This is a genomic window from Mycobacteroides abscessus ATCC 19977 (assembly GCF_000069185.1).
In the GTDB taxonomy this organism is placed as follows: domain Bacteria; phylum Actinomycetota; class Actinomycetes; order Mycobacteriales; family Mycobacteriaceae; genus Mycobacterium; species Mycobacterium abscessus.
In genome coordinates, this window is the sequence record NC_010397.1 from 2,967,809 (window position 1) to 3,083,151 (window position 115,343).

113 protein-coding genes, 4 tRNA genes and 2 pseudogenes (2 of these 119 running past the window's edge) are annotated in these 115,343 nt (G+C 64.3%); 57 read left to right on the forward strand and 62 right to left on the reverse strand.

The genetic code is table 11. The features are described 5' to 3' along the window. On the forward strand, positions 1-892 hold the 3' portion of the coding sequence (locus MAB_RS14790) for an alpha/beta fold hydrolase (RefSeq protein WP_005090104.1). 155 nt of this gene lie to the left of the window's left edge; 892 of the gene's 1,047 nt are visible here — the last part of the coding sequence; the start codon falls outside the window, past its left edge; the stop codon is at positions 890-892. Positions 893-1,493: 601 nt separating this feature from the next. Here the strand turns inward: MAB_RS14790 and MAB_RS14795 are convergent. The 4 genes and pseudogenes from MAB_RS14795 to MAB_RS25490 all read right to left on the reverse strand — a co-directional run. Beyond that, on the reverse strand, positions 1,494-2,381 hold the full coding sequence (locus MAB_RS14795) for a YwqG family protein (protein ID WP_005090106.1): 888 nt from the start codon (positions 2,379-2,381) through the stop codon (positions 1,494-1,496). Positions 2,382-2,633: 252 nt separating this feature from the next. After that, on the reverse strand, positions 2,634-4,862 hold the full coding sequence (locus tag MAB_RS14800; protein ID WP_005090108.1) for a S9 family peptidase: 2,229 nt from the start codon (positions 4,860-4,862) through the stop codon (positions 2,634-2,636). Positions 4,863-4,944: 82 nt separating this feature from the next. Beyond that, a complete protein-coding gene (locus MAB_RS14805) occupies positions 4,945-5,640 on the reverse strand; it encodes a CPBP family intramembrane glutamic endopeptidase (RefSeq protein WP_005090110.1) in 696 nt (231 codons plus the stop codon). 88 nt (positions 5,641-5,728) lie between these two features. After that, positions 5,729-5,946: pseudogene (locus MAB_RS25490) on the reverse strand (alpha/beta hydrolase family protein); the annotation flags it as partial. Positions 5,947-6,904: 958 nt separating this feature from the next. Between MAB_RS25490 and MAB_RS14810 the strand changes: the two are divergent. Further along, positions 6,905-7,210, forward strand: a complete 306-nt coding sequence (locus MAB_RS14810) for a hypothetical protein (protein WP_005090114.1) — start codon at positions 6,905-6,907, stop codon at positions 7,208-7,210. 208 nt (positions 7,211-7,418) lie between these two features. Here the strand turns inward: MAB_RS14810 and MAB_RS14815 are convergent. After that, positions 7,419-7,490 (reverse strand) — tRNA-Val (locus MAB_RS14815). 147 nt (positions 7,491-7,637) lie between these two features. Here MAB_RS14815 and MAB_RS14820 point away from each other — a divergent pair. From MAB_RS14820 to MAB_RS14830, 3 genes are all read left to right on the forward strand, one after another. After that, positions 7,638-7,710, forward strand: a tRNA-Gly gene (locus tag MAB_RS14820). A 25-nt stretch (positions 7,711-7,735) separates the two neighbouring features. After that, a tRNA-Cys gene (locus MAB_RS14825) sits at positions 7,736-7,809 on the forward strand. A 10-nt stretch (positions 7,810-7,819) separates the two neighbouring features. Next, positions 7,820-7,894, forward strand: a tRNA-Val gene (locus MAB_RS14830). A 13-nt stretch (positions 7,895-7,907) separates the two neighbouring features. Here MAB_RS14830 and MAB_RS14835 read toward each other — a convergent pair. From MAB_RS14835 to MAB_RS14860, 6 genes are read right to left on the reverse strand one after another with little or no spacing between them, the layout of a single operon-like run. After that, positions 7,908-8,738 (reverse strand): carbon-nitrogen hydrolase family protein, encoded by an 831-nt coding sequence (locus MAB_RS14835; protein ID WP_005090116.1) that lies wholly within the window; start codon positions 8,736-8,738, stop codon positions 7,908-7,910. Beyond that, positions 8,735-9,475, reverse strand: coding sequence for a 3-keto-5-aminohexanoate cleavage protein (locus MAB_RS14840; protein ID WP_005090118.1), 741 nt, complete (start codon positions 9,473-9,475; stop codon positions 8,735-8,737). Before MAB_RS14840 ends, MAB_RS14835 begins: the two co-directional genes overlap by 4 nt. An 8-nt stretch (positions 9,476-9,483) precedes the next feature. Next, positions 9,484-10,557 (reverse strand): XdhC family protein, encoded by a 1,074-nt coding sequence (locus MAB_RS14845; protein WP_005093625.1) that lies wholly within the window; start codon positions 10,555-10,557, stop codon positions 9,484-9,486. Further along, complete coding sequence (locus tag MAB_RS14850; RefSeq protein ID WP_005111431.1) at positions 10,554-13,262, reverse strand: molybdopterin-dependent oxidoreductase; 2,709 nt, start codon at positions 13,260-13,262, stop codon at positions 10,554-10,556. The genes MAB_RS14845 and MAB_RS14850 overlap by 4 nt, the downstream gene beginning before the upstream one ends. Continuing rightward, positions 13,259-14,071 (reverse strand): FAD binding domain-containing protein, encoded by an 813-nt coding sequence (locus MAB_RS14855; RefSeq protein ID WP_005076312.1) that lies wholly within the window; start codon positions 14,069-14,071, stop codon positions 13,259-13,261. Before MAB_RS14855 ends, MAB_RS14850 begins: the two co-directional genes overlap by 4 nt. Next, positions 14,071-15,426 (reverse strand): 8-oxoguanine deaminase, encoded by a 1,356-nt coding sequence (locus MAB_RS14860; protein WP_005111434.1) that lies wholly within the window; start codon positions 15,424-15,426, stop codon positions 14,071-14,073. Before MAB_RS14860 ends, MAB_RS14855 begins: the two co-directional genes overlap by 1 nt. Positions 15,427-15,524: 98 nt before the next feature. On the opposite strand from MAB_RS14860, the gene MAB_RS14865 reads away from it, so the two are divergent. Next, positions 15,525-16,910 carry an amidohydrolase family protein gene (locus MAB_RS14865; protein ID WP_005111436.1) on the forward strand — a complete coding sequence of 462 codons (1,386 nt, stop codon included), beginning with the start codon at positions 15,525-15,527 and terminating at the stop codon, positions 16,908-16,910. Here the strand turns inward: MAB_RS14865 and pucL are convergent. The 5 genes from pucL to MAB_RS14890 all read right to left on the reverse strand — a co-directional run bounded on the left by pucL (position 16,907) and on the right by MAB_RS14890 (position 21,508). Next, entirely contained in the window at positions 16,907-17,815 is a 909-nt protein-coding gene (gene pucL, locus MAB_RS14870) for a factor-independent urate hydroxylase (RefSeq protein WP_005057393.1), read from the reverse strand. The genes MAB_RS14865 and pucL overlap by 4 nt on opposite strands. A 14-nt stretch (positions 17,816-17,829) precedes the next feature. After that, complete coding sequence (gene uraH / locus MAB_RS14875; RefSeq protein WP_005057392.1) at positions 17,830-18,156, reverse strand: hydroxyisourate hydrolase; 327 nt, start codon at positions 18,154-18,156, stop codon at positions 17,830-17,832. Beyond that, a complete protein-coding gene (uraD, locus tag MAB_RS14880) occupies positions 18,153-18,695 on the reverse strand; it encodes a 2-oxo-4-hydroxy-4-carboxy-5-ureidoimidazoline decarboxylase (RefSeq protein WP_005076325.1) in 543 nt (180 codons plus the stop codon). Before uraD ends, uraH begins: the two co-directional genes overlap by 4 nt. Further along, positions 18,682-20,676, reverse strand: a complete 1,995-nt coding sequence (locus MAB_RS14885) for a solute carrier family 23 protein (RefSeq protein ID WP_005111438.1) — start codon at positions 20,674-20,676, stop codon at positions 18,682-18,684. Before MAB_RS14885 ends, uraD begins: the two co-directional genes overlap by 14 nt. Before the next feature lie 121 nt (positions 20,677-20,797). Next, positions 20,798-21,508 (reverse strand): GntR family transcriptional regulator, encoded by a 711-nt coding sequence (locus MAB_RS14890; RefSeq protein WP_005057387.1) that lies wholly within the window; start codon positions 21,506-21,508, stop codon positions 20,798-20,800. Between the two features lie 155 nt (positions 21,509-21,663). Between MAB_RS14890 and MAB_RS14895 the strand changes: the two genes are divergently transcribed. Next, complete coding sequence (locus MAB_RS14895) at positions 21,664-22,404, forward strand: aspartate/glutamate racemase family protein (protein WP_005057383.1); 741 nt, start codon at positions 21,664-21,666, stop codon at positions 22,402-22,404. Here the strand turns inward: MAB_RS14895 and puuE are convergent. Further along, entirely contained in the window at positions 22,359-23,336 is a 978-nt protein-coding gene (gene puuE, locus MAB_RS14900; RefSeq protein ID WP_012296613.1) for an allantoinase PuuE, read from the reverse strand. The two genes, MAB_RS14895 and puuE, sit on opposite strands and share 46 nt — an antisense overlap. A gap of 1 nt (position 23,337) precedes the next feature. Between puuE and MAB_RS14905 the strand changes: the two genes are divergently transcribed. Next, positions 23,338-25,020, forward strand: a complete 1,683-nt coding sequence (locus MAB_RS14905; protein ID WP_005057378.1) for an NCS1 family nucleobase:cation symporter-1 — start codon at positions 23,338-23,340, stop codon at positions 25,018-25,020. Here the strand turns inward: MAB_RS14905 and MAB_RS14910 are convergent. Continuing rightward, positions 25,008-25,574 carry a nucleotidyltransferase family protein gene (locus MAB_RS14910; protein ID WP_005093643.1) on the reverse strand — a complete coding sequence of 189 codons (567 nt, stop codon included), beginning with the start codon at positions 25,572-25,574 and terminating at the stop codon, positions 25,008-25,010. The two genes, MAB_RS14905 and MAB_RS14910, sit on opposite strands and share 13 nt — an antisense overlap. 92 nt (positions 25,575-25,666) lie before the next feature. Here MAB_RS14910 and dctA point away from each other — a divergent pair, with 92 nt between their 5' ends. The 5 genes from dctA (at position 25,667) to MAB_RS14935 (ending at position 31,515) form a co-directional block, all read left to right on the forward strand. Then, the gene (dctA, locus tag MAB_RS14915; RefSeq protein WP_005090140.1) at positions 25,667-27,028 is read left to right on the forward strand and encodes a C4-dicarboxylate transporter DctA; all 1,362 of its coding nucleotides are present in this window, start codon (positions 25,667-25,669) and stop codon (positions 27,026-27,028) included. Positions 27,029-27,053: 25 nt separating this feature from the next. Then, on the forward strand, positions 27,054-28,304 hold the full coding sequence (locus MAB_RS14920; protein WP_016893984.1) for a DUF6986 family protein: 1,251 nt from the start codon (positions 27,054-27,056) through the stop codon (positions 28,302-28,304). A 27-nt stretch (positions 28,305-28,331) separates the two neighbouring features. Beyond that, the gene (alc, locus tag MAB_RS14925) at positions 28,332-29,348 is read left to right on the forward strand and encodes an allantoicase (RefSeq protein WP_005111443.1); all 1,017 of its coding nucleotides are present in this window, start codon (positions 28,332-28,334) and stop codon (positions 29,346-29,348) included. 250 nt (positions 29,349-29,598) lie between these two features. Further along, positions 29,599-30,489 carry an aldo/keto reductase gene (locus MAB_RS14930; protein WP_005069105.1) on the forward strand — a complete coding sequence of 297 codons (891 nt, stop codon included), beginning with the start codon at positions 29,599-29,601 and terminating at the stop codon, positions 30,487-30,489. 33 nt (positions 30,490-30,522) lie between these two features. Beyond that, entirely contained in the window at positions 30,523-31,515 is a 993-nt protein-coding gene (locus tag MAB_RS14935; protein ID WP_005111446.1) for an alpha/beta fold hydrolase, read from the forward strand. Here the strand turns inward: MAB_RS14935 and MAB_RS14940 are convergent. The 10 genes from MAB_RS14940 to MAB_RS14985 form a co-directional block, all read right to left on the reverse strand. Then, entirely contained in the window at positions 31,512-32,411 is a 900-nt protein-coding gene (locus tag MAB_RS14940) for an SDR family NAD(P)-dependent oxidoreductase (protein WP_005111448.1), read from the reverse strand. The genes MAB_RS14935 and MAB_RS14940 overlap by 4 nt on opposite strands. Positions 32,412-32,693: 282 nt before the next feature. Next, positions 32,694-33,173 carry an anthrone oxygenase family protein gene (locus MAB_RS14945; protein WP_005115305.1) on the reverse strand — a complete coding sequence of 160 codons (480 nt, stop codon included), beginning with the start codon at positions 33,171-33,173 and terminating at the stop codon, positions 32,694-32,696. Between the two features lie 107 nt (positions 33,174-33,280). Further along, on the reverse strand, positions 33,281-34,375 hold the full coding sequence (locus MAB_RS14950; RefSeq protein WP_012296615.1) for an MCE family protein: 1,095 nt from the start codon (positions 34,373-34,375) through the stop codon (positions 33,281-33,283). A 242-nt stretch (positions 34,376-34,617) separates the two neighbouring features. Beyond that, positions 34,618-35,487 (reverse strand): alpha/beta fold hydrolase, encoded by an 870-nt coding sequence (locus MAB_RS14955; RefSeq protein ID WP_005111457.1) that lies wholly within the window; start codon positions 35,485-35,487, stop codon positions 34,618-34,620. Next, positions 35,484-36,752 carry an acyl-CoA dehydrogenase family protein gene (locus tag MAB_RS14960; RefSeq protein WP_005111459.1) on the reverse strand — a complete coding sequence of 423 codons (1,269 nt, stop codon included), beginning with the start codon at positions 36,750-36,752 and terminating at the stop codon, positions 35,484-35,486. The genes MAB_RS14955 and MAB_RS14960 overlap by 4 nt, the downstream gene beginning before the upstream one ends. After that, positions 36,749-37,615: an SDR family oxidoreductase gene (locus MAB_RS14965; protein WP_005111461.1), complete on the reverse strand. Its 867-nt coding sequence runs from the start codon at positions 37,613-37,615 to the stop codon at positions 36,749-36,751. The genes MAB_RS14960 and MAB_RS14965 overlap by 4 nt, the downstream gene beginning before the upstream one ends. A gap of 23 nt (positions 37,616-37,638) precedes the next feature. Further along, on the reverse strand, positions 37,639-38,514 hold the full coding sequence (locus MAB_RS14970) for a MaoC/PaaZ C-terminal domain-containing protein (protein WP_005111464.1): 876 nt from the start codon (positions 38,512-38,514) through the stop codon (positions 37,639-37,641). Between the two features lies 1 nt (position 38,515). Then, on the reverse strand, positions 38,516-38,956 hold the full coding sequence (locus MAB_RS14975; RefSeq protein ID WP_005111466.1) for a type II toxin-antitoxin system Rv0910 family toxin: 441 nt from the start codon (positions 38,954-38,956) through the stop codon (positions 38,516-38,518). Positions 38,957-39,003: 47 nt separating this feature from the next. Continuing rightward, positions 39,004-40,209, reverse strand: a complete 1,206-nt coding sequence (locus tag MAB_RS14980; protein ID WP_005111467.1) for a lipid-transfer protein — start codon at positions 40,207-40,209, stop codon at positions 39,004-39,006. A gap of 211 nt (positions 40,210-40,420) precedes the next feature. Then, a complete protein-coding gene (locus MAB_RS14985; RefSeq protein ID WP_005111470.1) occupies positions 40,421-41,083 on the reverse strand; it encodes a TetR/AcrR family transcriptional regulator in 663 nt (220 codons plus the stop codon). A gap of 342 nt (positions 41,084-41,425) precedes the next feature. Here MAB_RS14985 and MAB_RS14990 point away from each other — a divergent pair, with 342 nt between their 5' ends. The 3 genes and pseudogenes from MAB_RS14990 to MAB_RS15000 all read left to right on the forward strand — a co-directional run bounded on the left by MAB_RS14990 (position 41,426) and on the right by MAB_RS15000 (position 43,625). Beyond that, the gene (locus MAB_RS14990; protein WP_005111473.1) at positions 41,426-41,929 is read left to right on the forward strand and encodes an SMI1/KNR4 family protein; all 504 of its coding nucleotides are present in this window, start codon (positions 41,426-41,428) and stop codon (positions 41,927-41,929) included. A 169-nt stretch (positions 41,930-42,098) separates the two neighbouring features. Next, a pseudogene (locus tag MAB_RS14995) lies at positions 42,099-43,176 on the forward strand (M48 family metallopeptidase). A gap of 80 nt (positions 43,177-43,256) precedes the next feature. Then, on the forward strand, positions 43,257-43,625 hold the full coding sequence (locus MAB_RS15000) for a GatB/YqeY domain-containing protein (RefSeq protein ID WP_005111477.1): 369 nt from the start codon (positions 43,257-43,259) through the stop codon (positions 43,623-43,625). On the opposite strand, the gene MAB_RS15005 is transcribed toward MAB_RS15000, so the two are convergent. Next, positions 43,620-44,288, reverse strand: a complete 669-nt coding sequence (locus tag MAB_RS15005; RefSeq protein ID WP_005069122.1) for a TetR/AcrR family transcriptional regulator — start codon at positions 44,286-44,288, stop codon at positions 43,620-43,622. The two genes, MAB_RS15000 and MAB_RS15005, sit on opposite strands and share 6 nt — an antisense overlap. A gap of 107 nt (positions 44,289-44,395) precedes the next feature. On the opposite strand from MAB_RS15005, the gene MAB_RS15010 reads away from it, so the two are divergent. The 7 genes from MAB_RS15010 (at position 44,396) to MAB_RS15040 (ending at position 57,356) form a co-directional block, all read left to right on the forward strand. After that, positions 44,396-45,901, forward strand: a complete 1,506-nt coding sequence (locus tag MAB_RS15010) for an MFS transporter (RefSeq protein ID WP_005111479.1) — start codon at positions 44,396-44,398, stop codon at positions 45,899-45,901. A gap of 49 nt (positions 45,902-45,950) precedes the next feature. Then, entirely contained in the window at positions 45,951-46,520 is a 570-nt protein-coding gene (locus MAB_RS15015) for a GNAT family N-acetyltransferase (protein WP_005076362.1), read from the forward strand. A gap of 161 nt (positions 46,521-46,681) precedes the next feature. Continuing rightward, positions 46,682-48,730 carry a hypothetical protein gene (locus MAB_RS15020; RefSeq protein WP_005122793.1) on the forward strand — a complete coding sequence of 683 codons (2,049 nt, stop codon included), beginning with the start codon at positions 46,682-46,684 and terminating at the stop codon, positions 48,728-48,730. A 56-nt stretch (positions 48,731-48,786) separates the two neighbouring features. Further along, positions 48,787-49,368, forward strand: coding sequence for a class I SAM-dependent methyltransferase (locus MAB_RS15025; RefSeq protein ID WP_005111484.1), 582 nt, complete (start codon positions 48,787-48,789; stop codon positions 49,366-49,368). Between the two features lie 248 nt (positions 49,369-49,616). After that, complete coding sequence (gene car / locus MAB_RS15030; protein WP_005111486.1) at positions 49,617-53,171, forward strand: carboxylic acid reductase; 3,555 nt, start codon at positions 49,617-49,619, stop codon at positions 53,169-53,171. A 41-nt stretch (positions 53,172-53,212) separates the two neighbouring features. Then, positions 53,213-56,764: a carboxylic acid reductase gene (gene car, locus MAB_RS15035; protein WP_005111488.1), complete on the forward strand. Its 3,552-nt coding sequence runs from the start codon at positions 53,213-53,215 to the stop codon at positions 56,762-56,764. A gap of 91 nt (positions 56,765-56,855) precedes the next feature. Next, positions 56,856-57,356 carry a nuclear transport factor 2 family protein gene (locus MAB_RS15040; protein WP_005111489.1) on the forward strand — a complete coding sequence of 167 codons (501 nt, stop codon included), beginning with the start codon at positions 56,856-56,858 and terminating at the stop codon, positions 57,354-57,356. Here MAB_RS15040 and MAB_RS15045 read toward each other — a convergent pair. The 3 genes from MAB_RS15045 to MAB_RS15055 all read right to left on the reverse strand — a co-directional run bounded on the left by MAB_RS15045 (position 57,353) and on the right by MAB_RS15055 (position 60,621). After that, the gene (locus MAB_RS15045; protein ID WP_005081996.1) at positions 57,353-59,095 is read right to left on the reverse strand and encodes an N-acyl-D-amino-acid deacylase family protein; all 1,743 of its coding nucleotides are present in this window, start codon (positions 59,093-59,095) and stop codon (positions 57,353-57,355) included. The two genes, MAB_RS15040 and MAB_RS15045, sit on opposite strands and share 4 nt — an antisense overlap. A 300-nt stretch (positions 59,096-59,395) precedes the next feature. Then, on the reverse strand, positions 59,396-59,716 hold the full coding sequence (locus MAB_RS15050) for a 2Fe-2S iron-sulfur cluster-binding protein (RefSeq protein ID WP_005081994.1): 321 nt from the start codon (positions 59,714-59,716) through the stop codon (positions 59,396-59,398). Further along, positions 59,713-60,621: a metal-dependent hydrolase gene (locus tag MAB_RS15055; protein ID WP_005081992.1), complete on the reverse strand. Its 909-nt coding sequence runs from the start codon at positions 60,619-60,621 to the stop codon at positions 59,713-59,715. Before MAB_RS15055 ends, MAB_RS15050 begins: the two co-directional genes overlap by 4 nt. A 181-nt stretch (positions 60,622-60,802) precedes the next feature. Between MAB_RS15055 and MAB_RS15060 the strand changes: the two genes are divergently transcribed. After that, a complete protein-coding gene (locus MAB_RS15060; RefSeq protein ID WP_005069195.1) occupies positions 60,803-61,531 on the forward strand; it encodes a TetR/AcrR family transcriptional regulator in 729 nt (242 codons plus the stop codon). Next, positions 61,528-62,898 (forward strand): ABC1 kinase family protein, encoded by a 1,371-nt coding sequence (locus MAB_RS15065; protein ID WP_005081989.1) that lies wholly within the window; start codon positions 61,528-61,530, stop codon positions 62,896-62,898. The genes MAB_RS15060 and MAB_RS15065 overlap by 4 nt, the downstream gene beginning before the upstream one ends. Here the strand turns inward: MAB_RS15065 and MAB_RS15070 are convergent. Together MAB_RS15070 and MAB_RS15075 are read right to left on the reverse strand one after the other, a co-directional pair. After that, positions 62,895-63,326, reverse strand: a complete 432-nt coding sequence (locus MAB_RS15070) for an SRPBCC family protein (RefSeq protein ID WP_005081988.1) — start codon at positions 63,324-63,326, stop codon at positions 62,895-62,897. The two genes, MAB_RS15065 and MAB_RS15070, sit on opposite strands and share 4 nt — an antisense overlap. Then, a complete protein-coding gene (locus MAB_RS15075; protein ID WP_005111493.1) occupies positions 63,308-64,330 on the reverse strand; it encodes an SDR family NAD(P)-dependent oxidoreductase in 1,023 nt (340 codons plus the stop codon). The genes MAB_RS15070 and MAB_RS15075 overlap by 19 nt, the downstream gene beginning before the upstream one ends. 113 nt (positions 64,331-64,443) lie before the next feature. Here MAB_RS15075 and MAB_RS15080 point away from each other — a divergent pair, with 113 nt between their 5' ends. Beyond that, positions 64,444-64,956: a DUF1942 domain-containing protein gene (locus MAB_RS15080; RefSeq protein WP_005069205.1), complete on the forward strand. Its 513-nt coding sequence runs from the start codon at positions 64,444-64,446 to the stop codon at positions 64,954-64,956. A gap of 21 nt (positions 64,957-64,977) precedes the next feature. Here the strand turns inward: MAB_RS15080 and MAB_RS15085 are convergent, their stop codons facing one another. After that, entirely contained in the window at positions 64,978-65,733 is a 756-nt protein-coding gene (locus MAB_RS15085; protein WP_005081985.1) for an FkbM family methyltransferase, read from the reverse strand. 63 nt (positions 65,734-65,796) lie between these two features. On the opposite strand from MAB_RS15085, the gene MAB_RS15090 reads away from it, so the two are divergent. Beyond that, positions 65,797-66,336, forward strand: a complete 540-nt coding sequence (locus tag MAB_RS15090; RefSeq protein ID WP_005111496.1) for a GNAT family N-acetyltransferase — start codon at positions 65,797-65,799, stop codon at positions 66,334-66,336. Here MAB_RS15090 and zapE read toward each other — a convergent pair. Continuing rightward, entirely contained in the window at positions 66,305-67,351 is a 1,047-nt protein-coding gene (zapE, locus tag MAB_RS15095) for a cell division protein ZapE (RefSeq protein ID WP_005069211.1), read from the reverse strand. The genes MAB_RS15090 and zapE overlap by 32 nt on opposite strands. A gap of 33 nt (positions 67,352-67,384) precedes the next feature. Here zapE and MAB_RS15100 point away from each other — a divergent pair, with 33 nt between their 5' ends. From MAB_RS15100 to msrB, 4 genes are read left to right on the forward strand one after another with little or no spacing between them, the layout of a single operon-like run. Continuing rightward, positions 67,385-68,167 carry a pyrimidine reductase family protein gene (locus MAB_RS15100; RefSeq protein WP_005069213.1) on the forward strand — a complete coding sequence of 261 codons (783 nt, stop codon included), beginning with the start codon at positions 67,385-67,387 and terminating at the stop codon, positions 68,165-68,167. Between the two features lie 28 nt (positions 68,168-68,195). Beyond that, positions 68,196-69,749, forward strand: a complete 1,554-nt coding sequence (locus tag MAB_RS15105; protein ID WP_012296620.1) for an alpha/beta hydrolase — start codon at positions 68,196-68,198, stop codon at positions 69,747-69,749. A 45-nt stretch (positions 69,750-69,794) separates the two neighbouring features. Further along, positions 69,795-71,159, forward strand: a complete 1,365-nt coding sequence (locus MAB_RS15110) for a glycosyltransferase family 87 protein (protein ID WP_005090199.1) — start codon at positions 69,795-69,797, stop codon at positions 71,157-71,159. After that, positions 71,116-71,505, forward strand: a complete 390-nt coding sequence (gene msrB / locus MAB_RS15115; RefSeq protein WP_005081977.1) for a peptide-methionine (R)-S-oxide reductase MsrB — start codon at positions 71,116-71,118, stop codon at positions 71,503-71,505. The genes MAB_RS15110 and msrB overlap by 44 nt, the downstream gene beginning before the upstream one ends. A gap of 308 nt (positions 71,506-71,813) precedes the next feature. Here msrB and MAB_RS15120 read toward each other — a convergent pair whose 3' ends face one another. The 7 genes from MAB_RS15120 to hemE form a co-directional block, all read right to left on the reverse strand. Continuing rightward, positions 71,814-72,377: an LppU/SCO3897 family protein gene (locus tag MAB_RS15120; RefSeq protein WP_012296622.1), complete on the reverse strand. Its 564-nt coding sequence runs from the start codon at positions 72,375-72,377 to the stop codon at positions 71,814-71,816. A gap of 34 nt (positions 72,378-72,411) precedes the next feature. Further along, positions 72,412-72,651, reverse strand: a complete 240-nt coding sequence (locus MAB_RS25420; protein WP_005122916.1) for a hypothetical protein — start codon at positions 72,649-72,651, stop codon at positions 72,412-72,414. A 300-nt stretch (positions 72,652-72,951) separates the two neighbouring features. Beyond that, the gene (locus MAB_RS15130; protein ID WP_005090204.1) at positions 72,952-74,643 is read right to left on the reverse strand and encodes a hypothetical protein; all 1,692 of its coding nucleotides are present in this window, start codon (positions 74,641-74,643) and stop codon (positions 72,952-72,954) included. 509 nt (positions 74,644-75,152) lie between these two features. Further along, a complete protein-coding gene (locus tag MAB_RS15135; protein ID WP_005111509.1) occupies positions 75,153-76,331 on the reverse strand; it encodes a Cmx/CmrA family chloramphenicol efflux MFS transporter in 1,179 nt (392 codons plus the stop codon). A gap of 200 nt (positions 76,332-76,531) precedes the next feature. After that, positions 76,532-77,227 carry a hydrogen peroxide-dependent heme synthase gene (hemQ, locus tag MAB_RS15140; RefSeq protein ID WP_005057294.1) on the reverse strand — a complete coding sequence of 232 codons (696 nt, stop codon included), beginning with the start codon at positions 77,225-77,227 and terminating at the stop codon, positions 76,532-76,534. Beyond that, positions 77,220-78,596 carry a protoporphyrinogen oxidase gene (locus MAB_RS15145; RefSeq protein WP_005111510.1) on the reverse strand — a complete coding sequence of 459 codons (1,377 nt, stop codon included), beginning with the start codon at positions 78,594-78,596 and terminating at the stop codon, positions 77,220-77,222. Before MAB_RS15145 ends, hemQ begins: the two co-directional genes overlap by 8 nt. Positions 78,597-78,612: 16 nt before the next feature. Next, positions 78,613-79,707, reverse strand: coding sequence for a uroporphyrinogen decarboxylase (hemE, locus tag MAB_RS15150; RefSeq protein WP_050546855.1), 1,095 nt, complete (start codon positions 79,705-79,707; stop codon positions 78,613-78,615). Positions 79,708-79,786: 79 nt separating this feature from the next. Here hemE and MAB_RS15155 point away from each other — a divergent pair, with 79 nt between their 5' ends. Genes MAB_RS15155 through MAB_RS15165 form a run of 3 tightly spaced genes read left to right on the forward strand, consistent with a single transcriptional unit; the run spans position 79,787 to position 82,318 of the window. Then, positions 79,787-80,368 carry a DUF3000 domain-containing protein gene (locus MAB_RS15155; protein ID WP_005057284.1) on the forward strand — a complete coding sequence of 194 codons (582 nt, stop codon included), beginning with the start codon at positions 79,787-79,789 and terminating at the stop codon, positions 80,366-80,368. 22 nt (positions 80,369-80,390) lie between these two features. Then, positions 80,391-81,593: an HRDC domain-containing protein gene (locus tag MAB_RS15160; protein ID WP_005111512.1), complete on the forward strand. Its 1,203-nt coding sequence runs from the start codon at positions 80,391-80,393 to the stop codon at positions 81,591-81,593. Between the two features lie 35 nt (positions 81,594-81,628). Next, complete coding sequence (locus tag MAB_RS15165; RefSeq protein ID WP_005081958.1) at positions 81,629-82,318, forward strand: CatA-like O-acetyltransferase; 690 nt, start codon at positions 81,629-81,631, stop codon at positions 82,316-82,318. On the opposite strand, the gene dxs is transcribed toward MAB_RS15165, so the two are convergent. The 4 genes from dxs to MAB_RS15185 all read right to left on the reverse strand — a co-directional run bounded on the left by dxs (position 82,315) and on the right by MAB_RS15185 (position 88,848). Then, complete coding sequence (gene dxs / locus MAB_RS15170; RefSeq protein ID WP_005081956.1) at positions 82,315-84,240, reverse strand: 1-deoxy-D-xylulose-5-phosphate synthase; 1,926 nt, start codon at positions 84,238-84,240, stop codon at positions 82,315-82,317. The two genes, MAB_RS15165 and dxs, sit on opposite strands and share 4 nt — an antisense overlap. Positions 84,241-84,261: 21 nt before the next feature. Then, a complete protein-coding gene (gene nhaA, locus MAB_RS15175) occupies positions 84,262-85,587 on the reverse strand; it encodes a Na+/H+ antiporter NhaA (RefSeq protein WP_005081951.1) in 1,326 nt (441 codons plus the stop codon). A gap of 99 nt (positions 85,588-85,686) precedes the next feature. Beyond that, a complete protein-coding gene (locus MAB_RS15180) occupies positions 85,687-86,853 on the reverse strand; it encodes a class I SAM-dependent RNA methyltransferase (RefSeq protein WP_005111514.1) in 1,167 nt (388 codons plus the stop codon). Further along, positions 86,854-88,848, reverse strand: a complete 1,995-nt coding sequence (locus tag MAB_RS15185) for an APC family permease (protein WP_005093687.1) — start codon at positions 88,846-88,848, stop codon at positions 86,854-86,856. Positions 88,849-88,968: 120 nt separating this feature from the next. Here MAB_RS15185 and MAB_RS15190 point away from each other — a divergent pair, with 120 nt between their 5' ends. Continuing rightward, a complete protein-coding gene (locus tag MAB_RS15190; protein WP_005102352.1) occupies positions 88,969-89,658 on the forward strand; it encodes a potassium channel family protein in 690 nt (229 codons plus the stop codon). Next, positions 89,655-90,314 (forward strand): potassium channel family protein, encoded by a 660-nt coding sequence (locus MAB_RS15195; protein WP_005057268.1) that lies wholly within the window; start codon positions 89,655-89,657, stop codon positions 90,312-90,314. The genes MAB_RS15190 and MAB_RS15195 overlap by 4 nt, the downstream gene beginning before the upstream one ends. Positions 90,315-90,323: 9 nt before the next feature. Here the strand turns inward: MAB_RS15195 and MAB_RS15200 are convergent, their stop codons facing one another. Further along, the gene (locus tag MAB_RS15200; protein WP_005111515.1) at positions 90,324-91,067 is read right to left on the reverse strand and encodes a DUF3159 domain-containing protein; all 744 of its coding nucleotides are present in this window, start codon (positions 91,065-91,067) and stop codon (positions 90,324-90,326) included. Next, positions 91,068-91,439 carry an OB-fold nucleic acid binding domain-containing protein gene (locus MAB_RS15205; RefSeq protein ID WP_005057265.1) on the reverse strand — a complete coding sequence of 124 codons (372 nt, stop codon included), beginning with the start codon at positions 91,437-91,439 and terminating at the stop codon, positions 91,068-91,070. Positions 91,440-91,631: 192 nt separating this feature from the next. Between MAB_RS15205 and MAB_RS15210 the strand changes: the two genes are divergently transcribed. Beyond that, a complete protein-coding gene (locus MAB_RS15210; RefSeq protein WP_005090213.1) occupies positions 91,632-92,294 on the forward strand; it encodes an alpha/beta fold hydrolase in 663 nt (220 codons plus the stop codon). Position 92,295: 1 nt separating this feature from the next. On the opposite strand, the gene sigI is transcribed toward MAB_RS15210, so the two are convergent. After that, positions 92,296-93,174: an RNA polymerase sigma factor SigI gene (gene sigI / locus MAB_RS15215; protein WP_005081941.1), complete on the reverse strand. Its 879-nt coding sequence runs from the start codon at positions 93,172-93,174 to the stop codon at positions 92,296-92,298. Positions 93,175-93,310: 136 nt separating this feature from the next. On the opposite strand from sigI, the gene MAB_RS15220 reads away from it, so the two are divergent. Both MAB_RS15220 and MAB_RS15225 read left to right on the forward strand, forming a co-directional pair. Continuing rightward, a complete protein-coding gene (locus MAB_RS15220) occupies positions 93,311-94,171 on the forward strand; it encodes an NAD(P)H-binding protein (RefSeq protein WP_005111517.1) in 861 nt (286 codons plus the stop codon). Between the two features lie 41 nt (positions 94,172-94,212). Beyond that, the gene (locus MAB_RS15225) at positions 94,213-94,617 is read left to right on the forward strand and encodes a nitroreductase family deazaflavin-dependent oxidoreductase (protein ID WP_005111519.1); all 405 of its coding nucleotides are present in this window, start codon (positions 94,213-94,215) and stop codon (positions 94,615-94,617) included. A gap of 7 nt (positions 94,618-94,624) precedes the next feature. Here MAB_RS15225 and MAB_RS15230 read toward each other — a convergent pair whose 3' ends face one another. Further along, the gene (locus MAB_RS15230) at positions 94,625-95,362 is read right to left on the reverse strand and encodes a DUF3710 domain-containing protein (protein WP_005111521.1); all 738 of its coding nucleotides are present in this window, start codon (positions 95,360-95,362) and stop codon (positions 94,625-94,627) included. After that, on the reverse strand, positions 95,362-95,832 hold the full coding sequence (dut, locus tag MAB_RS15235) for a dUTP diphosphatase (RefSeq protein WP_005090230.1): 471 nt from the start codon (positions 95,830-95,832) through the stop codon (positions 95,362-95,364). Before dut ends, MAB_RS15230 begins: the two co-directional genes overlap by 1 nt. Here dut and MAB_RS15240 point away from each other — a divergent pair. Beyond that, the gene (locus tag MAB_RS15240; RefSeq protein ID WP_005057247.1) at positions 95,825-96,337 is read left to right on the forward strand and encodes a DUF3093 domain-containing protein; all 513 of its coding nucleotides are present in this window, start codon (positions 95,825-95,827) and stop codon (positions 96,335-96,337) included. The two genes, dut and MAB_RS15240, sit on opposite strands and share 8 nt — an antisense overlap. Before the next feature lie 42 nt (positions 96,338-96,379). Here the strand turns inward: MAB_RS15240 and MAB_RS15245 are convergent, their stop codons facing one another. Continuing rightward, on the reverse strand, positions 96,380-96,682 hold the full coding sequence (locus tag MAB_RS15245; RefSeq protein WP_005057245.1) for a DUF4193 domain-containing protein: 303 nt from the start codon (positions 96,680-96,682) through the stop codon (positions 96,380-96,382). 201 nt (positions 96,683-96,883) lie between these two features. Here MAB_RS15245 and cei point away from each other — a divergent pair, with 201 nt between their 5' ends. Next, positions 96,884-97,531 (forward strand): envelope integrity protein Cei, encoded by a 648-nt coding sequence (gene cei, locus MAB_RS15250; protein ID WP_005069257.1) that lies wholly within the window; start codon positions 96,884-96,886, stop codon positions 97,529-97,531. On the opposite strand, the gene MAB_RS15255 is transcribed toward cei, so the two are convergent. Continuing rightward, positions 97,528-98,367 carry an inositol monophosphatase family protein gene (locus tag MAB_RS15255; protein ID WP_005093703.1) on the reverse strand — a complete coding sequence of 280 codons (840 nt, stop codon included), beginning with the start codon at positions 98,365-98,367 and terminating at the stop codon, positions 97,528-97,530. The genes cei and MAB_RS15255 overlap by 4 nt on opposite strands. A 160-nt stretch (positions 98,368-98,527) precedes the next feature. On the opposite strand from MAB_RS15255, the gene ppgK reads away from it, so the two are divergent. From ppgK to MAB_RS15295, 8 genes are all read left to right on the forward strand, one after another. Next, positions 98,528-99,331 carry a polyphosphate--glucose phosphotransferase gene (gene ppgK, locus MAB_RS15260; protein ID WP_005081930.1) on the forward strand — a complete coding sequence of 268 codons (804 nt, stop codon included), beginning with the start codon at positions 98,528-98,530 and terminating at the stop codon, positions 99,329-99,331. 90 nt (positions 99,332-99,421) lie between these two features. Beyond that, on the forward strand, positions 99,422-100,897 hold the full coding sequence (locus MAB_RS15265) for an RNA polymerase sigma factor (protein WP_071997904.1): 1,476 nt from the start codon (positions 99,422-99,424) through the stop codon (positions 100,895-100,897). Positions 100,898-101,080: 183 nt separating this feature from the next. Next, on the forward strand, positions 101,081-102,022 hold the full coding sequence (locus MAB_RS15270; RefSeq protein WP_005057234.1) for a hypothetical protein: 942 nt from the start codon (positions 101,081-101,083) through the stop codon (positions 102,020-102,022). Positions 102,023-102,043: 21 nt separating this feature from the next. After that, a complete protein-coding gene (locus MAB_RS15275) occupies positions 102,044-102,253 on the forward strand; it encodes a hypothetical protein (RefSeq protein WP_005111525.1) in 210 nt (69 codons plus the stop codon). Positions 102,254-102,299: 46 nt separating this feature from the next. After that, positions 102,300-102,857, forward strand: coding sequence for a methylated-DNA--[protein]-cysteine S-methyltransferase (locus tag MAB_RS15280; RefSeq protein ID WP_005081924.1), 558 nt, complete (start codon positions 102,300-102,302; stop codon positions 102,855-102,857). Between the two features lie 75 nt (positions 102,858-102,932). Then, positions 102,933-103,415, forward strand: coding sequence for a membrane protein (locus MAB_RS15285; RefSeq protein ID WP_005111527.1), 483 nt, complete (start codon positions 102,933-102,935; stop codon positions 103,413-103,415). Then, positions 103,412-104,788: an FAD-containing oxidoreductase gene (locus MAB_RS15290; protein WP_005122918.1), complete on the forward strand. Its 1,377-nt coding sequence runs from the start codon at positions 103,412-103,414 to the stop codon at positions 104,786-104,788. Before MAB_RS15285 ends, MAB_RS15290 begins: the two co-directional genes overlap by 4 nt. 34 nt (positions 104,789-104,822) lie before the next feature. Continuing rightward, positions 104,823-105,500, forward strand: coding sequence for a VOC family protein (locus tag MAB_RS15295; protein WP_005130168.1), 678 nt, complete (start codon positions 104,823-104,825; stop codon positions 105,498-105,500). Here MAB_RS15295 and MAB_RS15300 read toward each other — a convergent pair. Next, entirely contained in the window at positions 105,489-106,319 is an 831-nt protein-coding gene (locus MAB_RS15300; protein WP_005081915.1) for an LLM class F420-dependent oxidoreductase, read from the reverse strand. The genes MAB_RS15295 and MAB_RS15300 overlap by 12 nt on opposite strands. A 57-nt stretch (positions 106,320-106,376) precedes the next feature. On the opposite strand from MAB_RS15300, the gene MAB_RS15305 reads away from it, so the two are divergent. From MAB_RS15305 to MAB_RS15315, 3 genes are read left to right on the forward strand one after another with little or no spacing between them, the layout of a single operon-like run. Beyond that, a complete protein-coding gene (locus MAB_RS15305) occupies positions 106,377-106,763 on the forward strand; it encodes a RidA family protein (protein WP_005090251.1) in 387 nt (128 codons plus the stop codon). Between the two features lie 49 nt (positions 106,764-106,812). Then, on the forward strand, positions 106,813-107,541 hold the full coding sequence (locus MAB_RS15310; protein WP_005081911.1) for a FadR/GntR family transcriptional regulator: 729 nt from the start codon (positions 106,813-106,815) through the stop codon (positions 107,539-107,541). Next, entirely contained in the window at positions 107,538-108,203 is a 666-nt protein-coding gene (locus MAB_RS15315; RefSeq protein ID WP_005090254.1) for a sterol desaturase family protein, read from the forward strand. The genes MAB_RS15310 and MAB_RS15315 overlap by 4 nt, the downstream gene beginning before the upstream one ends. Here MAB_RS15315 and MAB_RS15320 read toward each other — a convergent pair. The 4 genes from MAB_RS15320 to MAB_RS15335 all read right to left on the reverse strand — a co-directional run bounded on the left by MAB_RS15320 (position 108,200) and on the right by MAB_RS15335 (position 110,124). Next, positions 108,200-108,367 (reverse strand): hypothetical protein, encoded by a 168-nt coding sequence (locus tag MAB_RS15320; protein WP_005081906.1) that lies wholly within the window; start codon positions 108,365-108,367, stop codon positions 108,200-108,202. The genes MAB_RS15315 and MAB_RS15320 overlap by 4 nt on opposite strands. Further along, positions 108,367-108,795 (reverse strand): SCO6045 C-terminal-like domain-containing protein, encoded by a 429-nt coding sequence (locus tag MAB_RS15325; RefSeq protein ID WP_005090256.1) that lies wholly within the window; start codon positions 108,793-108,795, stop codon positions 108,367-108,369. The genes MAB_RS15320 and MAB_RS15325 overlap by 1 nt, the downstream gene beginning before the upstream one ends. Next, positions 108,788-109,684 (reverse strand): MbnB/TglH/ChrH family RiPP precursor modification enzyme, encoded by an 897-nt coding sequence (locus MAB_RS15330; RefSeq protein WP_005090258.1) that lies wholly within the window; start codon positions 109,682-109,684, stop codon positions 108,788-108,790. Before MAB_RS15330 ends, MAB_RS15325 begins: the two co-directional genes overlap by 8 nt. Before the next feature lie 62 nt (positions 109,685-109,746). Continuing rightward, positions 109,747-110,124, reverse strand: coding sequence for a DUF952 domain-containing protein (locus tag MAB_RS15335; protein WP_005090260.1), 378 nt, complete (start codon positions 110,122-110,124; stop codon positions 109,747-109,749). A 193-nt stretch (positions 110,125-110,317) separates the two neighbouring features. Here MAB_RS15335 and MAB_RS15340 point away from each other — a divergent pair, with 193 nt between their 5' ends. Together MAB_RS15340 and MAB_RS15345 are read left to right on the forward strand one after the other, a co-directional pair. Then, positions 110,318-110,512: a DUF7455 domain-containing protein gene (locus MAB_RS15340; RefSeq protein WP_005057215.1), complete on the forward strand. Its 195-nt coding sequence runs from the start codon at positions 110,318-110,320 to the stop codon at positions 110,510-110,512. Between the two features lie 62 nt (positions 110,513-110,574). Then, on the forward strand, positions 110,575-111,537 hold the full coding sequence (locus tag MAB_RS15345) for a YihY/virulence factor BrkB family protein (protein WP_005081895.1): 963 nt from the start codon (positions 110,575-110,577) through the stop codon (positions 111,535-111,537). On the opposite strand, the gene MAB_RS15350 is transcribed toward MAB_RS15345, so the two are convergent. Continuing rightward, positions 111,534-111,767, reverse strand: coding sequence for a DUF3039 domain-containing protein (locus MAB_RS15350; protein ID WP_005057213.1), 234 nt, complete (start codon positions 111,765-111,767; stop codon positions 111,534-111,536). The genes MAB_RS15345 and MAB_RS15350 overlap by 4 nt on opposite strands. 25 nt (positions 111,768-111,792) lie before the next feature. On the opposite strand from MAB_RS15350, the gene MAB_RS15355 reads away from it, so the two are divergent. The 3 genes from MAB_RS15355 (at position 111,793) to MAB_RS15365 (ending at position 114,092) form a co-directional block, all read left to right on the forward strand. Then, complete coding sequence (locus MAB_RS15355; protein ID WP_005081892.1) at positions 111,793-112,185, forward strand: DUF3099 domain-containing protein; 393 nt, start codon at positions 111,793-111,795, stop codon at positions 112,183-112,185. 147 nt (positions 112,186-112,332) lie between these two features. Beyond that, positions 112,333-113,304, forward strand: coding sequence for a sigma-70 family RNA polymerase sigma factor (locus MAB_RS15360; RefSeq protein ID WP_005057210.1), 972 nt, complete (start codon positions 112,333-112,335; stop codon positions 113,302-113,304). A gap of 101 nt (positions 113,305-113,405) precedes the next feature. Further along, positions 113,406-114,092, forward strand: coding sequence for an iron-dependent transcriptional repressor DtxR (locus tag MAB_RS15365; RefSeq protein ID WP_005081890.1), 687 nt, complete (start codon positions 113,406-113,408; stop codon positions 114,090-114,092). Here the strand turns inward: MAB_RS15365 and MAB_RS15370 are convergent. Continuing rightward, a complete protein-coding gene (locus MAB_RS15370) occupies positions 114,089-115,138 on the reverse strand; it encodes a DUF4192 domain-containing protein (protein WP_005111537.1) in 1,050 nt (349 codons plus the stop codon). The genes MAB_RS15365 and MAB_RS15370 overlap by 4 nt on opposite strands. Positions 115,139-115,259: 121 nt before the next feature. Next, on the reverse strand, positions 115,260-115,343 hold the final stretch of the coding sequence (locus MAB_RS15375) for a hypothetical protein (RefSeq protein ID WP_005090276.1). Its footprint extends 651 nt past the window's final position; 84 of the gene's 735 nt are visible here — the last part of the coding sequence; the start codon falls outside the window, past its right edge — the gene reads right to left on this strand; it ends in the stop codon at positions 115,260-115,262.

Here is a 115,343-nt window from a genome sequence, read left to right on the forward strand (position 1 = left end):
TGTCCCGGTCCTTTTGGTTCCGCCGCTGGCGGCGTCGGCGACATGCTATGACCTTGCACCGGGTCAGTCACTGGTGGCGCACCTGCTCGAGCAGGGCCGTACGCCCTATGTCGTCGACTACGGTGAGATCGGCTGGGCAGACCGGCATCTGGGTCTGGAAGCATTCTTCGCCGACATCATTCCGCAGGCCATCGAGCGGGTACTCATCGATTCGGGTAAAACACAGCTCGACCTGATTGGGTGGAGCCTGGGCGGCACCCTGAGCCTCTTGACCGCCGCGGCCGACCGCGGATTGCCGATCCGCTCGATCGTCGCTATCGGCACCCCATTGGACTACGGACAAATCCCCGGCTATCCCGAGGCACGCCGAATCACCAAACGCACCAACGGCTATGCCGTCACCACGGTGTTACGAGCACTCGGCGGCATTCCTGCACCGGTGGTACAGGCCGCCTACCGCGCCACGTCATGGGACCGAGAAATCAAGCGGCCCTGGTTTCTGCTGAACAATCTGGACAACACCGAAGCCTTGGCCAAGGCCGAAGTGATCGACCGGTTTCAGGATGCCTTCCCTGGTTATCCAGGACGGGCCGTCTCACAGATGTGGGGCCGCTTTATCTATCACGATGAGATCGCCGCTGGCGTGGTCAATGTGGCCGGTTACACCCTCGATCTGACGACTCTGACGTTGCCGATCCAGCTGTTCGGCAGCCACCGTGATGCCATCGCGCCGTGGCAGTGTGTGCATCACGGCGTGGCGATGCTCAAGTCTGCGGATGTTCGGTTCACCACGGTGGAGGCAAGCCATCTCGGACTGGTTGCGCTGTCGGCCGGTGTCAACGAGACCTGGCCGACCATCGATGACTTCTTGACCGAGTTGGACGGGGGCTAGTAAGTGGCTCCTACACGACTCTTCACCCGTGCAGGGCCAGGCGTCCACCCGCAGTAGTCAGCGCTCCGACCAAAAGCGACCGCCGCTTGGTCGACGGGCGGCGGCACTAGGCACGCCCAGTTCTCTTGCCTGTACTTCTTCGGTGGTCCCGGCTGGGTTCGAACCAGCGACCCCTCGCGTGTGAGGCGCCGCGCATATCGATTCTGTACACGGAAGTCCATCCGTCGGCATTCTCAGTACAGGGCAAGCACGTTCGTCCTGTCCGTTGTGGGCGGCTTCCCGGCTCGATCGGCCAGTTCGCACGGACTTCGGCGCGGCTGGTTCTATATCCGCGCCCGGTCACGTCTCCGACATGCACTTCAGTTGTCCACGGCAACGACACCTGCTCAGCGCGCTGAAATTGCGTGCCGTCGAAGTAGGCGATGTCAGCAACTGGAATTGTTTCGGAGACAACTTCATAGATGGCGGGGTCATCGGCAGGGTCGGCGGATGCCGGGGCAGCTGTCGGCATGGTCATTGTCAGCATGATGGCGACGGCCATGGTCTTTGCGGCGGCCTTTGAGGTCATCGCGCACCCTTCATTTCGGCGGGGGTGAGTGAGCTAGCGGTCGGTGTGATAGCGGATCGAGGTGAGGTCTGCGGCGGCTAGCGCGCGGGGGTCGCCGAAGAGGCTGGCTGTGCCGCCGGACCACCAGTCGCATAGGTCGCCGCCGCCGATGCTCAGTAGCACGCTCGAGGCTGGATCTTTAATGGCCGCATAGTTTCCCGTGCCGCGTACGTCTTCTTGGATGAATCTGGGGTGGCCGCCGATGTGGGGGTGGCGCCAGTGGGGGCTCGAGTCGTTGTGGTAGACGTGGTCCATCCACGCTATTGACAGGCCGTAGTACGGGTACGGTGCATCCAGTAGGTCTTCGCCCTCGGATAGTCCTGCGTTTTGGATTGCGGCCCAGAAGGTTTGGCGCTGGCGGTCAGTGAACCGGTTTGCATGGTCGGGCAGTGTCTTTACTCGTTCGAACACGATGCGATACGGCAGTGGATTGAGTTCCTGAAAGCTGTAGGGCGCGTCATATCCAGGGCAGCGGCCGACTACGCCGAAAAGCTCTTGGCCGCAGTCGCCGTATGGCCGTGTCGGGTAGGAGACGTAGCGCGTGGACGGGGCGCTCAGGTCGGTGATCCACCTGACTTCGAACCCTTGGGTGCCCTGGGTGTCATCGAACGTCATCCCTGCGACATCGTCGCTGCCGACGAACCACTGCAGCAACCCTTCTGTCGGGTAGCCCGGCAGAGGCGGGACCTCGGCGAAATTGATTTGGCACACGAACGACATCGGTTCGCCGCGGTAGTTGGGCCACTGACTGCCTTCTGGCCAGTATGGATGCCCACCCAAGTATGAGGACCTAATATCGGGGTCCCCTGGCTCAGGTTTCAGGCCGACAGCATCGGCGGACAGTTCGGCAAGCAACTCATCCAACCCCGCAAGAATCCCCATAACCATCAACTATAGCGAAGATCAGCAACCTACTGTGTCGATGCCGGCGAGATCGCCCGCCGCAATCTCGCCGAACGGTTGGTGTCCTACATTAAGTCGGGTCCGGAACACCCATCCCGACCTGACATCCTCGCGAGCCGACGCACCACGTGGAAAAGGTTCGCGGACAGTGTGGTCGAGCGGGCTATGGCCGATTTGCACGACCCGGAGCAGCTGGATGTGCTGAAGCGGGCCGGTGAGATCGTGTGCCGGTCAGCCGAGGGAGGGCAGCAGCAACGGCTGTAGTCGGTAACCGGGCGGCTCGGTGCCGTGTAGATGCCGCACAAAGTAGTCCCAGGTTCGGCGTAGTGAGTAGTGCAGCCAACCGTACAGCGAGTGCTCAGCGCCAGGGATCATGATCAGGTCGAAGTCTTTGTCCGCCTTGATGAGTGCGTCGGCCAGCCGCATCGTCATGTATGGGTGTGCGTTGTCGTCGAGTTCGCCGTGGATAAGCAGCAGCTTGCCTTTCAGGTTGGCAGCTAGCGTGGTGTTCGAGATCGCTGCTTTGCCTTCGGCGCTCAGATCGCCGTGGTAGTGCTCGGCCCACATCGCCAGGTTGAGGGCGTTGTCATGATTGCCCGAGACCGCGACGGCCACCGAGTAGAAGTCCGGATAGCGCAGCACCGCACGCGCCGCGGCGAAACCGCCCGCGGACTGTCCGGTGATCCCAACTCGGGCGGTGTCCAGCCACGGATACCGTTGCCCGAGTTCACGGATCGCGACGATGTGGTCATCCAAGGCGCCGGCGTTGCCGAGATCCCCATAGGAGTGGTCATGAAATGCCTTGCTGCGCCCCGCGCTTCCACGACCGTCGATGGCCACCACCGCGAACCCGAGCGCGGCGAAAGCCTCCGGTTCGCCGTAGTGCGGCGGGTTGAACATCGGTCCGGCGCGGTAGAGCTGCGGCCCCGGATAGATGTGTTCGATGATCGGGTACGTGCGGTCCGGGTCCAGATCGTGCGGTCGCCAGAGCAGACCGTAGATCGGGGTTCTGCCGTCCGATGCGGTCGTCCGGAACCGCTCCGGCGGTTGCCAGCCCAGAATCTTCAGGTCATCGGTATCGGGCGTCTCCAACTCCACTACCACTTGACCATCCCCGTCCAGTACCACCGAGCGTGGCGGCAGGCTCGGGCTTGACGCCCGGTCTACCAGGTAGCCGCCCTGCGGCGGGCTGACCGCATCATGGTCCAGCTCATCATCTGTGAGACGGATAAACCCGTTGCCGTCCAGCCCGATTCGGCAGAGCTGCCGCAGATACGGGTCCGCCTCCACCAAACCGTTGGCCGTGAAGTACACCTGTCGAGCCTTTTCGTCGACCCATAACACGCTGCTCACCAGCCACGACCCGGCGGTTATCTGGGTGACCTGGACGCCGTCGGCCGAATAGAGGTACAGGTGGCCCCAACCGTCGCGCTGCGACCACCACAGGATCTCGCCGTTGTCCAGCACCCGCACCATGTGCGGGTCGCCGAGCACCACGGTCGGGTCCACCCGGGTCTGGCCTGTGTCGGTGATGAGCGTGGTGACCGCGCCGGTCGCCGGGGCGAGCCGACGCAGTTGCAACGTGCGGGCGTCGCGCGATTGGTGCAGGTAATGAACGGCGTCCGCGCTCGACCACCAGGCGTAGATGAGTGCGACATTGTGCATGATCGGTGTCGGCTCGGTCTGCTGCCGTACGATCGTGCGTTGCTCGACGTCGAGCACGTTCCAGGTCATCGTGGCCACGGTGTTCTCGCCGGGCATCGAGTAGCGGGTGCGGTGTTCCACCGGGCGGCCACCGTCGGCCGGGCTGGATTCGACGAGCACCAGTTCGGGTACCTCGCGTTGATCGATGCGCGCAACCAGGATTCGGGTGGAATCGGGCGACCAGTGCAGGATTATCGGCGCCGGAATGCCCAGGGCACGCATCAGTGCCCGTCCGCCGGTGGTGTCCGGCAGGCCACCGTAGTCGAAGTAGGGTTCAGCGTCATCGGTGAGGGCATGTTCGGTGCCATCGGCCCGGCTGCGGACCCAGATATTGCCCTCGCGGCCGAACGCATCCCACCGCTCATCGGGTGACGGGATCCCGCCCGGAATAGGTGCGGCAGCGTCGGATTCGGTGCAGACGCGATCCGCCCATCGCCAATTCCGGCCGAACGCGCTGAACAGCACCGTGTCGTCGGCCCGAATTTGCACGGCCTGTATCGGTAGATCGGCGCCGGTCACCGCCTGCCCCGCCGCCACCGACAGTGCCGCAGCCAGCGCATCGTGGTCGAAGGCGGCGCGACGAGTCTTCACGCCGGGATCAACCGCGACATAGCGGGTTCCGATCCGGTACCAGAATCGGGCACCGTCGGCGAACCACTGCGGTGTCAGCACGGTGCCCGGCACGCGCCGGGCCCGGTGCGGGAAAAGCATCTGCTCGGCACGCGCGTAATCGGAATCGCTCAGCAATGTCGTCACACCAGTCATCCAACACTCGGACGTAGCGGCATAGTCAAGAGCGACTTGCGCTGTGCCGCAGCGGCACAGCGAGCCCCGGCAGTCAGTATCCGAGGCCGTGGTACACGATGCCCGCACTGTTATAGGCGATGTGCACCATGACCGCAGGCCAGATCGAACCTGAGCACCACAGCAGGACACCATTGGTCAAACCGATCATGAGCGCCAATGGCATCACGCCGTTGATCCCATGTGCCACAGCGAAAACTGCCGCGCTAAAGACCACACTGACGCAGCTGCCCCAGCGGAACAGGAAAGTCGCAAGCACGCCACGAAACAAAGCCTCCTCACCGAGCGGCGTCAAGATACCGCCCAGCCCCACTGCCACGATAGGAGGCACTGCTCCCGACCGAGCAGCATCACGGTAGGGCTGCTGAACACCCTCTGACCCCGGAAACAGCGGATCAAAAATCGCCGAAACCGGCCAACTAAGCCCGAAGCACACCAGGCCGATGACAACGCCGGTCAGCAGCCACAAGAGACTCGTATGCCGCAACCCGAACGGGCGGACATCACGGATCCGAACGAGGACCGCAACAGCAAAAGCTCCCAACGGTGCAAGCCCTGAAATCAGGAAGTTCACATGTCCGAGGGCAATGGGGAAATCTTCCGACACGAAGTATGCGGCCACGCCACCCACTAGATACAGAAAGACAGCGGTGGCCGCAGCTACACCAAGTTCCAGCCAGCCGGGCCGAGCGGGTCCGCTCTCCACGCCGAAGTGCTCTACAACACTCATGGGGCGAAGTATCAGCTATGCCCCTCGGGCATACTCAAGCTTCGTCGCGCCGTGGCGCTGCCTCAACAACATCTCCTTCTTCCGTCGTTCACGATTGCCTTACATCACCGGATATATTCGGCGAGGAGCGGTCGACGGTCTTGTACATGTCGATCACGTTGTCCGGGTTGACGAATCCGTGTCCCTCGTCGTGTTTCGCTCATGTGCTCCACCTTGGCTCCGCGACCGCGGAACGCCTCGACCAGGTTGTCAGGATTCGGTCTGCACCACGCGCACGTCGTTGGCACTCTGGATAACCAGCATCGGGTGGGGCATTGGACATCTGTGCCTGGAATTTTGGAACTGGCCCCCCTGAGCGAGCAATTCCAGACAGAACTGATCCAACGTCTCAGCGGCCACAAGATCCTCTATCTCAGCGGCAAGCTCTAGCGCTCGGCAGATGTTGCCCACCTGGCGCTCACGCGCTAACTAACGCAATATGAAGAGGCCGACAGCAAATTAGTTGCCAGGCGCAGGGAGGAGCTTCTGTGGGGATTGAACTGATGACGCTAGCACTGATAGCAGTGTTACTCGGATGCTTCGGCTGGCAGTTGGCCCGCAACGCCAACCGCAGAGAGGCCCGTCGCACGCCAGAAGCCACTAGGCCGCATCTAGCTACAGCGTCACGATCTGAGAGTCCCCGGCCACGAGTCCCTACACGGCGACGCCGTGACCGTTCAAGCAATACGCCTGGACATGGCCCAGGATCCGGGACCGACATAGGATCATTCGGCTACTTCGGTGGATTCGGTTCAGATCACGGTGGCGGTGGTGCGTTCTGCGATAGCGGCGGTGGGTGCGACAGCGGTGGGGGCGGCTGAACGCGGCCTTGAGTTCTGGGTCCACCGGGTTCGATCACGCCGAGGTTTGTCACCCATTGAGAATTTCGGGGGCCCTAGGGCGCGCGCATGCCTGGAAGTAGCGCGTCGAGTGCGTCGAAGGTTACCGCCACTACCGCATTGATCAGACCGTACGGCGCACTCAGCCGGGCTTGTGGATGCGCAGAACGCGCGGGCAGCCAACTAGTCCGGCACGATGGTGACCTGATCACCGGTGGGTGTGCGGCACACGCGGATCTCGGCGGGAGCACATGGGTGGCCGACGAGCAGGACGCACACCGAGTAAGTGCCGTGCTGATCTCGTTCCACTGCTGGAAGCTCCAGAAGCTCATAGCCGCGGTCCCTCAGCCCAGCCGTCTTTCAAAACGACCAGCGCATCCGACCTTGTGGCACAAAGTATCGGCACTTTTGAGCGTGCGACAGAGCACGGTGTGCCCAAGTCGGCAGGCACTCCCGCTGACGCGCTGCTTCTGGGCTACACCTTCGATGACTACGATCTTCGCACCGCGTTCACGTGGAAATTCCTGCGCAGCGCCGACCGCCGCCAAGTCGCTGCCGTCATCAACGGAGTGCTCGAAAGCGATACGAAACTGGTAACCGGAACCATTCTGCGGCGGCTTTTGATCCGACCGAGGGCGCAACGGAGCTCGGGGCGCGAGTTTTTGGTCTTTATACGGGAATTGACGGCGTAACTCCCCCACCGTATTGGGGGATCAGTTGCCCAGCCACGTTGGTGCCTTCTGGCACCCGTTGGCGGAACGATGCAACCCGAACGACGCCAGGGCGCATCGGGGAGCAGGCGTCGGCAGCAACCCGCGCAAAGAACCCGACAGAGCCCCTGGATCGCCCAAAGGAACAGGGATATGGGCGATTATCCCTCTGATCTGCGAAGAGAAAGAGTGGTCCCGGCTGGGTTCGAACCAGCGACCCCTCGCGTGTGAGGCGAGTGCTCTTCCGCTGAGCTACGAGACCTTGCGATCGAGGTGAAAGGCTAGCACGAGCCGCCGGAAACCCCGCAGTCCGCTGGCCGGCAGGCCGCGTATGCAAGGGATTTGTGAATAAACCTCCCGTTCGACTACTGTTTCAACTCGCACCGGATGACGATCTCATCCGTTGCGCGCGGATGTAGCGCAGTTGGTAGCGCATCACCTTGCCAAGGTGAGGGTCGCGGGTTCGAATCCCGTCATCCGCTCGAAGGGTGGACAGTCATCCCTAGCGGTGGAGTGGCCGAGTGGTGAGGCAACGGCCTGCAAAGCCGTGCACACGGGTTCGATTCCCGTCTCCACCTCCATTAAAGACCCGCGCGATTAGCTCAGCGGGAGAGCGCTTCCCTGACACGGAAGAGGTCACTGGTTCAATCCCAGTATCGCGCACCACGACTTTTGCGGGTCAACCGTTGTTTGACCAGGTGACGCAGCCACCGCCGGCCGTAAGCGCCGAATTCAGTTCGGGACGCGTATCGGTGAGATAAGGGTTGGCCCGCTGCGCTGATCGAACCACGTCCGTGTCGATCTCGGCGATGATCGTGCCGGTTCCGGATTCGATACGGTCCAGCACGCCCCCGTCGGGACCGACGATGCTGCTCCGGCCGACGTATGTCGTCGCGTTCTCGACACCGTCGTGGTTGATGTAAGCCAGATAGATCTGGTTCTCCCACGCGCGGGTACGGATCACGACATCGGCGACGAACTCGAAAGGTGTCATCTGTGCCGTCGGCACCGCGAGCAGGTGCGCACCGGCCAGGGCACTCATCCGGGCATTTTCGGGAAACTCCACGTCATAACAGATCATCATGGCGATGTTGACGCCTCGATACGGCACCATGGTCACCGCGTGGCTCCCCGGCGTGAAGTACGCACGATCAATCTCGCCGAACAAATGTGTCTTGTGGTGGCGGCCACGCACGACGCCCCGCTCATCGACGAAGACGGCGTTGTTGTACAGCTCCCCCGCCGCAACACTTTCGGCCATCCCCACAATGATTGCGATCTTGTTCTGTTCAGCGATCGCACGGACCGCATCGAGATGGTGTGCGCTCACCAATTCCGGTAAACGATCCCCGACGTCGTATCCGGTCACGAATAACTCCGGCGTGATGAGTAGATCTGCTTGTCCGGCTAGCCTTTTGGCGGCCTGATCGAGTTCGGCAAGGTTGGCTTCCGGGTTCGCCGGGCTCCCGGCCGACTGCAGGCCCGCGACTGTCAGTTTCGTGGAAATCAACAAACCTCCCGTGTAGTGGCGGTGCGTATCCGGCCATGCCCAGCAGCGACCAGTTCCGCGTTACTTGCCGCCGTCGTTCCCTCCGGCAGCCGCAGTGTGTCCTCCAGTCCAATCCGCGCCGCCACACCGCGCGCTGCCGCGAGGTCGAGCATCGGCCATGCCGACGAGTCCTCCCCGTGCAGCAGCACGTCTACGGCGCCGGATATCCGAACCTGCGTCAGCATCCGCATGGCCTGCTCCTCGACTGCAGTGCCGGCGACGCCGCCCGGCAGCTCTAGCAGGACGCGGAAGCAGTCCCTGCGCAGCGGCGAGCGCGACCACGCCAGCGCCGCCGCCTCGTTCCACAGCCCCGCCTCCACGCCGACGCCGCGGTTCAGCAACGCCTCGGCGACCTCGGCCGCGCCCTCCTCATGCCAATTCACCGAAGCAAAGTCCGGCAGCTCGGTCCACCCATTGATGGCGGCGCAACGTGCGGCCGGGTCGGCCAAGGCCCACGCGCCCGTGGTAACGCCCACCGGAAGACCTGGGCACCGCGCGCGGAGGGCTGCAACCACCGGATCGATGGCACTGGCCAACAGCGAGTCGAAACCCTGGGCGTCCTTGGCGTGAACATGGACCGCAGCCGCCCCCGCATCGCGACATGCCGCCGCATCCGCCGCGATCTCCTCGGCCGTGCAGGGAATCGCGGGATGCTGGTCCTTGCGCCGGACTCCGTTCAGACATGCCTTCAGGTACACCGCAGCCCCTACCGGTGGATCGGCCCGTCGATGTCACTCAACGGCCGCCCAGAGCCACCCGATGTTTCGGCAATGATCTGTGCCGCAATCGATATCGCGGTCTCCTCGGGAGTCCGGGCATTGAGGTCCAGGCCCAGCGGGCTACGCAGCCGCCCCAGCTGATCGTCGGTGACGCCCTGCTCGCGCAGACGCGCCATCCGATCGGTGTGCGTGCGCCGCGAGCCCAGCGCGCCGACAAAGGCCACCGGCGCCACGGTCAGGGCAGCCGCCAGCATCGGCACGTCGAACTTGGGATCATGTGTCAGAACGCACACCACGGTGCGCGCATCGACGCGACCGCCTGCCGCCTCGGCACGCAGGTACCGGTGGGGCCAGTCGACGACCACCTCATCCGCATACGGAAAGTGCGCGGGCGTCGCGAACACTTCGCGGGCATCGACCACCGTCACCCGGTAGCCCAGCTGGCTGCCGGTACGGCTCAGGGCGCGTACAAAAGCGTTGGCCCCCGCCAGGATCATGCGTGGCGGCGCCGCGAATGCCTGCACAAACACCCGGGGCAGGTCGGATTGATCGGGTTCGCAGCGATCGGCACCTGCCACCGCGCTGCGGCCCGCACGTATCAACGACACGATGTCGCCCTCGATCTGCGGCCACGGCGCCGGCTCCCCGGCCCGCACCAGTGCCCAATCGGGAATCCCCGACAGCGTGCTCACCAAACCCATCGGCTCCCCCGCCACGAGCGCCGACCGCAGTTCCCGAAGCAACGGAAACCGCTCGGCGCCAATATGTTCGGTGACGACTTCGATCTCGCCGCCGCAGGTAAGGCCCGGCGCGATCCCGTCGTCAATACCGAATCGCTCACTGACACAGAGCCCGATGGCCAGCACCTCGCGTGCCGTCTCGATGACCGCCGCCTCCACGCACCCACCGGACAGTGACCCGACGACCGGCCCGTCGGCTGGCACGATCATCGCCGCCCCGGGCTCACGCGGCACCGCGCCACTGACCTCCACCACACGCGCCAACGCGGCGGTGCCACCGCCTTCGAGTACCGCGATCAGATCCCTGAGTATGTCCTTCATGACGACTCACCGCCCCCGGAGTCGTTGATCACCCGCCACACGCGCGCCGCGTTCATCGGCAGGCGGTACACCCGGACGCCGACAGCATCGCGGATGGCGTTGGCCAGCGCCGGCGCTACCGGGTTATATGGGGATTCGCTCATCGACTTGGCCCCGAGCGGCCCGAAGGTGTCATAGGTGTCGGCGAAGTAGACCTCGGTATCGGGCACGTCCACCAATCGCGGAATGTGATAGTTGCGCAACGCCGTGGTACTGACGAAACCGTCGTGTACCAGGATCTCTTCGTAGAGCGCCGACCCGATGGCTTGTGCGACACCGCCTTCCACCTGGCCCCGGCATTGCTGGGGATTGACCACCACTCCGGCGTCGGCGGTCTGCACCGACTGCAGAATGCGCACGGTGCCGGTCTGCGGCCGCACCGCGACGCGGAACGCCTGGACGTTGAAGGCCACCGAGCGCGGCGTGCCCTCGTGATGCCCCACCGCACTCAGGGGCTCCGGCGCCGAGGCTGCGATCTCGGTCAGACCCAGCAGATCTGCGCCGGCTCGCACACCGTCCGGCTCCAGCACACAGCGCGATTGCGGCACCGCCAGTTTCGTCGCCGCGAAGCGAATGATCTGGTCTCGCAACAGCTCTGCCGCGCGGTACACGGCCAAGCCGGCGACAGTGGTACCGGCCGAGCCGAAGGCGCCGGTGTCATGACTCACCGCATCGGTATCGGCCTGGTGGATATAGACCTGATCCGGAGCGCAGCCCAGCACGCCAGCGGCAAGCTGGGCATGCACGGTGGTGGTGCCGTTGCCGAACTCGGCCGACCCCACGGAGATCCGGTAACGGCCCCGTGCGTCCAGTTCAGCCCGGGCATCGGCCACATGTCCGCGCGGGGGCACGGTTGCGATCATGGCAATCGCCATGCCCTCACCCACTTTCCAGCCCGCCGGTAGGTCCGAGCCGTTCCGGGCAGGGTCTGCCGCGCCGCGGGCCAGTGCGTCCTGTGCGAGGTCCAAACACTGGTCGAGCCCGTAGCTACCGAACGCTAGGTCGTCCTCCTCGACTTCCCAGCTGACAAAGGAGTCACCCGGCACAATGACGTTGCGGCGCCGGAACTCGAAGGGATCGATGCCCAGATTTCGCGCCAACTCGTCCAGAGCTGACTCGATACCGAACAACACCTGCCCGAGCCCGTAGCCACGAAACGCACCCGATGGGATGTTGTTGGTGTAGACCGCCTGCGCATCGACTCGCTTATTGGCACAACGGTATTGGGCCATGGACTCATTGCAGCCATGGAACATGACACCCACGCTGTGATTCCCGTAGGCCCCGGCATCGGAGAGCACGTCGACGGCCAACGCGGTGAGCACCCCGTCGCCGTCGGCGGCGGCAGTGACATTCACCCGCATAGGGTGGCGGCACGGCGCAATGGTGAACTGGTCGCTGCGAGTGAACTCGTAGACCACCGGCGCACCCGTCACGCGTACCGCCAGCAGCACCAAGTCCTCGGTGAGCATCTCCTGTTTGGCACCGAAACCGCCCCCCACCCGTGGAGCGAATACCCGGACCTGTTCGCGCGCAAGGCCGAACACATGGCAGAGTTCGTCACGCACCAGGAACGGCACCTGGCTGCTGGTACGCAACACGTAGCGGCCCCGCTCGTCCTGCCAACCCACCGAGCCGTGCGTCTCCAGATGCACATGCTGCACCCGCGCCGTCTGCCAGCTGCCGGTGACCACCGCCCCCGATTCCCGGGCCCGCGCCAGCGCCGCCGCGACATCGCCCACCTCGCCATGCACCTCGGCCACCAGATTGCGGGCGGGATCGGCGATGCGGGCGCCGAGCCCCTTGTCGCCGTGTACCAGATGCGCTCCGGGCAGCTGCGCCATCTCTGGATCGAATACCGCTGGCAGCACTTCATATTCGACATCGATGTGCTCCAACGCCCGGTGCGCGATGGCCGGCGTATCTGCCACTACTGCCGCGACTCGCTGTCCCGCGAACCGCAGCACCCGGTCGAAAACCAGCGTGTCGTCCGGGTCGTCGGTGCGCTCATGGTGGCGGGCGGTAGAGAACGGGACCCCGGGGTCGTCCCGGTAGCAGAGCACCGCACGTACTCCGGGCAAGAGGCGAGCCCGGTCGGTGTCGATTCGCGTGATGCGGGCCGACGGGTGCGGGCTGCCCAGCACCGCGACATGTCCCACACCGGCGGGCAACTCATCCATCGTGTACGGCTCGGTGCCGGTGACCACCCGCGCGGCGGCCGGGGCGCTGACGCTCCCCCGCGGTGGCACAACACCGCACACCGCATCACGAATGGGCCGGTAGCCGGTGCACCGGCACAGGTTGCCCTTCAGCGCATTCCCCAGATCTTCGGTCTGATCGCCGGTAAGGGTGGCCGCCGTCAACACCATGCCGGCGGTGCAGAAGCCGCACTGAAACCCGGCGTGATCGATGAAACCACGCTGCATGGGATGCAGGTCGTGCTCGCCGGCCAGGCTCCGGACAGTGTGAATCTCGGCATCGGTGACGCGGTGCGCCGGAACGATGCAGGAATGCTGGGACGCCCCGTCCACCAGTACCGTGCAGGCCCCGCAGTCACCGGCGTCGCAACCCTTCTTGACCTCGACGTGCCCATGTTCGCGCAGAAAGGTGCGTAGGCACTGCCCGGGACGCGGGCTGGCGTCAATGAGCTTTCCGTTGACCTTCATGACAGGGCGCCCGTCAACTCCGCTGCGACCTCGCCGGCAAGTTGTGTGGTGACCGCACCGCGCCACTCGGCGGTGCCGTGGGCGTCGGTATGGAACTCCACGCCGGGGATGGCTGCCACGGCCTCGCGGGCCCGTCGGGCCTCGGCGGGGACGCGCAACACGATCGGCCTTCGGGTGGCGGCGGTGATCCCCAGCACGATATCGGCGCCGTCGAGCCTGCCCGTGACGAGCGCACCCGAGCGTCCCAACGGGGAATAGGCGATCTTGCGCAGCGCCGTCGGCTGCGACAGCGCGGAGGACGGAAACGTTATGGCGCGCAGTACATCACCAGGATGTAGGACCGTCTCGTTGATACCGGTCACGAATTCGGTGATGGTACAGCGCTCGTCGGTACCGTCATGACGCCAGATGTGCAGTTCGGCATCGAGGGCCGCGCACAATGAGATCATCGCCCCGGCGGGCAGGCCCAGGCAGATGTTGCCACCGACCGTCGCGGTGCGCCAGATCTTGAACGAAGCCAACAGGGCACGCGCGCACTGTCCGAATAGCGCGGTAGCCTGCCAGGCCGGCGGATACGAGGCATTGATGAGGCGTTCGATGCTGCAGGTGGCCGCCACCTCCAGGCCACCGGCATCGACCACCAAATCAGGCCACCGCATACCGGTCAGGTCCACTAGTCGTCGCAGCCCCGGCTGCGGCTGGCTCATCAGCCAGGTGCCGCCCGCCAGCACCCCGTCTTGCGTTCCGAGGCCGCTGAGGTCAGCGCGGTCTCGCGGGATGAGCACCGAGTCGATGGAGTACAGATCCATCAACGCTCCCTGTTCATCAGTCCATGATGCGCCGCCCGCACGGCGACCGCGATCCGTTCGGTGTCGACGGTGAGCATCTGCCCATCGGCGACAATCGGCCGTCCGCCGACCCAGGAACGCCTGATGGGCGGCACCTCACCCAATATCACAGCGGCTACCGGGTCCTCGATTCCGCTGTGGCCCAGCGTGCTCAGGTCCCACAACACCAGATCCGCACACTTGCCGACCTCGATGGAGCCGATCTCATCGGAGCGGCCGAGCAAGCGCGCCCCGCCCAGGGTGGCCAGCTCCAGCGCGGTGCGCGTGCTCAGCGCCGTGGGGCCTCCCACGGCCCGCGCCAAGAGCAGCGCCTGGTGCGCCTCCTCCAGCAGGCGACCCGACTCGTTGGACGCCGCACCGTCCACCCCGAGCCCCACCGGCACGCCCGCCGCCAGTAATTCCCGGACTCGCGCAATGCCGGCGCCCAGGCGGCCGTTGGAGGTCGGACAGTGGGCGATACCGGTTCCCGTGCGGGCAAGCCGGGCAATGGACGCGTCATCGAAGTGGACACCGTGCGCGAACCACACGTCGGGACCCAGCCAACCCAGCTCCTCCATATAGTCGAGTGGGCTACAGCCGAATCGCTCGGCACAGTAGACGGATTCGTCCTTGGTCTCCGCCAAATGAGTGTGTAATCGCACACCGCGCTCGCGAGCCAGCAGCGCGGACTGACGCAGCAGATCCGCGCTTACCGAGAACGGCGAGCACGGCGCCAGACCGATACGCACCATGGCGCCCGGTGCTGGGTCATGCCAGCGTGCGATGGCCGCGTCGCTGGCCTCCAGCGCGGTGTCGATCGACTCCACCAGACCGTCGGGTGGCAGGCCACCGGCCGACCTGCCCAAATCCATCGATCCCCGGGTGGGGTCGAACCGCAGGCCGACCTGCCGTGCTGCCTCGATCTCGGCTTCCAGCAGATCTCCTGCATCCGAGGGGAACACATAGTGGTGGTCGGTCGTGGTGGTGCATCCCGAAAGTGCCAGCCAGCTCAGCGCACCCTGGGCTGCCACATGCAAGCTGTCCGCATCGATCCCCTGCCAGACCGGGTACAAGGCGGTAAGCCATTGGAAGAGCGTGTGATCGGCGGCAAGCCCGCGGGTGATCCACTGGTACAGATGGTGATGCGTGTTGACCAATCCCGGTGTGAGTAGACAGCCGCTACCGTCCACACGTTCGACGCCCGGCAGCTCCTGCCACGGGTTGTTTTCCCCCGCCGTCAGCACCGCGGCGATCCGGCCACCCTCGATGACCACCCTCGCGTCCGCGATCTCGCGCCGGCTCTTATCGACGGTGGCAGCGAATACATTCTCGATCAACGTTATTGGATTCATCGCGGGGCCTGTTCGTAACGCATCGTGCTGCGCCCGTGAGATGCACTGTGCACTATGGTGCCATGGAACCGATCGCCGCCACCGTGCACCGCGGACACATCTTCCACATTACGGGCGCTCCCCCGCTGGCCGACGCGGCCACGCATCTGCAGTCGATTCGTGACGGCGCCCTGGCAGTCGGAACCGATGGCGTCATCGCTTACTGCGGACCGTACTCCACGCTGCCCCAGGAATTTACCTCGTGGACCGAGCACCACCACGGGGGGTTCCTGCTGCCCGGGTTCGTCGATACGCATATGCACTTCCCGCAGGTGTATTGCACCGACTCCTACGGCGGCGGCCAACTGCTGGAGTGGCTGGAACGCTGCATCTTCCCCGCCGAGGCCCGCCTGGCCGACACCGCACTGGCGCAGCGCGCGGCGATCGCGTTCTGCCGCCGCCGCATCGCCGCCGGCACCACTGCCGCGATGGTGATGGGATCGGCCTTTCCGCAGGCGCAGGAGGCCTTGTTCACCGCGACACGTGCCGCCGGACTGCGCATGGTCAGCGGGCGCGGAGTGCAGACCGTGGGACCCCGCAGTGCCGAGCCGTTGCTCACCACGACCGAACGTGCGACCGAGTTGTGTGCCAACGAAATCCAGAGCTGGCACGGTGACGAACTCACCGATGTGGCGCTGGTACCGCGGTTCTCGCTGTCGGTCACCGCAGAGACCCTCGCGGCCCTCGGCGAGCTCTACGAGGACGTACGCGCGGACGGCGTCTACTTCCACTCCCACCTCAACGAGAACGCCCGGCCGGACACCGGTGAGGTGGATGCCACCCTGACGGCGTACGGAGTGGGAAGCTACTTGGATACCTATGACGGTCATTTCCTGCCCGGCTCCCGCAAGGGGGGCGCGACCCTATTGGGCCGCCGGAGCATCCTGGCCCACGCTGTGCATTGCCAGGACGCGGAACTGGCCCGTATGGCCGAAACGGGTAGCTCGATAGCACACTGTCCCACGTCGCAGTTATTCCTGGGTTCGGGCACCATGCCCTGGCGCCGGACCGTGGCCAGCGGCGTCAATATCGCGCTGGGCACCGATGTGGGCGGCGGTGACGAATGGCTGTTGACCCGCGTGTTGAACGACTGCTTCAAGGTCCACATGTCCGAACCGGGCCCGGCCGCGGTGTCCCTGCACCCGGCCGAACTGCTGTTCACCGCCACACTGGCCGGGGCGCGCGCACTGGACCGTGAGGATACCTTCGGCAACTTGGATGCGGGCAAGGAGGCAGATTTCCTGGTCGTGGTTCCTGACCGCTGGGAACCGTTGGCCAACAACCTTTTCCATGGCATACGGTCAGACGATGAGCGCCTGGCCGACGAACAGACACTGTTTCGCCTGCTGATGGGTCTGCGGGAGCCCGCCATCAGCGCCGTACTGGTACGTGGCCGCGATATCACCGGCTACCTCCACAGCGACCGCTAAACCAACCAGGACAGATGCGGAGACCAGGCCGGCCCCGCATCGGGGGCGTCATCACGGGTAACCGCGGCCTGAATCAACCCATACGGACGGTCATCGGCATGGAACACCTCGTTGGGATTGTCCAGCCCGAAAGGTGATAGGTCGTAGACGAAGTGGTGCTTGTTGGGTGCCGAGAGCCGCACTTCGGCGATTGACGGATAAGACTCCAGGATCGCCTTGCCAATCTCGTACAACGTCTGCTGCAGGGCCAGCGAGTGCACAGTGGCGAACCGCTCGAGGATGAGCGACTTTACACCGAAATATGTATTATCCCAATCGATATCGGTGCCCACAAAGCGCCACTTGGCCACCAGCGAGGTGGCCATCACCCGGTCCGTCGTCGGCTGCAGGATCGTGTACTTGTCCTCGAGGAAATCATGGAACTCCGAGCCCGTCGATTTGAGCACGACCAGATCCTTGAGCCCGCCGATCACCCAGGTCTGCTGCTGGGCCCCGACACCGTCCACGGTGACCTCGGCCGTGCGCACCTCCTGACCTTTGCGCACCCAGGTGTGATCGTGCTCGCGTCCGTCGACCGTCACTCTTTCCCAGGCATATTCATCGATCTCGATACGAGCGCCCGTCACCGGCTCATAGTCGTCCACGAAGTGGCGCGCCAGCTCGAGCCCGTACTGCTCGATGGTCTCGATGCCTTTTTCCTTGGCGTAGGCATAGATGGTCTGCTTCTGGCTGTCGGTGGGCAGCACCTTGCGCTGGTCGCCGTCGGTATAGGCCGCGGCGAAATCCCCGCGCAACGCGCTGCCGACGTTGAGATCCTTGATCTCGTGGCGTGGGGTGTCCCGGTAGATCCGGACCACCCGGTTCTCGGCCTTGCCGTATTGATTGCCTGCGAGAACGATTCCCATGGGTGCTTCCTTTCTCAGCTGCCGCGGTAGGTCGAGTAGGCGTACGGACTCAGCAGCAGCGGCACATGCAGGTGCCCCGCGGTTCCGTCGGCCCGGAAGCTGATGATCACTTCCGGATAAAACCCCTCGATTCCGTTGTCGGTGAACCATGTTCCGGTGTCAAACACCAGCCGATAGTCGCCACCGGCCAGCGCAGTCCCAGCGAAATCACCGATTCTTCCATCAGAATCCGTTGTACCACTGGAGAGTTCCTGCCCCGCGCCGTCGTGCAGCGTCACCCGCACGCCCTGCGCGGGGCGTCCGGACACCGCGTCCAGCACATGGGTGCTCAATCCCGTCATGAATCGCCTTCCGTCTCCATGTCGTCGGCATGCCGCCCGGCAGGACCAAGCATCCGTGCCAGGCGGCTGCGATTGATCTTGCCCAACTCCATTCTCATGACCCGACGTTCGTGCTGCGGATCGTTCTTGATCCGCTCCTCGAGAATCGCCAGCAGTTCCTCCGCGGGTCGCCCGTTGGCGAATACCAGATATACATAGCCGAAGCGCTTCTCGTACTCGGCGTTGCGCTGCCTCAGCCGATCCAGGACCTCGGTGTCGGCACCTGTCACACCGGATTGCTCGCGCCGTGATGCCGCATTATCGGGCCGTTCCCCGATGCGCGGATGCCCATCAAGCGCCTCGTCCACATCCGCCTCGGTGAGCTCGGCCAGGATCAAATCCGCACGGTGGTACAGCGCCTCCTCATCGCGGAACGGGCGCCCGGCGGCAACCCGTACCGCCCATATCCGCGACGCGCAGCACTCGTACAGCCAATGGATCGCCTGGTTGTCGCTGAGCTCGTTGAAGCTCTCGATTCCCCGCCAGTCAACGCGTCGCATGAAAATCCTCGAAGCGCCCGAAACGAGCGGCCGTGATGGGATTGGCATCGGCCACCAGATCATCGAATCGGTAGTTGGCGATCTTCGCGATCTCGATGAGGGCAAAGGAGCGCTCGCTGGTCGCCGAATTCTCCATCCGGCTCCAGCCGCTGCGGAGCAGCCGTTCATACCGTTCGGTCTCCCTCGCACACACCACCAGCGGGAAGCCGAAATGCTCGCGATAGGCAGTGGCAAGGCTCACCACATTGTTCAGCTCGGCCTCGTCGAGCGTCTGCAGAATCGTGTGATCCACGGCCACCATCTCTCCAGCTTCGTCCTCGGCGCCCAGATCGGGGAAGGATCCGATGAGTTCGAGCTGCTCCTCGTCGCTGCCGGTGAGCATTGCTTCCTGAAAAGCACTCCGCAAATCGTGCGCGTCGGCAAAGGGACGCTGCCGATAGGCGCGATCCACCACCCAATGCACATCCTGAACCAGGCCACCGAAAGTACGTCGAAACTGCTCCAGTGTCATCTCGTTGACCTGCGCGAGCCGAATGGCACCTCCCCCGGCGACCGCGACGCCACGGCTGCCCGTATGGAAGAACAGCAGATTCAGCACGATGGCCGTGATGGCGCCCATCGTGATGCCGGTGCTGAACGGAATCTGCAGTAGCCCCGGCACGGCCTGGTCGATTCCCGGCAGCGCGGGTACCGCGATGCCGCGGCCGTGGTCCAGCACTGTTGCCGGGCCCGAAGATTGGGAGAACTGCACGTACATGCCCATGGCCAGTGAGGTGCTGGCGATGATCAAATTCCGGTGATCATTGAAGTCGACCTTGCCCAAGGTCTGGATACCGACCACGGCCACCGTCGCGAACAGCGTCATGGCAGCCCCGCCCAGCACCGGGGCCGGAATCGACTCCACGATCTTGGCGGTCTTGGGCAGCACACCCAACACCATCATGATCACCCCCGCGGCCGCTACCACCCAACGGCTCTTGACACCGGTCAGGCGCACCAGTCCGACATTCTCCGAGAACGCGGTATAGGGAAAGGAGTTGAAGGTGCCGCCGATCACGGTGGCGATGCCATCGGCGCGCACGGTCGCGGCGATATCGGCCCCGCGCACCCGCTTGCCCACGATCTCGGCCGTGGCGAAGACCGCACCGGTGGACTCCACCGCGGTCACCATCAGCACCACGATTAGCGATACCACGGCGATCACATCGAAGCGCGGCGCGCCGAAGGCAAACGGCGACGTGAATCCGATCCAGTCCGCCTCACCGACACGGCCGAAGTCCGTGTCCCCGGCCAGCCATGCGACAACGGTGCCCGCGACCAGCCCCAGCAGCACCGCGATGGTGCTCCAGAAGCCCCGGAAAAATCTCTGCATCAACACAATCGCCCCGATGGTGCCCAGCGCGTACATGAGCCAGCGCCCGTTACCAGGATCGTGCGCGGCGACCGGGCTATGCGGGTTACGGGTGGCGTCGCCGATACCCACCGGCAGCAGCGATACGCCGATGATGGTGATCACCGAGCCGGTCACGACAGGTGGAAAGAATCGGATGAGCCGGGCGAAGAACGGTGCGATAAGGAAGGTGAACGCTCCCGCCGCGATGACGGCGCCGTACACCGTGAGCAATCCGACTCTGCCGCCACCGTGGTCGTTGGCGATTTTGATCACCGGCGCCAGGGTGGCAAAGGTGACCCCCTGCAGTAGCGGCAGCCGCACCCCGATCTTCCAGAACCCAACCGCCTGCAGGATCGAGGCGACACCACAGGTGAATAGGTCGGCGGTGATCAACATGGTCAGCGCCTCGGCATCCAGATCGATGGCACGTGCGATGAGCAACGGCACCAATACCGCGCCGGCGTAGAACGCGATCACATGCTGGATGCCCAACGTGACAAGTCTGCCTGTCGAAGGCACCTCGTCAACGGGATGAACCTTCTTGCGCTGGGCTCCGGGCGCGGCCGGTCGCGTGGTATCGGCGCTCATCGCGGAACCTCCCTGCCTCGACGCACCCGCGCATACCCACCCGGACGCGCAAGCGACGCTAGATCGAACGTGTTGCGGCCAGGTTGCCGGCTGCCTATATTTTCCCAGCGGCCCCACTCCGCTATGCCTCGGCGACCACATCCAATTGTCCTGCGGCAGCAACTATCACCGACTCCAGGCGATCGTGATGGGTAGCCGCGACGGACAGCAAGGTGTCAATATCCCGGCTTGCCGCCGCTGTGATCATCGCCTCATGATCGGCATGTAGCTGCAATTGATCGGATGCCGACACCGTTCGCATCACCTGAAAAGGTTCGGTCAGATTCCACGTTGCCTCGAACATGTGTAAGAGCCGGTGCATGCCGCAGGGCAGTACCAGGGCGCGATGAAAACGCCGGGAGTGCACATGAAAAGCACGGGCGTCGTCTTCGACGGTTGCCTGTTGCAGCAGCTGATGCTCGGCGAGCGCGCGATCCACGTCCTCCGGCGTAGCACGCGCAGCGGCCTGAGCAAGTGCGGCCCGCTCGAGAACACCACGGGTGAAATAGATCTCACGCAGCTCCGGCAGCGTGAGCTGGGCTACGCGGTACCCTCCGTTGGCCCGATGATCGACAAGTCCTTCCGCCACAAGGGTCTTGAGCGCCTCCCGTACCGGGATGGGGCTGATTTGATAGGTGTCGGCCACCTCACCGATGGGGATCATCGAACCTGGCGGTGCCGCACCGTCGAGGATGGCCCGCCGCAACCCGTCGAGCACGCTGGTCTGGTCGTGACCCGACCTGGTGGCGCGCAGCTCGTTGATCAGCCGCCGGTAGCGGAACGTGCGTGACATTCGCCCTCCATCGCCGTCGGCCAGAACCCGATCTTGTCAGTGGTGACGTCCCGGCGCCATCGCTGGCGACACGGAGTTAACACGAACGTTTCATGGGCACCGGCCGGTGACTACCCATCGCCCCAATCATGCGAGGCCGACGTACCCTGTCGGCCATGCGCATACGCGTGATCAACCCCAACACCACCGAGGCCATGACGAAATCCATCGCCGCCGCGGCGCAATCGGCGGCCTGGGCGCAAACCAGCGTCACCGCCGTCAACCCCTCGATGGGTCCGGCGTCGATAGAGAGTCACTACGACGAGGCCTTGAGCGTGCCCGGCATCCTGGCCGAAATCCGCCGCGCCGAATCCGAAGGGACCGACGGGTACGTGTTGGCTTGCTTCGGTGATCCAGGACTGGACGCGGCCAGGGAGCTGGCCACCGGCCCGGTGCTCGGCATCGCCGAGGCCGCCATGCACACGGCCAGTCACCTCGGCAGGGGTTTCAGCGTGGTCACCACCTTGGAACGCACCGCCGGTCGCGCCTGGGATCTGGCCGAACGCTATGGGATGTCGCGTTTCTGCCGCGGGGTCCACGGTTGCGATATCGCGGTACTGGATTTGGAGCAGAACCCGCGCACCCGGGACATTCTCGTCGAACACTGCCGTCGCGCGGCCCATGACGACGGCAGCGATGTGATCGTGCTGGGCTGTGCCGGAATGGCCCGGTTATGCCGGGACATCTCCGGCGAGATCGGACTACCGGTGATTGACGGGGTGACCGCCGCGGTGAACCTGGTGCAGTCGCTGGTGTCCATGGGCCTGCGCAAGTCCGGCCACGGCGAGTTCGCCGCACCACCAATCAAACCCTATGCGGGACTACTCGATTCGTTTGGTTCGGTGCCCGCCGGATGAACCCGGCGCCAATGTTCGGCGATGTCGATGCGTTTGGTGATCCACACACCGTCGTGAGCTTGCACATGATCGACAAACCGTTCGAGCGCGACCGTCCGCGCCGGCCGGCCCACCAGCCGGCAGTGCAGGCCCACCGACAGCATCTTCGGGCTGCCCGCCTCCCCCTCGGCGTACAGACAGTCGAATGCGTCCCGCAGATGCGTGAAAAACTGTTCTCCACTGGGGAACCCGGCCGGCGAGGAGAATCGCATGTCGTTGGTGTCCAGGGTGTAGGGCACCACCAGATGGTCGGCCACGCCACCGGGGGCAGGTACCCGCACCCAGTACGGCAGATCATCGGCGTACGAATCCGAATCGTAGGAGAAACCCCCGTGCTCAACCACCAGCTGCCGCGTCTGCGGTGAATCGCGCCCGGTGTACCACCCCAACGGAGCCTGGCCGGTCAGGTCACGCAAGATCTGGACGGCCTGCGCCATGTGCTCCCGCTCGATATCGGGTGGCACCAACTGGTAGGACTGCCAGCGCAGCCCGTGACAGGCAATCTCGTGCCCGAGCTCACCGAACGCGGACACCGCCTCCGGGTTGCGCTGCAACGCCGTCGCCACCGCGAAGATGGTCAGGGGCAGACCGCGGCGCTCGAAGACCCTCAAGACCCGCCAGAGACCGGCCCGTGAACCGTACTCGTACAGCGATTCCATGCTCATATGACGGTTGGGGAACGCCTCGACCGGGACCATCTCCGATAGGAACGTCTCCGAGCCCGCCGATCCGTCCAGGACGTTGTTTTCTGCACCCTCTTCGTAGTTGAGCACGAACTGCACCGCAATCCGCGCGTTGCCGGGCCACCGCGGGTGCGGTGGCGTGCGCCCATAGCCCACCATGTCGCGGGGTGTCGCGGGTGGCGCCTCGTCATGAGCCTCGTTATGAGCCATCGTGGGCACGATAGTAGGCGGCCCGCTCTACCGCACCGAATCACGTTCCGGCGGCTCCATTCTGATCCAGGAAAATATTGTTTCCGCGCAACACCACGGCAACACCGGCCGCTTAGTTTCGGGAGTCACCAGCCTTCCCGGCTGGTCGGATACCGGAGGAGATTGTGTGAGCGGCGTACTCACGGCGGATGCCGTCGCCCCGACCGGCGGACACAGTGCCGCCGGAGACAGTGTGATCAAGCCCGGGTACGACCCCGCATTGACCAACGGCGACCTGGCACCGCTGCGGACACAGACCTGGACCAGCTACAACTTCTTTGCGTTCTGGATGTCCGACGTGCACAGCGTCGGCGGCTATGTCTTCGCCGGAAGTCTTTTCGCGCTGGGCATCTCAGCCTCGCAGGTACTGCTGGCCCTGCTGGTCGGCATCGCGGCGGTGTATTGGCTGTGCAACCTGGTGGCGCGTCCTTCTCAGCAGACCGGTGTGCCGTATCCGGTGACCGCCCGCATCGCGTTCGGAGTGCGCGGCGCCAATCTTCCCGCCGTGATCCGCGGTCTCATCGCCGTCGCCTGGTATGGCATCCAAACCTATTTAGCTTCAACAGCATTTGTACTTCTGGCGGTCAAGTTCCAGCCTTCGCTGGGCCGCTATGGCAATGCCGGCGAGTACGGCTTCCTCGGTCTGTCGTTACTGGGATGGGGCGGTTTCCTGCTGATGTGGGTCTTGCAGGCCGCCGTCTTCTGGAATGGCATGGAGGCGATCCGCAAGTTCATCGACTTCTGCGGGCCCGCCGTGTACGCGGTAATGCTGGCACTTGCGCTGTATCTCGTCGTCGCGGCCGGTTGGGAAAACGTGCATTTCGGCCTGGCTTCGGGCCCACCGAAATCCGGGTTCGCCGCGTTGGCAACGATACTGAGTGCGATTGCGTTGGTGGTGTCCTATTTCTCGGGACCGATGCTCAATTTCGGAGATTTCTCCCGATACGGCCGCACCTTCGGCGAAGTCAAGCGCGGCAATTTCCTCGGTCTACCGTTGAACTTCCTGTTCTTCGCGGTGTTGGCGGTGTGCACGGTGTCGGCCGGCGCAACGGTCATCGGACGCGGCGAAGACGGCGCCATCATCACCGACCCGGTGCTGATCGTGGACAAGATCAACAACACCACCGCGGCAGTGCTGGGCGTACTCACCTTCGCGATCGCCACTATCGGGATCAACATCGTGGCCAACTTCGTCTCGCCGGCTTTCGATTTCTCCAATCTCGCCCCGACCCGGATCAGCTGGCGCACCGGCGGGATGATCGCGGCGGTCGGCTCGATCCTCATCACCCCATGGAATCTCTACAACAACCCGAACACGATCCACTACACACTCGATGCGCTCGGCGCCGTAATCGGTCCCCTGTTCGGCATCCTGATCGCCGACTTCTACCTCGTGCGCCGCCGCGCGGTTGTGGTGGACGACCTGTTCACCCTGTCACCGTCGGGGACGTACCAGTACCGCGGTGGCATCAACCCGATAGCCGTGACCGCGACAGTGCTAGGCGCCCTGCTGGCCATAGCGACCGTGATCTGGGGCAGTCCATATCTGGCGACCTTCACGTGGTTCGTGGGCGCGGGTATCGGCTTCGCCGTCTATCTCGTGGGCATGCGCTACACGCCGCGGCACCTGATTTACGGCCGGTAGTCGTGGTCGGCGCCGTCGGCGAGATGCTCACATGGCACCTCGATCACATCAGTACGCGCGGCCAGGTAGGGACCGGCTCCCCGGTCGGCAGCCAGCGCACTCAGCACCGGACCGACGTGCTCCGAACCGAGGTATACCGGGTGCCCCGGCCGCCCCGCAAATGTCGCCCGGACAAGCGCCGAACGGCGGCCCCCACTGGCACGCAGCACCATCCGCACCACCTCCGGCCCGACGGACGGCAGGTCCACCAAGTGGATGAGCACCCCGACCACGTCCGTGCGCGCGTGCACCAGTTCCAGCACCGCCCGTACCGACTCCGACACGCCGTCCCGCCACCGTGCGACCTCGATGCCGTGTGCGGGCGAGGGCATCTCGACAGACACAGCACCCTGGGTCACGTAGACCTCCTCGCAGCCGCCCCGGTCCAGCGCGGTGACGGCCAGCTCGAGCCACCGTCCGTTCGCGGCGAGGATCTTCGGCATGCCGTAGCGATTGCCGGCCCCGGCCGCCAGCACCGCACCGACGACGACACCTGCCGTGGGGTCAGGTTCCATCTCCCTATCGAACCGCACACCCATGTCGTGCGTAATACGGGCTGAATCCGGTGTTCACATCCAATAAACAGGCCGTGGTTACGGTCGCGCCCATGCCGACCGCGATCGAGGTACCCGCCAGCGAGATGGTGCGTCTGGCGAACAAGCCGCCCTGGTATCGCTCGCTATTCGTCCAGCTTCTGGTGGCGATCGTCGCAGGTGTGGTCATCGGCTGGCTGTGGCCGGGCCTGGGCGCCGACCTGCGCCCCTTGGCCGACGGTTTCATCAAGCTGATCAAGATGCTGATCGCCCCGATCATCTTCTGCACGGTGGTGCTCGGCATCGCCCATGTCGGCGACCTCAAGTCCGTCGGCCGCATCGGCGTCAAGGCGCTCATCTACTTCGAGGCGGTAACCACCTTCGCGCTGCTCTTCGGCCTGCTGGTGGGAAATCTCGCCAAGCCGGGAGCGGGCTTTCACATCGACGCCGGGACGCTGGCGACCGGGGCCGACGCCATCGCGAAGAAGACCAACAACGGGGAGCTACCCCACACCGTCGAGTTCCTGCTCGGCATCATCCCCTCATCCATCGTCTCGGCCTTCGCCGAAAACGCCTTGCTTCAGGTGCTGTTCTTCGCGGTGCTGTTCGGCCTGGCGCTGGCCAAGTTCGGCGAATCAGGTCCGCCAGTGGTACTCGAATTCATCGACCACCTCAGCCACATCTTCTTCACCATCATCGGGTGGATCATGCGGCTGGCGCCGGTGGGAGCGCTTGGCGCGATGGCCTACATCGTGGGCCAGTACGGCATCGGCTCGTTGAGCAGCTACGGCAAGCTCATCGCCGCCTGCTATGCCGCCGCGCTGCTGTTCATCGGCGTTCTGGCGGTGATCGCCCGGCTCTTCGCGGGGGTGAACCTCTGGAGGTTCGTCGTCTACATCAAGGACGAATTGTTCCTGGCTCTCGGCACCGCCTCCACCGAGGTGGTATTGCCGCGCATCATGACCAAGCTCAACCACGCGGGGTGCTCCAAGACCACCACCGGGCTGGTCATCCCCACCGGGTACTCCTTCAATCTCGACGGAGCCACCTTGTATCTGTCGATCTGCGTGCTCTTCCTTGCCCAGGCCCTGGGGGTCAACCTGACCCTCGGCGAACAGATCACCGCGGTGCTGGTGCTGATGTTGACCTCGAAAGGCATGGCGGGCGTGCCGGGTTCGTCATTCCTCGCACTCTCGGCGACCGTGGCCGCCATAGGCCACGGCGCCATCCCGGTGGCAGCCGTTGCGCTGCTGCTGGGCGCCGATCGCATCATGGACTCGATGCGCGTCTCGGTGAACCTACTGGGCAATTGCGTGGCGACGCTGGTGGTGGCCCAGTGGGAAGGCCAGCTCGATAAGGACCGCATGTGCAAGGTTCTCGCTGGTCAACAGGTCGTGAACGAGCCCGAGGGGGAATCGGCAGCTGCACACCCCTGAGCACCGCACCCACGAGTCTGCGAACATGGGACCCGTGGCAGCGGCATCCTCATCGAACCCAGTAGATGCCGGCAGCCCCGGCTGGCTGACTCCGATCGCGGAGTTGCTGACGGCCGCCGACGCCGAGCTCGCCACTGCCTATCCGGAGACGCGCGATGAACCGCAACCCATCCACACCGTGTACGTCAGCGCGGCCCTGGCCGACGTCGAGCTACCCGGGCAATGGGGAGCATCCGCACTGGCGCTGACCGCGCGTCACGAACCGTCGCTGGCGGCGCTCGACACCCAGGGCGTCCTGCCCCGCGTCAAGGAACGCCTTGCCGCCGACCCCATCCAGGATCTGCGGCTGGACTTCGAGGACGGCTACGGCTGGCGCGGAGACAGCACCGAGGACGCCGACGCCCGCAAGGCGGGACGCACGTTGCGCGCACTGTCGATAGCGGCGAATCCTCCTGCGATACTGGGCATCCGAATCAAGGGCCTCACCTCATTACACCTGCGGCGCAGCGTGCGCACCCTGGAGCTGGTACTCGACGGCGCATCTGGGGTGCCACGGGGCTTCGTGACGACCATCCCGAAATTCCGCACCGTAACCCAAGTCGAGGCGGCACTGCGACTCTTCGACGAGCTAGAGCGTGTGCACGGATTACCCAGCGGCTCACTGCGATTCGAGCTGCAGATCGAGAGTCCGCAAGCGGTGCTCGGTGCCGACGGCGCCGTCACCTTGGCCAAGGCAATCCATCTGGCCCAGGGGCGCCTGACCGCGTTGCATTACGGCACGTACGACTACAGCGCGGCCTGCGGGATCGCCGCCGAACAGCAGTCCCTGGAGCATCCCGTGGCCGACCACGCCAAGGCGGTGATGCTCGCCGCCGCGGCTCAGACGGGTGTATGGGTGTGCGACGGCTCCACGCAGGTGAACCCCGAGGGCTCACCCGAGCAGCAGGCCGCGGCGCTCACCCGCCACCACCGGCTGGTCACCCGCGCACTCGAGCGCGGCTATTGGCAGGGGTGGGACATGCACCCGGGACATCTGGTGACCCGCTGGCTGGCCACCTACGGATTCCACCGGCGCGCGCTGGCGGTGGCCGGTCCGCGCATCCTCGCCTACCTGCAGCGCCAGGGTGGCGGTGTCGTCGACGAACCGGCGACGGCCCAAGCCCTGGCGACCGGGATCCTGCGTGGCCTGGACTGCGGCGCCTATACCGACAGCGCGCTACCGCCGGGATGCGACCGGGCGGTACTGAATCAACTCGTGCAACGCACCCACAGCTGACGCTGCGACAGGAGGAACCGACCAGCGATGACCGGCAACGCACCCGCGGGGCTGCCCGACTTCACCATGCTTCCCGACTTGGCGCTGCGCCCCCTGGGCGGGGCGGTGATCTGGGCCAACGACGATCTGTTCGCCGAGAAGGAGAACCTGATCAAACCCGGGCCGGCCGACTACCGGCCCGCGACCTTCGGGCACAAGGGACAGGTCTATGACGGATGGGAGACCCGGCGCAGGCGTGACCCGGCCGGCGATCCCGGCCATGACGCCGCCATCGTGCGGCTGGGCGTCCCGGGGGTGATAGCGGGCGTCGTCGTCGACACCGCGTGGTTCAAGGGAAACTACCCGCCCGAGATCTCGGTCGAGGCGACGGAAGTCGAGGGATACCCGCCGGCGGCAGAGATAGCTCGAGATGCCTTATGGCACACCATTGTCCAGCGCACCAAGGTCTATGGCGACAGCCGCAATCCCTTCGACGTCGATTCGCCGCGACGCTGGACTCACGTGCGGTTGACCATGTATCCCGACGGCGGGGTGGCACGACTGCGTGTGCACGGCCATGGGCAGCCGGATCCACGGTTTCTGCAGGCCGGACAGTTTGACCTGGCTGCCATCGAGAACGGCGGCCTGGTCACCGACTGCTCCAACCGGTTTTACAGCTCACCCCAGAATCTGCTGTTCCCTGGTGTCGCACGAGTCATGGGCGACGGATGGGAGACCGCCCGTCGCCGCGACGGCGCCAACGATTGGGTACATGTGCGGCTCGCCGGGGAGGGCTTGATCAGACTCGCCGAAATCGACACCTCCTACTTTGTGGGAAACAGCCCCGGGGCGTCAGCCCTGCAAGGACTAACCGCACAGGGCGATTGGGTACCGCTGCTAGCGCGAACCGCTCTGCAACCGGACACCCGGCACCGCTTCTTGTTGGACGGCCAGCAGCCCGTCACCGACGTGCGGCTAGACATCTACCCCGACGGCGGGCTGGCGCGGCTGCGCTTGTTCGGTGAGCTCACCGCGGCGGGGCGGGCCTCCCTCCAAGGGCATTGACGCCACCTACGCCGTCCCGCACCGAGGTTTCCGACTCCTGCCGTGTAAGGATCTTGTAAACCCGGCGCCCACTCGCTCGACGAAATCCCTTGCTATTCAGGGATTTCAGGAAGTTCACAGCTATTCTGTGAGCCGCGCCATAGGTGCCGATTTCAACTGACAGTTCTACAGTTTCAACTGTCACAAGGACGTGTCGCTCCCGGGTATCAATTCCACTGCTCCTTCAGCCGCAGAGTGATTGGAGTCCGTAGTGCATCCATGCACTGTCCCCACAGTTCGCTTCCATAACGGTGTCGACATCCCCCAGCTGGGCCTCGGTGTCGCCGCCATCCCCGACGCAGAAGCGGAAACCATTGTCCGGCAAGCACTTGATGCCGGGTATCGGCATATCGATACCGCGACCAGATACGGCAACGAGCGCGGCGTCGGCCTCGGCATCTCTCGCTCGGGTGTATGCCGGGAAGAAGTTTTCGTCACCACGAAGCTATGGGTAGACGATTTCCGAGATGCCGCCAGCGCTTTCGCGCGGAGCCTTGAGGCGCTCGGCACCGACTATGTGGATCTATTCCTCATTCATTGGCCCGCACCGGATTACGGACAGTATGTGACGGCGTGGCAGCAGATTGTGCAGCTGTATCTCTCCGGCGACATCCGCGCCATCGGCGTATCCAACTTCGAACCTGAGCACGTGCAAGCCATCGTGGACGCGACCGGCGTGCTGCCGGTGATCAACCAGGTGGAACTACATCCGTACTTCCAGCAGCGAAAGTTGCGGCAGTTCAACTCAGATCGGGAAATCGTCACCGAGGCCTGGAGTCCCCTTGCCCAGGGCATCGGTACCGCCGAGGACTCGCCGCTGGCGGCGCTGGCCGCCAAGCACAACAAGACACCGGCTCAGCTGATCCTGCGTTGGCATATCGAGCTAGGACATGTGGTGATCCCGAAGACATGCTCGCCCCAACGGTTGACGGAGAATCTGCAGATCTTCGATTTCAGTTTGTCCCCGGAAGATCTGGACGTGTTCGCTCAGTTCGACCAGCCCAACGGCAGACTCGGAACACACCCCAACGAAGGATTCTCGGCGCACCATTCGGCGCGCAGTAGATGGCATCGGGACCGGCTGGCCAGACGAGCCGCCTAGTCAGCGGCCCGGGCTTCTTGCGGTCGCGCGGACGTGTTGACCGGTCCGCGCCGGCGCCCCCGCATCACATCAATAGAATCGGTGGCCGTGGCTGAACAAGACAAGACGGAGTCCGTGCCGGCCAAGGGAGAAGTGCCCTCCCTTGATGTGGAAGGCTCCGGAGTTCAACCCCCGGTCTCACCGGGCATACGCCGGGCTTTCTGGTGGTTGGAGCGCTTCGCACCCGGGATCGGATCACGCTGGGCGGTCGAGCTGTGGTGTACACCACCGGTCATCGAGTCCAGCCTGCGCATGCCACCGGGAGTGCCCGCCGGTGAACCCCTGGAGGCCCACTGGAACGGCCACCGGATCGCTGGCGAGTCCTGGGGCGAGGGTCCCACGGTCTACCTCGTACACGGTTGGGGTGGGCAGCGCCCCCACTTGGGGATTTTCATCAAGCCCCTGCTCCAGGCGGGGCATCGGGTCATCGCCTTCGACCTCCCCAGCCACAACGAGTCCGAGCACGGCGCGCTGGCGCCCGGACGCACCACGCTCATCGAGTGCGCCGACGCGGTGGCCGCGATGATCGAGAAGCATGGGCCCGCTCGCGCCGTAGTGGCACATTCCCTGGGTGCCAACGCGACCACCTTCGCCGCGGCCAAGGGCGCACCGGTGGGCCGTGTGGTCTACCTGGCGCCGATGGGCGACTTCCCGCTGTACCTGGATCTGTTCGCCGCACGTCATGGCTTCGGCCCACGGATACGCGCGGGGCTGCAACGGCAGCTGGAGCGGCGCATCGGCATGACCCTGCCCGAAACCGAATTGGTCCGGGTCGCCGCCCAAGCCGGCCATCCACCGCTGCTGCTCATTCATGACCCCGACGACCCCGATACTCCCTACGCGTCGAGCGAACAGCTGGCGCGGTCGTGGCCCGGAGCGCGCTTCATGGCCACGAAGGGACTCGGCCGGCTCGCGCACTACCGAATCTTGCGGCACCGCCCCGCCATCAACGCGGGCCTGGAATTCATCGGTTCCGCTTCGGGTTAGCCGATGCCGGGAGACGAGGCCGGCGCCGCTCCCGCCTTCTGGCCGCGCGAGGAATACCAGCGGTAGTAGTCGTTCTGCACCCTACTGACAATCCCCGGCACCGCGCGATAGGCGTCGCGGTACAGGATGCCCAACGGATTGTTCACTTCGGGGCTCTGCCGCCGAATCGCCCCGACGACCATGTCGACACCCTCATCCAGCGTCAGTGAGGCATACTCGCTCCAGTCCGTCGGGGCGATCATGTCGGTCGAGACCAATGGCAGATGGACATTGGTGACGCGCACGCCGTCGGCCCGGCTCTCGATACCCGCGATGCGCAGCACCGCATCCATGGCCGCCTTCGATCCGACATAGGCGGAGAATTCGGGCAGGTTGCCCAGCACCCCGATCGACGAGCTGTGCACAATATGCCCCGAACCGCGGGCACGCATGCCGGGCAGCAGGCGCAGCACCAGTCCGACGCCGCCGAGGTAGTTGATCGCGACCGTCCGCTCATAGTCATGAAGCCGATACTCGGAATCAGCCACCGAACGCATGATCGATCGGCCCGCATTCAGCACCAGAATGTCCGGCGCCCCAAAGCCTTCGAGCACCGCATCGGCCACCGCGTCCGCCCCCGCGGCCGTGGACAGATCACCGGGCAGAGCGTGGGCAGCGCCACCACGTGCGGTGATACCGCGCACCACCTCGCCGAGCTCATCGGCACGCCGCCCGGTGACGATGACGATGCCTCCCGCCTCGGCTACGCGTTCGGCCAGCCTCCGGCCGATCCCGCTTGACGCGCCGGTGACCAACACGGTACGGCCATGCACGCGCTCGGCGAGCGGCGGCGTCCAGGGGTAGGTGACTCCAATGGGCTTGGTGAAGACGTTGATCATGTGCCTGACGGCCCGCATCCGATCACTCCATTTTCCCTGCGCTGTCGGCTTTTTCACGAGCCATCATCATGTTGACATCGCACGTTGTCAAGATGGCGCGCAGACTTGCGGATGAGCGATGCCGGTTGATGAAGCACCGCAAGGTGCGTCTCCGTGGGGCGGAGCAGCCTCAAACGAGACTGCTGCAGCCGCAGCCCGGGGCGAGGTGGCGTGAGATCCGTTCGGCCCCATGCAGAAACTGGTTTCTTCTCCGTCTCGAGGAGTACCCACGGAGCTCGGCGAGAAATTCGCTCGCAGGAGTCAATCCGTCACGTGCATTGCCATGGCCGCGGTGAATATCACGCAGCTCAGGGTTGCCGCGAGGACACGGCCATGGTTGATTATCGTCCACTTTCGCTCGAAGGCATGTCGCAATGCGTGCCATTGCTCATCGGTCTGCGGAATCGGCGCCTTAATGATGGCCAGATTCAGCGGAATGTTTCCAGCGTAGGTCAGCGCCAGCGTCAGCAGATAGAGCACCAAGCCCAGTACGACCGGCAACGCCAGCGACGTTCCGGCCGTAAAGGCCAGTACGACCGAGACAAGCTGACTCACGAGGGCAAGAGCTGATACACAGAGAAACACCGGGTTAGCCACCGACGAGACCAATGCTCTGATCGCCAAAACCATTGAGCGGTCATCTATTTTACGCAAACCCGGCATGACACTGTTCGAGTACGCAAACACTGTGCCGGCAACCAATCCGGTTGTGACAATCGCCACCGCCATCGCCACCGCCATGATTGTTTTCACTATTTCTCCGCTCGTCTCGTATCCAAGCCCTAGCAGTGGCGGGCTCGCCTACTCTGGCCATGACACAACCCTTGCCGAATCCTTAGGTCGCCTGCCTATTTTTGTCCCATCGCCGCTAAACCGTCGAGTATGTATGTCAGCCCGAAGTCGGGTCCGAAATCTTTCATCGTGCCTGTGCTGCAACCCAATTGGCGTAGTCCCATAAGATTGCAGATCTCTTTGATGTGCTGGCTGTCGAACAGTATGTGATCGACCATGGCGCGGGTGCGGACAGCGCCGTTGTCCTGGTCGATGATGTTGTAGAGATTGTCAAGGGCTAGAGGTAGCACGTCGACGAGTTCGGTGAGCTCTCGTTGCTGGTCGACCAAGGTCTTGAAAGCGCCGTCTCCGTTGAGTACGGATTGTTTGATGTGATCGCGATTAGTTTCCAGAACCTCTGCCGCCTGCTTCAGCACATCATTGAGTTTGCGCCCAACGCTGCCCGTGCCGAGACTCTCATCGTCAACTATTTGGCTCAATTGGTGAATGGTTGAGGTGAATTCTCGTAGCTTACTGTCGTTGCGGGCCGCCGCGTCCATCAGGGTACCGACATTTTTGATAACAGTCGCGAGCTGCTCCGCCGTCACGCGGCCACCGTCGGCGCCCAGCCGCAGTGCCCGTGACAGCTCATCGAGAGCGCCTTTGATCTTCTGCCCGTTACCGTCTACGGCGTCAGCACCGGTGTTCACGATGTCCGCTACAGGCCCGCCGCCCTCGCCATCGCCCCTAAGTGAGATCGACAGCTTGTCCAGTACGGCCACCACGCGGGAGAATTCGACAGGTGTCTTCGTGCGGTTCAACCCGATGGTCTCGTTATCGTGCATCACCGCCCCTCCCCTGTACGGCGGAGTGAGTTCGATCTGACGGTCGGTCAGGATGGAGGTCGAAATCGTCACCGCCTGCACGTCAGCCGGCAACGCCACCTGCCTATCGACAGTGAATTCGACCTCAACATAGCCACCCTCGGGGGTGATCTTCTCGACACTGCCCACACGCATCCCCAGAACCGCAACCGTGCTACCCGGATACAAACCGGCGGCACTATCGAACTGCGCCGTCACAGTGATGTAGCGGCGATGCTGCGTCGGCCAGAGTGCCCCCACGCCGCATATCACCGCCACCATCGCCAACACCGGCACCACGCGAACCATGCCAACTCTGTTTGACACCCGCAGCTCCTTCTTGGCCCTGGCGCTCCCGATAGACAATCCCCCCGCCGCTACGCAGCACCACTCGGGCGCCCTTGATGTGGTCCGTCACCATGCGGCTAGTCACAATGGCGGTCCTCCTTGACATTGCATTTCCAGAATGTGATGCCGATCAACGCATCAGTCCCGGTCATCTACGTGAGGTCCGCAGGACCTCTCGCGCCGCTCATCTCGCCGGCGCTCTTCTATCCAGAGTGCGCCGCGTCCGGCTGTCTAGGTTCAGAGATTCGGTCACAAAAATCCACGATCAGCCGGGTGACCTCATCCGGGTTGTCCAACTGTGGGCAATGTCCGGAAGCGGGAAGGATTACCAATTCACTCCCCGGAATCTGTTGTTGCAGAGCCCCGCTCGAATGTATTGGGATGATGCGATCACGTCCGCCATGTACAACCAGTGTCGGGCAACTGACCTCTATGCCGCTGTGGCTACCCAGGGCTTCATGCGCGTAGCGGCATGCGTCGCGTCCCAGCCGAGCCACTGCCGAAGGCCCAGAGATCAGTTCGCACCAGTACGCCACCACCTCCGGATCGGCGGCAACGCCGGGCCCGTAGAGCATCTTCGGCACAAAGTACCGAGCCGCACGGCGCAAGGTACCTGCCGGTACCGGCATGCGGCTCACCCATGCCCAAAAAACTTCGGGGACGGACCAACGGCGGACGATTCGTGCGATGAGGTGCCGCGAGTTCAGTGGATCATCCAGGGCGATAAGAGCTTTCACCTCGTTTTCGCGGCGCGCAGCGGCACGCACCGCCGTCGCGGCACCGAGTGAGTTGCCGACCAACACCGCTGGTCCCGCAGCGGCCAGGACGGCGTCCGCGAACACGTCGAACTGCGCAAGCAGGGGGCCAGGCGGCCGGGGGGCCGCATGTCCGAAGCCGGGCAAGTCAACCGCGATGGCCGCCCGGCCGGCCGAAGCCAGCCGGGCAAGCACCGGTCGCCACGTCAGGGCGCTGTCGGAGTATCCGTGCAGCAGCACTATCGGCGGACCACCACCGGGAACGGATAGCACGCGGGTGACAACGCCGCCATATTCAGCCCGGGATTCGGCAATCATCCGGCCAGTAGTCCCTTGGCGATATGGGTGACTTGCACCTCATTACTACCGGCATAGATCATCAGTGACTTCGCGTCGCGGGCCAGTTGTTCAACGCGGTACTCCGCCATATAGCCATTGCCCCCGAACAGCTGAACCGCGTCCATCGCGACATCGGTTGCCGTTTCGGAAGAATAGAGTTTGATCGCCGATGCCTCGGCCAGCGACGGCATCTTGCCATGCTGCAGCTTCTCCAGTGTCTGGAACACCATGTTCTGCACGTTGATCCGAGCCACTTCCATCTTGGCGAGCTTCAGTTGGATCAGCTGAAACTGGCCGATGTTCTGGCCCCACAGAGTGCGCATCTTGGCGTAATCGAGGCAACGCCGGTGACATTCGTTGATAATCCCCAATGCCATCAGAGACACACCCACTCGCTCGGCGGCGAAGTTCGCTCGTGCACTCTCGCGGCCGTCGCCACCTCCGTGTTCTTCGGTTTCTCCAAGCAGCCGATCCGCCGTGATCCGCACATTGTCGAAGAAAAGCTCGCCGGTGGGCGAGGACATCATGCCCATCTTCTTGAACGCCTTGCCCTGAGTCAGACCCGGCATACCGGAGTCCAGCACGAAGGTAAGAACCTTACGGTTCCGGCGATCCATGGTCGGATCGTCCTCGTCAAGCTTGGCGTAGACAATCAGCACGTCGGCATCGGGACCGTTGGTGATGAACGTCTTCTGGCCGTTCAGGATGTAGTCGGCACCATCGCGCTTGACGTAGGTCTTCATCCCGCCGAACGCGTCCGACCCGGCATCCGGCTCGGTAATGGCCCAGCACGCTATCTTCTCCAACGTCACCAGTTCCGGCAGCCACCGCTCCTTCTGCGCCAACGTTCCACGACTCATGATGGTCGCCGCCCCCAGACCGATACTGACGCCAATGGTGCTCAGCAGACCGATGCTGACGCCTGCCAATTCTGATACCAGCACGGCCGCCATCGAGACCTGACCAGCGAGGTCTCCCAGACCACCCGAAGCTCCCCCGCGTTTCTCCGGTTTAGGCTCGCCGGCGGCGATCGCCGCCGCTTTGAGACGCTCCTTGTCGAGAATCGTCTTGATCGCTTCGGCAGCCACCACGTCCAGACCGAACTCGCTAAACAGTGTGCGAGCGATCGGGTATGGCGAGAGTTCACCGCTTTCCAGCCCGTCGCGATGCGGTTCGACTTCTTTGTCAATGAACTCACGAACGCTTTCGCGGATGAGTTCGTCGGATTCCGACCATTCGATCATGGCAACCTCACCGCGATGTCATCGATCTGCCAGATATCTTCGGTCTCAATGGTCTTCACGTCATGCCAGCCAGCCAGTTCCGAGATCGCACCACCCTGCACGGCGAACACCTTGCCGCTCAGCGGGCATTTCTCGGATGCCAAGTACGCCACTAGGGGCGAAATGTTGGCCGGGCTGAATAGGTCAACCTCCCCGTCTTCTGGTTCACCCATCAGAGCACCCATGCCAGGCGTGGCCAGAGTAAGTCTGGTGCGCGCGATCGGCGCTATGGCGTTGACCCGCACGCCGTAGCGCTCCAATTCTTCGGCGGCGACCAATGTCAACGCCGCAATGCCCGCCTTGGCCGCACCATAGTTCGCTTGCCCTGCATTGGGAACTGTCAATCCCGATCCCGATGCGGTGTTGACGACGGCGGCATTCGGCTGACTACCGTCCTTGCTCTGCGACTTCCAGTACGTTGCCGCGTGCCGGAGCACCGAAAAGTGGCCCTTGAGATGCACAGTCAATACGCTGTCCCATTGGGATTCATCCATGCCCGCAATGAATCCGTCCCGCAGAATACCGGCGTTGTTGACCACCACATCCAAGCCCCCGAACTCACTGATGGCCTGCTCAATCAGCCCTGCGGCGCCGTCCCAGGTAGCGATGTTATCGGTGTTCGCGACGGCTTTGCCTCCCGCAGAGACAATTTCGTCAACAACCTGGTGCGCAGGCCCCGCGTCGGCGCCCTCGCCCTCGTTACTGCCACCCAGGTCGTTCACGACGACACTGGCTCCCTCACGGGCGAACAACAGCGCGTGTTCGCGTCCGATACCGCGACCGGCACCGGTGATGACGGCGACCCGTCCTTCCAAAACTCCCACCTGAATACTCCTATGCGATTGGGCTAGTCAGCGATGACGGCCAGGCCGTCTGTGATGGCGAACTCCTCGCCGTTCTCTCCGGTTCGCGCGGTCTCGAATGCGTACGACGTCGCATACCCGATGCGGCCGGTCTGCCAGATACGAGTTTCCAGGTCGTCTCCGGGAAACACCATCTTGGAGAATCTCACCGCGAATCTCTTGAGCCGATTGACATCAGACCCACCAACTTCGGTAAGCACGGCCCATGAGGTAAACGCCATGGTGCACAGGCCGTGGGCGATGATTCCCGGAAGCCCCGCGTCCCTGGCGATCTCCTCGTCGAGATGAATCGGCATCGGGTCGCCTGCCGCCGGCGAATACCGGTATGTCTGATCCGAGTCGACGTGCTGCACAATCTTGGCCAGCGGGGCTTGGCCACGCAGGACCTCGTCGAATTTGTGCCCAGGGCTAAGCTCACCCACCTTCTTGCCGGCATCATGGCCCCGGAAGAAGCACGTCACGTACTGCTCATTGACCAGCTCACCATCCTCGGTACGGCATTCCAGATACACCGCCGCCCGAGTACCCTTCTCCAGCCCCTCATAGCCGATCATCTTGCCGCGCGACACCAGTTTGTCTCCGGGTCGGATGGGACGGTGAAAGTGAAAATCCTGCTCGCCGTGAACTACTCGCGGTATCAGCTCAACCGGTGCGACATCGACCGTCGGCGTGAGCAAGGATTCGAAAACAGGCACGATCGCGAAAACCGGCGGAGCCACATCGCCAGCCAAATGAGCAGGGATTGGATCATTGGTCGCCCGGGCGTATTCGACCAGTCGTTCGCGGGTTACCTCGAATCGGTCTTCGTCAGTCCAAACGTTCAGGCCTTCGTCGTCGAATGCCAGTTCTTCGTCCGGCATTTCAGACCGCCGCCGAGGCTAGTGCGTCGAGCTGCGCAAGCGTCTTGTCAAGCTGCTTGGCGCCGTCCTTCTCCACCGCCTTTGCCAAAGCGCCCTTCACCAATGCGCCCTCGAAATCGCCCGCCACGGTGAACTTTGAGCCGTTGCCCTCAGGCTCGACCGTAAACTCGAACAACGCCTTGACCCCAGCCATACCGGTCCCGGAGAGCACGAACGTGGTCGGTGCGTCCATCTTCTCGATCTTCCACTCGATCTTGTTGGCCATGCCGAGCATGACGATCTTCGCGGTCAGTGCAGTACCTGGGGTAATGGTCTCCGGTACATCACTGAGCCACTTCTCATGGACCGTGAACCACTTGTCCCAGTTCGCAACATCCGAGATGATCGCCCACAGCGCATCCGGGCTGGCCGAGAGATTCTTGGTGGCTTCGATGTGTCCCATTGTTTAACTCCTTAGGTGATCTGTTGGTGAATTTGTGGTTGTTTGATTCAGCGCTCGGCGCGCTGATACGCGGTGATTACCGCCGCACCGCCGAGCCCTATGTTGTGCTGCAGCGCCGCGTCCACGCGATCTACCTGGCGCTTGTCCGCCGCACCGCGCAACTGCCAGGTCAGCTCGGCACACTGCGCTAATCCCGTGGCGCCCAACGGATGCCCCTTCGATATCAACCCACCCGAGGGGTTGACCACCCAACGCCCGCCGTATGTGGTGTCACCGTTGTCGATCAGCTTCCCGGCCTCACCCTCGCCGCACAGGCCCAGCGCCTCGTACAACAGGAATTCGTTGGCACTGAAGCAATCGTGCAGCTCGATGACTTGGAAATCCTCTGCGCCCAAGCCTGATTGGTCGTATACCTGCCTCGCGGCCGACACATTCATGTGGTAACCGATAATCGCCTTGCAGGTGCCGTCGAAGCTGTTCTGGAAATCTGTGGTCATCGCCTGCCCTACGATCTCCACTGCCTGGCTTGCCAATCCATGCCTATCGACGAAAGCCTCGGATGCCAGGATCGCTGCCCCCGAACCATCAGAGGTCGGTGAGCATTGCAGCTTGGTCAACGGGTCATAGATCATCCGCGAGTTCAGGATGTCGTCGAGGGTGTATTCGTCCTGGAACTGTGCATACGGGTTGTTGACCGAGTGCTTGTGGTTCTTGTGGCCAATCTTGGCGAAATGCTCAGCAGTGGAACCGTATTGCTGCATATGCTCGCGCCCCGCCGCGCCGAACATCCACGACGCCGGCGGGAACAACACCTCAGAAATCTCGGCGAGCGCCAGGATGTGCTTCTCCATCGGCTGTGCACGATCATCGTACATTGCGCCCAGCGAGCCGGGATTCATCTTCTCGAAGCCGAGCGCCAACGCACAGTCCGCCAAACCGCCCCGGATCGATTGCGCCGCAAGATAAAGCGCAGTCGATCCCGTCGAGCAGTTGTTGTTCACGTTGACTACCGGGATACCGCTCATACCCAACTCGTAGACCGCACGCTGGCCGGATGTCGATTCGCCGTAGACATAGCCGACATAAGCCTGCTCGACCAGGTCGTACCCAATGCCGGCATCCGCGAGCGCCTTGGTCCCCGACTCTCGTGCCATATCGGGGTAGTCCCACGCCGATCCATCGTCATTGAGCCGACGCCCCGGTTTCTCAAACTTCGTCATCCCCACCCCGACGACGTAAACCCTGTTTGCCATCACATTCCCTTCAGGAGGCTTTCCCGTCTCGAAGAAACATACACACCAGATTGTATCCTGACAAGCCCACTATCTATGCAGGTCAACCATGTTTATTGAAGAGTATCGGCATGTTACAGCGCTATATAAATGCAGATCTGCCAGGAAGATACCTCGCAGGAAGGAGCGCCAAAGGACACAAAAGAGATACGACTGGGAAACGCCTGCCGACTCAGCCCAACGAAGGGAATGCCGCTACCGCAACTGCGCGCAGATGAGCAGACGCGCGGGCCCAACGCCGACGGGCGCGCTCCACATCGCCGTCAACGAAGCTTGCAATGAGGATTCCTCGCAGGGTATCCATTGCGGTGTAAACGATTTTGGCCAGTTCAGCTGGCGCCGGATGCTCAGGGAGCAACTGGACAATAGCCGCAGCCAGCGCACTGTTGACAAACGGTTCCATTCGCTGAATCTGTTGCGCCAGTACTTTATCGGTCCGGGATGCTATCCAAAGTTCCATGGTGGCAACGAATATCGGACCTTGATGGATCTCCCACATGAAGTCCAACACCGCGGACACCGGATCCGGATTTCCTTGTAGCCGTGCGATTTCGCGGATCGCGGCCTGTGTACGTTGCTGCGCCAAATGCTCGATGGCAGCCACCACCAGATCTTCCTTCGACTGGAAGTGATAGGCCTGCGCGCCACGAGTGACGCCTGCCATTTCAGCGATCCGCGGTGTGGTGGTTCCCGCGTAGCCGTGTGCCACCAAGCATTCGACTGTGGCATCGAGCAGACGCGTGCGCATCTCGGCACTGCGCTGCGCTTGAGTGCGGCGCGATGCCCGCCCCTCAAGGTTCGCTACCACCACCGACCAGCCTCCCAGGGCAATCACCTTAGCGTTCTTTCGAGCATACATGCGGACCTGCATCTTCCATGAAGAAGCCGGCTCACCCCCCAGATGCCACCTCGTCAAGCGCTGTCTTCGGCGCCCTCACCGCCTGTGAGGCCCCGGCCAGTCAACCCGTGCCGTTGCAGCGCCTCACGAGCAGACCGGAAACGCACCAGGTAACGCCCGCTGCCTCGCTGCGTTCATTTGCTATTGTGACTGGTAGGCCCAACTATTGGGGGACGAATGCGGTTCAGCGCGACGATCTTCCTCACCGCAGCGCTGCTTTGCGCCTGCGTCTCACCCAGTAGCTCCCTCCGACATGAAGAATGGTCCACGCTCGTCTCGATGCTTGCCGACCAGCAACGCGCCCTGCACGAGAGAGACGCCCATTACGACCTTCCCGACAAGCTCAAACCGGCAACACGCAACGATATTCGCGCCAGGGAACGGCAGTGGGGCCTTTACCTCGACGCCGACCATCGTGAATTGCTCCAGGTCTCCGACGGCCTGCACGCCTTCTGCGGATTCGATGACCTGTTCTCGCTTGCCGATTCAGAGCCCGGCTCGCAGAACTGGAAAGCTATGAAGGCATACATCGCGGGCGCATCCCTCGGCCCTGAATACTTCGGCGCCCATTCCTTCAACCAGCTCATGCCCGTCCTGGGGGCCGAGGGCGATCACATCATGCTCGTCGCCGTCGCTCACTCGTACTACAGCGACGAGCCGGGAGTGGTCTTCGAGCTCGGTGGCGACGGGCCCAACGGCATCGGCCGCTACCCCACCCTGATGGAGGCGGTGCGGAGCAAGGCGGAGTCGTACCAGAAGGAACTCAAGTACATGAACGCGTAGTCCGCACGCGGAACCACAACGGGCGTGTGATCGTCTGACCCTATAAGAAGCAACTTCGGGGGGACCGCATGACCTCGGCACCGGCAGACCACGCCGGCTAACACGTGCCAGCATCCACGATCCCGCCTGCCCCACACCGTCCGCCCGGCCACCAGATAGGTTGAATGTCATGTCCGATCTGCCCAATCGCATCTACTCCGAGTTTCCGGGGATCAGCACCCGAGCCTGGGAACACCCGGCCGACCGGGCCGCACTGCAAACGCTTCGTAGTCTCAAGGGATTCGATAGCATCCTCAAAGCACTGGCAGCGCTGCTGCGGGGAACGCCAGCACCGGCTGATGTATCTGGCGACCGCGATCCGGGCCGACGACCGTCAGTTCAGCACGTTGAACAACACCCTCCACGACTGTGCCCGCATTCTGGACGCTCCGGAGATCCCTGAGCTGTACGTCATCCAGGGCCCCTACGCCAACGCCTACACCATCGGAATGGACCGCCCATTCATCGTGCTCACGTCCGGGTTGCTGGATCTGATGAACGAACAAGAGCTGCGTTTCATCGTCGGCCATGAACTGGGGCATGCGCTTTCCGGGCATGCGGTGTACCGCACCATGCTCCTGCACTTGATGCGACTGGCCGGAAACCTGGGCTGGATGCCCATTGGCGGGTGGGCGCTACGCGCCATCGTGGCCGCACTCATGGAGTGGCAGCGCAAGTCCGAGCTATCCGGCGACCGCGCCGGCATGCTCTGCGGACAAGACGTCGACACCGCGATCCGCGTTGAAATGAAGCTGGCCGGGGGCTCCCGGTTGGACGAGATGGATACCCAGCGCTTCCTGGCACAGGCAGCAGAATACGAGCGCACCGGTGATATGCGTGACGGTGTGCTCAAGTTGCTCAATCTCGAACTGCAGTCGCATCCGTTCTCGGTGATCCGCGCCGCCGAGCTCAGCAAGTGGATCGACCGCGGCGAATACGGTGCGATCCTGAGCGGCGATTATCCCCTGCGCACAGATGACGAGCAGACCGACCTCGGATCTGAATTCCGCTCCGCGGCAAGGTCCTACAAGGAGAACTTCGATTCCTCGACCGCCCCCCTCATCTCGGCCTTGCGGAACTTCGGATCCACCCTCGACGGTGTGGTGAACGTTGTCGGCCAGGGCGTCACCGATGTCGCTACCGACGTCCGGCGCCGGTTCTCGGAGTGGCGCAACAACTCCGATGACGAACCCGACGATGACACCTGAGCACGACAGCCTCCCCATCACGGGGATGCCGCCGGTTATTCGATGGCCCCCGCGGACACTTCCGAATACGCTCAAGTCCCATGACATCGGCTCTCGACCCACACGCGCTACGCGCCACGATGCGCGCCGACCTGGGCGTCGCGATGAAGGCCCGCAACAGCCGGGCCATCAGCGCGCTACGCACCGCGATCGCCGCGATCGACAATGCTGAGTCGGTGGACAGCACGGCGGCAACCGCCCCCGCCAGCGCTCATATTGCCGGTGCCACAATCGGTCTCGGCACGGCCGAAGTGCCTCGCCGCAGCCTCTCCCCTGCCCAGGTGCACGCCATCTTGCGAGCACAGATCGACGATCGGTCCGCCGAAGCGGATCGATACGAGACCCTCGGGCAGATTGAGGCAGCCGAAGGGCTGCGCGGCGAAGCGCAGATTATCGCCGCATACCTATAGCTTGTGGTACCGCCGTGCGATGCCGTCGCAGAGAATCTCGACACCCTTGGCGATCACCTCACGCGGATTGGTCACCTCGGGCAGATCTCCCAATCCCAAGAGGGCGGCCAGCCGTGGAGATTCCGGCACCTCGGCGTTGCCCGCGATGAGTTCAGACAGGCCCGAGAAGTCTGTGCGGGCGCCGGGCGAAACGAGTTGTCCGCCGACGGCACCGAGGCCCACCCCCTGCGAGTAACTCCACACCTGGAAGGTCAGTTCCGCGGCCTCGGGTGCCGCGACCCCCAAATGACTGAATGCCTCAAGCAGCCAGTCGAAACAGACCAGCGTTTCCGGCTGCATGCCATTGCGCGGCACCGCGTACGCCAACAGCACCCAGGGATGGGTGCTGTACAGATCGAAGTCGTGCTCGACGGCCACGCGCACGCGTGCGCGCCAATCCGGAACACCCATCATCTCGTCGGGGTACGCAAAGCGCCGGGTGACCTCCGCCGTCATTTCGACCAGAAGCGCGTCCTTGTCGGCGACATGCCGGTACAGCGACATGGCTCCCACCCCGAGCGCGTCGGCGATCTTGCGCATGGACACTCCGGACAGACCATCCGAATCGGCAATCTCGATGGCCTTGCCGACAATCGATTCCAAGGTCAGGCGCGGATCGGTCACGGCGCTCCCTCCATACTCGATTGACCAGCTAGGCCAATTTGCGTACAGTGTACCCAGCCTGTTGCGTACGCCGTACGCGCCCAAATATACCGCCGGAGCGATGCCCCATGACCAGCTGTAAGTCCACTGCGCCAGAAAACGCGACCGCCCCCGAGGGTGCCCGCGTCGGACGCCGCACGTGGTTCGGACTGGCCTCGCTGCTACTGCCCGTCTTCCTGGTGTCCATGGACGTCTCGGTGCTGTTCTTGGCCATGCCGCGACTGTCCGAATCTCTCAATCCCTCGGCAGCCGAGCAGCTCTGGATACTAGACGTGTACGGATTCCTGCTCGCCGGTCTGCTCATCACCATGGGCAATCTGGGCGACCGCTGGGGACGTCGTCGCCTTATGCTCTGGGGTGCAACACTTTTCGCCGCAGCCTCGGTGCTGGCAGCATTCGCGCCCACTCCGCTGGCGCTGATCGGCGCCCGGGCGCTGATGGGCGTCGGCGGGGCCACACTGCTCCCGGCGAGCCTGGCGCTCATCGGAGTCATGTTCCCCAACCCGCGCCAGAAGGCGCTGGCCATCGGCATCTGGTCTGCGGCGTTCTCGTTCGGTGCCGCCGTCGGGCCCGTAATCGGCGGAGTGCTGCTGCATCATTTCTGGTGGGGTTCGGTGTTCCTCATCAACGTGCCGGTGCTGATCGTGCTGTTACTCACCGCGGACGCGCTTATCCCCGAATACCGCAATCCCATACGAGCCCCCTTTGACCTCGTCGGCGTCGCGTTGTCCATGGTCGGCATCATGACGCTGGTCTATTCGGTGAAAGCCATGGCGACACACGGATTCTCAGCAGCCGTAGCGATCACCGGCGCGGTCGGGGTACTCACCCTTGCGTTATTCGTCCGCCAACAGGTTCGCAACCCACATCCGCTACTGGCGCTGGATCTGTTCCGCAACCGCACCTTCACGGTGGCAATCGTCGGAACTGTCGGAGCCATGGCGACGTTCGGCGCCACCACCTACCTCACCGGGCTCTATGTGCAGTCCGTTCTCGGTTTCGACGTGCTCGCCGCGGCATTCCTGGGCCTGCCGATGGCGGTGGTCGTGGCCTATTTCTCCATGGACGCACCGCGCATCGAACGCGTGCTCGGCGAACGGTGGACATTCGTCACATCGCTCTTGGCAATGGCCCTCGGAAACGCGGTGCTCCTGGCGCTGGGCCCACACGGGCCGGTAGCGGTCTATATCGCGGCGACCGTGATCGTCGGTGCCGGCGCGGGCGTCATGTTCACCTTCGTATCGGCCGTGGCCCTCGGTGCCGCCCCGACCGAACGCGCCGGGCAGGCCACCGGTATCTCCGAAATGAGCTTCGAACTGGGGACGGCTTTCGGGCTGGCGCTATTCGGCGCGCTCGCCTCGGCGGTCTTCGCAGCGCGTACCCATGTGCACGAGACGCTCGGACAGGCTATGGCCAATGCCAAGGAACTCGGGGGCGACGCAGGGGCCGCCGCGGCCGAGCTGGCGCGCACCGGGTGGGCGGACGGCATCCACGCCGTAGCCAGCGTCTCGACGCTGCTCCTGGTGGCCATCGCGGTCGCCGCCGCAGTCGTGATGCGCCGCACCCAGGACTGACCGGCCGCCCACCCGGGAACCTTCGGTGCTCCAGACTCGTAGAAAACATATGACCCGCGAGATCCGAGACATCGACTCCGCATCCGAAGCCCTCGCACACCGCGTGATCGCGACGGCATTCGCCGAGGACCCCGTGCTCCGGTGGGTCAACTCCGACCCCCGGCGCGACCAGGCGATCTTTCGCGGCGTCGCCCTGGCCCTGCACGGCTCCGGCCAGGGCGAGTACCTGCTCTATGAGGATGGGGTGGCAGTCGGGGCCGCGCATTGGGATCCCCCGAGTTGGGAACCGCCCGCCGCGCAGAGGCTGCGGGCCATTCCGCCGCTGCTCGGCGGGATCCGGCTGGGCCTCGCTCGGGGTGTTGCGCTGGCGCGCGCCGCCGCGTCCGTCCGCCCTACGCACCCTCACTGGTATCTCGCGACCATCGGCGCCGCTGTTCCCGGCAGGGGGATCGGCTCCGCACTCCTCAAACATCAGATCGATCAGATCGAGGGACCCGCGTATCTGGAGAGCTCCAATATCCGCAACAACCCCCTCTACGAACGTTTCGGCTTCAAGGTGGTCGAGGAGATAAAGCCCACGACCCACGGACCCTCCCTGTGGGCCATGTACCGGGACTGATTGCGCCCCAACGGGGCTGAGGAAGAGGCCACCGGATTGCTGAGAATCGGTAACGACCACGGCTAGGCTGGCGATGGAATACCTAGAGTTCGGTGTGCACTTAGTGCTGATAGTTGTCCCTGCGAGGCTCGGTGGGGACACCAGTAGTACAGAAGGTTGAGATGACGACTGTTCCGTCTCCTGCCGAGGATACGGCGATGCGGATGTGGGAATTCCCCGAGGAAAATCCGGAACCGCCCGCCCGGTGGGGCAAGTATGTCCCCGGCGAACCGCAGCTGCGTGCGGCGGCATTCGGCACGCTGGTCGGCCTCCTGGTAGCGGTACTCATGGGTGCGGCATATGCCGCGCAGCCCGGCGCATCGCTGTGGGCTTTGAACAAGACCATCTTCCCCACCCACTCGCAGGACATCGCGGTGCGCGCGGTGGTGTCCGACCTCAAGAACGCTCAGGACATCCTGGGGAACAACAAACAGCCCTCACCCGATCAGCTCACCCAGGCACGCAGCTCACTCAATGAGGCCAAGCAAGGTTTGGAATTCGTCTCCGACTCCGACGAGCGCACCTCGCTGCAAAATCTCTATCTGCAGCTCAACCAGCAGCTGCGCCAGTACACCCCCGAACAGGCCCAACAGCTCCCCGCGCTGCCGGCGCCCCCAGGAGTCAACACCGACACAAATCTGGCCGCCAACATCGGGCCCGCGGCACCTGCGTCGTCACCACCGCCCAGTTGGGGGTACGCCACCGCGGCCAGCGCCCCGGCCCCGGCAGCAGAGTCCTACCTGGTCCCGCCGCCCGCGGGCATCCCGGTCGATCCGGTACCCGACTGGCCGGCACCCGTTGCGCCGCCTTTGACGCCGAACCTGCTGGATCTGGGGGGTTATGACCCATCGTGGTCCCTGCTGTACGGATACAACGTCTTGGATTGGTTCAACTGGGGGCTATCCGGATTCAACCGGTACGGATACGACTTCATGGGCTTCGACCGGTGGGGCTATGACCGCTGGGGGTACGACCGGTGGGGCTATGACCGCTGGGGTTACAACTGGGATGGCTACAACTGGTCGGGATACAACCGCGACGGCCGCGATCGCGACGGCCGCAATGAGTGGGGGCAGATCCACGACGACGACCCCCGCGACCAGGGGTGGTATGACCGCTACCACCCTTACCGCCAGTACTACGACTGGAAATTCCAGAACACCAATCCCGTCTACAGCCGGAGCCTCTGGGATCAGTCACATGGAATCGACCCGTCCCAGTACCGAGATTGGAATCTGAATCGCAACTGGGACAACCCGTTGGAACGTGACTGGTCACCGGTCGCCCGCGTCGCCGATCGGCCGCTACTGGCGGAGCCCGTGGTGAACCTGGACGCATCGCTCGCGCAATTCATCACCGACGACAAGTCGGCCCGGTCGTCGCAGGACCTGATCAAGGATCTGTCGAACAAGTCGGCCCGCAACTTCAGCAAGGAGCTTGCCGCTCAGACCCCCCGGCCCGATAGGTCGACCGGACCGGATGCACCTGCTGCCGTAAAGCCGGCCGCTCCACCAGTATTGACGGCTCCGGTGCCGGTGGTGCCACCCAAGGAGGTGCCCGCCGATTTCACGCCTCCGTCGTTGCCCCCTGTTGCGCCGGTGACTCCCGCGCCACGTACGACATCAAGTGCGCCGAGTTCGGCCCCATCGACGGAACCGTCACACACACCGGAACCGTCGTCCGAGCCTCCGGCCAACGGGACAACGAGCAACCCGGGTCCCACTCCAACCTCTGTCGCGCCGGCACCCACCCAGAAGGATGAGTCCTCCGCACCGGTGACCACCGCCGTCACTCCCACTCATGAGACACCGGCAACGACTGCTCCGCGCCAGACGGCCACCGTGCCACCGTCACAACCCGTGGAACCCACGACGGCTCCCGAGCCGACCAAACAGCACAGCACGCCGACCCACGATGTGCCGACATCCGAGGCACCCGCACCCCGAGCGACGGCAGAGCCGGCACCCGCAGAGCCCCCCGCCAAGCAGGCGCCCGCCGAGCGAGAAACACCCCCGTCACGTACCGCAGCGCCGGAGCCCGCCGCCCCCACCCGAGAAGCCCCCGCTCGCGAGGCACCCACGCGGGAAGCACCGAGTTACAGCACGGCCACGCAGGCACCCAGCGCGGGGGGCGGCAACAGTGGTGGTGGCAGCGGCGGCGGGCGCCACTAGCGAGGGCTCCCCATCGCGCCAAGTAAGGGTAGCCTTAGTTCATGCCTACGACATGGATGGACACCGTGGTACGGCAAGTGCGCCGGGTCGGCGACTTTCCGTTCCCCCGCCAGGCTGCCCTCGTGCTCGACAACCCCATTCACCGGAAGTTTGTGAACCCCGCCGGAGTGGCCGAGCAGTTGGCGCTGCACGGCGGCGAACACGTGTTGGAGATCGGCCCGGGCCCTGGAATCTTCAGCGTGCACATCGCGTCACGACTCCCTTCCGGTCGACTCGAGCTGTTCGACGTGCAGCCCGAAATGCTTGAAATGGTGAAGAGCAAGCTCGATCGCGCCGGATACCGGAACGCCGGATTCCATTCCGGTGACGCCGGCAACGGTCTCCCCTTTTCCGACAACACTTTTGACGTCGCATTCCTGGCCAGCGTGATCGGCGAGGTGCCGGACAAGGCGGCATGCGTCCGGTCATTGGCGCAGGTGCTCAAGCCCGGCGGGCGGCTGGTATTCCACGAGATCTTCCTCGACCCCGATCGACTCGGAATCTCCGAACTCCGCTCCCTGGTCGAACCGGCAGGATTCACCTTCGCGGCGGCAACAGGAAGCCGATGGCGCGACATCGTCGAATTCGCACGTACTTAGACACTCGACTCAGGCAGACACCCGACTTAGACACTCGGACAAAGCGCCCTCGGCCCCGCGTACTCCGGCCCGGACAGTCCGCGCGCCAAGCCCGTCTTGCGCACTTCCATACGGCGATTCACCAGTGGATTTACCTCCCGAACAGCGGGACACTGATTGTGAGGAATGCCATAGCTGAATATATCGTTAGTTTAGGTAATCTACTTTTCAGACTTCCCTGAGAACTCCCTGTCGATTTGAGGCTGCCCATGACCGTGACCAACGAAACCAACCCACAGCAGGAGCAGCTATCCCGCCGTATTGAAAGTCTGCGCGAAAGCGATCCGCAGTTCCGGGCGGCCCAGCCCGACCCGGCGGTCGCCGAACAGGTGCTGCGCCCGGGCCTGCATCTTTCTGAAGCCATTGCGGCGTTGATGACTGGATACGCTGAGCGCCCGGCGCTCGGTGAGCGCGCACGCGAGTTGGTCACCGACCAGGATGGCCGCACCACGCTGCGCCTGTTGCCACGCTTCGACACCACCACATACGGCGAATTATGGTCCCGCACAACATCAGTCGCCGCTGCATGGCACCACGACGCCGCCCACCCGGTTAAGGCCGGCGATCTGGTGGCCACCCTGGGATTCACCAGCATCGACTACACCGTGCTGGATCTGGCGATCATGATCCTCGGTGGCGTGGCGGTTCCGCTACAGACCAGCGCCCCGGCTTCGCAGTGGACGACCATTCTGGCCGAAGCGGAACCCAACACTCTTGCGGTAAGCATCGAATTGATCGGCGCTGCAATGGAATCTGTGCGGGCCACGCCTTCCATCAAGCAGGTCGTCGTGTTCGACTACACCCCCGAGGTCGATGATCAACGGGAGGCATTCGAGGCAGCAAGCACACAACTCGCCGGCACCGGCATCGCCATTGAGACCCTCGATGCCGTCATCGCCCGCGGCGCCGCACTTCCGGCCGCACCGCTCTACGCACCATCGGCCGGCGACGATCCGCTGGCGCTGCTCATCTACACCTCCGGCAGCACCGGGGCTCCAAAGGGCGCCATGCACAGCGAAAACATCGTGCGCCGCTGGTGGATTCGTGAGGACGTCATGGCCGGCACCGAGAACCTGCCCATGATCGGGCTGAACTTCATGCCGATGAGTCACATCATGGGACGCGGCACCCTCACCTCCACCCTGTCTACCGGTGGAACCGGATACTTCGCGGCGTCCAGTGACATGTCAACGCTCTTCGAGGACATGGAGCTGATCCGCCCGACGGCCCTGGCCTTGGTTCCACGCGTGTGCGACATGGTGTTCCAGCGATTCCAGACCGAGGTGGACCGGCGTCTGGCGAGCAGCGACACCGCCAGTGCCGAGGCCGTTGCGGCCGAGGTCAAGGCCGATATCCGTGACAACCTCTTCGGTGGCCGCGTATCGGCGGTCATGGTCGGTTCTGCTCCGTTGTCCGAGGAGCTGGGTGAGTTCATCGAATCCTGCTTCGAGCTGAATCTGACCGATGGCTACGGCTCCACCGAAGCCGGCATGGTGTTCCGCGACGGCATCGTGCAACGCCCGCCGGTCATTGACTACAAGCTGGTTGACGTGCCCGAACTGGGCTACTTCTCCACCGACAAGCCGCACCCGCGCGGTGAGCTGCTGCTGAAGACCGACGGCATGTTCCTCGGGTACTACAAACGCCCCGAGGTGACTGCCGGCGTCTTCGACGCGGACGGTTTTTACATGACCGGCGACATCGTCGCCGAGCTGGCCCACGACAACATCGAGATCATCGATCGCCGCAACAACGTGCTCAAACTCTCACAGGGAGAGTTTGTCGCGGTCGCCACCTTGGAGGCCGAGTACGCCAATAGCCCTGTGGTGCACCAGATCTACGTCTACGGCAGCAGCGAACGGTCCTACCTGCTAGCAGTCGTGGTGCCGACGCCGGAGGCCGTGGCCGCCGCCAAGGGCGACGCGGCGGCACTCAAGACGACCATCGCGGACTCGCTGCAGGACATTGCCAAGGAGATCCAGCTGCAGTCCTACGAAGTCCCCCGTGACTTCATCATCGAACCGCAGCCATTCACCCAGGGCAACGGCCTGCTGACGGGTATCGCCAAGCTGGCGCGTCCGAACCTGAAGGCGCACTATGGACCGCGGCTGGAGCAGATGTACGCCGAAATCGCCGAGCAGCAGGCTGCCGAGCTTCGGGCGTTGCACGGAGTGGACCCAGACAAGCCCGCGCTGGAAACGGTCCTCAAGGCGGCGCAGGCCCTGCTCGGCGTCTCGTCGGCCGAACTGGCCGCGGACGCGCATTTCACCGATCTAGGTGGCGATTCGCTGTCCGCACTGTCCTTCTCGGATCTGCTGCGCGATATCTTCGCGGTCGAAGTACCGGTCGGAGTCATCGTCAGTGCCGCAAACGATCTCAGCGGTGTTGCGAAATTTGTTGATGAACAACGCTATTCGGGCGGGACGCGGCCGACCGCGGAGACGGTGCACGGCGCCGGGCATACGGAGATCCGGGCCGCGGACCTGACCCTGGATAAGTTCATCGACGAGGCCACCCTGCATGCGGCACCGTCGCTTCCGAAGGCCGTCGGGATCCCACACACCGTCCTGCTCACCGGGTCCAACGGCTACCTGGGCCACTACCTGGCACTGGAATGGCTTGAGCGCCTGGACAAGACAGAAGGCAAGCTGATCGCCATCGTCCGCGGTAAGAATGCCGAGGCCGCCTACCGCCGCCTCGAGGAAGCCTTCGACACCGGCGACACGCAGCTGTTGGCGCACTTCCGGTCGCTGGCCGACAAGCACCTCGAAGTACTGGCCGGCGATATCGGCGACCCCAACCTTGGCCTGGATGCCGACACCTGGCAGCGCCTGGCCGACACCGTCGACGTCATCGTGCACCCCGCCGCCCTGGTCAACCACGTACTGCCCTACAGCCAGCTGTTCGGACCGAATGTCGTCGGCACCGCCGAGATCATCAAGCTGGCCATCACTACCAAGATCAAGCCGGTCACCTACCTGTCCACGGTCGCGGTCGCGGCATATGTCGATCCGACGACATTCGACGAAGAGTCCGATATCCGGCTCATCAGCGCGGTGCGTCCCGTGGACGAGCTGTACGCGAACGGCTACGGCAACAGCAAGTGGGCCGGCGAGGTACTGCTGCGCGAAGCCCACGATCTGTGCGGACTACCCGTCGCGGTCTTCCGCTCCGACATGATCTTGGCCCACAGCCGCTACACCGGACAGCTCAACGTGCCCGACCAGTTCACCCGACTAATCCTCAGCCTCATCGCCACCGGAATCGCACCCGGCTCCTTCTACCAAGCACACGCCACCGGCGAACGCCCACTCGCCCACTACGACGGGCTACCCGGTGACTTCACCGCCGAGGCGATCACCACGTTGGGCACCCAGGTGGTCGACAGCTACGAGACCTACGACTGCGTGAACCCGCATGCAGACGGAGTCTCGCTGGACAACTTCGTCGACTGGCTCATCGAAGCCGGCTACCCCATCGCACGCATCGACAACTACACCGAATGGTTCACCCGCTTCGACACCGCCATCCGAAGCCTCCCCGAAAAACAGAAACAACACTCCCTACTACCACTGCTCCACGCATTCGAACAGCCGTCCGCCGCCGAGAACCACGGCGTCGTCCCGGCAAAGCGTTTCCAGCACGCTGTGCAGGCCGCCGGAATCGGTCCGGCCGGGCAAGACGGCACTACCGACATTCCCCACCTGTCGCGGCGGCTGATCGTGAAATACGCCAAGGACCTCGAACAGCTCGGACTCCTATGACCCGCGCGCTTACAGAATCGACGGTTTCGTAAGCTGCCGATATGACGATCGACGCCACCGCGGACAACACCAAGGAAGCACGTCGTCAGCGGTTAGGCGACCGCATCAGGCGCCTATTCACCGACGATGAGCAGTTCCGTGCCGCCAAGCCCGATACCGCGGTTGATACCGCCGTCGCCCAGCCTGGTCTGCGTCTCGCCCAGGTGGTCGCCACGATCATGAACGGGTACGCGGACCGTCCGGCGCTCGGGCACCGAGTCCAGGAGCTCGTCGCCGACGCCGCCGGCCGTTCGACGCTGCGCCCGTTGCCCGAGTTCGAGACGGTCACCTACGGAGAGCTGTGGGGCATGGCCCGCGCGTTGGCCTCCACCTGGTACCACGATCCCGCCGCTCCGGTACGGGCCGGGGACTTCGTCGCGATGCTCGGCTTCACCAGCGTGGACTACACCGCTGTCGACTTGGCATGCATCCACCTTGGCGCGGTGGCGGTTCCATTGCAGACCAGCGCATCGGCATCCAACTGGACCGCGATCCTGGCCGAATCGGAACCTGCCGTCCTGGCGGTAAGCGCCGAGTTGCTCGATACGGCAATGGAATCGGTGCTCGCCACGCCGTCGCTGCGGCACATCACCGTCTTTGACTATCATCCCGGTGTCGACGTGCAGCGCGAAAGTCTCGAATCCGCACAGCACCGGATCGCCGAGGCCGGCCTGCCGATTTCGGTAGACCCGATACCCCTGGCGATCGGGCACGGGCGCGCCTTGCCGGATGCGCCGTTGTTCACCGCAGAGGAGGGTACCGACCCGCTGGCCCTGGTGATCTACACCTCGGGAAGCACCGGAACTCCCAAGGGCGCCACCTATAGCGAAAAGATGGTCGCCAAGCCCTGGCTGCGGGCCGACACGTTGAGCTCTAAGGCCGAAATTCCTTTGATCAACCTGAATTTCATGCCAATGAGCCATGTGATGGGACGCGGTAGTCTGGTCACTGCCCTGGCCTGCGGCGGCCTGGCTTACTTTGCCGCGTCCAGCGACATGTCCACGCTGTTCGAAGACATCACGCTTACGCGCCCCACCGTGGTGACACTCGTGCCCCGTGTGTGCGACATGCTTTTCCAGCGCTACCGCAACGAGGTTGAACGCCGTACCGGGCTTGATCCGGCGGCCGACCTGGCCACCCTTGATGCCGATGTCAAGACCGATATCCGCGAAAACCTGTTCGGCGGGCGTGTTCTGACAATCGTGTGCGGCTCTGCCCCACTGTCCGAGGAACTGGCCGCCTTCATCGAATCCTGCCTCGATGCCCGTATCACCGATGGCTACGGCTCCACCGAGGCGGGCGTCATCGTGCGCAACGGCCGCATTCAGCGCCCGCCCGTCATCGACTACAAGCTGGTCGACGTGCCTGAGCTCGGTTACTTCTCCACCGACAAGCCGCACCCGCGCGGCGAGCTGCTCGTGAAAGCCGAATCGGTGTTCGGCGGCTACTTCAAACGCCCCGACGTCACCGCCGACGTATTCGATCCCGACGGGTACTACAAGACCGGGGACATCGTCGCCGAGCTCGAGCCCGACAAGATCCAGATCGTGGACCGGCGCAACAACGTGATCAAGCTGTCCCAGGGTGAGTTCGTGGCGATCGCCAACCTGGAAGCCGAGTTCGCCAATAGTCCACTGGTGCATCAGATCTGCGTCTACGGCAGCAGCGAGCGGTCGTATCTGCTAGCGGTGGTCGTGCCGACCGCTGAGGCATATGAACAAAGCGGTGGAGATGAGGATCTACTCAAACGCCTGATCGCGGACTCTCTCGCGCAGGTTGCCCGCGAGGCCCAACTGCAGTCCTACGAGGTACCGCGCGACTTCCTGCTGGAGACCGAACCGTTCACCGCTGCCAACGGCCTACTGACCGGCATCGCGAAGCTGGCCCGACCGAAGCTCCATGAGAAGTACGGCGCCCGCCTGGAGCAGCTGTACTCCGATATCGCCGCCGCCCAGGCGCTTGAGCTGCAAGCACTGCACTCTGCCGGACATGAGGACAAGCCTGTCCTGGATACCGTGCAACGCGCGGTCACGGCGTTGTTGGGGCTGTCGGCGGCCGAGGTGAGCCCAGACGCGCATTTCATCGACCTTGGTGGCGATTCACTATCCGCCCTTGCCTTCTCGGACCTGCTGCGCGATATCTTCACTGTGGAGGTTCCGGTTGGCGATATCGTCAGCGCCGCCAACGATCTGACCGCTATCGCACGCATCGTGGAAAGACACCGGGAAGCAGACGGTCATTCGGTAACTCCCACCGCCGAATCCGTGCACGGTGCCGGGCACCGCGAGATCCGGGCCGCGGACCTGACGCTGGACAAGTTCATCGACGCGGACACCCTGCGCGCGGCCCCGGCACTGTCCACATTCACCGGCACCCCGCACACGGTGCTGCTCACCGGCGCCAACGGCTACCTGGGGCGGTTCCTGGCCCTGGAATGGCTTGAGCGCCTGGACAAGACAGACGGCAAGCTGATCGCCATCGTCCGCGGTAAGAATGCCGAGGCCGCCTACCGCCGCCTGGAGGAAGCCTTCGACACCGGCGACACGCAGCTGTTGGCGCACTTCCGGTCGCTGGCCGACAAGCACCTCGAAGTACTGGCCGGCGATATCGGCGACCCCAACCTTGGCCTGGATGCCGACACCTGGCAGCGCCTGGCCGAGACCGTCGACGTCATCGTGCACCCCGCCGCCCTGGTCAACCACGTACTGCCCTACAGCCAGCTGTTCGGACCCAATGTCGTTGGCACCGCCGAAATCATCAAGCTGGCACTCACCACCAAGATCAAGCCCATCACCTACCTCTCCACAGTGGCCGTGGCAATCTCGGTGGACCCCAAGGTATTCGATGAAGACTCCGACATCCGCACGATCAGCGCGGTACGACCAATCAACGACGGCTACGCCAACGGATACGGCAACGCGAAATGGGCTGGCGAGGTACTGCTGCGCGAAGCCCACGACCTGTGCGGACTACCCGTCGCGGTCTTCCGCTCCGACATGATCTTGGCCCACAGCCGCTACACCGGACAGCTCAACGTGCCCGACCAGTTCACCCGACTAATCCTCAGCCTCATCGCCACCGGAGTCGCACCCGGCTCCTTCTACCAAGCACACGCCACCGGCGAACGCCCACTCGCCCACTACGACGGCCTGCCTGCGGATTTCACGGCATCGGCCATCACCGCCCTCGGGCCCATCGAGGAGTTCCACACCTACGATTCGGTGAACCCGCATGCCGATGGGATCTCGCTGGACAACTTCGTCGACTGGCTCATCGAAGCCGGCTACCCCATCGCACGCATCGACAACTACACCGAATGGTTCACCCGCTTCGACACCGCCATCCGAAGCCTCCCCGAAAAACAGAAACAACACTCCCTACTACCACTACTACACGCGTACAGGCATCCACAACACCCACACAACGGCGCATTCCTGCCCGCGATCAGGTTCAGTGAAGGCGTCCAGGCCCATCTGAACGCCGACATCCCGCACCTCACGCGGGAACTCATCGCGAAATACGCGGCCGACCTGAAGCAGCTCGGGTTACTCTAGTTACACGAATTTCTGTGCCCTGCTTTCAATTCCGCGCGAATACTCGCGAAAGCAGGGATCCCGTCCCAATCTCGGTGTTACTGTCGCCGCCATGGGACAGTGGTCGCGCGACGAACTGCAGAACATGTTCGATCACCACCTTCGGGTGGTCGACGAAATTGGCCCCAAGGGTGATTGGGCCAAATACGCCGACCTGTTCTCCGAGAACGCCACCTACATCGAACCGACCTACGGCACCTTCGAGGGCCGCGAGGCGATCCGCACGTCCATGGTCAAGACGATGTCGGAGTTCCCCGGGGTGGAGATGCCGCACTACTTCTCCAACTGGCATGTCGTCGACGAGGAACACGGCTGGATCATCTGCGAGCTGGTCAACAGAATGAAAGATCCTGGCGACGGAAGCATCTGGGAGGCAACCAATATCAGCATCTTCCGTTACGCCGGCGACAACCACTGGGCCAGCGAGGAAGACGTGTACAACCCCATGCAGTTCATGATGGCCATCCAGGGTTACGTGCAGCGCAGCAGTGAGCTGGGCTCGCTGTCTCCCTTGGCCGAGACCTTCGGGAAGAACATGGGGTGGCTCGGCTAGCTCGCCGCCAGGAATCTTCCTGCTTTGACCGTGCTGCCGAAACCCTCGACAAAGGTGCCGTAGGAGTAAACCTGCTGACCGCCGACAATCGTGGCCGCAATCGCGTTATCGTTGCGACACACCTGGCGGGACACCCCAAACTCCTCCATGTACTGCTCGTGGTACTCATCGAGCGAATCATCAAGTCCCGCAGGATCAATTACGGCGATATCGGCGGTGTCGCCGATACGAAGCCGCCCCGCGTCCAGGCCGTACCACTCACCGAGTTCACCGGTGAGTCGATGCACGGCGGCTTCGAGGGACATAAACGGAGTACCCGCCTCGCGGGCCTCCTTCACACGTTTGAGCAACCGCAACCCCGCGTTGTAAAACGACATATTCCTCAGGTGCGCGCCGGAGTCGTTGTTACCCAACTGGAAATGCCGATACTTGACGGCCTCGTTGAGAACATCGGTGCGGTCGTTGGCGATGGTGGTATGCCAACGCACCTTCCCGGGGTACTCCGAAACGAGATCGAGGAACGCGTCCACCGGCTGCACACCGCGAGCGTCGGCCACCTGTCCGAATGACTTGCCGACCACCGATTCGTCGGGGCAGCCGACGATCTCGGTGTCGTACATGTCCCGGTTCCATGCCACCACGCCGTACTTCTGCGCCATCTCCTTGCGGAACTTGCGCCGGTAGCCCTCGTCCTTGATCAGGTCGACCCGCTGCAGCTGATCACGGATGTCCAATGCGGCCGTGCCGGAGGCGAACTCCTCGAAGATCACCAGATCCATACCATCGGAGTAGAGATGGAAGGGCACCGCGAGCAGCTGGAAATTGACCTGCGACCGCAACAGCGGGTTGAGTCCGCCGGTCGCGGCCTTGAGAAGTTTGATGACCGAACGGTTGCTCTTCAGATCGAAGGCTGCCAGCAGCGTCGTCTTGAGCGACCGCCGCCAGGGACGTGCGCCGCTGAGCAGGAAGTGCATGATCGTCTCGGGGCGCTTCTCGACATCGAGATTCGACTGCACCACGGCTCCCCGCCGGCGCACCACGTCGTAGAGGGCACCGTATTCGCGCCACGTGGCGTAGGTGGACGGCAACTGGCGGCCCGCAAAGCGCGTGCCTTCGAGCTTGGAGAAGCGCAGCCGGTCGGTGGACAGGCCCACGAATCCGGCGTCGAGGGCATCGGTCACCATCGCACGCATGCGGGCGAGTTCCCCGGCCGTGGGGCGCTCGTCATAGTCTGTCGCGCGGGCCAGTCCCATGACCGCGGCACGGATATCAGAATGCCCGATCAGCGTCGCGACATTGGCGCCCAACGGAAGTGACTCGATGACCTTGCGATAGCCACGCGGCCCATCCCAGTCCTTATGTTCCTTGAGGGCGGAGTGGACCGCATCCCACGGCAGGGCCTCCACCCGGGCGAAGAGGTCGGCAACATCCTCGGGATCGGCGTACACCGCGGACATCGAGCAGTTGCCGTAGATGACGGACGTGACACCGTGGCGCACGGATTCTCCGAGGCCCGGACTGACAAGGACCTCGGCGTCGTAGTGCGTATGCACGTCAACCATGCCGGGGATAACCCATTTGCCGCCAGCGTCGATCACCTGGTCCGCGTCGGCAGCCGGCAGATCGGGCGCCATGGCCACCACGTTGCCGCCACGGATCCCGACATCCACGGCTCGGCCCGGCGCTCCGGTCCCGTCGAAAACCAGGCCGCCGCGCACCAGCAGGTCAAATGTCGCCATAGTCGATACACCTCGTTCGATCAGCAGATACTCAGCTTATCGCTGCTCATCTCGGCCTACCTGAAAGCCCCGTCCGGTGCTTCACAAGTACTTCACAACTGATTGCTACCGTGCGGCACGAACTGAGTTGACCACTTCGAGCAGAACCGTCGACGCAACCGCGTATTGACGCCGTCATCAACCGGCGCGCCAACACCGCCCTACTGCCCCGGGCCTACGGGTGGACTCGAACGGAATTTTCCCGCGACACCTGGCGCGACATGAAGCGGGTGTCGCGGGAGGCATTCCCTGCCCGCCGAATCATCCGTCGAAGAAGATCTGCACCCGCTCCGACTCCGGCAATGTCTGGCAGGCCAGCGTGAACCCGTCGGCCACCTCGCTGTCGATGAGCGACTCGTTCATGAGCATGCGTGTCTGGCCCCCCTTCACCGAGCAGATGCAGGTAGCGCAAGCCGATTCGCGGCACACGTAGGGCGCGTCGATACCCGCATCCAGCAGCACGTCGAGCAGTTTCTTACCCCGCGGCCAGTCGAGAATATGTGTGCTGCCATAGATTTCGACTTCCAGCACGGTATTCCCAGTGGCGTCACTGCCCGCGACTCGGATCGCCTCGGTTGTCACTGGCCCACCGCGCGGCGCCCGGGTAGGCGATCATTGAGCTCGCCATCGGCACCGAAGAGAATCCCCTGCCACTCATGTAGCAGTTCTTCGGTGTCGATATCGTCGGGATGGAAGCCCGGACGCATGTACTCGGCGATATCACGCATCAGTCCCTTCACCAGCGGACCGCGATACACATCTACGGCCTGACGCAGCACTGCCAACGGTTTCCAGCCGCTTGGGTCGGTCAGAATCGACGCCAACACCGCCAGCGTCATGAACGGCAACGTACCCAACCAGATCAGGGACATCACGCCGATCCGTATCGATTCGGGGCCGCCCACCGACCGGTACACGTCGAAGGCCACCGACTTGTGCTCCATCTCCTCCATGGCATGCCAGTTCAGGAGGTGATGGATCTCTTCGGACATCGGAATCTCTTGTAACTCGGGGCTGGAGAGCACCCGCTGAGCCAACACCGCGGTGTAGTGCTCGGCGGCCGCCGTCATCGCCAGGTGCGCGATTTTAGGCGCGCGCTTCTCCAACGCGATCACGAATTTCTCGCGCCGGCTGCCCTCATCGAAGTTCATGATCCGGACCAGGGGGTAGCCCATGTCGACGATCTTCTCGTTGAGTTTGCGGTGCTCGCGTCCGTGCATGGCCTCCTGGCCGATGAAGCCGGCGACCCGCTTCTTGAGCACTGGGTCGGTGATCTGGTCGGAGTAGTTGCGCACGGAACGGATGAACGACTCCTCGCCGGGAGGAAACGCCCCGGAAAGGAGCGAGACCAGGTGACTAAAGACGATGTCGCCCTCGACGTAGTGCTTCTTCATGGGGGCCGGCTCACCGAACCGGAAGTTCATCCGGCGCACCTTGGGCAATGCACGCGCCGCCACTCCCCGCCGTCCCTGCTCGACAACAGCCATGACGGAACTCCTTCCTAGGACATCTTCATTGATGTCTGACCTGGCGATTTATTAGTAGTACTCTTAGTACTACTGCTAGTATCCATATCGCGCAGCACGAGCACAATAGGCAGCACGAGCGTGTCCCCCGAACCGGACAGCTAACGGCCGGGCACACGTACCATCACTGGTGATGAGAGGCGTGGAAAACGTGAGCACAGCCATCGCGTCCAAGGCCGCCCCGGTCGCCGCCCGGCGCGGTGACCGGCGCAAGGTTGCCCGGGAAGAATTGTTGGATGCCGCGTTTCGCGCCATCGACGGCCTGGGCGCCACCGTCAGCATGGACGACATCGCTCGCGAGGCCGGGGTCGCCAAACCGAAGCTGTACCGCTACTTCGAAGACAAAGCCGATCTGCACAGCGCCGTGCTGGAACGGGTCCAGGACATGCTCTGGAGCGCGTCCATGGATCGGATCAACCTGATGACCGACTCCGCCCGCGACCTGGTCGAGCATGGCGCCAACGAGTACGCACAGATGATCTCGGATCATCCGAATGTGTTGCGCTTCATCGTGCACGGTCATTTCATCAACTCCAGCGACGGCACCGAACGTTTGGTGGAGACCGCGCAGCAGATGACACACGACATCGCGGAGATACTGTCGAGTGCGATCGATGACGAGACAGTTGATATCGACGACGCCGATCTGGCGGTCAGCTCGGCCGCCGGAGCGATCGGCACGGCGACCGAATGGTTCTTGGGGCCCAACCAGTTACGTGCCGACCCCATGCCCATCGAGAGGTTCGTGGAGTATCTGACCACGGTGCTGTCGGGCCTTGCCGCGTCGATCGCCGAATTCAACGGACTCACCCTCGATCCCGATCAGCCGCTACATCTGGCATTCACCCGGATCCAGGGTGGAGCCTCATGAGCGACCGAGTCCCCTTGGCGCGCATCAACCGTGGCCGCGCACTGGGAAAGCTGGCCGCCGGGCAGGCCGTACGGACCGCGAGCAGTCGCCTCTCCATGATCGGGCGATCCGAACAAGCGCGCGCGCTGCTAGCCGAACGATCCACACTGCAGGCAGCAGACCAGCTGGTGACCGTCCTGGGCAGTCTCAAGGGCTCGGCGATGAAACTCGGCCAACTGCTCTCGATGCTCGAAGTGGATATGGTGCCGGAGGCCCACCGCGAACGATTCCGGCAGAAGCTGGCCCGGTTGCGCGATCAGGCCCCACGTGAACCGTTCTCGGTGATGCGCCCCATCATCGAATCTAACCTCGGCGCGCTGTCGAAGAACTTCCGCGACTTCGACGAAACGCCCGTCGCCGCCGCTTCCATCGGCCAGGTCTACCGCGCCGTCCTGCTCGACGGGCGCGAGGTGGCGGTCAAGGTCAAGTACCCGGGCGTGGACGAAGCCGTCCGCGCCGATATGCAGAACCTCGCGCTGTTCACCAAGTTTTGGCGCAAAGCGCTACCCACGCTATCCAATTCGGCATTCATGGACGAGATATCCATGAACCTGGAAAGCGAACTCGACTATCCCCGGGAAGCGCGCACCCAGCACGAGATCGCCGAGCGCTACCGTGGGCACCCCTTCATCGTCGTTCCCGACTGTGTCCCCGAACTGTGCACGTCGCAGATTCTGGTGACGGAATTCCTTGATGGCCAAGCGTTCCCCTACATGCAGACACTTCCCGAGGATGAGCGTAACCGCATCGGAGAGCTGATCTTCCGCTTCTACATCGGATCACTGTTCCAGGACAATGACTTCTGCGGTGACCCCCATCCGGGCAACATCCTGCTCGCCGCCGATGGGACCGTCGGGTTCGTGGATTTCGGGCTGTACAACCGCATGAATCCCGAACATGTGGACTTCGAGCGCCACATCATGCGGGCCGCCACCGAGGGCCGCGCCCAGGACATGTACGACGCGATGGTCGCGCGCGGAATCATCGATCCCCAGGCCGGCGTCAGCCCCCAAGACTGCCTGGAGTACTGCCATGCGGCATCTGGGTGGAACCTCGTCGACGAGGACATGACCATCACCCCGGAGATCGCCTCCAGCGCCATGATTCTCGCGGTAGACCCACGGTCCAGCGAGTTCGCCGGTATGCGCCGCCAGAACCTGCCGCCGGAGCACATCTTCTCCCGTCGCGCCGACTTCTACACCTTCGGCGTGCTGGGCCAGCTGAATGTGACGGGTAATTGGCATCGCATAGCCCGCGAATGGATCTACGGTGAGCCTCCCGCCACCGAGCTCGGAATCGCCATCGCGCAGTGGCGCGCGTGCCGCTAGCGCAGCAATCCGTCGAGAGCGCGACCGAACATCCACTGACCGCCGATCTTGGCTAACGGATCGAAGATCGCAGGCACACCACGCACCCTCACGTCCTCGGTCCAGACCACGCGGGAGCCACTGCCCTGTGCGTACACCTCGATCTCGGCCCACCCCAAGACCAGCGCGCCCGTCTTCTCCAGCCGGCAACCGCCCGGGCTGCCACCCTGCGGCGGCTCCCATCGGGTGATCGTCATCGGGTCTTCGAACCGTATGCGCCCCAGTCCCGTTCGCCCGACGAATGTGGCACCGACACCGCCGGGTGAATCGCTGGTCACCACGACCGTCGTCAGCGGGATGTGTGCACTGTGCCGCGGCCAGTCGGTGATCCGCGCGAACGCCTCGTCGACAGACAGCGCGCTGCGCCGCTCTATTCTGAGAAGGGCCATAATCCCCATAGTTTCGAGGTTGTTCTTCCTGCGCGCAAGGAAACAACGGTGTCCGCCAGGGTTTCCCGGGGGTCCCGATAGGTGATGCCGAGTTCGCGCTCGCTGGGGGTGTCATCGGAGGCGGGCATCTGCGTGTAGTACTGCATCCCCGCCTCGGTCATCGGAGTTTCCCATGGCACATAGCGGCCGATCTGATCCATGACGGTCCCCGCCGCACGCAGCAGCGAGTCGGGCACCGGAACCGCCAGCACGGCGCTGCCCGCGGCCTCGGTCAGCAGGTCAACCAGCTCGCCGACCTCGAGCCGATGCCCACCCGCGGTATAGCGCCGCGGTCCCCGGCTGGGTTCCAAGAGCGCGGTATGTAGAGCCGCGAGGTCGCGAACGTCGACCACCAACCAGGCCGCGCTGCGCCCCGGCACCGATCTCGTCAACAGAACCCAGCGCACCCCTTCCGCGGCCTCACCGAATTGATCGCCGACGGGCGGCCCCAGCACCATGCCCGGATAGGTGATGGTGACCGGCGCACCGGAATCCTGTAGTGCGCGCACGTATAGCTCTACCCGCGCCTTCGACTGACCGTATCCATCGCTGCCACCGGCCGCGGGCAGGTCGGCCGCGAACGTCTCCAGGCCCGGCCGGAACAGCGCGGTAATGCTCGAAACGTGCACTATCGGGTCGAGACCCCGATCGACCGCTGCGCCGAGCACATTGCGGGTGCCCTCAAGGTTGATGGCCATCATCCGGTCCGCCTCTGCGGGGTCCGTGCTGACCATGGCCGCGCTGTGCACCACCGCATCACATCCGTCGAGCGCGGCCTCGACCGATGCCCGGTCGGTGATATCGCCGACGGCGTAGTCCGACACATCGACCCCGAGGGTCGCCACCGTGGTGTGCAGCCGGGCTTCCTTTCGCACCAGGAATCGAACCTTATGCCCGGCTTCAGCCATTGCCTTCGCCGTCCACCCACCCACGAATCCGGTACCGCCCGTGACCAATACGCGCATTCTTGACGTCCCCTCCGGTCAGGCCGCACGCTCCAGTCAGGTCATCGTAGGTCGTAGTCACCTTCACCCAGGGCGAATATCGAAGAGCCGTGCGACAACGACGCCACCACCGCATGTGCCAAGATCGCTGGGTGCGTCTACGCCCCGCCCTTTCGCTCATCGCCGCCCTCACCGCCGTCATCACGGCGCTGGCGCCCACGGCCTCCGCGCTGCCCGATCGCGTCGCTCCCATCGGGCACATCGGCGAGACGCTGCATTTCGACTACGGCACCATCGGCGCCGACGTCACCGTGCACAACATCGAGCCCACCGGTGTTCCCGCAGGCATGGCCACCCCGCGCGGCATCATCTGGAAGGCATACGTCACCATCCGGCCTACCAAAGTGCCCAATGCATACGCGCTGTTGATGGCGCTCAAGCTCGGCGGCATTTCGCCGGAAACCGGGGATGCCTACGAGCCGCAGCGCACCGACGAACCCGACGATCTGAACTACGCACTACGTAGCGCACCGCAGGGATCAACCGTCAACGGCGCGGTGTACTGGGACGTCTACCGGGGCCCGGTACGTCATATCGTGCTGCGCTCGGCGCAGACCCAGGTGCACCTGGCCCAGTGGGACCTGTAATCCCCGGCACGAGCAGACCAATCAGCGGGGCTGGAACAGGTAGTTCCTAAATGTCTCGGTGACCTTGTCCACCGGCCGCCACGATTCGGCGCTCCACACCGACATCCGATAGTCGCGCGCCGTGAACCACGCGACGATGTCCTCGGCAGTGCGACCGAAGCGCTCCATATGACGGTCTTCGACCTCAAGCATCATCGCCGGGCGAGTCCGCTCGATCGTCTTCTCGCCGCTGACCAGAACATCGAGTTCGGCGCCCTCGACATCGATCTTCACGAAGTCGATCCGCGAGATGTTCAGGCGCTCGCAGAAACCGTCGAAGGTCTCGGTGTCGACGACCACCCGAATGTGCTCGTCGAATTCGGCGTTGGAACCCAGCCCATCGGCACCCGCATCGACAAACGACCGTCCGGTGATGGGCTTGCCATTGCGCAGCGGCACGCTCATGACCTGTTCCCCGGTGTTGGTGCCGAGCGCTACGGCGTGACGGCGCACATTCTGCGCGCTGCGCAGGCCCAAGGCCGCCGACGACGTGGCATGCGCGAACCGCAGCGGCTCCAGGCTGTACACCAGGCCCTCGGCACCTACCAGACGGGCCAGCTCAGCGGTGTAGAAACCGGCGGCCGCACCCACATCGATGCAGACATCTCCGGTCCTGACCACCTGCGCGATGCCGACCAGTTCGCTCTCTACCCACGGGGTCGTGCGGGCAAGCGTACGCAGGCCCTGCCCCACCACGGCATCACGAATCTCGCCGAAGGCCGTCACGCGCCGGGTCATGTGCTGCTCCTCATGTAGGTCGCAAGGTCTGGAACCGGGCCAAGTATAGGTAGCCTGCCGGTCATGCCGATTCAGGTCAGCATCGCGACCGCCGCCGACAGCGCCGAACTCGCGACCGTCGCCGCCCGCACCTTCCCTCTCGCCTGCCCGCCGTCGTCGAAACCGGAGAACGTTGCGGCATTCATCGCAGCCAATCTCAGCACCAGCAATTTCGACGAATACCTCCGCGACAACCGCGTGCTGGCGGCCCGCACCGACGACGCCGCGATCGTCGGCTACGCAATGCTCGTCGACGGCATCACCGAGGACCCGGACGTGCAGCGTGCGGTGACGCTACGGCCCGCGACGCAGCTCTCCAAGATGTACGTGCTGCCCGAATTCCACCAAGCCGGCGTGGCGGCGCTGCTGATGAGTGCCGCGCTGACCGAAGCCGCCGCCGGCGGGGCGAACGGCGTCTGGTTGGGCGTGAATCAAGAAAATGAACGCGCACAACGCTTTTACCTCAAGCATGGCTTCACCCGCAGCGGCACCAAGACCTTCTTGGTGGGTGAGCGCCTGGAAAACGACTACGTCATGCAGCGTTCGGTAACGGCGCCGCACTAAGTGCCAGCAACCGCGAGGTGGCGCGCAGATACTTCTTGCGGAAGCCACCGGCCACCATCTCGTCATCGAAGATCGTGTTGAGCTTGGCGCCCGACGCCTGCACCGGGATCCCCGCGTCGTACAGACGGTCCGTCAGGGCCACGATCCGCAGCGCCACCGACTGATCGTGCACCTGCTCCACGTCCGCGATGAAAACAGCCGTGACACCTTCGATCAGGGTCAGGTACCGGGACGGATGCATGCTCGCCAGGTGTTTGCACAGGTCGTCGAACCGGTCGAAGGTGGCGCCGTTGATGGCCCCCGCCAGCTCGCGAAGCTGCTCGTCGGAATGCGGTTCGGGCGCGGGCGGCAAATCGCGGTGCCGGTAGTCCGGTCCCTCGACACGCACGGTGTTGAAGATCGCCGACAGCGCCGCGATCTCACGTAGGAAGTCCTGGGCCGCGAACCGCCCCTCCCCGAGTTGTTCGGGAAGCGTGTTGGAAGTCGCGGCGATGGACACCCCACGCGCTACCAACTCCGAGAGCAACCGAGATACCAGCGTCGTGTTGCCCGGGTCGTCCAGCTCGAACTCGTCGATGCACACCACGGTGTAGTCGGCCAGCAGTTCGATGCACTCCAGGAAGCCGAAAACGCTTGCGACCTGCGTCAGTTCGCCGAAGCTCGCAAACGCCTTCGGGCCGGGCACCGTGTGATAGATCGACGCCAACAGGTGGGTCTTACCGACACCGAACCCGCCGTCGAGATAGATGCCCACCCCGGGCAGCACCTCCCGCTTGCCGAACAGCTTCTTCTTGCCCGCCCGGCGGGTAGTCGCCTCCTGGGCGAAGGCCCGGCACGCCTCTACGGCCGCCGTCTGCGTCGGCTCGTTGGGATCTGGCCGGTAGGAGTCAAAGCTGACCGAACTGAACGTTGGGGGCGGCACCAACTGGGCGATCAACCGCTCGTTGGAGACCGTGGGGTGCCGGTCGGCAAGGTGCTGGAGGCACAAAGCGGCACCGGATTGCGGATCACTCACACGGGCAGCGTAACGGCGTGTTGAGATCTCTTTGTGGCCGACAGTGACGATGAACAGGCGATTCGCGGCCCGGCTGGGACGCAGCTCACACAGCTGACCACCGGGGCACCGGTGGATTCCGGCGAGCTGATCGACCTGTATGACTTTCCCAAAAACGACAAAATCTACTTGCGCGCCAACATGATTAGCAGTCTGGATGGCGCGGCGACGGTGACCGGCTTATCCGGCGGGCTCGGCGGTGACGGCGACCGGGCGGTATTCGCGGCAATGCGCGCCAATGCCGATGTGATTCTGGTCGGGTCCGGCACCGTGCGCGCCGAGCGCTACCACGGCGCGCACCTACCGGTGGGTCTGCGCCAGCGCCGCCAGAGCCGGGGGCAGGACGAGGTGCCGACGATCGCCGTGGTCACGGCCTCCGGTGCGGTGGACCCGAGCACTCCCCTTTTCAACGAATCCGAGGTTGCGCCCATTGTGGTGACCTCGGCGTCCGGCGCGCCGCACGTTGCGTCCCGAGTGCCGGGTGCCCAGATTCTCGTCAGCGGCGACGGCGACACGGTCGATCTACCCGCGGCGCTGGCCACGCTGCACGCCAGAGGCCTGTCCCGGGTGCTCTGTGAGGGTGGCCCCGCACTGCTGGGCACCCTGCTGTCGGCGCACCTCGTCGACGAACTGTGCCTGACCATCGCACCCACCACGATCGGAGGTGCCGGGCTCCGAATCACGTCGGGCCCCGCCGAAGTGCTCACGGGATGGCGGCGGGTGTTGCTACTCGCAGATGCGGACGGCTACCTGTTCACACGGTACGTCCCGGCTTAGCCAATGTTCACCCGATACTGTGGTCGGCATGCGTGCACGGCTGATGGGGGTGATGGCGGTTGCCCAGCTGCTGACCGGGGTCCTGGCTGGGTGTGCGCCCGGTCCCTCGGCGGGACCGCATTTCGCGATGGACGAGGGCCACGGAAATGTGGGCCCCTCTACGGCACCGCCGCAAAGCGGCCCGCCCGCTATCGACAAGCCCAAGGTGGATCTGTCGTGGCAAGACTGCACCCGTGAGGTGCTCGCCAACGCCAACATCACCACCTCGCCCGCCTTTACGCTCGAGTGCGCGGAGTACAAGGCCCCGCTGGACCCGATCAACGGCGCGCCGGGCAGCGTGACCCTGGGCGCGGTACGCGCCAAGACCTCACAGACTCCCGCCGATGCCGGCCCCCTCGTCTTCACCACGGGCTCCGATCTGCCGTCCTCGGTCCAACTGGCGACATGGCTCAACGGCCCGGGCGCGGAGGTTCTCAAGCAGCGTCCCGTGGTCGCGGTCGACCGCCGCGGTATCGGGCGATCCGATGCCATCACGTGCCGAGACACCTGGGATACGCGGGACATGCGTGACCAGGCCCAGAACCGTGCCGGCGACGACCCGGTGGCGAGCCTGGGCAAGATCGTCGAGACGGCAACCACCAACTGCACCGACACCATCTCCCCCGGAGATTCCGCGTACAACGACGCGCATGCCGCCGAGGACCTTGAGGCGCTACGCGCCCAATGGGACGTGCCCGCCCTGGCGCTCCTGGGTGTCGGCAGCGGCGCCCGGGTCGCCTTGGCCTATGCCGGATCGCACCCCAACAAAGTGGCGCGGCTCCTGCTCGACTCGCCGGTGGCCGCCGACATCGCGGCGGAGGCAGCTGCCGAACAGCGGCTCAAGGGCCAGCAGTCCGCATTCGACGCGTTCGCCGCGCAGTGTGTCGCCAACAACTGCCCGCTCGGGCCCGATCCGGCCGGGGCCGTCGGCGACCTGCTGAACCGTGCACAGAACGGTGGCCTCCCCTGGTCGCGAGCGACGGTCGTCCGGGCCATCACGACGGCGCTGGCGTATCCCGTTGGGGACAGCACCGCCGTCGTACAGAACCTCGCGAACACGTTGAACGCGGCCCGCGGGCCCGACAGCGGCGCATTGGCCCCGTTGGTGGACCGGGCCAACGCGCTGCGCGATACCGACGGGCAGTTCGTCAACTCCTGCAGCGACGCGCTGGCCCGTCCCACCCCGGACCGAGTGCGGGAACTGGTCGTCGCCTGGGGCAAGCAGTACCCGTTGTTCGGCCGCACCTCTGCCCTGGAACTGGTGAACTGCCTGCAGTGGCCCAGCGGATCCAAGCCGAACCCGCCGCAGGACCTGAAGATCAACGTGCTGATCCTCGGCGGGCAACACGATCCGATCTCCGGCAGCGAGGGCGTCTCCGCGACGGCCGCGGTGATCATCAACGCCAAGGCCGCCAGCAAGCGCGTGATGTGGCAGGGCATCGGTCACGGCGCCATCGTCTACACCCCGTGCGCGCAGCCCCCTGCCCTGGCGTACCTGGGTGACGGCAAGCTCCCGGACACCGACACGTTCTGCCCGGCCTAGCCGTACTTGCGGGAGCCTTTCGGGGCGCTCAGGTACGGTGCCTGCGTGGTGTCAGTCGATGCATTAGTCACAGGCTTCAAGAACTCTTTGGCACCGAAAACAGCGCCGCCGTCGGTCGCGACCATCCTGCGGTCGGTGCTGTGGCCCGTGGCCATCATGGCGGTGATTCACCGCAGCTATGTGCTGGGCACCAACGGCTACATCACCGACGACTTCGGGCCCGTCTATCGCGCCGTCATCGCCTTCAAACTCCACCAGCCTGTCTACGGCGAGAACTTCAACTACGTCGACCCGCATTACATCTATCCACCGGGCGGCACGTTACTGTTGGCGCCCTTCGGATATCTGCCGGTGGACGCGTCGCGGTACTGGTTCATCACCATCAACACCATCGCGATCGTGATCGCGGCCTACTTCCTGCTGCGGCTGTTCAACTTCACGCTGGCCTCGGTGGCCGCACCCGCGCTGCTGCTGGCCATGTTCTGCACCGAGAGTGTCACCAACACACTGGTTTTCACCAACATCAACGGTGTGGTGCTGCTGCTGGAGGTGCTGTTCTTCCGCTGGTTGCTGCACGGCACCAAGAAATCCGAATGGTTGGCCGGGGTTGCCATCGGCCTCACGCTGGTGATCAAACCGCTGCTGGCTCCCCTGCTGTTGCTGCCGCTGTTGAATCGCCAATGGCGTGTGTTCGCCGCCGCGTTCGGCATTCCCGCCTTCTTCAATCTGGTGGCCCTGTACGGCCCCCGCAAGGTCAGGATCGTCGACGGCTGGGACTATCTGCGCCGCACCGTGAAGTACCTGGGCGAAACCCGCGATTACTTCAACAGCTCCATCGCCGGCAACGGCCTGTACTACGGGCTGCCCGAGCCGTTGATCGCCTTTTTGCGGATTGCTTTCCTGGCGATCGCCCTGGTCAGCGTGTGGCTGCTGTACAAGTACTACCGTCGGCGCGATCCCAGGTTCTGGGCACTGACCACCGGCGGTGTGCTGTTGACCGCGTCTTTCCTGCTGCTGGGCCTGGGCCAGGGGTACTACTCGATGGCGCTGTTCCCGTTCGTCATGACGATCGTGCTGCCCAATTCGGTGCTGAGGAACTGGCCCGCCTGGCTGGCGGTCTACGGGTTCTTTTCCATGGATCGCTGGCTGCTTGGCCATTGGCCCACCACGGGCCGCGCGCTGGAATACCTCAAGATCACCTACGGGTGGTGCCTGCTGCTGATCGTCGTGATGATGGTGCTGGTGCTTCGGTACCGGGATGCCCGGGCCGCTGGCACACTGGATCAAGGACTAGATCCGGAGTGGATGAGGGCCCAGACAGGCACTAAGGAGTCAGCAACCGATGACGACATCGAACGACCCGAAGGTGAATCTGACCGACGAGCAGTGGCGGGAGCGACTGACTCCTGACGAGTTCGCGGTGCTGCGCCGTGCGGGCACCGAACGACCGTTCGTCGGCGAGTACACCGACACCAAGACCGAGGGCGTGTACAACTGCCGGGCATGCGGCGCCGAACTGTTCCGCAGCACCGAGAAGTTCGAATCCCATTGCGGCTGGCCGTCCTTCTTCGACCCGGCCAATTCCGACGCAGTGATTCTGCGGCCCGACGACTCGCTCGGTATGCGGCGGGTGGAGGTGCTGTGCGCCAACTGCCACAGCCACTTGGGCCACGTGTTCGAGGGCGAGGGATACCCCACGCCGACCGATCAGCGTTACTGCATCAACTCAATTAGTCTGCGGTTGGCACCACAGTAACGTCCCAATCGGCGGCCGCCTCGGCGCGAGATATTTGACCGGCCCAATGCGATCGCGATTGCCTGATGCGTCGATGGCCCGCAGCAGGCAATGTCGGCCCGGACTACCTGCTCTGGCTCGGCAGCATCGCTACGTTTATGGACGAGCAGCTGCTCAATATCAGTTCCCTGAAACCACTTTCGGGCCTTCTCCATCTGCACTCTGATGCGGCCCAACCTCTCGCCGGCCTCAGCGTCCGATCCAATGTCACCGCCAATTCATCGGCAGTCCAGCGCCGTTGAGTTACACCATCAACCACATATGGCGGGCTACCTCTGGACCTCCGTACAGACCGTGAACTTGCGCTGCGGGTGTTTGTAACCGCCCGACGGGCAGCCTTCCAGTGTTGTGGTGTCCAGGATGATCTTGAGTGGCTTGATTCGTTTGGGTGCGTTGGTGTCTGTGCAGACGACCTTGGCTACAGGCTGACCCAGGCTGATGCACGAGTCCTTGGCCCACGCCAAGTCCAGGCATGCGGTGTACTGCCCGGTGGCCTCGGAATTGTGATAGTAGGAACGATCGGTATCTCCGCATTCTTGCGGGATATTGACACGCTGCACGATCCGGTAGGTATTTCGGTCCGAGCCACAATCCACCACCGTCAACGACGCATTCACCAGCTCGCCGCCCAAATTCACACATCCACCCACCGGAGCCTCCGCCTGACCATTAGCCGTCAACGAACCTGGCGACGGGAACTGGCCGGGAATGTCCGCAAAATCAGTCGATTCCTGTCGGGTCGCAGACTGCTTTGTCGACGGCGTTTCCTCGGCTTGAGCGCATCCCGCAATGGCAAAGCCACACAATCCCATGACAACAAACAGCGCCCTCAACGCAATGCCCCCTGCTTCCAGTTGCTCGGTTTGATTAGAAGACGAAAGAACCGGATGGTTGCAACACAAAACCGCGCTCCGGGCTGACGCGTTCGATGCACGCGATCAATCCGTCGCCACCGGCCGCACATGTCACGTTCCCATATGAGACCTTCTGGCCTGGGTTGAGAATCTTCCGTCCGGGGTTGGCATCTTTGCAGGCGCCCTTGGTGTGGGCTATGCCGCGTTGGTTTACGGCGCCGAAGTCACATGGTCCAGAATCCCCGCCGTGCACAGGAACATCCTGAAGGCCCGGGAGCGGGCCCCAGCAAGAAATCTCCTGATTATCTCCGTTCGGGTTTTTAGGCGCGCCAAAATTGCAGTCAACACCGTTTGCCGTTGAAAACCCGATGGTCTTTGAGCCTCTGTCCCAGCCCATCGTGTACGACGCTACCGGCGCCTCTGAGAAACCATTGAGATCAGGGAATCCTGGCGGTTCAGCAGAAGCAATATTGGACTGAGAGCATGCCGAAATAGCTAGTGCAAGAAATGCAGCAGATGCGTATGAAACTCGTGTCTTCATAATCACGCTCTCCTATTGAATCGTGCAGTTAGTCGTGTATATACGTGGACTGTAGGGCACCTTCGCCGTGCCGTTGTTAACAGCTTCACGGTTAGCAGCCATCCAGGCGGGGTCCCAGAACTGGCTAACTTTCAGCTCCAGACTACCCATCTTGGTAGCAGAATCCAGGCCCTGTTTTGTGATGGTCGGCGCGTACACCCCATCCACACCCCCGATATTACTGACAACGTTTTCTACCAGGACATCGCCCACAGTTTTCTCAGTGAGTTCCTTGGCTGTCGACGCCAAGACGCCCGTAGCGGACCGACCTGCAGATGACTCGGCGAAGAAGAAGCCATCTTCTCCCTTGGCGCCAAGAGCAATGAGTTGACTCTCCCGACTTCCAGATAACAGCGGTCCGATATACGTAAAGGGGCCGTTGATCCAGCTATTAGGGTTCTTGGGGTCGATCGGCGCAGATTGATACAACGCACGACCGGTCGTATCCGGATCTGCCGACGTGTTCCCTGCTAAGAGCATGGTGTTTGTCTTAGGATCAAATGCTCCGCTGGTTTGTGCCAACGGTGAGTTGCCGATGATCTTGTCGGGATGAGCAAGATCGACGATGGCGGAGTTCGGCGTCACATAGTGCTCGTTGAGAGTCCCGTCGGGATTGTGGTATTTGGGCGTGCTGTAGAACGCATATTGCTTACCTTGCGGTCCTAGAGCTGTCCCAGTCGGGATTGGACGCTGGTCCTTGGGAAGAAACTGCGGATTGAGCGGATTGTCCGCACCGTCAAGCTTCGGATGCTCCCCGATCTTGCCCGGATCCCCACCTAGATTGCGGCCTGTGTTCGGGATGCTGAAGTCCAAGTCGTCACCCGTGGCTGTCTGCCGGGGCGCTTCGCAGTTGACTTTCCGATCCGATACAGATTGGTTAGAAGGCTCCTGCGACGGCTCGGAGTCTTGCGGTCCGGCCTGTTCAGGTGCGCAGTTACATTCGTCGCCGGGGCCAACTTTGCGGCTGGGCTGTTGGAACAACGACCCGGCACCGCCCGCCGCAGAAGCCATGAAACTAAGCATCTGCTGAGCAATGCCGTAATACTCGGCCGCAGACTGACACTGCTGCTGACGCTGTTGCTGCTGCTGATCCAACTGCTGCGTCGTATCGTCCTGCTTGTTCTGCGGCTGCTGTTGGTTCGGCTGTTGCTGTTGCGGCTGTTGGCCCTGTTGCGGCTGTTGTGGCGAATTCTGTTGCGGTGCCTGGTAATCAGGATTCGGCTTACCGGGCCCCTGAGTGTAGGGAGTCGCGGTTTGGTAGTCAGGTATCTGCGTCCCATGAGCGGGCTGCTGCGCCTGTTGGGGCTGCTGCCCGGCCTGCTGACCTGGAACCTGTTGGGGCGCTTGCGGACTACCGCTGTTGTATATCGAGATGCCATTGTTTTGATCCAGCGGCGGCTGGTTGTTGCCACCCTGGTAATCAGGCATCGAGCTGGGCATTTGCGGTGGCTGGAACTGAGAGCCGTTCATACCCCCAGGGCCCATCCCCCCGCCCGTGGGCCCCGTTGGGTCCGCGGCTACGGTCGCGACGGCCGAAAAGCCACTACCAGGAAGGGTGTGGTCATCGACAACCTTCGCTCCGCCGACAGCCATGGCGACAATCGCCGCCAGCGCCGATGCCCGCCGCAAACCCGCAGACATCGCCCAACGATCCTTCATGACCATGGATACAACCGCCCCTTTCAGCTGACGCTGACCGCGCCCCTGGACAGATCATTGCATACAAATGGTTGCCATGTCGATAAAACCCCAGCTATTAAGTTTGCCATTCCGCTTTGGTCCTACATCGCGCTGGTAGACGCAACATGCAGACCTCGGACCAGCACCGCGATCTTGGAGCAACCTCAGTCGTGAGACATCACCTCACGGTCGGCATGTTCGCACGTATTCGCCAGATCTCGACGTTCCGGCCAGATCGCTAGTCAGTTTCGGCACCCCGGCGTACAACGAGCGCATGGCACACTCACGGCGCGATAAGTTCGCCACCGCGTACATCGGTGACCTCGCGCCGTCTCGAGATGGAGACCGCGCTCCAACTTCACCGACCCACTCGGGACCGCAGGGGCGATCCCGCCGAAATCCGCGAAATATCCTCCAAGGCATGGGCTCAACGACTCCGTCACGGGACTGACCGCTCACGCCAATAGTTGAAAAGCGCTACCTCGCCTGTCTCATCAACTCGATCTCGCTGACGTTACAGCCCTCCTAGTTCGGCGTCGTGCCTGCAGCCCGCACAGCGTGACCACGAGCGCCAGCGCCGCCAACATCACACTGACCCATAGCGGTCCTCGGTAGCCCAGCGGGGTGTGTATCGACGCCCCTCCCAGCGACGGGCCGATGACGGTACCGACGTTGAAGGCAGCGGTGGTGAGCGAGCTGCCCAGCATGGGCGCATCACTCGCGGCGTACAGCCCCTGCGAAAACAGGGTCGAGCCGACGCCGAACGACAACGCGCCCAGTGCGAACACGAGCGTGACGAAAAGCCAGTCGTGAGCCGCCGTGCCCGCGAACGCGATCCAGCCCGCCAGCAGCAACACTCCGCCCCCACCGGCTACCAGGTTGGCGTGTGAGTCGGCGAGTCTGCCCGTGGCGTGGACGCCGACAAACGAGCCACACCCAAAGAGTGCCAGGAGCGCCGGAGTCCACGCCGGACTCAACGAGGTGACCTGCACCGAGACGGGAGCCAGATAGGTAAAGGCACAAAAGGTTGCTGCGTTGCACAGAACTCCCGCGGCCAGCGTTATCTGCAGCCGTCGGTTCCGAAGCGTCCGCAATTCACCAATTCCGTCCGGTAAGCCGGTCACCGGCCGTCCGACTGGTAGTGCGTACATGATCGCCGCGAGCGCCGGCACCGATACCAGCACCACCGCCCACAGCGCCGCACGCCATCCCCAGAAGTAGCCGAGCGCCGCGCCGCCGGGTACTCCTGCGACACAGGCGATTGTTATGCCACTGAGCAGCAACGCTGTGGTGCGCCCCTTCGCGCGTGGACCCGTAATGGACATCGCTGTCGTCAGCGCCACTGCCAGGAATCCGGCGTTAGCGACCGCCGAAACCACACGAACGATCAACAGCAACGGAAAGCTCGCGGCCGTCGCGCCCACGATGTGCGCTGCGATAAAGACCGACAAGAACAACACGAGCGCCCGGCGCCGGGGCCAACGACCACTGATAAGAGCCATCAGTGGAGCACCGACGATGATGCCAACGGCAAACGCTGACGTCAGCGTTCCCGCCGCAGCCAGCGAGACACCAAAGTCGTCACCCACCTCGGTGATGAGCCCGGCGAACATGAATTCCGAACAGCCCTGGGCGAATATGGCCAAGGTGAGCGCGTAGATAGGCAGTGTCACAACAACTCCGTGCAGATGAGTAGGCCGAATAGGGACGGCAAAGCATCTGGGATTGGTTCGGCTGCTACTTGTTCAGACGGACCGAAAGGTCAACGTCGCAGAACGGCAAAGACAACCACCGCAATGGTTGGCGCCCATACTAACCCGTCGACACGCCGCGTCCTGCGGGCGTGTCTCGGCATGTCACGGCGTGTCGGCGACTACGGGAGGCGCGCGACGAGCTCCTCGGGCGAGATCCTCGGGCCGGTGAAGAATGGCGTCTCTTCGCGCACGTGCAGGCGCGCCTCGGTGGCGCGTAGATCGCGCATCAGGTCCACGATGCGGTACAGCTCCGGGGCCTCGAACGCCAGCAGCCACTCGTAGTCGCCGAGCGCGAACGCCGGCACCGTGTTGGCGCGCACATCCTTGTAGGCCCGGGCGGCGATGCCGTGATCGGCGAGCATCTTGCGCCGCTCCTCGTCGGGCAGCAAGTACCAATCGTAAGACCGCACAAAGGGATACACGCAGATGTAGGCGCCGGGTTCCTCCCCTGCAAGGAAGGCCGGGATGTGGCTCTTGTTGAACTCGGCGGGCCGGTGCAGGGCCGCGTTGCTCCACACGGGAGTGCTGGCCCGGCCCAGGCTCGTGGTGCGCCGGAAATCGCTGTACAGCGCCTGCAGCTGCTCGATCGATTCGGCATGCGACCAGATCATGAAGTCCGCATCGGCGCGCAGGCCGGCCACGTCGTAGATGCCGCGCACCACCACGCCGTCATCCTCGTGCCGTTTGATCAGAGTGGCCACCTCATCGGCGACGCCGTCACGGTCGTCGCCCAGACCTCCGTCGCGTACCTGGAACACCGAGAACATCAGGTAGCGGATGGTGGAGTTGAGGGTGTCGAAATCGAGGCTAGCCATGCCTCCATCGTGCCACGCTGGCCTGCGCGGCTTGCGAGGCGGAGGCCACACAAGCCGGCACCCCTATCCCATCCAGGTACGAGCCGGCCACCGCGATTCCGGACGGCAATCCGGAACGGATGGCGTCGACGACTTCAGCGTGGCCCGGCCCGTACTGCGGCATGGCATCGATCCAGCGGGCCACCGCCGAGTTGACCGGGACGATGCCGGCGCCCAACACCGCCTCCAGATCGGCAACGGCCCAGTGTCGCAGCTGCTCGTCGGTGGTAGCGCGCGCCACCGTGTCACCGAAGCGTCCATAGGAAAGTCGCACCACCTGGGTACTCCGCCCGCGCAACCCCCACTTACTGGTCGAGAACGTTATGGCCTTGGTATGCAAGGCTTCTCCCGACGCGACGAGCACCCCCGAATTGGCGGGTATCGGGGCGTCGCCGGGCAGCGTCAGCGCCACGACGACCGACGAGGCCACCGGGATGGTGCGTGCGGCGGCCGCCGACTCAGGGGCCACCGCCTCAAGAATTGCGGCCGCGCGGGGTGCCGGCACCGCCACGATGACGGCATCGACGGCGTCCGTCAGTCCGCCCTCGCCAGTGACCGCCCAGCCCGCGCCGTCACGTTCGATGCCGGTCACCGCGACCTGCACATGTTCGGCCCGCGCACGGCTCCAGAGCTCCTCCACCAGCACTGCATAGCCGCCGTCAACAGCACCGAAAATGCCGCTGTCGGAGATCGGTGGCAACGCCTGCCGGGCCGCGGCCAACAGACTGCCCGCTCCCTCGTCGAGTGCCCGGGCAATGCCGGGGGCTGCCGTACGCAGACCCGTCGTCGCGGCCGAGCCCGCATACACGCCACCGAGCAACGGATCGACCAGCCGGGCGACGACCTGCGGCCCGAATCGCAGGGCGACAAGGTCAGCGACGGTCGGTTCGGCTCCGACGGTCCAATGCATGTCGCGCTGGGGTTCACTGTCGATGCGGGCAACGGTTTCCTCGTCGACGAGCCCCACCACCGACGACGCCGAAGCCGGAATGCCGTTCACCGTCCTCGCGGGCAGCGGATGCAAGCCGCCGCCGGCGTAGATCAGCGGCCGCGCGCCGGTGGTGTCGAGCGTGCGGTCGGCCAGCCCCAGTTCATCCAGCAGGTCGAGAACCTCCGGGCGCCGGGTGATGAAGGCCTCGGCGCCGATGTCGATCCGGTGTTCACCCAGGGTGATGGTGCGCAGGATGCCGCCCAACTGCCCGGCCGGGTCGTAGAGGCTGATGCGGGCGTCATCACCAAGTTCGCGGCGGAGCCGATATGCCGCCGTCAGGCCCGAAATACCGCCCCCCACAATGGCAATGGAGGGAGAACCCGACGGCTGCGGCGTCACTTGGCCAGCTCACACATCACAACGAATGCACCAGCGCCGCCGCATCGGTCAGTACCGCCGGATCGGTATCCGGCAGCACGCCATGCCCCAGATTGAAGATATGCCCGGCGGCGCCGTCAGCCACCGCCTGGCGTCCCTCGGCGACGATACGGCGAACTTCACTCTCCACTACCGGCCATCCCGCCAACAGCACGGCAGGATCGAGGTTGCCCTGCAAGGCTTTTCCGGAACCAACTCGGCTCGCCGCGACATTCAGCGGGGTGCGCCAGTCCACCCCCACCACCGTGGCGCCGGCCTCCCCCATCGCCCCCAGCAGCTCGGCGGTGCCCACCCCGAAGTGCGTCATCGGCACACCGACTCCCGCGAACTCCTGGAAAATCCTTGTGCTGTGCGGCAACACCGCAGCGCGGTAATCGGCCAGGGACAGTGCGCCCGCCCACGAGTCGAACAACTGCAGCGCGTCCACTCCCGCGTCGAGCTGCGCCCGCAGAAACGCGATGGTGATGTCGGTCAACGCCGTCATCAACGCATGCCAGGTCTGCGGATCGCCCAGCAGCAGGGCCTTGGTGCGCTGATGGTGACGGCTCGGGCCGCCCTCCACGAGGTAGGAAGCCAATGTGAAGGGCGCACCGGCGAAGCCGATCAGCGGGGTGGCGCCGAGCTCGCCGACCAGTAGCCGCACCGCGGCGCTGACGGCCTCGACCTGTCCGGGCTCCAGCCGCGGCAGCGCCGCCACATCCGCGGTGGTGCGCACCGGGTTGGCGATCACGGGCCCGACATCCGGAACGATGTCCAGGTCGATTCCGGCGGCCTTGAGTGGCACCACGATGTCCGAGAAGAGAATGGCGGCATCCACACGGTGCCGACGGATCGGCTGCAGTGTGATCTCGCAAACCAGTTCGGGGTTAAAACAAGCGTCCAGCATGGCGTGATCGGCTCGCACCGCCCGGTACTCCGGCAGCGAACGTCCGGCTTGCCGCATGAACCACACCGGCGGGTGGCTGGGCACCCCGCCCGCGGCAGCCACCAAATAGGGCGAAAGAGGCAGGTCACGCCGCGTTTTCGAAGTGGTTTGCGCCGCCGTGGCGCTATCTTCGTTCAATCCGGTCATCACAGCCCATGCTGCCATGACGGCTTCGCACGGCGCGCCTGCGGGAGCATGTCGGCCCGGCGCGCTACCGTCCATTGCTGTGACGTCTGCCGAACCAGCCCCGTTCCGCGCGGCGGTCGACGCGATGAACTCCGTGACCGCGCGTCCGGAAATCGAGCTGGGCACTATTCGTCCCCCGCAACGGCTGGCTCCGTTCAGCTATGCACTCGGCGCCGAGATCAAACACCGCGATACCGATAACGTGCCCGAACAATCCGAGGGCGATGCATTTGGCAGGCTAATCCTGCTGCACGACCCCGACGGCGATGAGGCATGGAACGGCACCATGCGGCTGGTCGCCTATATCCAGGCCGATCTGGATGCCTCCGAGGCCGTCGATCCGTTGCTACCGGAGGTCGCGTGGAGCTGGCTCGTGGACGCGATCAACTCGCGCACCGCGGACGTGACAGCGCTGGGCGGCACCGTGACCGCAACCACCTCGGTCCGGTACGGCGATATCGCCGGCCCGGGACGTGCCCACCAGTTGGAGCTACGCGCGTCCTGGACCGCGACCGGCACCGATATCGGTACCCACGTCGAGGCGTTCTGTGAAGTACTGGAGCATGCGGCGGGCCTGCCGCCGGTGGGTGTGACGGATCTGGGTTCGCGCCACCGCGCTTAGCGCATACGCTGCTGACTCAGATATGGATACCGACTCCGAGCTTCCCGAGCCAACACCGCTGCTGCGCCCCGCCGAAGGGGTGCCGCCGATCACCGCGTCGACCGACGAAATTCGCGCGGCAGCACAACGTTTGATCTCCGGAACCGGGCCGTTCGCCGTCGATGCCGAGCGGGCCTCGGGATTCCGCTACTCCAACCGGGCTTATCTGATCCAGATCCGCCGGCGCGGCGCGGGGACCGTGCTGCTGGATCCGACGAATGTTCCGGGCTCCCTCGGGCCGATTGTGGACGCGCTGGGCGCCGACGAGTGGATTTTGCATGCCGCCGACCAGGACCTACCCTGCCTGGCCGAGTTGGCTATGAAACCACCGTCGCTCTATGACACCGAATTGGCCGGGCGCCTGGCCGGATTCGAGAAGGTGAACCTGGCCTCCATGGTGCACCGGCTGCTGGGGTTGGGTCTGGCCAAGGGCCATGGCGCCGCCGACTGGTCCAAACGGCCCCTACCCGACGACTGGCTGAACTACGCGGCATTGGATGTCGAGGTGCTCGTCGAGTTGCGCGACAAGATCGCCGAAGTACTCGCCGAGCAGGGCAAGACCGAGTGGGCGCGGCAGGAGTTCGAGCATCTGGCGCACACCCCGGTACCCGCGACCCGTCGGGACAATTGGCGCCGTACCTCCGGGATTCACAAGGTACGAAAGCCCGGACAATTGGCAGCGGTTCGTGAATTATGGCTCAGCCGTGACGAATTGGCGCGTGCACGCGACGTAGCACCCGGCCGTACTCTGCCCGATTCGGCGATCGTGGAAGCGGCGCTGGCTGACCCCAAGACACGCGCCGAGCTGATCGCGCTCCCCGTCTTCGGCGGTCCCCGCCAGAAGCAGCAGGCCGACCGTTGGCTGGCCGCGCTGGCCAAGGCGCGTAGCGGTACCGCGCCTCCACCGGTCAACGAGCCGACCACCGGGCCCCCACCGGTGTCGCGGTGGTCGCGGCGCAAACCCGAGGCCTACGCTCGTCTGGAAGCCGCGAGAACGGCCTTAGCGGCGCTCTCTGAACAGATTTCGGTGCCCGTGGAGAACATTGTCACTCCGGAGATCGTGCGGCGGATCTGCTGGGACTGGGACGGACACGGTGATGTCGACGAACAACTGGCGGGCCACGGCGCACGTCCCTGGCAGCGGCAGCTGACCGTCCCCCTCCTGACCGAAGCGCTGGCGGACTAGCGCCCTCTGCGCCGCCGGTCAAAACTCGGTTGCGCGTGCCCGCCGAACACGCTCTGCTGGTGGTCATGGCGACCTTCGAACCCCTCGATCTGCAGCAGTGGCCGCGACGAGAATGGTTCGAACACTATCTGGATCGCTGCCCCACCTACTACTCGATGACGGTGGACTTGGATATCACGAATCTGAGGGCGGCGGTGGACGCATCCGGTCGCAAGACGTATCCCACGCAGATTTGGGCATTGGCCACCGTGGTGAATCGTCACCCGGAATTCCGTATGGCACTGGACGATCAGGGCAACCCAGGGGTGTGGGACGTGGTGGACCCGGCATTCACGGTCTTCAACCCCGATCGCGAGACCTTCGCCGGTATCAGTGCGCGCTACACACCTGATTTCGACGCTTTTCATTCCGAGGCCGCCGAGCTGCTGAGCGAATATCGTAATGCTTCAACACTTTTCCCACAGGGTGCGCCACGTCCACGCAACGTGTTCGATATCTCGAGCATCCCCTGGACACGCTTTACCGGCTTCACACTCACCATCGCCCCAGGCTGGGCACACCTGGCGCCCATCTTCACCATCGGCAAGTTCTACGAACAAGAAGGCCGAACCATGATGCCGCTAGCCCTACAGATTCATCACGCGGCCGCCGATGGCTATCACAGCGCACGCTTGGTCGAGGAGCTCCGCCAAATCATCGCCGATCCGGATTGGGTCCGGGACTAGTCGACCTGCTGCGCGGCGGGGTTCACGGTGCTGTCTCCGATTTCGCGGCTCATCGCGGCCACCCAGCCGGTGATCTTGCGGGCGATGTGCTGATCGGTGAGACCGAGCTCTTCGAGAACCTGACCACGCGACGCATGCTCCAGGAACTGCTGCGGCACACCGATATCCCGGCTCGGGATATCGACATCGGCATCCTGCATCGCCGCCGTTACCGCGCTGCCGGCGCCGCCGTGCACGCCGCTGTCCTCCAGGGTGACCACCAGACGATGTTGGCCGGCCAGTTCCACCACATGCGGCGGTACCGGCAGCACCCACCGCGGATCGACGACCGTAACGCCGATCCCCTGCTTGCCGAGCCTGTCCGCTGTCGCCAAGGCTGTCGACGCGAACGACCCGACCGCCACCAGTAGCACGTCGGCATGTAAACCACTGGCCGGACGGGCCAGGATGTCTACCCCATCACGTCGCTCGATTGCCGGGATATCCTCCCCGACTTCACCTTTCGGGAAACGCAAGGCGGTCGGACCGTCATCGACGGCCAGGGCTTCAGTCAGCTCCTCGCGCAGCCGCGAAGCATCGCGCGGCGCCGCGACCCGCATTCCGGGCACCACATTCAGGATCGACAAATCCCACATACCGTTGTGGCTGGCCCCGTCGCTGCCGGTGATTCCCGCGCGGTCCAGCACGAAGGTCACGGGAAGCCGGTGCAGCGCGACATCCATCATCACCTGATCAAACGCGCGGTTCAGGAACGTGGAGTAGATCGCGACCACGGGATGCAAACCGCCCATGGCGAGCCCGGCCGCGGAGGTGACGGCATGTTGCTCGGCAATACCGACGTCGAACAGCCGATCGGGGAAGCGCTCACCGAACTTACTGAGCCCGGTCGGGCCCGGCATGGCCGCGGTGATCGCCACGATATTGCGATGCTCACTGGCCACATCGATGAGCGCATCGGAGAACACCGAAGTCCAACCCGGAGCCGAAGCCTTAATAGCCCGACCGGTTTTCGGGTCGATAATGCCGGTGGAATGCATCTGCTCGGCCTCGTCGTCCTCGGCGGGGGCGTATCCCATGCCCTTGCGAGTGATCACGTGCACGATCACCGGACCGCCGTAGCCACGGGCACGGCGCAGAGCATCCTCCACAGCGTGCTCATCATGACCGTCAACCGGACCGACATATTTCAGCCCCAGGTCGGTGAACATCACCTGCGGCGACACCGCATCCTTCACCCCGACCTTGAGGCTGTGCATCAGGGCGTAGGCCAGCGGACCCACGACCGGCATGCCACGCAGCAGCTTCTTGCTCTCGTCGAGGACCTTCTCGTAGGAAGGGGTGAGCCGCAGCCCCGCCAGATGCGAGGCGAGCCCGCCGATGGTCGGCGCGTAGCTACGCCCATTGTCGTTGACGACGATGATGATGCGCCGATGCTCGGCGGCGGCGATGTTGTTGAGGGCCTCCCAGCACATGCCTCCGGTCATGGCACCGTCGCCGACCACCGCGACGACATGGCGCCGTCGCTGCCCCGTCAGCTCGAACGCCTTGGCAAGTCCGTCGGCGTAGGACAGCGCCGTCGACGCGTGGCTCGATTCCACCCAGTCGTGTTCGCTCTCGGCCCGTGACGGATATCCCGACAGACCGTCCTTTTGGCGCAAGGTGTCGAAGTCTCCGGCCCGGCCGGTCAGAATCTTGTGGACGTAGGCCTGATGCCCGGTGTCAAAGATGATCGGGTCGTACGGCGACTCGAAAACCCGATGCAGTGCCAGACTCAGCTCGACAACACCCAGGTTGGGGCCAAGATGCCCACCGGTCGCGGCGACCTTATGGATCAGGAACTCGCGGATCTCGTCAGCGAGCAAGTCCAGTTCTCGCTTCGAGAGACCCTGCAGGTCACCCGGCCCCCTGATGTCGTCAAGCATCTGGCCAGTCTACGCAGCGATTTAGATCCGGTCGCCTGGAGCAGAGCCAAAAACATCGGGTACCCCGTCGTGATCGGCGTCAAGAGTCTCCTTGGCCTCGATGCGCTGATACACCCGGTTACGCAACCGCAGCACGACCGATGCCACCGCCGCCGAGGTCAACGATCCGGCGAGCACCCCGACCTTGACATGCGACGCGGTCTCCGCGCCCACGCCGGATGTCGCCGACTCGGCGGCTCCGAACGCCAGTTCGCCGATGAGCAGGGACACCGTGAAACCGATTCCGGCGAGCAGCGCCACTCCGGCAATATCCAGCCAACTCAGGTCATCGTCGAGGCTGGCGCGGGTAAACCGCGCCAACAGGTAGGTGGTGAGGAAGACTCCCACCGGTTTGCCCACCAACAACCCCAGGACCACGCCGAGCGCCACCGGATCCAGCAGGGCCTGCCCGAGCCCAGCGAAACCGCCCAGCGTGACGCCAGCGGCGAAGAACGCGAAGACCGGTACCGCGACACCTGCCGACAACGGCCGCAGCCGGTGCTCGAATTGCTCGGCCATACCGTGCGCATCGGTGCGGCCGTCGCGCCTCAACACCGGGACCGTGAAGCCCAGCAGCACCCCCGCCACCGTCGCGTGCACACCGGAGGCGTGCACCAGTGCCCAGGTGGCCACCGCCAGCGGCACCAGCAACCACCACTCCCGACGCCGACGCTGCACCGCCAGCGCGAACAACCCCAGCGGTACCAGCGCCAGTCCCAACGGCCCCCAATGCAGCTCATCGGTATAGAAGACCGCGATCACGATGACCGCCAGCAGATCGTCCACCACCGCCAGGGTGAGCAAAAAGGTACGCAGCGCCGTGGGCAGGTGCGTAGAAATCACCGCGAGCACAGCGAGTGCGAAGGCGATGTCGGTGGCCGTGGGAATCGCCCAGCCGCGCATCGCCGCGCCACCTCCGGAGGCGTTGACCGCCAGATAGATGGCGGCGGGGACCAGCATGCCGCCCACGGCCGCGACGATCGGCAGCGCGGCGCGACCGGGGTCGCGCAGATCCCCGGCGACGAATTCGCGTTTGAGTTCCACTCCCACCACGAAGAAGAAGATCGCCAGCAGCCCGTCGGTGGCCCAGCCGGCCAGGGTCAGATGCAGGTGCAACTGCTCCGGCCCGACGGTGATGGCACCCAGCCGGTAATACCACGAGCTCCACGGCGAATTGGCCCACAACAGCGCGGCCACTGCCGCCACCACCAACAGGACACCACCGACGGTCTCCTTGCGAAGGATCTCAGCGACACGCGACGACTCCGCCCATGATCCGCGGGTGAAGACGCGCTGGCTCAATCGCATGAGTCGGTGTCCGTTCTTTCAGGCAGGGTTCAGTACCGCCGACCAGACTTCCCGGCACACCTGAGAGCTACTTTATAAGATCTTTACACCGGTCGCTGTCTATCGGGTGAGCAGCGCGAAGCTCTCGATGTGATGAGTCAGCGGGAAGGCATCGAACACCCGCAGCTCACGCACCCGATATCCACGCTCTAGATACAGGCCCACATCGCGCGCGAATGCTGCTGCCTCACAGCCGATATGGATCACCCTGGATACATTCGCCGCGGCGACCTTTCCGATGACCTCACGTCCGGCACCCGCCCGGGGCGGGTCCAGCACCGCGACATCGGCCTCACCCAGGTCGCGTATGGCGTGGCGCACCGACCCGCAGATCATGGTGACCTGGCGCAGATCGCCTAGTGCGCTCTTGGCACTACGGAACGCCGGGCGCGAGGTATCCACGCTCACAACATGTCCCGTACGTCCCACCGCCTCCCCTAGTGCGGCAGCGAAAACGCCGACGCCGCCGTACAAGTCCCAGGCGCTCATGCCCGGTTCCAGCTCCGCCCAGTCAGAGACCAACCGGCTGTAGGTGCCGGCCGCGTCGCGGTGGGCCTGCCAGAACGCCGTAACGGGAACCAACCAGTGCCGGTCCCCCACCTTCTGGACCGCGACATCCTCACCCTCGACAATCGTGCTCCCGCGCAACACATGTCGGCGACCCTGATCGTCCATGACGGCGTGCAACGGCCCTTCGGAACCGAGCTCGGGCTGATCCAATCCGTCGAGAAGGCCCGGAACCACTTGGGCACAACGCAGGTCTGTCACTAATTCGTCACTGTGATACCGATGAAAACCGGGCTGGCCCAAGGCATTCACATCCAGGCGCACCCGAGTGCGCCACCCGGTGGGGTCACCGGCCCCCAACGGCTGCGCCACCCCCTGCCACTCGTACTTACCGAGTCGTGCCAGCTGCTGACTCACCACATCGCCCTTGAGCTCGCGCACGTACACCGGATCAGCGAAAGACAGATCGCAGCAGCCCGATCCCACGGCGCTGTGGGCGATCGGACACAGTGGTTCGATGCGGTGCGGCGACGGGTCCAGGACCTCGACGGCGGCGCCATGCCAGAAGCTGGCCTGACGATCGTCGGTGATCTGTACGCGCACCCGCTCGCCGGGGAGCGCGTCCCTGACGAAGATGACGCGCCCGTCATGCCTGGCCACCACGCTGCCCCCGTTGGCGGCGCCGCCGGTGTGCACCTCCAGAATGTCGCCGATGGTCATTTACGAGTCGAAACCGCGCCGCGAGTCGCCCGGTGCGGACTGTCTGTCCAGTTCACGCCGACGTTCAGACGAATCGAGTTGCCAGGGAACGGATGTGACCATGACATTGGGCACAAACAACAGACGTCCCTTGAGTCGTAGCGCACTCTGATTGTGCAGCACCTGCTCCCACCAGTGGCCCACCACGTATTCGGGGATGAATATGCAGACGACCGTGCGTGGCGCTTCCTTACTGATGCGCTTGACGTAATCCAGGATAGGCCGGGTGATTTCGCGGTACGGGGACGCGATCACCTTCAACGGCGTGCTGATATCGCTTGTCTCCCATTCGCGCACCAGCTCGCGGGTATCGCGGTCGTCCACGCTGACGGTGACGGCTTCCAGGACATCTGGGCGCGTGGCGCGCGCATATGCGAGGGCACGCAGCGTGGGCTGGTGCACCTTCGAGACGAGCACGACGGCGTGCGTGCGGCTGGGCAGCACGACCTCTCCCTCGTGGTTGTCCAGCTCACGGGCCACCGTGTTGTAGTGCTTGTGGATCATCTTCATCAGCACGAACAGCAGACCCATAGCCAAGATCGCGATCCACGCTCCGGCAAGGAATTTGGTGACCAGGACCACGAGCAGCACCGTGCCGGTCATGATGAAACCTATGGTGTTGATGACGCGTGAGCGCATCATCTTGCGGCGCACGGCCGGATCGGTCTCGGTCTTGAGCAACCGAGTCCAGTGCCGCACCATACCGATCTGACTCAGGGTGAAGGACACGAAGACGCCGACGATATACAGCTGAATGAGGGCTGTCACTTCGGCCTTGAACGCCACCACGAACAGGATCGCCACGGCCGACAGGAAGATGATGCCGTTGGAGAACGCGAGGCGGTCGCCGCGGGTGTGTAGCTGGCGCGGCAGGTAGCGGTCCTGCGCCAGAATCGACCCGAGCACCGGGAAACCATTGAAGGCGGTGTTCGCGGCCAGTACCAAGATCAGGGCCGTCACCACAGTGATGAACAGGAAGCCGATCCGGAAATCCCCGAATACGGCCTCGGCCAACTGCGCGACCAGGGTCTTCTGGTGGTAGTCGGCGGGTGCGCCCGACAGCTGCCGCGTAGGGTCCTCGGCGATCTTCGCGCCGGTGCGTTCGGCCAGCAGGATGATGCCCATGAACAGCGTGATGGCGATGCCACCCAGCAGAAGCAATGTGGTGGCCGCGTTGCGCGACTTGGGCTTCCGGAAGGCGGGCACACCGTTACTGATCGCCTCCACACCCGTCAGCGCCGCACATCCCGACGAGAAGGCCCGCGCGACAAGAAAGACCAGCGCGAAGCCCAGGATGCCGTTGCCCTCGCCGTGCATCTCGAACGATGCCGATTCCGCCCGCAACGGGGTACCGAGCACATAGATCTGGAAAAGCCCCCAGCCGAGCATCAGGTACATGCCGATCATGAAGGCGTAGGTGGGGATGGCGAACGCGGCGCCCGATTCACGCACACCGCGCAGGTTCATCGACATCAGGATCACAATGGCGGCGACGGCAAAGGTGACCTTGTGCTGTGCGACCAGCGGAATGGCCGATCCGATGTTCGACATGGCCGACGACATGGAAACGGCAACGGTCAACACGTAATCCACCAGCAGGGCACTGCCGACCGTCAGCCCGGCGGTGGGACCCAAGTTGGTGGTGACCACCTCATAGTCACCGCCACCCGACGGATAGGCGTGCACGTTCTGCCGATAGCTCGCGACCACCACCATCATTACGGCGGCGACCGCGAGGCCGATCCACGGCGTCATCGCGTAGGCGGACATCCCAGCGACGGACAGCACCAAGAAGATTTCCTCGGGCGCGTACGCCACCGAGGACAACGCGTCCGAGGCGAAAACCGGTAGCGCGATGCGCTTCGGCAGCAGGGTATGGCCAAGGCTGTCACTACGGAATGGCCGGCCGATTACCAGGCGCCGTGCCGCCGTCGACAGCTTGGAAAGCGTAGACACGAACGCCAACACTAGGCCACGCGAGCAATCGCGGTACGGTCTCACTTGACATCGCTGTGTCGGGTGCCGCGACGCGGCGTCCAACTATTGCGACGAAGCCGTATCCAGAAAGGTCAACCGGTGCGAGTAGTGGTGATGGGCTGCGGGCGCGTGGGCGCCGCGCTGGCCGGCGGCCTGGCCAGAATCGGCCATGAGGTGGCGATCATCGACAAGGAAGCCGCCGCGTTCAACCGGCTCGGCCCCGAATTCACCGGCGAACGCATTGTCGGCATGGGTTTTGATCGCGACGTTCTCTTACGGGCCGGAATCGAGCGGGCCCAGGCGTTCGCCGCGGTGTCCTCCGGCGACAACTCGAACATCATCTCGGCCCGGGCGGCCCGCGAAACCTTCGGTGTCGAGCGCGTGGTGGCGCGCATCTACGACGCCAAGCGTGCCGCGGTGTACGAGCGACTCGGCATCCCGACGGTCGCGACCGTGCCCTGGACCACCGACCGTCTGCTGCACGCCCTCACGCGCGAAAGCGACACCACCAAGTGGCGCGACCCGTCAGGTTCCGTCGTCGTCACCGAACTCGCCCTGCATGAAGACTGGATTGGCAAGCGCGTCACCGCACTCGAGGCCGCCACCGGTGCGCGGGCGGCCTTCATCATCCGGTTCGGCACCGGCGTGCTGCCCGACGCCAAGACGGTGATCCAGGACAGCGACGAGGTCTACGTCTCCGCGGTTTCGGGACGTGCCGCCGAGGCGATGGCCATCGCCGCGCAGCCGCCCGGCGAGGACGCCGACGATGACCACGGAGGTGCCCGATGAAGGTCGCCATCGGAGGGGCCGGCGCCGTGGGGCGCTCGATCGCACGCGAGCTCATCGAGAGCCGTCACGAAGTCACGCTGCTGGAGCGCAACCCGGACCACATCGATCCGGAGGCGGTGCCCGAAGCGCAGTGGCGGCTGGGCGATGCCTGTGAGATCAGCCTGCTGGAGGCCGAGGAGCTACACACCTTTGATGTGGTGATCGCGGCGACCGGCGACGACAAGGCCAACCTGGTGCTAAGTCTGCTGGCCAAAACCGAATTCGCGGTGGCTCGTGTGGTGGCGCGTGTGAACGACCCCCGCAATGAGTGGTTGTTCGACGACGCGTGGGGCGTCGATGTCGCGGTGTCGACACCGCGCATGCTGGCCTCCCTTGTCGAAGAGGCGGTCGCCGTCGGTGACGTGGTGCGGCTCATGGAGTTCCGCAAGGGACAGGCCAATCTGGTGGAGATCACCCTGCCCGACGACACCCCCTGGGGCGGTAAACCGGTACGTAAGCTGGAACTGCCCCGTGACGCGGTGCTGGTGGCGATTCTGCGCGGCTCACGCGTCATCGCCGCTCAGCCCGACGAGCCCCTTGAGGGCGGTGACGAGCTGATTCTGGTGGCCACCGCCGATATCGAGGACGAGCTGCACCGGGCCGTGCTACCCGAATAGTGGCCCGGATCAGGCGGGGGGCTCGGACTCGGGCGCCCGATCTTCGGCCTGGTCGGTGTGACGGCGCACGTACCGGATCACCAACAGAGTGACCAGGGCGCCGACGGCCGTCAGCGGCCAGCCCATGGCGATCTTGGCGCCACCGAGCCACGCCGTGTTTCCGGCGAGGTACAGCCACTCCTGGACAACGAATCTGACAGCGAACAGCACGATCCAGGACACCGTCGCGATGTCGAAGGCGGTCACGATGCGCCGATTGCCGCGCCAGGACATATCGCCCCCGGTCGCCCAGCTGTACGCATAGCCGACAATCGGGCGGCGGATGATGACCGACACCAAGAACACCGTGCCCCAGAAGAAGTTGGCCCAGATACCAATCAGGAAGTAGCCCTTGGCTTCTCCCAACAGGTAAGCGATCAGCGCACTGATCCCGACACTGATGAATCCCGAGACGGCCGGCTGCACCGATTCACGCCGCACCAACCGCCAGATCAGCACGAGTGTCGCGGCAACCAGCGCCGAAATGATGGCGGGGATGAGCGAGGAGACACTGACCGCGACCACGAAGACGATCACCGGGATCGACGAATAGACGATGCCCTGCCAACCCCCAGCCTGGTGCCACATCTCGTGCAGCGGCGAGCTGCCCGGCTCCTCAGGTTTGGTCCCGGGCACGCTGATTTTCAGATGCGGGCCCTCGTGCGCGTCTAATCCACCCGAGCCGTCGGGCTCGTGCGATGGGGTTTCTGGCACTTAGCGCTGAATTTCGTAGTACGGGTTGTGAATCACCTTGCCGCCGTTCTCGAGCTTGCCGAGGCGGCCACGCACGAGCAGGGTGCGGCCCGATTCGATGCCCGGGATACGCCGCTGCCCCAGCCAGACCAGCATCACGGTGTCGGTGCCGTCGAACAGCTCCGCCTTCACGCCGGCCACACAGCCCTTGGAATTGGTTTCGACGGTACGCAGTGTGCCGCACATGGTGACTTCTTGGCCGCGTTGACAATCGATGACGCGCTGAGCACCGGTGGCGGCGGCGTCGTCGCCGATTTTCTCGGCGTCTACTTGCTCCAGGTCCTCTGTCAGTCGACGGGTAAGTCGACGCAGATAACCGCCGGTGGTAGCCACTTCCAGTCCTGGCCTCTCAACATGCGCAATCGGTTGATCTGTGCATCCGCCACGGTAGACCTTCGCGCGCCGCGATGCCAGGCGACCCCCTGGGTGTTCCGCACACCGGGCAAAATCAGGTGCGTGACGTCCATCAATGCCCTCCGCGCGGGCGGCTCATCGCCGAAACTTGGTGGCCACAGGGCTGTTCTCATGCCGGGCACCGGCTCCGACGACGACTTCATCAATCGGGCCTTCGGCCCCGCCCTCACGCAGGTGGGGGCGACCCTGATCGCGGTACGCCCGGAGCCCGATGACCTGGTCAATGGGTATCGGCGGGCGCTGAATCAAGCTGCTCAGCTGGGACCCATCGTGGTCGGCGGGGTCTCCATCGGTACCGCAGTCGCCCTGACGTGGGCGTTGCAGAACCCGGAGGCGACGGTGGCAGTGTTGGCGGCGATGCCCGCGTGGACCGGGGCGCCGGAAAACTCGCCGGCTTCCGTGTCGGCACGGGTTACCGCCGAATCTTTGCGCTCCGACGGGCTGGCCGCGGTGACCGCGGCGATGCAGGCCAGCAGCCCCGCGTGGCTTGCCGCCGAGCTGACGCGCTCATGGGCCGTGCAGTGGCCGGGCCTGCCCCACGCAATGGAAGAGGTGTCGGCATTCGTGAACCCGTCGGCCGCCGAGATCCGCGCGCTGAGCGTGCCGATGGCCGTGGCAGCAGCCACCGATGACCCGATCCATCCGCTGGAGGTCGGCCGCGACTGGGCGGCCTGGGCCCCACGGGCGGCGCTGCGTACCTTCACGCTGGATCAGCTCGGCGCAGACCCGGCCTGTCTGGGACGGGCGTGTATCGCAGCACTGGCCGATATCTGAGTCACCGTCCGCGGGCCGCCGGATCGGCGGTGGCTTCGATCTTGAGCACCAGGCCTTCGCGCACCGTGAGGGTAACCACCGCGAAGAGCCTGCGCTGGGTGAAGGCCAGCAGCACCGGCTGCCCGAAGGGGCCGCCCACCAGGGTGGCGCCGGGACCCAGGTAGACGAGCAGGTTGGTGGCGACATCGGTGCGCCCGCGATTCACCTGCGGCGGCGGGGCGGGATCTCCGAGGATGGTGCCCACCCCCCAGACCCCGGGATCTAGTACCGCCATCAACCCGGTCAGATCGCCTTGGGCACATGCGGTGACGAATTTTTCGATCAGCTGCTGATGCTCGGCGCCGGTGACATCGGTGGAGCGTGCCGCGGACTGCTGGAATCGGGTCCGGGCTCGGCGGGCGAGCTGGCGGCAGGTTCCCACCGGGCGGCCCACCGTCGACGCGATCTCCTCGAACGGCACTGCGAACACGTCATGTAGGACGAACGCCACCCGCTCACCGGGGCTCAGCGAGCGCAACACCTCCAACAGGGCACCGCGTACCTCATCATCCAACGTAACCCGATCCGCCGGATCGGTAACCGCCGGAACATGCAGCGGGGCAGCGGATTCCACCACGGATGCGACCCCTGTCCGCTCACGGCGCATACGCGCCGAACGCAGCTGATCCAGGCACAACCGGCCCACCACCACCGACAACCAGGCACGTGGCTCGTCAATCTCCGTCTCCTCAGCCCGGGCCAGCCGCACAAATGCCTCCTGGACCGCGTCCTCGGCGTCGCCGATATCGCCGAGCATCTGATAGGCCAGGTTCACCAGGTACGGGTAATGCTCGCGCCAAGCCGCGGTCACCAGCGCGTCGTGGGTGGACGAGGAGCTCATGTCATTACGACGATTCCGTGACCCCGAAAGTTACCGGTCCCGCCAGTAACTTTTCGGGCCCGCGCCCCGTCGTATTCGCGTGGGCCAAAGACCCAGCTGGACACCATCTCGAACCTCCCGAATTGGAGTACCCGTCATGACAATTCTCGTCACCGGCGCTACAGGCAATGTGGGCCGTCCTCTTGTCGATCTACTGGTCGCGGCGGGGGCCGACGTCCGCGCGGTCACCCAGCATCCAGAACGCGCGAGCTTTCCACCACAGGTCGCCACCGTCGCGTCGGCCCGTGCTGGGCTGGACGGAGTCACGGCAGTTTTCCTGAATTCGCGCGCACTGGGAGAAGATCTCGACAGGTTCGTGAATCAATCCGCGCGGGAAGGAGTTACCCGCCTCGTCGCGCTCTCCGCCATCAACTGCGACGACGACTTCTCGCGCCAGCCATCCCGGTTCCGTGGCGACCGGAACAAAGAAGTAGAGCAGTACGCCGCCGGCTCCGGGCTTCAGTGGGTGAGTCTGCGTCCGACGGTCTTCGCCTCCAACTTCCTGGGCATGTGGGGCACGCAGCTCCAGGCAGGCGATGTGGTCCGCGGACCGCACGCGGCGGCGTCGGCAGCCCCGATCGCCGACAGCGACATCTCCGAGGTCGCGGCGCGGGCCCTGCTCACCGACGAACTCCTCGGCCAGCGCATCCCGCTGACCGGCCCGCAGGCTTTCACCAACGCCGGCCTGGTCGCAGTGCTCGGCGACGTCCTGGGCAGGCCACTGGAATACCAACAGGTCTCCGACGATCTCGTGCGCCAGCGCTTCGGCCGCCTGGGGTTTCCCGCCGGATTCGCCGACGCGTATCTGGCGATGCAGGCGGCCACCGTGACCGAGCCCGCCATCGTCACCCATGACGTAGACCGAATACTCGGACGCCCTGCCGAGACGTTCGCGTCCTGGGCCAACAGATTCCGGACCCGATTCGCCCCCGCAGAGTTCGCGGCGCAGAAGGGATGACGACCGTGACCAACACACAACCACCACGGTGGCTCAAGCCAATGAACAAAGTGGTGCGCGCCTTTCATCGCCTCGGCGTCTCCACCGGCCCGGCCATGGTGCTGACCGTCCCCGGCCGAAAGACCGGTCAACCTCGTCCCACACCGATCACACCCTTCGAGGTGGACGGTCAGCTGTTCGCGGTCGGCGGCTATCCCGGCTCGGATTGGGCCCGCAATGCCGCCGCGGCCGGTTCCGGAACGCTCACCAAAGGCAACAAGGTCCGGCATATCAGGATCGTCACCGTGCCGCCCCACGTGGCGCGACGAGTGCTTCGCGAGTTCGCCCTGCAAGTCCCCGTGGGCGTGCGGTTCGCCAAGAGCGCGGGACTTGTTCGGCAGGGCACTCCCGATGAGTTCGAAGGCCTGGCCGGCACGCTATCGGTATTCCGGTTCGATCCGGACTAGGCGGGATCTACCCGCCGGTGATGGTGGAACGCAGCTGCTGCATGGCCGACCCGGCGACGCTGCGTCGCGCCGCGGGCGTCGGGTCGTCCTGCGGAGCCGGTTCCTGCGCGGGAGCCTCTGCTTCTGCCTGGGCCATCGCCTGCGCCTGCGCCTGTTGCAGCTGCTCCAGCATGGGCTCGGGCAGCACAACCGGCAACGGGGTGCGCACCGGATAGGGGCTGTCATCACGCCGGACCACCGTGTCGGCCACGGCCTCGCGCGCCTCGTCGGCCAGGGCGTCGAAGGTCTCCGCGGGGCCCTGCAGCACGCAGCGGATCATCCAGCGATAGCCGTCGACTCCGATGAAGCGTACGGAGCCGCCCTGGGCGGCGCCCACGACCTCGCGGCCCCACGGACCGTCGGCGATAGAGACCTCGGCCGCCTCCTTGCGCAGCGACTCGGCCAGCTCACCGGCGATCTCGCGCCACAAACCGGCCGACTTCGGTGCGGCATAGGCAGCCACCGAGTAGCGCCCGTTGGGCGTGAGCACGAAAACCGCACCGGGCGCACCCGCCGCGGTCAGCTCGACCTGAATCTGTCCGGTTTCAGGAACCGGAATGAGCACCGATCCCAGGTCCAAGCGTCCGACCCCGGCGTCCTCCGGACTATCGAAATCCTCGATTTCGTATGGGCCGTCGAATGTTTCGCCCGAAGCATCGGCCGTGTCATCCAGGTCGTTGAGACCACCACTGCGGTGTAAAGCCATCACAAACTCGCATGTCCGCCGCTGGACCCGTATCCACCCGCACCGCGCGTGGTCACGGCCAGACCGGCCTCGTCAAATGAATCCACCTCAACCAGTTCGGGCAACTCAACCTGCTGAACCAGCAGCTGCGCGATCCGGTCGCCACGAGCAATGACGATCGGGACCTCCGAATCCAGGTTAATCAGGTTGACCTTCACCTCGCCACGATATCCGGCATCAATTGTTCCGGGGCTGTTGACGATCGAAAGACCCACGCGTGCAGCCAGACCCGAGCGCGGGTGCACCAAGCCGACCATCCCCGACGGGATGGCTACGGCGATACCGGTGCCCACCAGTGTCCGGCGGCCGGGCTCGATCACCACGTCCTCGGCGCTGTAGAGATCAACCCCCGCGTCGTCGGCATGTGCACGGGAAGGCAGGGGAAGCTCTCGATCGAGGCGAACAATCGCCAATCTCGTAGGTGTGGGCACGATCGCCCAGACTACCCTTGGCCGCGTGATGGCATCTCCCAGCAACACGACCGATATCCGCTATCTCGAGCGGTTGTGGGTTCCATGGTGGTGGGCGCTGCCCGGCTTCGGCGCGGCAACACTCCTTGGCCTGGAGGTCAACCAGGGCCTGCGGCAGCTGCCCAGCTGGGTGCCGTACCCGATCCTGTTCGCGATCGTGGCAGGAGTCTTGTTGTGGTTCAGCCGGATCCGCGTGGAGGTCGCCGCCGGACCGGACGGCACCCCGGAGCTGCGGGCCGGATCGGCACATCTTCCGGTGAGCGTGATCGCCAAGTCGGCGGCGATCCCCGCCACCGCCAAAAGCGCCGCACTGGGCCGGCAGCTCGACCCGGCGGCCTTCGTCGTGCACCGGGCATGGATCGGCCCGATGGTGCTGGTGGTCCTAAACGATGCCGACGACCCCACGCCCTACTGGCTGGTGAGCAGCCGCCACCCCGATCGACTGCTGGCTGCCCTGCGTAGCTAGTCCGTGGCTGGCCGACGGCCGGGCCGTGACTAGCGCAGACTCTCAGGCCGCGCAGTCGGTGCAGATCAGCTGGCCATTCTTCTCACTGGCCAGCCGGCTGCGGTGATGCACCAGGAAGCAGCTCGAACAGGTGAACTCGTCGGCCTGCTTCGGGATAACCCGCACCGAAAGTTCCTCGCCGGACAGGTCGGCACCTGGTAGCTCGAACGATTCGGCGGTTTCCGCCTCATCGACATCGACCACCGCCGACTGTGCTTCGTTACGACGAGCCTTGAGCTCCTCTAACGAGTCCTCTGACACATCGTCGGCGTCGGATCGCCTCGGAGCGTCGTAGTCGGTAGCCATGCGTCCATCCCCTTATCAACATCTCGTCATCAAGCTTCTGCATAGGCGCAGCAAGGCTTTGTACCAGGCTGAAACGGACACCACCAACTATTAGTGCCCGGATAGCCCGGGTTCTTTGTGTGATTTACATCACACGGTAGTGGACGCACCGTCTACTTCGCCGTCTGTCGCCGGGAAGTCCGCTGGCCTAGAGTGCCATCCGTGGTCGCAGACATCACCGAGGGCACCTCGGTCGACAAGGACGGACGCCCGTTCCGACGCCGGAACTATTTGCCAGCACTCATCCTCGGCATCGCGTTGCTGGCCGTCACGGTCTTCGTCTGGGCCTCGGCACTGACCCGCGAAGCGCCGGTCAAGGAGGCAACCGCGTGCAATCCGCCCGCGGCGCAGACCGAACCCGGCTCCGGAACCATCGGCAAGCCGGTGTCGCGTTCGTCGCTGACGGGAACCAGCGCCGCGACGCTCAACGACGTGAGAGTCCGCGTGCTCAATGCCAACGGCCAGGCCGGTCAGGCCGGCGAGGTGTCCGCATCGCTGCGCGATCTGGGCTTTCCCGCGCCAACCGCCGATAACGACCCCTTCTACCCCAGTGGATCCCGCCTGAACTGCGTGGGGCAGATCCGATTCGGTGAATCCGGATACGCCAACGCGCTGACATTGTCGCTGGTGGCCCCGTGCGTCGAGTTCGTGGAGGACACGCGGTCCGACGACTCGGTGGATCTGGCACTCGGCAGTGAGTTCACCGAACTCGCGTCCGGTAATGCCGTCACCTCGGCACTGAACAGCCTCAAACCCGGTAGCCAGGCCAACTCGGATCTGATCAGCCGGGCGCGGCAGAGCACCTGCTAGCCGGGTATCGGTGCCGTCGCACCGATATCGGCCAACAACTGACCGAATTCACCGGCGATTCCGGGTGCCGTGGCCGCGATCAGCGCACCCGCGGCGCTGCGCGTGTCCGGGCCGGGCAGGATCACCACCGCGCCGGCCTCGCGCGCGATGAGCGCACCCGCGGCCCAGTCCCATGGCCCCAGACCATGTTCGTACTGGGCGTCGACACGCCCCTCCGCCACTGCACACAGATCCAGCGCGGCCGACCCGATCCTCCGGACGTCGCGCACCCGTGGCAGCAGCTGGGCCACCAGGTGCGCCTGGCGTTCCCGCCGCACCGTCGAGTACGCGAATCCCGTGGCCACCAAGGCGAGCCGGGTTTCCCGGACCGGATTGCACGCCAGCGGACGCTGCAGACCGTTCGCCTCGCGGACCGTCGCACCGGCACCTGAGGCCGCCGAGAAGACACGATCGGCCACCACGTCGGCTACCGCACCGGCCACGGTCACCCCGCCCACCTGAGCGGCCACAGAGACCGCGTACGCCGGAATTCCGTAGACGAAATTGACGGTGCCGTCGATCGGATCGATCACCCAACGCACACCGGACGGTTGTCCGGAGCGGCCGGACAACGAGCCGCCCGCACTCTCCCCGTCTTCCTCACCCAGGATCGCGTCGTCGGGCCGAAGCGAGGCCAGCCGGCGGCGCAGCAGCCGTTCACAATCGGTGTCCACGAGGGTCACCGGATCTGTCTCGGAACTCTTGGTGCGCACGGACGCCGTCCAATCGACGGTGCCACGTCGATGCCGCACAAATTCGGCGGCCTCGGAGGCCAGCCGCACCGCCACCGAACGCAACGCTCCCGCTTCGATTCCCACGCGTCTATCGCAGCACAGCCGACAGCGACACGCGCGGCGTCCCGACGGGCATTAGGGTGTCATTCGCATTCAGTGTGTTCCGGCTGTGTTCGCTGCCCGCGTGTGCCAGCCGCGTAGATCCAGGACCAAGGGAGCGCCGATGACAGCCACCGACTCCGCACCGGCCGCAACCGCGGCGGACCCCTCCAACACGCCTCAGCAGGCGTTCGGCATCGACGTCGGCGGCAGTGGGATCAAGGGTGCGATCGTGGATCTGACGACCGGCGAGATGGTCGGCGAGCGGGTCAAGTACCCCACACCTCAGCCCGCCACGCCGAAGGCTGTCGCAGAGACCATTGCCAGAGTCGTGCGTGATTTCTCCTGGACCGGGCCCGTCGGTGTGACGTACCCCGGCGTGATCGTGCGCGGCGAGGCGCGCACCGCCGCCAACGTCGACAAATCGTGGCTGGGCGTCAACGTCCACGACATCATCAGCACCGAACTTGGGGGTCAAACCGTCACCGTCCTCAACGATGCCGATGCCGCCGGGCTGGCCGAGGACCGATACGGCGCGGGCAAGGATCAGTCGGGTGTCGTGGTCCTGCTGACGTTCGGAACCGGGATCGGCTCTGCCGTCCTGCACAACGGAATCCTGTTGCCCAATACCGAGTTCGGACATATCCAGGTGGACGGCATGGAGGCCGAGCACCGCGCGGCGTCATCGGTCAAGGAAAAGAACGACTGGAGCTACAAGCAGTGGGCGCCCGAGGTCACCAAGGTGCTGGAAGCGGTCGAGAACGCGCTGTGGCCGGATCTGTTCATCGTGGGCGGCGGTATCAGCCGCAAGGCCGACAAATGGGTGCCGCTGCTGACCAACCGCACACCCGTCGTGGCCGCTGCGCTGCAGAACACCGCGGGGATCGTCGGCGCGGCGATGGCCGCACACGCTGGCGTTTCGCCTTAGCTTTTTCACAGGTTCTGCACTCTTGTCGTTACAATGGCACTCAGATAGCCGCACGCAGGGCCACGCAGGTGTTCCCCCGCGGCGACGAACATCAAGCAGACAGCCAAATTCTCGATTTTGCATGCCCATGCGCGTCGAAGAAGTAGCCAGGAAAGGGCGTACGTGGCAGCCACGAAAGCAGCTCCGGTAACGCAGGCCACCGCCGAGACACCTTCGAACACCACCGCCACCAAGGCAGCGCCGGCCAAGAAGGCCCCCGCGAAGGCCGCCACCAAGGCGCCCGCCAAGAAGGCACCGGCCAAGAAGGCCCCCGCGAAGGCCGCCACCAAGGCGCCCGCCAAGAAGGCACCGGCCAAGAAAGCGCCGGCCAAGAAGGCCGCTGCCAAGGCAACCGATCCCGCTCTCGAGCCGCAGGGCGCCGCCGATGACGCCGACATCGAGCCCGGCGATGACTTGGACACCGACCTCGCCGACGACGCCGATATCGAGGCCGACCTCGCCGAAGCCGCTGCCGAGCCCGAGCCCGAGGCAGAAGCTGACGGCGACGACGAGCCCTCCGAGAAAGACAAGGCTTCAGGCGATTTCGTCTGGGACGAAGAAGAGTCCGAGGCGCTGCGCCAGGCCCGCAAGGATGCCGAGCTCACCGCCTCCGCGGACTCGGTGCGTGCCTACCTCAAGCAGATCGGCAAGGTGGCGCTGCTCAACGCCGAAGAGGAAGTTGAGCTGGCCAAGCGGATCGAGGCCGGGCTGTACGCGACGCAAATCGTCACCGAGCTGACCGAGAAGGGCGAGAAGCTTCCCGCCGCGCAGCGCCGCGACATGATGTGGATCTGCCGCGACGGAGACCGCGCCAAGAACCATCTGCTGGAAGCCAACCTGCGCCTGGTGGTCTCGCTGGCCAAGCGCTACACCGGCCGCGGCATGGCGTTCCTGGACCTGATTCAGGAAGGCAACCTGGGTCTGATCCGGGCGGTCGAGAAGTTCGACTACACAAAGGGTTACAAGTTCTCGACGTACGCCACCTGGTGGATCCGTCAGGCCATCACCCGCGCGATGGCCGACCAGGCCCGCACCATTCGTATCCCCGTGCACATGGTCGAGGTCATCAACAAGCTCGGCCGTATCCAGCGTGAGCTGCTACAGGACCTGGGTCGCGAGCCCACGCCCGAAGAGCTGGCCAAGGAAATGGACATCACGCCGGAGAAGGTGCTGGAAATCCAGCAGTACGCGCGTGAGCCCATCTCGCTGGACCAGACCATCGGCGACGAGGGCGACTCGCAGCTCGGCGACTTCATCGAAGACTCCGAGGCCGTGGTCGCCGTGGACGCGGTGTCCTTCACCCTGCTGCAGGATCAGCTGCAGTCGGTGCTGGAGACCCTGTCCGAGCGCGAGGCCGGCGTGGTGCGTCTGCGCTTCGGCCTCACCGACGGTCAGCCGCGCACGCTCGACGAGATCGGTCAGGTGTACGGGGTCACCCGCGAGCGCATCCGGCAGATCGAGTCCAAGACCATGTCCAAGCTGCGCCACCCGAGCCGTTCACAGGTGCTGCGCGACTACCTGGACTAAGCCGTTCCCTTTCGCGCCGAGCGTGAAGCCATTGCGGGATTCCCACCGATTTTCCGCACTGGCTTCACGCTCGCCGTATTTGAGTGAAATCGAGTAGCCCGCTACGCAGGTGAAGCGGCGGGCCGCGGCCACAGCATGGTTCCACCCCGGTGACAGTCATCGGGCGGAACCGAAGGACACGCCATGACCGCAACACTCGAGAAGGAAGTGACCGCACCCCAGCCGCCGCTGGACGGTGACGTCGCCGATCGCCGCAGCAAGTTCCGCAAACTGACGGCGGAGACGCCCAGGGATCCCAGCGCAGAACGCGCGTTCCTGGCATCGAAGCTGGCTGTGCTGCAATCCCATCCGAAACTTTCGGCGGCTACCCGGTATGAAGGCGAGCAGACGCTGGCCGAGGCCGCGGGGCTGGCGGACAGCGCCCAGCTGGCCGCAGCGGTAGCCCCGCCGCCGGGCGGTGTCGGCTACGGGATGTTCTACACGAACAGCTTCCGCACCCGTTTCGCGCGGGGCACCGCGTTCTACTACGAGATCGTCTGCCCCCACCAGCCCGGCGGGAATGTGGCCGACTATCTGTATCTGACCGCCACCAACCGGGCTCAGAAGGGTGTGGAGGCGTTTGTGTCGTACCACGCACAGGACATCGCCCGGTTCAAGGTGTTCGACTGGGCACGTTCGGACCACTGGCAGACCGATATCCCGTTCGCGAATCTGACGTCGTACCTGCGGAGCACCTCCTCACACGGCTGGGGCCTGCAGACGCTGCTCGTGTGGAATCAATCATTCGAAATCGCCCCCAACCGGTGGCGCAACGAGGTGCTGCTGCACAACCGGGCGGCGAACCGCTGGGATCTGGTGTACCGCTTCGACTATCAGTCCTCCACCGCAGAACAGACGTCGGGCTGGGTGGGCAGCTGGGGTCCGATCGTGGAAACGTTCCAGAACAGCTACACGAACACCCGCTGGCTCGGGTTCCTGAACACGATGCTGGTCGGCCGCGACGCGGCCGGCAACTGGGGACAATGGGCGCTGTTGCGTGCGGCCGACTCGACCGTACGCAATGACGGGCACGGCTTCTCTCCGCTGTTCCTGGACCCGAACTACTCGTTCGTGGTCAAGAGTTGACCGAGTAGGAAGTAGCCGTTCATGAAGAATGACGGATCATCTCCCCCTCCTGGTGGCGGTCCCATCGCCGACCGGCGCCGGCAGTTCGAAGAACTCAGCCGCACGCACCGCGAGGACGCAGATGAGCGCGCGCACATCGAGCACAAGATCGAGATCGTCACGAGCGATCCCGATCTGACCGCCGAGGAGAAGGCAGCCGCGATCGCGGAGCTGCGGCGCGCGCTGGAATGACGGCCGCACCGCACGGCACGGACCCACCGGCGAGTTCGATCTGTCAGTGGGTCCGGCCATACTGGGCAGCGTGAGCACCGTCGGCCACTGCTTTTTCGATACCGCTATCGGCAGCTGTGCTATCGCGTGGAGCGACAGGGGCATCGTCGCGTTACAGCTGCCCGAACGCGACGACGCCGCGACCCTTGCCAGGATCCGGCGTCCTGCGGGCAGCGAGCTGGCGCCACCTGACTTCGTGGCCCAGGCGATTGACGGAATTCGCCGCGTGCTCGCCGGCGACGACGATGATCTGCAGTGGGCCCGGCTGGATCTGGACGGCACCACCGACTTCGATCGCGAGGTCTACGCGGCGACGCGAGCCATCGGTCCGGGCAGGACCCGCAGTTACGGTGAGGTGGCGGCCTCGGTGGGTGAGCCGGGCGCCGCACAGGCCGTCGGACAGTCTTTGGGACGCAACCCGATTCCGCTCCTTGTCCCCTGCCACCGGGTGCTTGCCGCCGATCGCAGTCTGCACGGCTTCTCCGCCTACGGCGGCGTAGTGACCAAACGCGAACTGTTGCGGCTCGAGCACACCCCCGGTTTCGACGACCCCACGCTGTTCTGACGCGCAAGCCCCATCACCGGTCTAGGCTCGAGCCCAGCTCTCGCAAGATCACCGGCTTACGCATCGGGAGAACCCATGACAGGTCTGTACGTAGCTGCGCTTCTCATCGGAATCGTCGCGGGCCTGCGCGCGATGACCCCACTGGCCGTGTTGAGCTGGGCAGCCTTCGCTAAATGCCTTCTCCTGGAGGGCACCTGGGCTTCTTTTCTGGCAAGCCTCGTCGTGGCCATCATCGCCACCGTGTTGGCCGCCGGCGAGATCGTCAACGACAAACTGCCCAAGACGCCCAGCCGAAAGGCGCCGCCGGCATTCGCGGCACGCATGGTATTGGGTGCCTTCTACGGTGCGGTATTCGGCACGCTGGCGCACGACACCTCCCCCGGGCTCCTCATCGGCCTCGTACTGGGTGCGATCGGCGCGGTGATCGGAACGCTCGGTGGAGCCTGGGCACGCGGAGCATTGGCCACCGCCTTCGGTAAGGACCTGCCGGCCGCACTCATCGAGGACGCGATCACCGTGGCGGCGGCCCTCGCGATCACCGCGGGACTGGCCACGTGAGCACACATTTCGATGCTGTCGTGGTGGGTGCCGGGCAGGCCGGCCCTTCGCTGGCCGCACGGCTGCGCGGGGCGGGTCTGACCGTGGCGATCGTGGAACGGCACCTGTTCGGCGGCACCTGCGTGAACACCGGATGCCGGCCCACCAAGGCACTGGTCGCCAGCGCCCATGCCGCCCATATGGCGCGTGAGGCCGCACGCTGGGGCGTCGTCGTCGATGGCTCCGTGAGCATGGACATGGTCCGGGTACGGGAACGCAAGGATGCGGTGATCCTGCCCTCACGCAACGGCGGACAGACGTGGCTCAAGGACCTGGGTTGCGCGATCTACCACGAACACGCGAGCTTTCTATCCCCGACCGAACTTTCCGTGGGCGACGAGATCATCTCCGCCGAAAGGATTTTCCTGAACGTCGGCGGCCGCGCGGTGGTCCCTGACTGGCCCGGGGTCGATGACGTCCCGCTGTTCACCAACAGCTCACTGATCGAGTACGACGGGATACCGGAGCATCTCGTGGTGATCGGAGGCAGCTACGTCGGCCTGGAATTCGCACAGATCTACCGCCGGTTCGGCAGCCAGGTCACGGTGGTGCACCGCGGGCCTCGGCTGGTGGAGCGTGAAGACCCCGACGCGTCGGCGATCATTCAGGAGGTCCTCGAGCGTGAGGGAATCACCTTCCGTCTCAATGCCTCCTGTATCAACCTGGCACGCCATGACGAGGGTGTTGCCGTGGGCGTCGATTGCACGGACGGTGCGCCCAAGGTGGTGGGGTCTCATGTGCTCGTGGCGGTGGGACGCCGCCCGAACACCGACGACCTAGGCCTGGAGAACGCCGGGGTTGCCACCGACGCCCGCGGGTACATCACGGTCGACGATCAGTTGCGCACGAGCACACCGGGGATCTGGGCGCTCGGCGACTGCAACGGCCGTGGCGCCTTCACACATACCTCGTACAACGATTTCGAGATCGTCGCCGCGAACCTTCTGGACGACGATCCGCGACGCGTCACCGATAGGCTGCCGTGCTACGCGCTGTACACCGATCCGCCCCTCGGACGAGTGGGCATGACCGAGGCGCAGGCACGCGCTTCGGGGCGCTCCCTGCTGGTCGGACGCAAGCCGATGAGCCACGTCGGCCGCGCCCTGGAAAAAGGTGAAACCGACGGCTATATGCAGGTTTTGGTCGACGCGGACTCCGATCTCATTCTGGGCGCGACGATCCTCGGCGTGGGTGGCGATGAGGTGGTGCACTGCTTGCTCGACACCATGCAGTACGGCATTCCCGCGCGACAATTGCAGCGCACCGTCCATATCCACCCCACTGTGGCGGAGTTCCTGCCGACGATCTTGGGTGAGCTTCAGCCGCTGATTTGACCTCAAGTGCACTTGAGAAAATAGCGTAGCTGCCATGAGGATTCGGGATGTGCAGATCACGGCTACGGACCTTCCGGGGGCCGCGCGCTTCTACTCCGAAACTCTAGGATTGCCAGTGCAACTGGCTCCAGACAGAGCCACGGTAAGTATCGGCGACAGCACGCTGACCATGGTGCCCGGCCCTGCGTATCACGGCGCGCATCACATCGCCTTCACCATTCCCGCGGGAAGCCTGGCATCCGCCAAGCAGTGGCTGTCACGGCGGGTCACCCTGCAGGCCGACGGTGAATGGCACGACGAGTTCGACTGCCCGCCCCACTGGCGGGCGCGCAGCATCTACTTCGCCGGGCCCGACGACGCAGTACTCGAGCTGATCGAGCGCAATGTCCTCGACAACCGGATCGAGCGCGCCTTCGGTGTCGGTGATATCCGGTACATCAGCGAAGTCGGCTTCGGAGTTCCGGATGTGCTGCAGACCCAGCTACAGCTGCGTGACACGCTCGGACTATTGCCTTTCGGCGAACCAAATCCCCGGTTCGGCCCGGTGGGCGACCACGACGGCCTGTTCATCCTGGTGCCGGCCGACGCCACCTGGCGCCCCGAGAATCGGGGTGCACCGGCTGCCGCTCATATTGTCGTCACCGCCGACATACCCACTGCGCTGGAAATCGGCGAGCACTATCTCGTGCAGCCGCGGCCGTTAGGAGCGTGAGTCACGCCAGGCCAACGGCGCGTCGAGCACTGACAGGTCATAACCGTTGTCGGCGTCGATCCCGACGGTGAACAACCTCGCCCCCACCTCGACGTAGGCATCCGCCTCTGCCGCGGTGAGCCCGCGCTCAGGATCCAGCCCCCAGCTGGTGGAGCGTTCTATCTCGTTGTGGTCGCGACCGATTCGGTCGGCTTCGGCAATCAGGACGCTGTTCTTACGGCGATAGGTGTCGATATCGCCAAACGCATGCCAGATATGAGCGTGCCGGGCCACCAACGGGATGGTGCGCTTCTCACCGCCGCCACCGATCAGGATGGGGATCGGACGCACCGGCTGCGGTAGCAACTGACCCAAGCGGCTCTCAATCCGGACCAGGCTGTCCTCGAACAAGTCGAAACGCGATCCGGTGGTTCCGAAGTCGTACCCGTAGGTGGTGTAGTCCCGTTCGTACCAACCGGCACCGACCCCCAGAATCAGCCGGCCACCACTGATGTGGTCGACGGTGCGAGCCATGTCTGCCAGCAGATCGGGATTGCGGTAACCCACACCCGTCACCAGCAGCCCTATCTCCGCACGCGAGGTGACCTCGGCCCACGATCCTAAGGCGGTCCAGCCCTCAAAGTTGTTGACATCGGGTTGCACCTCGTCGAGCACCACGCCTTGGCTGCTCAGCGTGCCGGCGGGCCAATGGAAATGGTCGTAGCCGAAGATGACGTCCGCGCCCTTGTCCTCCGCGCGGAGCACAGCATCACGCCACTGCTTGTAGCTCTGCGTCTTGGCCGGCCGGAGCTGTATGCCAATGCGAATGCGATCAGTCACATGGCAGTCCAATTATTCGATCGCCCGCGATATTCCCCGCCGCCTACGCTGCCCGCCATGGGACGTTTCAGGATCTCGTCGGACGGTGAGTGGGAAGCGGCAGTCGGATACTCGCGGGCGGTACGGGTTGGCGCGCATATCGCCGTCGCCGGCACCACCGCGGCCCGCCCGAACCAACCGCCGGCAGGAGGTGATGACATCGCCGAACAGACCCACGAGGTACTGCGCCGCATCGAGTCGGCGCTTAGCCAGACGGGTGCCTCGTTGAGTGATGTGGTGCGCACCCGCATCTTCGTGACCGACATCAGTCGGTGGCGCGAAGTCGGTTTGGTCCACGGTGCGTTTTTTGGCGATATTCGACCGGCCGCCACGATGGTCGAGGTGTCAGCGCTCATCGATCCGGCGCTGCTCGTGGAGATCGAAGCCGACGCGATCGTCGAATAAATTGGTCAGACCACTAGACCTCTTACCAATCAGGTGTTACGGTCACGACATGGCACTGCAACCGATCGCGCGTCAGTCGATACCCGACGAGATATTCAGCCAGCTCGCGGCGCAGGTTCTCACCGGAGATCGCATCCCCGGCGACACCCTGCCCAGCGAACGGGCCCTTGCCGAAGCCCTCGGAGTGTCGCGCGCCGCGGTCCGCGAGGCACTCGGGCGCCTGGAACGTTCGGGGCTGATTCAGATCCGCCAGGGCGGATCGACGGTGATCCGCGACTACCGCAGCGACGCCGGCTTCGACGTGCTGCCGCTGCTACTGGCGTATGGCGGGGATGTGGACCGTCGCACCCTGGCCAGCGTCATCGAGGCGCGGGCCATCATCGGCCCTCAGGTTGCGCGACTGGCCGCACAACGAGCACATCAAACCCCCGGTGTCGCCGATCGGCTCCGCGCGATGACCAGCGAGTTGGAAGCGGAAGACGATCCGCTGCAACGGATGTGGCAAGCGCTCGGATTCTGGGAGCTGGTCATCGATACCGCCGACTCAATCGCATTTCGACTCGTGTTCAACACCATGCGCGACTCGTATGTGCGGGCATTGGATGTCCTGGTGAACGTGATGGCGGCCGAGGTCGGAGACATCGGCCATTATCGCGCACTCGCCGACGCTATCGCACTGGCGGACCCTGACGCCGCACAGGATGCCGCCGCCGGAATGCTCGCCTTGGGCACCAAGGCTTTTGACAAGCTGCTGCGTGAGATGGAGAAGGAGAGATGACCCGCACCGCTACCCGCAAGGGCATGACCCTGCGCGACGCTCTTGCCGAATTCATCAAGCACCCCACGCCGTGGATGCTGCTCGCCTGGTCCAGCGCCCTGATAATCGGCCGGATTACCTTGGGCAGCTGGTCAATCGCCGATGCGATCGTGCCAATCGCACTCGTGGCCATCTCCCCGATCGCCGAATGGCTCATCCACGTCGGCATCTTGCATTGGCGACCCCGTTCACTCGGACCAGTGACCCTCGACTCTCGTCTTGCCCGCGACCACCGCCTGCATCATCAGGACCCGCGGGACGTTCCGCTGGTGTTCATCCCCTGGCCGAGCCTGATCGTGGTAATCGTCGGAGTGACCGCGATAGGCCTATTGATGTTCCCACGCAATGGACTTGGGCTCACCTTCGCGCTTGCCATCGCACTGTTCCTGATGTTCTACGAGTGGACGCACTACCTGATCCATACCGACTACAAGCCTCGGCGTGCAATCTATCGCGCGGTCTGGCGCAACCACCGATACCACCACTTCAAGAATGAGAACTACTGGTTCACGGTCACCAGTTCGGGAACAGCCGACCGGCTGCTCGGAACCTTCCCGGATCCGCAGCAGGTGAAGTCTTCACCCACGGTGCGAAACCTGCACGCGCCCAGCATTACCGGCTAGTTTCCGGAGCCGGGGCCGTGACTGGCACCGGAATAGCCATTCTCCTGGTGATCAGGCCCATCAGCACGATTACGAGGCCTGCTACCCGAATTGGTCGCCACAAAGAAACCCAGCCCCGCGACGAGCAGGACTATCACCGTCACAGCGACGATGACGGCGGTCATCACACCTCGGCCTGCTCCGGCCGTAATGCGAAGTAACGCAACTTCTTTCCGAACGCGACCTGAAGTTCGCGCCGACCGCCGCGATGCACCAAGGCGATACGCCGCAGCCCTTCTGAGACCTCACGATCCATCACCCAGTCACGCAGACGCGGGAGCTCATAGGTGTACTCGCGGAATTCCTTGGCATCGCACAGCACACAGCACTGCATCGAGTGCAACCGTGCGTACTGCTCAAATTCATACTCCCAGTTGGGCATTGCCGCGAGCCACGGCACCGCACTGGCCATGTCGAAACGTCGCTTGGCCCGCAGTTGCGCACCGGCTGTCAGCGCCGTGTACTCGTCAAAACCGGACGGAGCATTGCCCGCCAGCAGATCCGACAGCACAGATAGCTGGCGGCGGCGCAGGACCTCGCGGTTATCAAGCATGAACAACACCCGCCTTGATCGCCTGGCGGACTATCGACAGGTCGGCACTCACGCTGGCTTCGTCGATCGATCCGTCACGCTCGATCAGCACGCCCAGGCTGCGGCCCGAAGTGAGCGCCACGAGTTCGGTCAGCAGATCAGCCACCGGCTCGATGATGGTGTCGGCATGGGTATCCCAATACAGGTCCCCCTCGAAACGGCCGCCCGCAATATGCACATATGCGACGCGTTCAAGCGGGAAACGACGCAGCAGCGCGATGGGATCGGTGCCCGAGGCCACCGCCGTCGCGTACAGGTTGGGAATGTCGAGCACGAGCCAGCATTCGGTACGCCGCGAAAGTTCACGCAGGTAATCGGCCTCGCTGAGCTCATTTTCGGGCCATTGCAAAGTGGTGGCCACATTTTCCAGCGCCAACGGCACACCGAGATCGTCTTGAACCCGTGACACATTGTCCACCAGCACATCGAGAGCCAGCGTGGTGCGTGGCGGGGCCAGTAGGTGTCCGGCCTCGAGCACACCGCTGTGCCGCCCGTTCTCGAAACCCGCCCGCACGAAGGCCACGTGCTCGCTGACCATCGGCGCGTTCAGCTCGGCGGCCAGGGCGGCCAGATGCTTGACGCGCTTGGCGTCCGGCAGATCTGCCCCGGCAAGCCCCAAGGACACGCCGTGCGGCACCACTACGGTGCCCGCCTCACGCAGGCGCGTCAGTTCGGCGGGTAGCTCTCCGGGACGGAAGTTCTCGGCGACGATCTCGGTGAAGGCGAGGTTGAGCGAATCGTCGGTGACGGCGCCCTGGTTGAACATCGCAGCAAGCTCGGGGCGCCAGCAGGCGCCGACCACGGGCTCGTCGGCCAGCACGGTCTCAAGCGGGTGATTTGAAGAGGCCACCGCGGTTACCCCCTTATCTCAAGACCGGCGAACTAGGCCAGTCTAGCTACCACGTTGATAGCTTAGTAAGTGGTTTGTGCCAGCGGCTCGAAAAAGCCATCCGGTCCCGGCCGGAAATTCGCTACGGAAGTCACCGCAGCGATCGGCAGCGGTCCGTACAAGTGAGGGAACAGCATCGATTCAGGGTCGCTAGGCACGCCTGGTTCCCAACGTACCGGACAGTCAAGCAGATTCAGGGCAACAGACAATACGACCAGATCACACCTCCCGCGATACAAGCGGTTGGCCGGAAGGTGAATCTGATACGGCGCGGAGAGGTGAATAAACCCGGATTCGGCCAGTGACGTGGGCCGATGCTCCCCCAGCGCACGTGCCCGCGCCCAGTCCTCGACGGAACACATGTGAAGAAGTTCGGCCGCGTCGGCGTCCCTCGACTGCATCACACCAGTATCCGTTCCACTGCCGGGGGCGGCTCACTGCCCTGCACGGCCCGTGTAACACGCCCGACGTGAGCCGCGACACACCGGACACACGTGGGGAACAACCGAAACCCCCCAAACGTCTGACAAAGTACATACATAGGCGCCGAGCGGTTCACCGGACCGCAAAGCTCAGGAGAGATACGGAGGAGCCATGAACGCAACTCTGACCAGTCCAGAGCTGACGAAGGCTGACCGCTGCGATCGTTGCGGAGCGGCTGCCCGGGTCCGCGCCACACTCCCGTCGGGAGCCGAGCTGCTTTTTTGCCAGCATCACGCCAATGAGCACTCCGAGAAGCTGGCGGCCATGTCGGCGGTGCTGGTCATCAGCGGCCCGCTCGAGGATTAGTCACCGCGGTTTCACCCCCGGTAAGCACCACTGACCATCCCATCAGGAATGCTGGTGTGGCCATGAGTGAGAAGCCGCGCCATGTCTCGTTCGGTCGGGACGTCTTACACGTGATGCGTCGGACTGCCGTAAAGAGTTGGGACGACTCAATTTTCGCGCAGTCCGCGCAAGCCGCCTTCTGGCAGGTGTTGTCGTTGCCGCCGCTGCTGCTGGGCATCTTGGGCAGCCTGACTTTCGTCGGGCCGCTGTTCGGTCCGGACACGCTGCCTGAGATCCAGGAGCGGCTTGTCCGGGTGGCCAACAGCGTCTTCAGCAAGAGCGTCGTCACCGAAATCATCGAGCCCACAATCATCGACATCATGCGCGACGGGCGCGGCGAGGTGGTGTCGATCGGATTTGTGATCTCGTTGTGGGCGGGCTCGTCGGCGATTTCGAGTTTTGTGGACTCCGTGGTGGAGGCGCATGACCAGACACCACTGCGTCACCCCGTTCGTCAGCGGTTCTTTGCGCTGGGGCTGTATGTGGCCGCGCTGGCGATGGCGGTCGTGACATTGCCCATGGTGGCACTGGGCCCCAAGCGGATCGCGGAAGTGGTCCCCGACTCGTGGAACTCACTGCTGCGGTACGGCTACTTCCCGTTGTTGGGTATCGCGCTGGTGGCTCTGGTGACGCTGTTGTATCGGGTATCCCTGCCCCGGCCGCTTCCTTCACACCGGCTGTGGATCGGCGCGCTACTGGCCGTGACGTTCTTCGCGATCGCCAGCCTGGGTCTGCGGTTCTACCTCAACTGGATCACCGGCACCGGATACACCTACGGCGCGCTGGCCACGCCGATCGCATTCCTGCTGTTCGCGTTCATGCTCGGCTTCGCGATTGTGCTCGGCGCCGAGCTGAATGCCGCGATTGAGGAGAACTGGCCGGCGGGCGCAACACACGCCCGGCAGCTGCGGGAATGGCTGAGTCCCCAGAACGGCCAGAACGGCCGGGACGACGGAACCCCCACACAGTCCCCCGAGGGCTGCTAGTCCTTTTTCATCATTTCGTAGATGCGCTTGCAGTCGGGGCACACCGGCGAGCCGGGCTTGGCCGAACGGGTCACTGGGAACACCTCGCCGCAGAGGGCGACCACGTGGTTCCCCATGACCGCGCTCTCGACGATCTTGTCCTTCTTGACGTAGTGGAAGACCTTCGGCGTATCGCTATCGGTGCTTTCGTCGACGGTGGTATCCGGACGCTCAAGGGTCTGCGTATCCATTCCTACATTGTGACATTGTGGAGATATGAGAAAAGAGCTGTCGTTCGATGACGATGGCCGACCCGTACTCATCACCGCGGCTGCGGTCTCGGTAGAGGAGCAGCATCGCGCCCGGGTACGCCGTTATCTGACGATCATGGCCTTCCGGATCCCGGCGCTCATCGGCGCCGCCTGGGCCTACAGCGTGTGGCACAACGGCTGGGTATCACTGGCAATCCTGGCGGCCTCTATCCCGCTGCCATGGATGGCTGTGCTGATCGCCAACGATCGCCCACCCCGGAAAGCCGAGGAGCCGCGCCGCTACGGCCCCCAGACGCAGCATCACGCCCTGTTCCCCACCGCGGAACGCAGAGCCATCGATACCGCTTCTGCGCCGCAACCGCACCACCCGCCACAGGACTCCGCTGACCCGTCTTAGGGGCAGCTATGTCAATTCTCAGGACATTCTCAGCTGCTAACGACGAATCCGCAGGTCAATGACGGCGATGTTCGGGAACCTCAGGAACTTTCTGGGGCCACCGGGCGTTGCAACACATGAGACTTACGGATCAACTAGGAGGCAGCGATGGCAAACGCCACCACCCGTCCGGCCCGCACCACCGAGTCCGAGGATCTGGACGCCCAGAGTCCAGCCGCCGATCTCGTTCGGGTGTATTTGAACGGCATTGGCAAGACCGCCCTGCTCACAGCGGAGGACGAAGTCGAGCTGGCCAAACGGATTGAGGCGGGGCTCTATGCCCAGCACCTTCTCGACACCAAGAAGCGTCTTGGCGAGGCCCGCAAGAAGGACCTGGCCGTGATCGTGCGGGAAGGCAACGCAGCGCGCAGCCATCTGCTGGAAGCGAACCTGCGTCTGGTGGTCTCGCTCGCCAAGCGCTACACCGGCCGCGGTATGCCCCTGCTGGATCTCATCCAGGAAGGCAACCTGGGCTTGATCCGCGCCATGGAGAAGTTCGACTACGCCAAGGGCTTCAAGTTCTCGACGTACGCCACGTGGTGGATCCGCCAGGCCATCACCCGCGGCATGGCCGACCAGAGCCGCACCATCCGCCTGCCCGTGCATCTGGTGGAGCAGGTGAACAAGTTGGCACGCATCAAGCGCGAGCTGCACCAGCGGCTCGGCCGCGAGGCCAGCGACGAGGAACTTGCCGAAGAGTCCGGCATCCCGGTGGAAAAGATCGGCGACCTGCTGGACCACAGCCGTGATCCGGTGAGCCTGGATATGCCGGTCGGTACCGACGAGGAAGCACCGCTGGGTGATTTCATCGAGGACACCGAGGCCATGTCGGCGGAGAATGCCGTCATCGCTGAGCTGCTGCACTCGGATGTGCGCAGCGTGCTGGCCACGCTCGATGAACGCGAACAGCAGGTCATTCGGCTGCGGTACGGCCTCGATGACGGACAGGCGCGGACGCTGGATCAGATCGGCAAGCTCTTCGGGCTCTCCCGCGAGCGGGTGCGCCAGATCGAGCGTGAGGTCATGGCGAAACTGCGCCACGGCGACCGCGCGGAGCGCCTGCGTTCGTACGCGAGCTAGTGGACCTACTACCCTGCCCTCGGGGCGCTGCGTTCTGGAAGCGCAGCGCCCCGATTTACGTTGTAGGTCGGTAGACTGAGCACGACCGTAAGGGGCGAGTAGTGAACGATCTTGTCGATACGACAGAGATGTATCTGCGCACGATCTACGACCTCGAGGAAGAGGGCGTCGTGCCGCTGCGTGCCCGCATCGCCGAGAGGCTTGAGCAGAGCGGCCCGACGGTCAGCCAGACGGTGGCACGCATGGAGCGCGACGGCCTGCTGAACGTCGCCGGCGACCGCCATCTGGAACTCACCGATAAGGGCCGGGCACTCGCGGTTTCCGTGATGCGTAAGCACCGGCTGGCCGAGTGCCTGCTGGTCGACATCATCGGGTTGCCGTGGGAGGACGTGCACGCCGAGGCATGCCGCTGGGAACACGTGATGAGTGAGGACGTTGAGCGCCGTCTGCTCACGGTGCTCAACAATCCGACCACGTCGCCGTTCGGTAACCCAATCCCCGGACTTTCCGAGCTCGGCGTCCCTGCCGACAGGTCCGAGAGTGCCAGCGCGGTGCGGCTCACCGAGATCCCGTCGGGATCGCAGGTCGCCGTGGTGGTGCGCAGGCTGGCCGAGCACGTGCAGGCCGACACCGACCTGTTGTCCCGACTCAAGGACGCCGGTGTCGTGCCCAACGCGCGCGTGACCGTGGAGTCCTCCCCCGATGGCGTCATCATCATCATCCCCGGGCACGAGAGCGTCGAGCTGCCCCACGAGATGGCTCACGCCGTGATGGTGGAGAAGGTCTAGCCCGCGCGCCGGATCTGTCTGGGTGGCAGGCTGATTCCCAGCTCGTGAGCGATCCGGTAACCGGTGTCGGCCAAGGTACCGATCTCGTCGGGCCGCATCCCGGAAAGCAGCGCGGACATCAATAACTGCCCCAGACGGTGATCCGCCTGCGCCATAAGCGCGGCATCCAGGGCAACACCCGCCAGCGGGCCATCACCACGCACATAAGCGCTGAAACCCAGCAGCACCAGCGCTTCGGCCCGCCAGGGCGGGGGCAGCAGCCTGCTCAGCGCCAACCAGAGCCGCTCGACATCCGCGGCCAGTGCACCGACCGCCAACGCGCACAGGGTGTCTCGCACACGCAGCGCCATCAGAGAACGAGCTATCGCAAGTATCTCGCGGTTCGACAGCGGCCGAAACTCGGCCGCCCGGCATGCCGTCCGCATCACGCGATTCACGGCACGCCGGTCTGCGGCGGCCGTGTCGCACGGCCCTTGAAAGGGGCGGCGCAATGAGACTGCCAGGGCCGCGGTGCGGGTCGTGTCGGTCGGCGCGATCAACGCCACCAAGTCTTCCCGGCGCCGGTGCACCGTCCTGCCTGCCAATACCGCGGCCGCGGTCAGCGGTGAGCACTGCGGATCGTCGACGGGCCCGCCCGCCCCGCATCCGTCGTAGCATCGCCACCATCCATGCGCTCCAACCCTGTCCACCACATGGCCGGCGATCAACGAAACGCCATGGTACTCAAGATGTTTTGCCAGTCGCCGAATGATGTCCCCGGCCTCCAGCTCATCGAGGACGGGACTGATGACCACGGCAATCACCGCATCGGCCGGCCCGGGCCCGAGCACGGCGGCCAGCGCTTCGAATGCCGCGTGTTCAGGGTTGTCCAGGTCACGCAGATCCCTGCGCAGCACCGCCTCGATCAGTCCGTCGGCGAGCGTAACCACCACGAGGGAATCCTCGGGAATGAATCCCAGCATTGCCGGAAGTGCTGCGATCAAGGCCGAGGGCCGGTCCAGGCGAAAATCCGGGCGACCCGCAGGCCCGGGAATCAGTGATGTCATGCCCGCACAGTGACAGCGGTGACCGTCATCCGGCCCGGCGGCGGCCTGGCGATACGGACGTCGCCCGGCGAGCTGTGGACGCGATCGTAATTGTGGACAACACGCCTGCAACTGCCGTGCGTCAGCGCACGTTGTCGTGCACCTTGAGTACTGCGGCGGTGAAGGCCTGGTCCAGGAGCACCGCATCGGGCTCGGTGCCCTGAAA

Excerpts from the sequence above, each read along its gene's own strand:
- MAB_RS14795 (WP_005090106.1), bottom strand. The coding sequence starts at position 2,381 with ATGGGGATTCTTGCGGGGTTGGATGAGTTGCTTGCCGAACTGTCCGCC.
- MAB_RS14805 (WP_005090110.1), bottom strand. The coding sequence starts at position 5,640 with ATGAGTGTTGTAGAGCACTTCGGCGTGGAGAGCGGACCCGCTCGGCCC.
- MAB_RS14845 (WP_005093625.1), bottom strand. The coding sequence starts at position 10,557 with ATGAAGGACATACTCAGGGATCTGATCGCGGTACTCGAAGGCGGTGGC.
- MAB_RS14850 (WP_005111431.1), bottom strand. The coding sequence starts at position 13,262 with ATGAAGGTCAACGGAAAGCTCATTGACGCCAGCCCGCGTCCCGGGCAG.
- MAB_RS14855 (WP_005076312.1), bottom strand. The coding sequence starts at position 14,071 with ATGGATCTGTACTCCATCGACTCGGTGCTCATCCCGCGAGACCGCGCT.
- pucL (WP_005057393.1), bottom strand. The coding sequence starts at position 17,815 with ATGGGAATCGTTCTCGCAGGCAATCAATACGGCAAGGCCGAGAACCGG.
- uraH (WP_005057392.1), bottom strand. The coding sequence starts at position 18,156 with ATGACGGGATTGAGCACCCATGTGCTGGACGCGGTGTCCGGACGCCCC.
- uraD (WP_005076325.1), bottom strand. The coding sequence starts at position 18,695 with ATGCGACGCGTTGACTGGCGGGGAATCGAGAGCTTCAACGAGCTCAGC.
- MAB_RS14885 (WP_005111438.1), bottom strand. The coding sequence starts at position 20,676 with ATGAGCGCCGATACCACGCGACCGGCCGCGCCCGGAGCCCAGCGCAAG.
- MAB_RS14890 (WP_005057387.1), bottom strand. The coding sequence starts at position 21,508 with ATGTCACGCACGTTCCGCTACCGGCGGCTGATCAACGAGCTGCGCGCC.
- MAB_RS14895 (WP_005057383.1), top strand. The coding sequence starts at position 21,664 with ATGCGCATACGCGTGATCAACCCCAACACCACCGAGGCCATGACGAAA.
- puuE (WP_012296613.1), bottom strand. The coding sequence starts at position 23,336 with ATGGCTCATAACGAGGCTCATGACGAGGCGCCACCCGCGACACCCCGC.
- MAB_RS14910 (WP_005093643.1), bottom strand. The coding sequence starts at position 25,574 with ATGGAACCTGACCCCACGGCAGGTGTCGTCGTCGGTGCGGTGCTGGCG.
- dctA (WP_005090140.1), top strand. The coding sequence starts at position 25,667 with ATGCCGACCGCGATCGAGGTACCCGCCAGCGAGATGGTGCGTCTGGCG.
- MAB_RS14920 (WP_016893984.1), top strand. The coding sequence starts at position 27,054 with ATGGGACCCGTGGCAGCGGCATCCTCATCGAACCCAGTAGATGCCGGC.
- alc (WP_005111443.1), top strand. The coding sequence starts at position 28,332 with ATGACCGGCAACGCACCCGCGGGGCTGCCCGACTTCACCATGCTTCCC.
- MAB_RS14940 (WP_005111448.1), bottom strand. The coding sequence starts at position 32,411 with ATGCGGGCCGTCAGGCACATGATCAACGTCTTCACCAAGCCCATTGGA.
- MAB_RS14945 (WP_005115305.1), bottom strand. The coding sequence starts at position 33,173 with ATGGCGGTGGCGATGGCGGTGGCGATTGTCACAACCGGATTGGTTGCC.
- MAB_RS14950 (WP_012296615.1), bottom strand. The coding sequence starts at position 34,375 with ATGGTTCGCGTGGTGCCGGTGTTGGCGATGGTGGCGGTGATATGCGGC.
- MAB_RS14955 (WP_005111457.1), bottom strand. The coding sequence starts at position 35,487 with ATGATTGCCGAATCCCGGGCTGAATATGGCGGCGTTGTCACCCGCGTG.
- MAB_RS14960 (WP_005111459.1), bottom strand. The coding sequence starts at position 36,752 with ATGATCGAATGGTCGGAATCCGACGAACTCATCCGCGAAAGCGTTCGT.
- MAB_RS14970 (WP_005111464.1), bottom strand. The coding sequence starts at position 38,514 with ATGCCGGACGAAGAACTGGCATTCGACGACGAAGGCCTGAACGTTTGG.
- MAB_RS14975 (WP_005111466.1), bottom strand. The coding sequence starts at position 38,956 with ATGGGACACATCGAAGCCACCAAGAATCTCTCGGCCAGCCCGGATGCG.
- MAB_RS14980 (WP_005111467.1), bottom strand. The coding sequence starts at position 40,209 with ATGGCAAACAGGGTTTACGTCGTCGGGGTGGGGATGACGAAGTTTGAG.
- MAB_RS14990 (WP_005111473.1), top strand. The coding sequence starts at position 41,426 with ATGCTTGCCGACCAGCAACGCGCCCTGCACGAGAGAGACGCCCATTAC.
- MAB_RS15000 (WP_005111477.1), top strand. The coding sequence starts at position 43,257 with ATGACATCGGCTCTCGACCCACACGCGCTACGCGCCACGATGCGCGCC.
- MAB_RS15010 (WP_005111479.1), top strand. The coding sequence starts at position 44,396 with ATGACCAGCTGTAAGTCCACTGCGCCAGAAAACGCGACCGCCCCCGAG.
- MAB_RS15015 (WP_005076362.1), top strand. The coding sequence starts at position 45,951 with ATGACCCGCGAGATCCGAGACATCGACTCCGCATCCGAAGCCCTCGCA.
- MAB_RS15020 (WP_005122793.1), top strand. The coding sequence starts at position 46,682 with ATGACGACTGTTCCGTCTCCTGCCGAGGATACGGCGATGCGGATGTGG.
- MAB_RS15025 (WP_005111484.1), top strand. The coding sequence starts at position 48,787 with ATGGACACCGTGGTACGGCAAGTGCGCCGGGTCGGCGACTTTCCGTTC.
- car (WP_005111486.1), top strand. The coding sequence starts at position 49,617 with ATGACCGTGACCAACGAAACCAACCCACAGCAGGAGCAGCTATCCCGC.
- car (WP_005111488.1), top strand. The coding sequence starts at position 53,213 with ATGACGATCGACGCCACCGCGGACAACACCAAGGAAGCACGTCGTCAG.
- MAB_RS15040 (WP_005111489.1), top strand. The coding sequence starts at position 56,856 with ATGGGACAGTGGTCGCGCGACGAACTGCAGAACATGTTCGATCACCAC.
- MAB_RS15045 (WP_005081996.1), bottom strand. The coding sequence starts at position 59,095 with ATGGCGACATTTGACCTGCTGGTGCGCGGCGGCCTGGTTTTCGACGGG.
- MAB_RS15055 (WP_005081992.1), bottom strand. The coding sequence starts at position 60,621 with ATGGCTGTTGTCGAGCAGGGACGGCGGGGAGTGGCGGCGCGTGCATTG.
- MAB_RS15065 (WP_005081989.1), top strand. The coding sequence starts at position 61,528 with ATGAGCGACCGAGTCCCCTTGGCGCGCATCAACCGTGGCCGCGCACTG.
- MAB_RS15070 (WP_005081988.1), bottom strand. The coding sequence starts at position 63,326 with ATGGCCCTTCTCAGAATAGAGCGGCGCAGCGCGCTGTCTGTCGACGAG.
- MAB_RS15075 (WP_005111493.1), bottom strand. The coding sequence starts at position 64,330 with ATGCGCGTATTGGTCACGGGCGGTACCGGATTCGTGGGTGGGTGGACG.
- MAB_RS15080 (WP_005069205.1), top strand. The coding sequence starts at position 64,444 with ATGTGCCAAGATCGCTGGGTGCGTCTACGCCCCGCCCTTTCGCTCATC.
- MAB_RS15085 (WP_005081985.1), bottom strand. The coding sequence starts at position 65,733 with ATGACCCGGCGCGTGACGGCCTTCGGCGAGATTCGTGATGCCGTGGTG.
- MAB_RS15090 (WP_005111496.1), top strand. The coding sequence starts at position 65,797 with ATGCCGATTCAGGTCAGCATCGCGACCGCCGCCGACAGCGCCGAACTC.
- MAB_RS15105 (WP_012296620.1), top strand. The coding sequence starts at position 68,196 with ATGCGTGCACGGCTGATGGGGGTGATGGCGGTTGCCCAGCTGCTGACC.
- MAB_RS15130 (WP_005090204.1), bottom strand. The coding sequence starts at position 74,643 with ATGGTCATGAAGGATCGTTGGGCGATGTCTGCGGGTTTGCGGCGGGCA.
- hemQ (WP_005057294.1), bottom strand. The coding sequence starts at position 77,227 with ATGGCTAGCCTCGATTTCGACACCCTCAACTCCACCATCCGCTACCTG.
- hemE (WP_050546855.1), bottom strand. The coding sequence starts at position 79,707 with ATGACCGGATTGAACGAAGATAGCGCCACGGCGGCGCAAACCACTTCG.
- MAB_RS15160 (WP_005111512.1), top strand. The coding sequence starts at position 80,391 with ATGGATACCGACTCCGAGCTTCCCGAGCCAACACCGCTGCTGCGCCCC.
- dxs (WP_005081956.1), bottom strand. The coding sequence starts at position 84,240 with ATGCTTGACGACATCAGGGGGCCGGGTGACCTGCAGGGTCTCTCGAAG.
- nhaA (WP_005081951.1), bottom strand. The coding sequence starts at position 85,587 with ATGCGATTGAGCCAGCGCGTCTTCACCCGCGGATCATGGGCGGAGTCG.
- MAB_RS15180 (WP_005111514.1), bottom strand. The coding sequence starts at position 86,853 with ATGACCATCGGCGACATTCTGGAGGTGCACACCGGCGGCGCCGCCAAC.
- MAB_RS15195 (WP_005057268.1), top strand. The coding sequence starts at position 89,655 with ATGAAGGTCGCCATCGGAGGGGCCGGCGCCGTGGGGCGCTCGATCGCA.
- MAB_RS15210 (WP_005090213.1), top strand. The coding sequence starts at position 91,632 with ATGCCGGGCACCGGCTCCGACGACGACTTCATCAATCGGGCCTTCGGC.
- sigI (WP_005081941.1), bottom strand. The coding sequence starts at position 93,174 with ATGAGCTCCTCGTCCACCCACGACGCGCTGGTGACCGCGGCTTGGCGC.
- MAB_RS15220 (WP_005111517.1), top strand. The coding sequence starts at position 93,311 with ATGACAATTCTCGTCACCGGCGCTACAGGCAATGTGGGCCGTCCTCTT.
- MAB_RS15225 (WP_005111519.1), top strand. The coding sequence starts at position 94,213 with ATGAACAAAGTGGTGCGCGCCTTTCATCGCCTCGGCGTCTCCACCGGC.
- MAB_RS15230 (WP_005111521.1), bottom strand. The coding sequence starts at position 95,362 with ATGGCTTTACACCGCAGTGGTGGTCTCAACGACCTGGATGACACGGCC.
- MAB_RS15245 (WP_005057245.1), bottom strand. The coding sequence starts at position 96,682 with ATGGCTACCGACTACGACGCTCCGAGGCGATCCGACGCCGACGATGTG.
- ppgK (WP_005081930.1), top strand. The coding sequence starts at position 98,528 with ATGACAGCCACCGACTCCGCACCGGCCGCAACCGCGGCGGACCCCTCC.
- MAB_RS15270 (WP_005057234.1), top strand. The coding sequence starts at position 101,081 with ATGACCGCAACACTCGAGAAGGAAGTGACCGCACCCCAGCCGCCGCTG.
- MAB_RS15275 (WP_005111525.1), top strand. The coding sequence starts at position 102,044 with ATGAAGAATGACGGATCATCTCCCCCTCCTGGTGGCGGTCCCATCGCC.
- MAB_RS15285 (WP_005111527.1), top strand. The coding sequence starts at position 102,933 with ATGACAGGTCTGTACGTAGCTGCGCTTCTCATCGGAATCGTCGCGGGC.
- MAB_RS15295 (WP_005130168.1), top strand. The coding sequence starts at position 104,823 with ATGAGGATTCGGGATGTGCAGATCACGGCTACGGACCTTCCGGGGGCC.
- MAB_RS15305 (WP_005090251.1), top strand. The coding sequence starts at position 106,377 with ATGGGACGTTTCAGGATCTCGTCGGACGGTGAGTGGGAAGCGGCAGTC.
- MAB_RS15310 (WP_005081911.1), top strand. The coding sequence starts at position 106,813 with ATGGCACTGCAACCGATCGCGCGTCAGTCGATACCCGACGAGATATTC.
- MAB_RS15315 (WP_005090254.1), top strand. The coding sequence starts at position 107,538 with ATGACCCGCACCGCTACCCGCAAGGGCATGACCCTGCGCGACGCTCTT.
- MAB_RS15320 (WP_005081906.1), bottom strand. The coding sequence starts at position 108,367 with ATGACCGCCGTCATCGTCGCTGTGACGGTGATAGTCCTGCTCGTCGCG.
- MAB_RS15325 (WP_005090256.1), bottom strand. The coding sequence starts at position 108,795 with ATGCTTGATAACCGCGAGGTCCTGCGCCGCCGCCAGCTATCTGTGCTG.
- MAB_RS15335 (WP_005090260.1), bottom strand. The coding sequence starts at position 110,124 with ATGCAGTCGAGGGACGCCGACGCGGCCGAACTTCTTCACATGTGTTCC.
- MAB_RS15340 (WP_005057215.1), top strand. The coding sequence starts at position 110,318 with ATGAACGCAACTCTGACCAGTCCAGAGCTGACGAAGGCTGACCGCTGC.
- MAB_RS15345 (WP_005081895.1), top strand. The coding sequence starts at position 110,575 with ATGAGTGAGAAGCCGCGCCATGTCTCGTTCGGTCGGGACGTCTTACAC.
- MAB_RS15350 (WP_005057213.1), bottom strand. The coding sequence starts at position 111,767 with ATGGATACGCAGACCCTTGAGCGTCCGGATACCACCGTCGACGAAAGC.
- MAB_RS15355 (WP_005081892.1), top strand. The coding sequence starts at position 111,793 with ATGAGAAAAGAGCTGTCGTTCGATGACGATGGCCGACCCGTACTCATC.
- MAB_RS15360 (WP_005057210.1), top strand. The coding sequence starts at position 112,333 with ATGGCAAACGCCACCACCCGTCCGGCCCGCACCACCGAGTCCGAGGAT.
- MAB_RS15370 (WP_005111537.1), bottom strand. The coding sequence starts at position 115,138 with ATGACATCACTGATTCCCGGGCCTGCGGGTCGCCCGGATTTTCGCCTG.